General features: G+C 30.3%; 95 protein-coding genes, 2 tRNA genes, 1 other RNA gene, 3 pseudogenes and 2 other annotated features (1 of these 103 running past the window's edge). Of the genes and pseudogenes, 40 read left to right on the plus strand and 61 right to left on the minus strand.

What is annotated here, in order from left to right; genetic code table 11:
• Positions 1-51: the start of a tetratricopeptide repeat protein gene (locus tag OCU55_RS11215; protein WP_261852407.1), read on the minus strand. Its footprint begins 1,803 nt before the window's first position; the window shows 51 of its 1,854 coding nt (coding positions 1-51); it begins with the start codon at positions 49-51; the stop codon falls past the left edge of the window.
• Positions 52-221: 170 nt separating this feature from the next.
• On the opposite strand from OCU55_RS11215, the gene OCU55_RS11220 reads away from it, so the two are divergent.
• Genes OCU55_RS11220 through OCU55_RS11230 form a run of 3 tightly spaced genes read left to right on the plus strand, consistent with a single transcriptional unit; the run spans position 222 to position 3,229 of the window.
• Positions 222-1,088, plus strand: a complete 867-nt coding sequence (locus tag OCU55_RS11220) for a hypothetical protein (RefSeq protein WP_261852408.1) — start codon at positions 222-224, stop codon at positions 1,086-1,088.
• A gap of 54 nt (positions 1,089-1,142) precedes the next feature.
• A complete protein-coding gene (locus OCU55_RS11225; RefSeq protein WP_261852751.1) occupies positions 1,143-2,489 on the plus strand; it encodes a Mur ligase family protein in 1,347 nt (448 codons plus the stop codon).
• A gap of 11 nt (positions 2,490-2,500) precedes the next feature.
• Positions 2,501-3,229 (plus strand): type 1 glutamine amidotransferase, encoded by a 729-nt coding sequence (locus tag OCU55_RS11230; protein WP_261852409.1) that lies wholly within the window; start codon positions 2,501-2,503, stop codon positions 3,227-3,229.
• 54 nt (positions 3,230-3,283) lie between these two features.
• On the opposite strand, the gene OCU55_RS11235 is transcribed toward OCU55_RS11230, so the two are convergent.
• Entirely contained in the window at positions 3,284-4,075 is a 792-nt protein-coding gene (locus tag OCU55_RS11235) for a polysaccharide deacetylase family protein (protein WP_261852410.1), read from the minus strand.
• A gap of 295 nt (positions 4,076-4,370) precedes the next feature.
• Here OCU55_RS11235 and OCU55_RS11240 point away from each other — a divergent pair, with 295 nt between their 5' ends.
• Entirely contained in the window at positions 4,371-5,339 is a 969-nt protein-coding gene (locus tag OCU55_RS11240) for a YbgA family protein (protein ID WP_261852411.1), read from the plus strand.
• Between the two features lie 173 nt (positions 5,340-5,512).
• Here the strand turns inward: OCU55_RS11240 and OCU55_RS11245 are convergent, their stop codons facing one another.
• Positions 5,513-6,127: an NUDIX hydrolase gene (locus tag OCU55_RS11245; protein WP_261852412.1), complete on the minus strand. Its 615-nt coding sequence runs from the start codon at positions 6,125-6,127 to the stop codon at positions 5,513-5,515.
• Between the two features lie 307 nt (positions 6,128-6,434).
• On the opposite strand from OCU55_RS11245, the gene OCU55_RS11250 reads away from it, so the two are divergent.
• Positions 6,435-7,712 (plus strand): D-alanyl-D-alanine carboxypeptidase family protein, encoded by a 1,278-nt coding sequence (locus OCU55_RS11250; RefSeq protein ID WP_261852413.1) that lies wholly within the window; start codon positions 6,435-6,437, stop codon positions 7,710-7,712.
• A gap of 278 nt (positions 7,713-7,990) precedes the next feature.
• Positions 7,991-8,569, plus strand: coding sequence for a flavin reductase family protein (locus OCU55_RS11255; RefSeq protein WP_261852414.1), 579 nt, complete (start codon positions 7,991-7,993; stop codon positions 8,567-8,569).
• 23 nt (positions 8,570-8,592) lie between these two features.
• On the opposite strand, the gene ppaX is transcribed toward OCU55_RS11255, so the two are convergent.
• Positions 8,593-9,240: a pyrophosphatase PpaX gene (gene ppaX / locus OCU55_RS11260; protein ID WP_261852415.1), complete on the minus strand. Its 648-nt coding sequence runs from the start codon at positions 9,238-9,240 to the stop codon at positions 8,593-8,595.
• Between the two features lie 195 nt (positions 9,241-9,435).
• Here ppaX and OCU55_RS11265 point away from each other — a divergent pair, with 195 nt between their 5' ends.
• Both OCU55_RS11265 and OCU55_RS11270 read left to right on the plus strand, forming a co-directional pair.
• Positions 9,436-9,645, plus strand: coding sequence for a hypothetical protein (locus OCU55_RS11265; RefSeq protein ID WP_261852416.1), 210 nt, complete (start codon positions 9,436-9,438; stop codon positions 9,643-9,645).
• 11 nt (positions 9,646-9,656) lie between these two features.
• Positions 9,657-10,007, plus strand: a complete 351-nt coding sequence (locus OCU55_RS11270) for a spore coat protein (RefSeq protein ID WP_261852417.1) — start codon at positions 9,657-9,659, stop codon at positions 10,005-10,007.
• A gap of 215 nt (positions 10,008-10,222) precedes the next feature.
• Here the strand turns inward: OCU55_RS11270 and OCU55_RS11275 are convergent, their stop codons facing one another.
• Complete coding sequence (locus OCU55_RS11275) at positions 10,223-10,420, minus strand: alpha/beta-type small acid-soluble spore protein (protein ID WP_183276670.1); 198 nt, start codon at positions 10,418-10,420, stop codon at positions 10,223-10,225.
• Between the two features lie 226 nt (positions 10,421-10,646).
• Positions 10,647-10,973 (minus strand): annotated as a pseudogene (locus OCU55_RS11280) (manganese catalase family protein).
• Between the two features lie 508 nt (positions 10,974-11,481).
• Here OCU55_RS11280 and OCU55_RS11285 point away from each other — a divergent pair.
• Positions 11,482-11,766, plus strand: coding sequence for an ABC transporter substrate-binding protein (locus tag OCU55_RS11285; RefSeq protein ID WP_261852418.1), 285 nt, complete (start codon positions 11,482-11,484; stop codon positions 11,764-11,766).
• Positions 11,767-11,778: 12 nt separating this feature from the next.
• Here the strand turns inward: OCU55_RS11285 and OCU55_RS11290 are convergent, their stop codons facing one another.
• Complete coding sequence (locus tag OCU55_RS11290; protein WP_261852419.1) at positions 11,779-12,243, minus strand: hypothetical protein; 465 nt, start codon at positions 12,241-12,243, stop codon at positions 11,779-11,781.
• 301 nt (positions 12,244-12,544) lie between these two features.
• The gene (locus OCU55_RS11295) at positions 12,545-12,718 is read right to left on the minus strand and encodes a hypothetical protein (protein ID WP_261852420.1); all 174 of its coding nucleotides are present in this window, start codon (positions 12,716-12,718) and stop codon (positions 12,545-12,547) included.
• Between the two features lie 192 nt (positions 12,719-12,910).
• On the opposite strand from OCU55_RS11295, the gene OCU55_RS11300 reads away from it, so the two are divergent.
• Positions 12,911-14,512 (plus strand): recombinase family protein, encoded by a 1,602-nt coding sequence (locus OCU55_RS11300; protein ID WP_261852421.1) that lies wholly within the window; start codon positions 12,911-12,913, stop codon positions 14,510-14,512.
• A gap of 164 nt (positions 14,513-14,676) precedes the next feature.
• On the opposite strand, the gene OCU55_RS11305 is transcribed toward OCU55_RS11300, so the two are convergent.
• The 4 genes from OCU55_RS11305 to OCU55_RS11320 all read right to left on the minus strand — a co-directional run bounded on the left by OCU55_RS11305 (position 14,677) and on the right by OCU55_RS11320 (position 16,625).
• The gene (locus OCU55_RS11305; protein ID WP_261852422.1) at positions 14,677-15,213 is read right to left on the minus strand and encodes a GNAT family N-acetyltransferase; all 537 of its coding nucleotides are present in this window, start codon (positions 15,211-15,213) and stop codon (positions 14,677-14,679) included.
• A 241-nt stretch (positions 15,214-15,454) separates the two neighbouring features.
• Entirely contained in the window at positions 15,455-15,790 is a 336-nt protein-coding gene (locus OCU55_RS11310) for a YnfA family protein (RefSeq protein WP_261852423.1), read from the minus strand.
• A gap of 37 nt (positions 15,791-15,827) precedes the next feature.
• A complete protein-coding gene (locus OCU55_RS11315) occupies positions 15,828-16,034 on the minus strand; it encodes a hypothetical protein (protein ID WP_261852424.1) in 207 nt (68 codons plus the stop codon).
• An 87-nt stretch (positions 16,035-16,121) separates the two neighbouring features.
• On the minus strand, positions 16,122-16,625 hold the full coding sequence (locus OCU55_RS11320) for a GNAT family N-acetyltransferase (protein ID WP_261852425.1): 504 nt from the start codon (positions 16,623-16,625) through the stop codon (positions 16,122-16,124).
• A 317-nt stretch (positions 16,626-16,942) separates the two neighbouring features.
• Here OCU55_RS11320 and OCU55_RS11325 point away from each other — a divergent pair, with 317 nt between their 5' ends.
• From OCU55_RS11325 to OCU55_RS11355, 8 genes and pseudogenes are all read left to right on the plus strand, one after another.
• The gene (locus OCU55_RS11325; RefSeq protein ID WP_261852426.1) at positions 16,943-17,266 is read left to right on the plus strand and encodes a DUF5316 domain-containing protein; all 324 of its coding nucleotides are present in this window, start codon (positions 16,943-16,945) and stop codon (positions 17,264-17,266) included.
• Between the two features lie 48 nt (positions 17,267-17,314).
• Positions 17,315-17,827, plus strand: coding sequence for a hypothetical protein (locus OCU55_RS11330; RefSeq protein ID WP_261852427.1), 513 nt, complete (start codon positions 17,315-17,317; stop codon positions 17,825-17,827).
• Positions 17,828-17,895: 68 nt separating this feature from the next.
• On the plus strand, positions 17,896-18,786 hold the full coding sequence (locus OCU55_RS11335; protein WP_261852428.1) for a carbon-nitrogen hydrolase family protein: 891 nt from the start codon (positions 17,896-17,898) through the stop codon (positions 18,784-18,786).
• Between the two features lie 163 nt (positions 18,787-18,949).
• Positions 18,950-19,130, plus strand: a pseudogene (locus OCU55_RS24055) (LbetaH domain-containing protein); the annotation flags it as partial.
• Positions 19,131-19,266: 136 nt separating this feature from the next.
• Positions 19,267-19,560 carry a TIGR04104 family putative zinc finger protein gene (locus OCU55_RS24060; protein ID WP_427847050.1) on the plus strand — a complete coding sequence of 98 codons (294 nt, stop codon included), beginning with the start codon at positions 19,267-19,269 and terminating at the stop codon, positions 19,558-19,560.
• A gap of 56 nt (positions 19,561-19,616) precedes the next feature.
• Positions 19,617-20,114 carry a hypothetical protein gene (locus tag OCU55_RS11345; protein ID WP_261852429.1) on the plus strand — a complete coding sequence of 166 codons (498 nt, stop codon included), beginning with the start codon at positions 19,617-19,619 and terminating at the stop codon, positions 20,112-20,114.
• 180 nt (positions 20,115-20,294) lie between these two features.
• Positions 20,295-20,696: a hypothetical protein gene (locus OCU55_RS11350; RefSeq protein ID WP_261852430.1), complete on the plus strand. Its 402-nt coding sequence runs from the start codon at positions 20,295-20,297 to the stop codon at positions 20,694-20,696.
• A gap of 12 nt (positions 20,697-20,708) precedes the next feature.
• Entirely contained in the window at positions 20,709-20,990 is a 282-nt protein-coding gene (locus OCU55_RS11355; RefSeq protein WP_261852431.1) for a hypothetical protein, read from the plus strand.
• A 109-nt stretch (positions 20,991-21,099) separates the two neighbouring features.
• Here OCU55_RS11355 and OCU55_RS11360 read toward each other — a convergent pair whose 3' ends face one another.
• Positions 21,100-21,513, minus strand: coding sequence for a GNAT family N-acetyltransferase (locus OCU55_RS11360; RefSeq protein WP_261852432.1), 414 nt, complete (start codon positions 21,511-21,513; stop codon positions 21,100-21,102).
• 178 nt (positions 21,514-21,691) lie between these two features.
• Here OCU55_RS11360 and OCU55_RS11365 point away from each other — a divergent pair, with 178 nt between their 5' ends.
• Together OCU55_RS11365 and OCU55_RS11370 are read left to right on the plus strand one after the other, a co-directional pair.
• Entirely contained in the window at positions 21,692-22,057 is a 366-nt protein-coding gene (locus OCU55_RS11365) for a DUF421 domain-containing protein (protein ID WP_261852433.1), read from the plus strand.
• A 12-nt stretch (positions 22,058-22,069) separates the two neighbouring features.
• A pseudogene (locus OCU55_RS11370) lies at positions 22,070-22,399 on the plus strand (DUF421 domain-containing protein); the annotation flags it as partial.
• Between the two features lie 153 nt (positions 22,400-22,552).
• On the opposite strand, the gene OCU55_RS23930 reads toward OCU55_RS11370, so the two are convergent.
• Complete coding sequence (locus tag OCU55_RS23930) at positions 22,553-23,428, minus strand: hypothetical protein (protein ID WP_280923797.1); 876 nt, start codon at positions 23,426-23,428, stop codon at positions 22,553-22,555.
• 349 nt (positions 23,429-23,777) lie between these two features.
• On the opposite strand from OCU55_RS23930, the gene OCU55_RS11380 reads away from it, so the two are divergent.
• From OCU55_RS11380 to OCU55_RS11415, 8 genes are all read left to right on the plus strand, one after another.
• Positions 23,778-23,948 (plus strand): hypothetical protein, encoded by a 171-nt coding sequence (locus OCU55_RS11380; protein WP_261852434.1) that lies wholly within the window; start codon positions 23,778-23,780, stop codon positions 23,946-23,948.
• 506 nt (positions 23,949-24,454) lie between these two features.
• On the plus strand, positions 24,455-25,120 hold the full coding sequence (locus OCU55_RS11385) for a glycoside hydrolase family protein (RefSeq protein ID WP_261852435.1): 666 nt from the start codon (positions 24,455-24,457) through the stop codon (positions 25,118-25,120).
• Positions 25,121-25,312: 192 nt separating this feature from the next.
• Complete coding sequence (locus tag OCU55_RS11390) at positions 25,313-26,107, plus strand: ABC transporter substrate-binding protein (RefSeq protein ID WP_261852436.1); 795 nt, start codon at positions 25,313-25,315, stop codon at positions 26,105-26,107.
• 167 nt (positions 26,108-26,274) lie between these two features.
• The gene (locus OCU55_RS11395; protein WP_261852437.1) at positions 26,275-27,039 is read left to right on the plus strand and encodes an ABC transporter ATP-binding protein; all 765 of its coding nucleotides are present in this window, start codon (positions 26,275-26,277) and stop codon (positions 27,037-27,039) included.
• Positions 27,029-27,826 carry an ABC transporter permease gene (locus OCU55_RS11400; RefSeq protein ID WP_261852438.1) on the plus strand — a complete coding sequence of 266 codons (798 nt, stop codon included), beginning with the start codon at positions 27,029-27,031 and terminating at the stop codon, positions 27,824-27,826. Before OCU55_RS11395 ends, OCU55_RS11400 begins: the two co-directional genes overlap by 11 nt.
• Positions 27,827-27,890: 64 nt before the next feature.
• Positions 27,891-28,727 (plus strand): tetratricopeptide repeat protein, encoded by an 837-nt coding sequence (locus OCU55_RS11405; protein ID WP_261852439.1) that lies wholly within the window; start codon positions 27,891-27,893, stop codon positions 28,725-28,727.
• Positions 28,728-29,019: 292 nt separating this feature from the next.
• Positions 29,020-29,373: a CidA/LrgA family protein gene (locus OCU55_RS11410; protein WP_206869965.1), complete on the plus strand. Its 354-nt coding sequence runs from the start codon at positions 29,020-29,022 to the stop codon at positions 29,371-29,373.
• A gap of 11 nt (positions 29,374-29,384) precedes the next feature.
• Positions 29,385-30,098 (plus strand): LrgB family protein, encoded by a 714-nt coding sequence (locus OCU55_RS11415; RefSeq protein ID WP_261852440.1) that lies wholly within the window; start codon positions 29,385-29,387, stop codon positions 30,096-30,098.
• A gap of 360 nt (positions 30,099-30,458) precedes the next feature.
• Here OCU55_RS11415 and OCU55_RS11420 read toward each other — a convergent pair whose 3' ends face one another.
• The 13 genes from OCU55_RS11420 to OCU55_RS11480 all read right to left on the minus strand — a co-directional run bounded on the left by OCU55_RS11420 (position 30,459) and on the right by OCU55_RS11480 (position 45,273).
• Positions 30,459-32,432, minus strand: coding sequence for a DNA topoisomerase (locus tag OCU55_RS11420; protein WP_261852441.1), 1,974 nt, complete (start codon positions 32,430-32,432; stop codon positions 30,459-30,461).
• 184 nt (positions 32,433-32,616) lie between these two features.
• Positions 32,617-33,771: an amidohydrolase gene (locus tag OCU55_RS11425; protein WP_261852442.1), complete on the minus strand. Its 1,155-nt coding sequence runs from the start codon at positions 33,769-33,771 to the stop codon at positions 32,617-32,619.
• Positions 33,772-34,233: 462 nt separating this feature from the next.
• Complete coding sequence (locus tag OCU55_RS11430; protein WP_261852443.1) at positions 34,234-35,961, minus strand: ABC transporter substrate-binding protein; 1,728 nt, start codon at positions 35,959-35,961, stop codon at positions 34,234-34,236.
• Between the two features lie 335 nt (positions 35,962-36,296).
• The gene (locus OCU55_RS11435) at positions 36,297-36,794 is read right to left on the minus strand and encodes a TspO/MBR family protein (protein ID WP_261852444.1); all 498 of its coding nucleotides are present in this window, start codon (positions 36,792-36,794) and stop codon (positions 36,297-36,299) included.
• Between the two features lie 420 nt (positions 36,795-37,214).
• On the minus strand, positions 37,215-39,239 hold the full coding sequence (locus OCU55_RS11440; protein ID WP_261852445.1) for a sensor histidine kinase: 2,025 nt from the start codon (positions 39,237-39,239) through the stop codon (positions 37,215-37,217).
• 1 nt (position 39,240) lies between these two features.
• Positions 39,241-41,172 carry a sensor histidine kinase gene (locus OCU55_RS11445; protein WP_261852446.1) on the minus strand — a complete coding sequence of 644 codons (1,932 nt, stop codon included), beginning with the start codon at positions 41,170-41,172 and terminating at the stop codon, positions 39,241-39,243.
• A 219-nt stretch (positions 41,173-41,391) separates the two neighbouring features.
• A complete protein-coding gene (locus OCU55_RS11450) occupies positions 41,392-42,288 on the minus strand; it encodes a tetratricopeptide repeat protein (RefSeq protein WP_261852447.1) in 897 nt (298 codons plus the stop codon).
• Between the two features lie 256 nt (positions 42,289-42,544).
• A complete protein-coding gene (locus OCU55_RS11455) occupies positions 42,545-43,132 on the minus strand; it encodes a protein kinase family protein (protein WP_261852448.1) in 588 nt (195 codons plus the stop codon).
• A gap of 186 nt (positions 43,133-43,318) precedes the next feature.
• Positions 43,319-43,403, minus strand: a tRNA-Leu gene (locus OCU55_RS11460).
• Positions 43,404-43,742: 339 nt separating this feature from the next.
• A non-coding RNA gene (gene ssrS / locus OCU55_RS11465) (6S RNA) lies at positions 43,743-43,935 on the minus strand.
• Positions 43,936-44,212: 277 nt separating this feature from the next.
• Positions 44,213-44,521 (minus strand): spore coat protein, encoded by a 309-nt coding sequence (locus OCU55_RS11470; protein ID WP_261852449.1) that lies wholly within the window; start codon positions 44,519-44,521, stop codon positions 44,213-44,215.
• 16 nt (positions 44,522-44,537) lie between these two features.
• Positions 44,538-44,741: a hypothetical protein gene (locus OCU55_RS11475; RefSeq protein ID WP_261852450.1), complete on the minus strand. Its 204-nt coding sequence runs from the start codon at positions 44,739-44,741 to the stop codon at positions 44,538-44,540.
• A gap of 337 nt (positions 44,742-45,078) precedes the next feature.
• A complete protein-coding gene (locus OCU55_RS11480; protein WP_261852451.1) occupies positions 45,079-45,273 on the minus strand; it encodes an alpha/beta-type small acid-soluble spore protein in 195 nt (64 codons plus the stop codon).
• Between the two features lie 1,059 nt (positions 45,274-46,332).
• Between OCU55_RS11480 and OCU55_RS11485 the strand changes: the two genes are divergently transcribed.
• Both OCU55_RS11485 and OCU55_RS11490 read left to right on the plus strand, forming a co-directional pair.
• On the plus strand, positions 46,333-46,737 hold the full coding sequence (locus tag OCU55_RS11485; RefSeq protein ID WP_261852452.1) for a hypothetical protein: 405 nt from the start codon (positions 46,333-46,335) through the stop codon (positions 46,735-46,737).
• 225 nt (positions 46,738-46,962) lie between these two features.
• The gene (locus tag OCU55_RS11490) at positions 46,963-47,163 is read left to right on the plus strand and encodes a hypothetical protein (protein WP_261852453.1); all 201 of its coding nucleotides are present in this window, start codon (positions 46,963-46,965) and stop codon (positions 47,161-47,163) included.
• A 59-nt stretch (positions 47,164-47,222) separates the two neighbouring features.
• Here the strand turns inward: OCU55_RS11490 and OCU55_RS11495 are convergent.
• From OCU55_RS11495 to polA, 5 genes are all read right to left on the minus strand, one after another.
• Positions 47,223-47,304, minus strand: a tRNA-Leu gene (locus OCU55_RS11495).
• A 184-nt stretch (positions 47,305-47,488) separates the two neighbouring features.
• A complete protein-coding gene (locus OCU55_RS11500; RefSeq protein WP_261852454.1) occupies positions 47,489-48,601 on the minus strand; it encodes a glycosyl hydrolase family 8 in 1,113 nt (370 codons plus the stop codon).
• 126 nt (positions 48,602-48,727) lie between these two features.
• Positions 48,728-49,270: a lytic transglycosylase domain-containing protein gene (locus tag OCU55_RS11505; protein ID WP_261852455.1), complete on the minus strand. Its 543-nt coding sequence runs from the start codon at positions 49,268-49,270 to the stop codon at positions 48,728-48,730.
• A gap of 64 nt (positions 49,271-49,334) precedes the next feature.
• Complete coding sequence (gene coaE / locus OCU55_RS11510) at positions 49,335-49,934, minus strand: dephospho-CoA kinase (RefSeq protein WP_261852456.1); 600 nt, start codon at positions 49,932-49,934, stop codon at positions 49,335-49,337.
• An 11-nt stretch (positions 49,935-49,945) separates the two neighbouring features.
• Positions 49,946-52,552 (minus strand): DNA polymerase I, encoded by a 2,607-nt coding sequence (polA, locus tag OCU55_RS11515; protein WP_261852457.1) that lies wholly within the window; start codon positions 52,550-52,552, stop codon positions 49,946-49,948.
• Positions 52,553-53,052: 500 nt separating this feature from the next.
• Here polA and OCU55_RS11520 point away from each other — a divergent pair, with 500 nt between their 5' ends.
• On the plus strand, positions 53,053-54,282 hold the full coding sequence (locus OCU55_RS11520; protein WP_261852458.1) for an aminopeptidase: 1,230 nt from the start codon (positions 53,053-53,055) through the stop codon (positions 54,280-54,282).
• Between the two features lie 199 nt (positions 54,283-54,481).
• Here the strand turns inward: OCU55_RS11520 and OCU55_RS11525 are convergent, their stop codons facing one another.
• Positions 54,482-55,246 carry a DUF2087 domain-containing protein gene (locus OCU55_RS11525; RefSeq protein WP_261852459.1) on the minus strand — a complete coding sequence of 255 codons (765 nt, stop codon included), beginning with the start codon at positions 55,244-55,246 and terminating at the stop codon, positions 54,482-54,484.
• A 393-nt stretch (positions 55,247-55,639) separates the two neighbouring features.
• On the opposite strand from OCU55_RS11525, the gene gloA2 reads away from it, so the two are divergent.
• Positions 55,640-56,026, plus strand: coding sequence for an SMU1112c/YaeR family gloxylase I-like metalloprotein (gloA2, locus tag OCU55_RS11530; RefSeq protein WP_261852460.1), 387 nt, complete (start codon positions 55,640-55,642; stop codon positions 56,024-56,026).
• A 107-nt stretch (positions 56,027-56,133) separates the two neighbouring features.
• On the opposite strand, the gene nagZ is transcribed toward gloA2, so the two are convergent.
• The 15 genes from nagZ to trpE form a co-directional block, all read right to left on the minus strand.
• Positions 56,134-57,399, minus strand: coding sequence for a beta-N-acetylhexosaminidase (gene nagZ / locus OCU55_RS11535; RefSeq protein ID WP_261852461.1), 1,266 nt, complete (start codon positions 57,397-57,399; stop codon positions 56,134-56,136).
• A gap of 14 nt (positions 57,400-57,413) precedes the next feature.
• Entirely contained in the window at positions 57,414-58,247 is an 834-nt protein-coding gene (locus OCU55_RS11540) for a prephenate dehydrogenase (protein ID WP_261852462.1), read from the minus strand.
• 52 nt (positions 58,248-58,299) lie between these two features.
• Positions 58,300-59,127: a shikimate dehydrogenase gene (aroE, locus tag OCU55_RS11545; protein ID WP_261852463.1), complete on the minus strand. Its 828-nt coding sequence runs from the start codon at positions 59,125-59,127 to the stop codon at positions 58,300-58,302.
• A gap of 19 nt (positions 59,128-59,146) precedes the next feature.
• Positions 59,147-60,301: a chorismate mutase gene (locus OCU55_RS11550; protein WP_261852464.1), complete on the minus strand. Its 1,155-nt coding sequence runs from the start codon at positions 60,299-60,301 to the stop codon at positions 59,147-59,149.
• Positions 60,301-61,383 carry a chorismate synthase gene (aroC, locus tag OCU55_RS11555; protein WP_261852465.1) on the minus strand — a complete coding sequence of 361 codons (1,083 nt, stop codon included), beginning with the start codon at positions 61,381-61,383 and terminating at the stop codon, positions 60,301-60,303. Before aroC ends, OCU55_RS11550 begins: the two co-directional genes overlap by 1 nt.
• On the minus strand, positions 61,364-62,641 hold the full coding sequence (gene aroA, locus OCU55_RS11560; protein ID WP_261852466.1) for a 3-phosphoshikimate 1-carboxyvinyltransferase: 1,278 nt from the start codon (positions 62,639-62,641) through the stop codon (positions 61,364-61,366). The genes aroC and aroA overlap by 20 nt, the downstream gene beginning before the upstream one ends.
• Positions 62,641-63,711, minus strand: a complete 1,071-nt coding sequence (gene aroB / locus OCU55_RS11565; protein ID WP_261852467.1) for a 3-dehydroquinate synthase — start codon at positions 63,709-63,711, stop codon at positions 62,641-62,643. Before aroB ends, aroA begins: the two co-directional genes overlap by 1 nt.
• A 22-nt stretch (positions 63,712-63,733) precedes the next feature.
• Entirely contained in the window at positions 63,734-64,750 is a 1,017-nt protein-coding gene (gene aroF / locus OCU55_RS11570) for a 3-deoxy-7-phosphoheptulonate synthase (protein WP_261852468.1), read from the minus strand.
• Between the two features lie 750 nt (positions 64,751-65,500).
• Positions 65,501-66,262: a tryptophan synthase subunit alpha gene (trpA, locus tag OCU55_RS11575; RefSeq protein ID WP_261852469.1), complete on the minus strand. Its 762-nt coding sequence runs from the start codon at positions 66,260-66,262 to the stop codon at positions 65,501-65,503.
• Entirely contained in the window at positions 66,255-67,436 is a 1,182-nt protein-coding gene (gene trpB, locus OCU55_RS11580) for a tryptophan synthase subunit beta (RefSeq protein ID WP_261852753.1), read from the minus strand. Before trpB ends, trpA begins: the two co-directional genes overlap by 8 nt.
• 19 nt (positions 67,437-67,455) lie before the next feature.
• On the minus strand, positions 67,456-68,076 hold the full coding sequence (locus OCU55_RS11585) for a phosphoribosylanthranilate isomerase (protein ID WP_261852470.1): 621 nt from the start codon (positions 68,074-68,076) through the stop codon (positions 67,456-67,458).
• A 1-nt stretch (position 68,077) separates the two neighbouring features.
• Positions 68,078-68,860, minus strand: a complete 783-nt coding sequence (locus OCU55_RS11590) for an indole-3-glycerol phosphate synthase TrpC (protein WP_261852471.1) — start codon at positions 68,858-68,860, stop codon at positions 68,078-68,080.
• Positions 68,857-69,876 carry an anthranilate phosphoribosyltransferase gene (gene trpD, locus OCU55_RS11595; RefSeq protein ID WP_261852472.1) on the minus strand — a complete coding sequence of 340 codons (1,020 nt, stop codon included), beginning with the start codon at positions 69,874-69,876 and terminating at the stop codon, positions 68,857-68,859. The genes OCU55_RS11590 and trpD overlap by 4 nt, the downstream gene beginning before the upstream one ends.
• On the minus strand, positions 69,873-70,466 hold the full coding sequence (locus OCU55_RS11600) for an anthranilate synthase component II (RefSeq protein ID WP_261852473.1): 594 nt from the start codon (positions 70,464-70,466) through the stop codon (positions 69,873-69,875). The genes trpD and OCU55_RS11600 overlap by 4 nt, the downstream gene beginning before the upstream one ends.
• Positions 70,463-71,914: an anthranilate synthase component I gene (gene trpE / locus OCU55_RS11605; protein ID WP_261852474.1), complete on the minus strand. Its 1,452-nt coding sequence runs from the start codon at positions 71,912-71,914 to the stop codon at positions 70,463-70,465. The genes OCU55_RS11600 and trpE overlap by 4 nt, the downstream gene beginning before the upstream one ends.
• Before the next feature lie 312 nt (positions 71,915-72,226).
• Positions 72,227-72,457, minus strand: a binding site (T-box leader).
• 322 nt (positions 72,458-72,779) lie between these two features.
• Between trpE and yjeM the strand changes: the two genes are divergently transcribed.
• Positions 72,780-74,276: a glutamate/gamma-aminobutyrate family transporter YjeM gene (yjeM, locus tag OCU55_RS11610; RefSeq protein WP_261852475.1), complete on the plus strand. Its 1,497-nt coding sequence runs from the start codon at positions 72,780-72,782 to the stop codon at positions 74,274-74,276.
• Positions 74,277-74,375: 99 nt separating this feature from the next.
• Here yjeM and OCU55_RS11615 read toward each other — a convergent pair whose 3' ends face one another.
• Complete coding sequence (locus OCU55_RS11615; protein WP_261852476.1) at positions 74,376-74,879, minus strand: GNAT family N-acetyltransferase; 504 nt, start codon at positions 74,877-74,879, stop codon at positions 74,376-74,378.
• 46 nt (positions 74,880-74,925) lie between these two features.
• Positions 74,926-75,177, minus strand: coding sequence for a TfoX/Sxy family protein (locus OCU55_RS11620; RefSeq protein WP_261852477.1), 252 nt, complete (start codon positions 75,175-75,177; stop codon positions 74,926-74,928).
• Positions 75,178-75,372: 195 nt separating this feature from the next.
• Between OCU55_RS11620 and ygiD the strand changes: the two genes are divergently transcribed.
• Positions 75,373-76,149: a 4,5-DOPA-extradiol-dioxygenase gene (gene ygiD, locus OCU55_RS11625; protein ID WP_261852478.1), complete on the plus strand. Its 777-nt coding sequence runs from the start codon at positions 75,373-75,375 to the stop codon at positions 76,147-76,149.
• A 306-nt stretch (positions 76,150-76,455) separates the two neighbouring features.
• On the opposite strand, the gene OCU55_RS11630 is transcribed toward ygiD, so the two are convergent.
• Positions 76,456-76,782 carry a hypothetical protein gene (locus tag OCU55_RS11630; protein ID WP_200265642.1) on the minus strand — a complete coding sequence of 109 codons (327 nt, stop codon included), beginning with the start codon at positions 76,780-76,782 and terminating at the stop codon, positions 76,456-76,458.
• Positions 76,783-77,386: 604 nt separating this feature from the next.
• On the opposite strand from OCU55_RS11630, the gene trhA reads away from it, so the two are divergent.
• Entirely contained in the window at positions 77,387-78,028 is a 642-nt protein-coding gene (trhA, locus tag OCU55_RS11635) for a PAQR family membrane homeostasis protein TrhA (protein ID WP_261852479.1), read from the plus strand.
• A gap of 206 nt (positions 78,029-78,234) precedes the next feature.
• On the opposite strand, the gene OCU55_RS11640 is transcribed toward trhA, so the two are convergent.
• Positions 78,235-78,690 (minus strand): GNAT family N-acetyltransferase, encoded by a 456-nt coding sequence (locus tag OCU55_RS11640; RefSeq protein ID WP_261852480.1) that lies wholly within the window; start codon positions 78,688-78,690, stop codon positions 78,235-78,237.
• A gap of 268 nt (positions 78,691-78,958) precedes the next feature.
• Positions 78,959-79,735 (minus strand): peptidoglycan-binding protein, encoded by a 777-nt coding sequence (locus OCU55_RS11645; RefSeq protein WP_261852481.1) that lies wholly within the window; start codon positions 79,733-79,735, stop codon positions 78,959-78,961.
• A gap of 315 nt (positions 79,736-80,050) precedes the next feature.
• Between OCU55_RS11645 and OCU55_RS11650 the strand changes: the two genes are divergently transcribed.
• Positions 80,051-80,839, plus strand: coding sequence for a lipid II flippase Amj family protein (locus OCU55_RS11650; protein ID WP_261852482.1), 789 nt, complete (start codon positions 80,051-80,053; stop codon positions 80,837-80,839).
• Between the two features lie 278 nt (positions 80,840-81,117).
• Here OCU55_RS11650 and OCU55_RS11655 read toward each other — a convergent pair whose 3' ends face one another.
• From OCU55_RS11655 to OCU55_RS11670, 4 genes are all read right to left on the minus strand, one after another.
• Positions 81,118-82,293: an aminotransferase class I/II-fold pyridoxal phosphate-dependent enzyme gene (locus OCU55_RS11655; RefSeq protein WP_261852483.1), complete on the minus strand. Its 1,176-nt coding sequence runs from the start codon at positions 82,291-82,293 to the stop codon at positions 81,118-81,120.
• Positions 82,290-82,769 (minus strand): Lrp/AsnC family transcriptional regulator, encoded by a 480-nt coding sequence (locus OCU55_RS11660; RefSeq protein WP_261852484.1) that lies wholly within the window; start codon positions 82,767-82,769, stop codon positions 82,290-82,292. Before OCU55_RS11660 ends, OCU55_RS11655 begins: the two co-directional genes overlap by 4 nt.
• Positions 82,770-82,835: 66 nt before the next feature.
• Positions 82,836-83,215, minus strand: a binding site (T-box leader).
• A gap of 126 nt (positions 83,216-83,341) precedes the next feature.
• Positions 83,342-84,463 carry a Ger(x)C family spore germination protein gene (locus tag OCU55_RS11665; RefSeq protein WP_261852485.1) on the minus strand — a complete coding sequence of 374 codons (1,122 nt, stop codon included), beginning with the start codon at positions 84,461-84,463 and terminating at the stop codon, positions 83,342-83,344.
• Entirely contained in the window at positions 84,460-85,866 is a 1,407-nt protein-coding gene (locus OCU55_RS11670) for a spore germination protein (RefSeq protein WP_261852486.1), read from the minus strand. Before OCU55_RS11670 ends, OCU55_RS11665 begins: the two co-directional genes overlap by 4 nt.
• A 217-nt stretch (positions 85,867-86,083) precedes the next feature.
• On the opposite strand from OCU55_RS11670, the gene OCU55_RS11675 reads away from it, so the two are divergent.
• On the plus strand, positions 86,084-87,160 hold the full coding sequence (locus tag OCU55_RS11675) for a GerAB/ArcD/ProY family transporter (RefSeq protein WP_261852487.1): 1,077 nt from the start codon (positions 86,084-86,086) through the stop codon (positions 87,158-87,160).
• A gap of 26 nt (positions 87,161-87,186) precedes the next feature.
• Here the strand turns inward: OCU55_RS11675 and OCU55_RS11680 are convergent, their stop codons facing one another.
• Entirely contained in the window at positions 87,187-88,416 is a 1,230-nt protein-coding gene (locus OCU55_RS11680; protein ID WP_261852488.1) for a winged helix-turn-helix domain-containing protein, read from the minus strand.
• Positions 88,417-88,540: 124 nt separating this feature from the next.
• Complete coding sequence (locus OCU55_RS11685) at positions 88,541-89,425, minus strand: LysR family transcriptional regulator (RefSeq protein ID WP_261852489.1); 885 nt, start codon at positions 89,423-89,425, stop codon at positions 88,541-88,543.
• 252 nt (positions 89,426-89,677) lie between these two features.
• Between OCU55_RS11685 and OCU55_RS11690 the strand changes: the two genes are divergently transcribed.
• The 3 genes from OCU55_RS11690 (at position 89,678) to OCU55_RS11700 (ending at position 92,736) form a co-directional block, all read left to right on the plus strand.
• Positions 89,678-90,685: a YeiH family protein gene (locus OCU55_RS11690; protein WP_261852490.1), complete on the plus strand. Its 1,008-nt coding sequence runs from the start codon at positions 89,678-89,680 to the stop codon at positions 90,683-90,685.
• A 422-nt stretch (positions 90,686-91,107) separates the two neighbouring features.
• On the plus strand, positions 91,108-91,716 hold the full coding sequence (locus tag OCU55_RS11695) for a histidine phosphatase family protein (protein ID WP_261852491.1): 609 nt from the start codon (positions 91,108-91,110) through the stop codon (positions 91,714-91,716).
• A 258-nt stretch (positions 91,717-91,974) separates the two neighbouring features.
• Complete coding sequence (locus tag OCU55_RS11700) at positions 91,975-92,736, plus strand: DeoR/GlpR family DNA-binding transcription regulator (RefSeq protein WP_261852492.1); 762 nt, start codon at positions 91,975-91,977, stop codon at positions 92,734-92,736.
• 154 nt (positions 92,737-92,890) lie between these two features.
• Here OCU55_RS11700 and OCU55_RS11705 read toward each other — a convergent pair whose 3' ends face one another.
• A complete protein-coding gene (locus OCU55_RS11705) occupies positions 92,891-94,630 on the minus strand; it encodes an ABC transporter ATP-binding protein (protein WP_261852493.1) in 1,740 nt (579 codons plus the stop codon).
• A gap of 12 nt (positions 94,631-94,642) precedes the next feature.
• Positions 94,643-96,376 carry an ABC transporter ATP-binding protein gene (locus tag OCU55_RS11710; protein ID WP_261852494.1) on the minus strand — a complete coding sequence of 578 codons (1,734 nt, stop codon included), beginning with the start codon at positions 96,374-96,376 and terminating at the stop codon, positions 94,643-94,645.
• Between the last annotated feature and the right edge of the window lie 167 nt (positions 96,377-96,543).

The raw sequence follows: 96,543 nt of genomic DNA on the forward strand, positions 1-96,543 counted from the left end.
AGTTAAAACGTTGTCAAAAATATTCTTTAGGGATTCAGTAAACTTACTCATAATTCCTCCAAATTTTAAATTCTCTTCTTATTCTAGCAAAAACACTAAAAAAAATCTACTTTCATCATTATATTTAAATTGAATAAACTCAATTGGTACTTATATATATTGGTGCAAAATTAATATTGTGATATACTATATTTTAGTTTATAGGGTAGGTTGTGATTAAAATGCACTTTTCAAAGAAAAAACTTGTTGATTTAATATTGCTATTCTTACTTTTTACTATTATTGGGATTATCGTATACTTCTATTTACCAAATGCAAACTTAACAATGAGTAGTATTTTGTATAATAATACGGCTAATAAAATTGAATACAAAAAAGATAAAACCGGCGACGAGGTTAGTGAAATATATTTAACTCCTGTTCCAATAACAAAAAATCTTCAGCTTGTGTCTACACTTCTATCAACTAGCGATTTGACTTTTGGATATTTAGATAAATCTGAAGATGCAGATATTAATTTCTTAAATAAATTCGTAAATGAAAAAGGAGTAAACTTGATTTTTGCAAAAGATGACCAGTTTGATACCTTATCTAAGCTTGGAGTCAATCTTTGTTCATCTAAATCATATTTTCAAGCAAATTATCAAGGCAAAAGAATTAATTTTATCTATATAGACGTAGATAATGAATCTACAGACAATTTCAATAGGATGATGAATGCCGTAAAAGACTTGAAAAAAAACAAGTTGCCAGTTGTAATTTATGTTGATTCATCAAAACCATTGAATGATGAATACATAAAGGTTCTTTCAAAAACTGGAGCAAACTTAGTTTTAACAAGCAGCTATGACAAATATAAATTTAAACTTATAAACAACACTGTTTTTGTCAATAATTGTAACAATACAGAAACCAACTATATACCTCAATTTTCTTTTATATTTTATAAAAACTATTCAGTATCTATAGGTATAAAACTTATAATAACTGATTACGAGAAAAAAGATTCTGTAATAAAAGATTTAAATAATAGATCTTATAACATTCCATTTAAGATTAGTGAAAAATTCAACTATATTGATTACTAATTGATTAGCAATCATTTCATAAGTATATAATTAATTATAAAGGTGGTGTCTTAAATTAAAATTAAATCTTTAATTAGTATAATAGCAGCAAAATTAACATTATTCTTTTCAAAAAAATTATTTAAAGGTGGCAGTAATTTTCCTGGCAAGATAGCTCTAAAATTTGATAGTTCCATACTAAAAACCATAACAAATAATTATAAAATTATTATGATCACTGGAACTAACGGGAAGACAACTACCACAAGTATGATCTACAACATTATAAAAGAAGCTGGATATGACGTAATAACAAATAGTACAGGTGCAAATATGTTACCGGGAATTACTTCATGTTTTATAGATAACTATAAATTTGGTAGTTCAAAAGAAAGATATGCTGTAATCGAAGTTGATGAAGCTAATCTAAAGTTTATAACCAAGCATTTAACTCCTTGGTCTATTACAATAACAAATTTATTTAGAGATCAGCTTGACCGTTATGGAGAAGTTTACACAACTCTCTCAAAAATAATGGAAGGTGTCAATCTTGTTCCAAATACCAAGCTTATATTAAATGGTGATGAATCCCTTTTAGGAGATTTAAAAGTTCCAAATCCTATAACTTATTTTGGTTTTGGTTTATCCCCTACCAACGAAAAAGTTATAGATATTAATTCAGATGCAAAATTTTGCAAGTTTTGTAAAACAAATTATGAATATAATTTTGTATCATATAACCATCTTGGAGATTTTTATTGCCCAAGCTGTGGCTATAAGAGACCTGAATTGAAATATACTCTTACAAGTGTACTTGATATAACTTCAGACAACTCTCTAGTTGAATTTAATAATCATGAGTTCAATGTAACTCAATCTGGAGTGTATAATATTTATAATGCTCTTTGCGCGTATGCAATAACTAAAGAACTTGGTATTGATGATGAAACTATAAATATTTCCTTAAACAAACAAGAATCCAGTTTTGGTCGTCAAGAAGTTATTAATGTTGATGGTAAGGAAGTTAAAATAATTTTAGTTAAAAATCCAGCAGGTTACAATCAGGCTATTGACACCCTTTGTCTTAGTAAAGATAGCTTATCAGTAGCATTCTTCTTAAATGATAATTATGCAGATGGAAGAGACGTATCTTGGATATGGGATGTAAACTTCGAAAAACTTTCAGCATTAGATTTAAAAGATATTCTTATATCTGGTGAAAGAATGTATGATATGGCGGTTAGATTAAAGACTTCTGGTATTCCAACTGATAAATTTAAAATAAGTTCTGAATTCTCAAATATAACCGATTATATCAAAGATTGTAGTGGTGAAAAGATATATATCCTTGCAACTTATACCGCTATGATAAACTATAGAAAATATCTGCATTCTAAAGGTTATATAAAAAAATTATGGTAAGAGGTGATACTATGGAATTAAATATATGCCATTTATATCCTGATTTATTGAATGTCTACGGAGATATGGGAAACATTCTTATACTTAAGCATAGAGCCGAAAGTAGAGGTATTAAAACTAATATAGTTAATGTTTCTATTAATGACCCATTCGAAGAAGATAAATATGATATTGTGTTTTTTGGTGGTGGTCAAGATTATGAACAATCTATAGTGTCCGATGATCTTATAAATACGAAAAAAGATGCAATTCAAAAGTATATTGAGAGTGAAAAAGTATTTATTGCTATCTGTGGTGGATATCAACTATTAGGAAAATATTACACTACCCCAGAAGGTGAAAAACTTGAAGGGTTAGGTATTCTAGATATATATACTGAACCTGGAGACACAAGATTCATAGGGAATACTGCAATAATCAATGAGGAATTTGGTGAAACCTATGTTGGTTTTGAAAACCATTCTGGCCGTACTTATATAAACAATCATAAACCTTTAGGTAAATGCCTTCATGGTTATGGCAATAATGGTGAAGATGGCAACGAAGGTTGTATTTATAAAAACACTTATGGTTCATACTTTCATGGATCTCTTCTATCAAAGAATCCTGAATTTGCTGATAGAATGATAAAAACAGCTTTAGATATACGATATGGAGAAATTGCCTTGGATGCTTTAGATGATTCTTTAGAATATAATGCTAAAAATGCAATTCTAAGCAGATTAAATAAAAGTAATTAAGATAAGATAAAATGAATAATTCTTAAAGAACAAAAAATAATCAGTGCTAACTGATTATTTTTTGTTTATAACTCTTACCTTTTTTAGATACTCATACTCTTGAGTGGTCATTTCACTTAACGATTTAAATCTATAACCTTTTTCTTTATAAAAGTCAATTATTTCTGGCAAGGCATCAATAGTTGAACTTTTATGATCCGCATCATGCATAAGAACCACTGCAACTCTATAAACATCACCTTGTTTTTTTACATTACCAATAAGTTGTTCCTTACTTATATTGGATCCTACTGCATCTCCTATGCTAACATTCCAATCTATATAATCAATATCACTTTTTTCCAACCTGTTTTTAATATTCTTTAATATATCTGGTCTGCAATATGTATTCAGTGATCCACCAGGCATTCTCACAAAAATCCTTTTATTTCTATAAATTAGTCCTTTAGTGCTATTTACGTACTTATTGAAATCATTAAAATAGCTATCTTCACTTTTATATAGAGTTTCATAATGGTGATCATAACAATGTGGGTATATATCCATACCATTTTCATATAAACCTTCAACAACTTCAACCGTATCATTCCTTATATTTTCACCAACAATAAAGAAACTAGCCTTAACATTTTTTTGCTGAAGTACGCTTAAAATTCTCTTACTGCTTGAATGTCCTGGTCCATCATCAAAAGTCAGAAAAACAACCTTTTTATCCCCATGACTTACATACAGCTCATCTCTATCACAATTCATTATTTTATTATTCAACGGAACAGCCAATACTTGTTTACAAAATATACTAACAAAAAGTAATATTATTATTATACTCTTCCTTACAATGCTCACCCCTGATTGCCCATATTTATTACCTCCTTCATAATACTTGATATTGAAATTCTACCGTTTATATCTACAATTAGTTTATCCGCCATTCAATATAATATTTCAGTTAATTTCTGCTACTTCACCCTTATATATCCCAACGATTTAAATCAGATATGTGATTTTACTTGATTCTGTTTTTAATATTTCCCATACTGTCAAGAATGTTTATGGTCACTATTCTCTTTAAATCATTCGTATATATTTATATTTAAAGATTAAAATATACTGTATACACAAATTAAATGGAGGCATAAATATGTTAAAATGGTCAAAACCTAGAATAGTTGTAAGTAAGTGTCTTGGTACTACTCCTTGTAGATATAACGGCGAAGCATCTACCTTTGATTTATATATAAAACTTCAACCATTTATAGAATTCAAAGAGGTATGTCCTGAAAGTGCCATAGGACTTCCAACCCCTAGGGAGGTCATAAGATTAGTTAAAAGTAATGATAATATTAGATTAATTGAATATTCCACACAGAGGGAATATACAGAAGATATGGTTAAATTCTCCGAGAGATTTATTAATGACTTGAGTGGAGTTGATGGCTTTCTTTTAAAAAGCCGTTCACCATCATGTGGTACTAGAGACGTTAAAATATATAATGGAACCGAAAAAGGTGCCTCTAGTTCAAAGGGAAAGGGTATCTTTGGCGGAATGATACAAAATAGCTTTAATTATCTACCAATTGAAGAAGAAGGTAGATTAAAGAATTTCTCCATTCGCGATCACTTTCTCTCTAGTATCTTTACTCTTGCAGAATTTTCCGAAGTAAAAGCTAATAAAGATTTATCATCATTAGTTAAATACCATAGTAGGCATAAACTTCTTTTTATGTCCTATAATCAAACTGAACTAAAAAAACTTGGCAGGATAGTTGCAAATCATGACCACTTAAATATAGATGAGCTTATTGACTCTTATCATATAGGGTTATTAAAACTTCTCTCAAGAACTCCAAGGTATACATCAAACATAAATGTATTAATGCATGCATTAGGATACTTTAGCGATTATCTAAATTCTAAAGAAAAAGAGTTTATGCTTTCAGTAATAGATAAATATAGAGTAGGAAAAATGCCTTTAAGTGTTCCTATTAATATAGTAAAATCACATGCCATACGGTTCAATAATCAATATCTTTTAGAACAGAGTTTTTTGGAACCCTACCCTGAAGAATTAATCGATATTTCAGACTCTGGAAAAGGTATTAGTAGGTAGAAATTTGTTTAAGCATAGAGTTCCTATCTCAACTATTAATTTATACTTGTTTAAAAATTACCAGAAGCCGCAATTTTTAAACAAGTATAAATTAAGTTTTGATATGGGAACTCTTTATGGATGTACCACTTCGCAATAAAACTTGTTATTTATAGACTCTACAAGGTATTGCCTTAAGCTTTATCTTCTCTGATAAAGTCTACAAATTCTTTTATTATTCTGGCTGTAAATCCCCAGATAACATAATCCTCATATTTGTAAAAATACTGTTCCATTTTCCCTTTAGCAAACTTATAGTTTTTCCCTCCATTTATCAAATGATAAGGAAAGTCTTCACTTATTTTAGGTACTACTGCAATTTCATGTTTTAAAGGTTCATTATCTATAAAAAACTTTATAGGAACCTTAAAAATGTGATCAACTTCATCAATACTCGGATTCTTTGGAAATACCTTAAGCTGTGCAACAAAAGGATAAATAATAGATCCATATGGAGAAATAAAAAAATCCATCGGTCCAAAGTAATCTATGTCCTCTTCTTGTATATTGAGTTCCTCTATAGTTTCTCGAATGGCTGTTTCTCTTCTATCTTCTCCTAGCTCCACCCTTCCTCCTGGAAAGCATATATCACCAGGTTGACTTCTAAGTGTAAGAGCCCTTTTTTCAAATATAAAAAACTTTTCATCATTCTCCTCATATATAGGTATAAGTACCGAACTTTCTCTATAAGTTCCTAAGGGTTTTTCCTTATGTGTAGAAAACAGTTGTTTAATGTTATGAAAACTCATAAAAGCCCCTCCTATCTGCCATAAATGTAACTTTATCTTAATTGTTATTATAAACTATTAATGTTATACTTAAAATGTTATAAAAAAATATTACAAGGGTTATATTTTTAACTTAGTTTATACATGTACAAAAATATTATTGGTTAAAGCTTAAACAGTTAATGGCCTAAAAATCTGTGTAGAAAAACAATTACTTTAATGTATTGAATTTTTGCAAAAAGGCTATTAATAAAATAATGCTTTAAATATTTTCGCGCATATATAAACTATCAGTTTGATATACCCCTAAAAACAGGAGAGATGAATTTTGAAACGCAAAGGATTAATTACTTCACTTTTACTCGCATTTTCCATCAGCATGTTATCGCCACTTACTGCAAATGCTGCAGAAAATACAACTTCAAAACTTCCAACTATTGTGGGTGAATCCGCAATAACCATAGATTATAACACTGGCGAAATAATCTATTATAAGAATGGTGATACAAAAAGATATCCTGCTAGTACAACTAAAATGATGACTTCTTTGCTTTTTAGTGAAAAAGCAAAAAAATCTGATGAAATACCATATAATGAAGATGCAAAAAAGCAGCCTGAATATTCTTTAAATGTCAACTTTAAGCCAATGACTTCAAATGATACAATGACTGCAGAAGATGTTATGAAAGCTTTACTTATGTACTCTGCTAATGATTCAGCATACATGATAGCAGACTTCTTAGGAAATGGTGACTATCATAAATTTGTAGATATGATGAATGATAAAGCAAAAGAGTTGAATCTAAAGAACACTCACTTTGCTAATCCAAATGGATTGCATGACCCAGATCACTATACAACTGCTTATGATTTATCAGTTATAGCTCGTGAAGCATACAAGCAGCCATGGGTTGAAGAAGTTATGACTACAGCGAAATCATCAATTAAAATAAGCAATAGTACTATTATTAACTTAGAAAACAGAAATAAGGAACTAGGTAAGAATGGTAATGTTGGAGGAAAGACTGGTTATACATCACAATCTGGTAGATGTCTTGCTACGATTTATGAAAGAGATGGTCGTAAAATAGTAGGAGTTGTTCTTAAATCTTATTATGATGCACAAGATCAAACTGTATTTAACGATATGAATAAAATCATGGATTATAGCTTTGCTGCTAAGAAATCTACACTTCTTAAAGCTGGTAGTGAGATTAAAAAAGTAGATGTAAGCTACAAGCCACTTAAATTCTTTGGTCCTACTAAGACAATTCAAGTACCTCTTGTGTTACAAGAAGATGTTACTTATTATGATAATGAGATAAATAAAAAAGAAGTTACTGAAAATGTAAAACTTTCAAATACTGATGCTTGGAGTTTAGCTAAAGATAATTCATCAGTTAAACTTACTGTTGCAGAAAGAAACTATAGCAAAGACTATGCAGTAAAAGCCAATATATCAACATCTGAATTAGTTAAATCTAGCTTAGGATTATATTTCGGTATAGCAGCTGGAGTAATAATAGTATTGATTTTATTAGGTTTTGTTATATCTGTAGTAAATAGATTAAAAAGAAAACGTAGAAGAAATAAAAATATATTTTAATTAAGTATACTGCTGTGAAATTTAGATGTCGCTACCTCCGGTCACAACATCTAAATTTCAATAATAATATAAGATATTGATTAACCCAAAACTATCTATAATGCATAAAGCTAAATATAGATAGTTTTTTCTATATAATAATCCGAATATCATTGAAAATTTCTAAGAAAAGTGGTATAAGTGTAAAGTAAATTATATAGAAGCAAATTAATTATTGCTTAACTATTTATGACATATTCAGTATAAAAAATATAATATTTAGAAGCAGGAGCATTTAGATGAATAAAGTAAAATTTAAAGGTAGTGCTATATTAAATCCAGTACCTGCAGTACTTATAACTTCAAAAAATAAAGAAGGAAAAGTTAATGTGTTTACAGTAGGTTGGACTGCTACTGTGTGCACAAGACCGCCAATGCTTTCAATTTCAATTAGACCTGAACGATTATCTTATGAATATATAAAAGAATCTATGGAATTTGTAGTAAATTTGCCTTCTTCAAATCTTACAAAAAAGGTTGATTTCTGCGGTGTTAGATCTGGAAGACAAATAGATAAAATTAAAGAAATGGCATTTACACTTGGTAATGGTGAAAATATAGAAACTCCTCATATAGAAGAATGTCCAGTTAACATTGAATGTAAAGTTAAAGACATCATAGAATTAGGTTCTCACCATATGTTTATCGCCGAAGTTGTAGGTTCGCTGGTAAACTCTGATTTATTAGATGACGGAGGCAAAATACACTTTGAAGATGCCAATCTTATTTCATATTGCCACGGAGAATATTACCCTCTTCCAAGCAAACCAATAGGTAAATTCGGTTACTCTGTTCAAAAAAAGAAAAGAAAAAAATAGGATTAAATCCTATTTTTTTATGCTTAAGCAACATTTATATTTCTAACTATCTCAACTAATTGCTCAGGTGTCTTAATAAAATAGTCTGGTTGTTGTTTAACTAATGTTTCAATGGGAAGAGCTGTATACTCCACAGCACAGGTTTGACAACCAGCACTTTTCCCGCACATAATATCAAAATGAGAATCTCCAACCATAATAGCTTCGATCGGAAGTATATTTAGCTCACTACAGGCTTTTAAAGCTGGTTCACCATGTGGCTTATGATTTTCAGTACATTCTGGAGTTATTATAACATCCATATACTCTAGTATTCCAGCTATCTTCATTCCTTTTTCAGCCAAGAATTTTCTCTTTGAAGTAACTATCCCTATCTTTATTCCCATATCTTTTAGCTTGTCCAAAAGTATTTTTACCCCATCAAAGGCATAGCACATGGTGTCATGACGCTCCTCATTATATGCTCTATAAGCAACTACCATTTCATCAATTCTGCTATCTGTATAGTCTTTAAAAGAACTATTTAATGGCATACCAAATAACTTTGTAATTTCAGCTTCGCTTACCTGAATCTTTAGTATATTTTCAAATACATGTTTAAAAGAATTTATTATAAGCTCGTTGGTATCAAGTAAAGTTCCATCTAAATCGAAGAGTACAGCTTTTATCATATCTTATCTATGTCCTTTTCTATTTTTTATTAATATTATAAACATGGCAAGCCTATATGTAAAGATTAGTATGTTTATATTAAATCTACTCGCACCTCTATTTATAAGTCTTCCCTCCATTTTACTACAAAAATTTCATAATTATTTGCATACCTAACTATGTTTAATAAGATAATATCTTTGGAGGTGATATTAATGAATGATGTAACTAAATTCACTCCTCATGAAACTCTAGAGCTTCACGAACTATTAAACACAGGAGTTCTTGGAGTAAAAAAACTTAATGCCACTATTGGTATGGTTCAAGATGAGGAACTAAAACAATTCATGCAGACAACATTAAACACCAAGAAATCTAGCGTAAATGATATTCAATCCACAGTAAGTAAAATACAAAACGTGTGAGGTGAAGTAAAATGTCTTGGATAGATTCAGTGTTAGGACCAGATCAAAGCGAAAGCGAAAGTGACAGCGGAAATCAAAGTAACTCTAAAGATGGAAGTAGTTTATCTGAAAAAGATATAGCTTTAGATATGTTAGCAATGTCTAAAACTGATATAGGTATGCTTGCAAAGGTAATCCCAGAAACAACTAATCCAGAAGTTAGGCAATTATTAACCACCCAACTTAATGGATGTATAGCAAGCCACTTTAAATTATCAGATATGTTAATAACTAAAGGTTGGTATAACGCTTACGGAACACCACAAGAACAAATCAAACAAGATATTGATTCTGCAAATCAAGTACTACAACAACAATGCTAAGACTTTTAAATAAATTCTTATAGTATTCAATGATAATTTTCGTATCTGAAATAAACAGTATAATTCAAAGTTTAGTATAATGATATAAAGATATACCACTTACATCCCTAAATATATAGGCTCACTTGAGTAAATGCTCAAGTGAGCTAAATTTTTACGATTCGTTAAAGTACAAAAAAAAGACTCTGCATAAATGCAGAGCCTTTATATGTTTATTACTTTAGGCCATTTTCATAGCTTTCAATCATTTTTTTAACCATGTATCCGCCTACTGACCCATTTTCTCTTGAAGTTAAGTCTCCATTATAGCCTTGTTTTAAGTCAACTCCAAGTTCTCTTGCAGTTTCAAATTTGAATTTGCTTAATGCTTCCTTTGCTTCTGGAACTAAAACTCTATTTCTGTTACTTGCCATGACGAATTCCTCCTTTAAAATAAAGTATTTATTCGATATACCATTTTCATAATTAACTTGTAAGCTTATTAGAAAACTTCTAACTACTAACTGTTAATTACTTGTTTGGTTATCGTATTAGTATTTTGCGCCATTTGCGATTTATTATATTAGAGGAGTGGTGGAAAGTAATTATCTTTTTTACTGATTATCCATTTTAAGTATCTTTTATTTTTTATAACCAATATTATTTTCTAGGAGTTACAAATTCAGGCGGTGTAGGATTTGGATTTTCAAAGTATCTTCCTGGTGTAGACAAGTCAAAATACAATTTAGAGTCTTCAGTTACACCAAAATCTTTATTCGAACCATATGACTTAACTCTTCAGCACCAATATCTAAAAATAAATCTTTTATAGTAGGATCCTGAATTCTAAAGCTCTATGATATATACTGAAGCGCCGCTTTAAGTTCTCCGTTTGCCCCCCAAGTGCTATTGCATCAAAACAGCATACTGCGGATTAACTTTTTCTACTTTAACTTCTCTTAATAATTGCTTCTCATGCTTAAACAAAATAAAACACCTCCAATATTTTCTTTAAGATTTATTTTTTTCTTATATAAGTACATTTATTCTATTTTTTAATTCTTATAAAAAATAAAAGCCTAATCAAAACATTTTTACTTTGATTGGCTTTTAAACATATTATATATGTAATTATTCAGTTATCACCTTATCAGTAAAGAAGCTATTTTTAGTTAATTCATATTAATCAATATATAATTGCATTTTTTCAATTCAATAAATAACTTATAAATTTTCTTTAATTACGGTCTTTATTAATTATTCAACATAAAAGTAGTACTAAATTGCCAATTTCACAATTCCACTTCTAAAACAAACTCATTACTAAAATATACCATATTAATTAACATTTAACACATCATTTACATATTATAAACTATGAGATTGTTATTTTTACTTACAAAGTTATATAACATATAAGGATGATTGCTCTGGTACAAATATACTAGAGTTTTTTGAGTCCGAGTTCTTAGAAAAAGTTTTAGGAGGTACAATTATGAAAATAAAAAAAATTAAAACCTTTTTAGTAACAGCTTTAGTCGTAGCATTATCCGTAACAGCTATTAGTTGCGGTAAAACTCAATCTACTACACCAACTTCTTCAGGAGAAAAAAAACTGGTAAAGGTAAAACTAAATGAAGTAGCTCGTTCTGTATTTTATGCACCAATGTATGCTGCAATAAATCAAGGTTTCTTTAAGGAAGAAGGACTTGATATAGATTTATCTACAGGCCAAGGAGCAGAATCAACGTGTACTAAAATACAAAAAATCTATAAATAACCCTTTCCTTAGCTATACTGTTGTATTTTCTTGTATCAAATTATATAGTTCTTCATTTAAAGTTTCATCTGATGGATTATTTTTTACCTTTTCAAGAATTGGCAGCAAAAGTGTAAGATCTTTTTTTGCAACTACTTCTTCTATGTTCGAGCGATTTGTTATATTGTTATTTAATACCCACAATATACCTTCCAAGCTTGAGTTTTTTTCATAATAAGAGGTATACCCATATACACTTACAGCTTTGCTGGTTGCTGATGACAAAAATGGTAATGACGGTATTATATCCCTCTCGTTTGATTCTACTTCTTTTATGCCTAAACAAATGCTCTGCATAGCAAGATTAAAATTCGAATCAGCCTTTTCTTTTCTATGTATTTCATTATAATGATTTTGTGTATACTGAAAAATATTAAGAAAAGACAAAATTCCAATTATCCCAATTGTTACATACACCTTTACATATTCTTTTTTCATTTTCTCTTACCCCAGTAACAAAAACTTAATCAAATTATTTTAGATTTTATATTCATAAGTATAAAAAACTTAAAGATTTTTTTTACTTAATTAGAAATAGTTTGAAGTAATTATAACATACTTTAATCTTAAAGTTTACTTATCTCATAGTTTTTACCTATATTTAATAATTAGTAGTTTCTTTTAGTATTTCTAACTATTTAAAGTAGTTTACCTTTCATACAAAGAGATAAACTACTTTAATCTTCAAAAACTTAATCAACAAATTAGCAATAATAGAGAACTTTCACTTACAAGATAATCATTCTAACTCTTGCTTTAATTTTTCTATTATAAGTTTTACTTCTACTTCACTATATTTAGATCTAATAACCTTAAGCACAGCTCTTGCTTTCGCTTCTTCTAAGTACTTTTTCCCTTCCTCAGTAGTTGGATAATTTACCTCCACTTTAATTTTTGTTCTTGATCTCCCCATATATACCCCTCCTTAATTTCATACTATGGTTTTCAATATACATAGGTTACATATGAATTTAGTTCAGTTCTTTTGTTTTATAATTTTCTTTAGAAGCCTTCTTGATGATTGGATAAATTTATAATAATTTATTACCTTTTAGAATATGTATCTGTATGAATAAATTACTTTCATATAAATCAGGAGAAATTTATGATCGCTGCAATATATAGTAGAAAAAGTAGACTCTCCGAAAAAGGCGAATCTATTGAAAACCAAATTGAACTATGCAAACAGTACGGTAATAATTTAGGAGTCACTAATTTTTTAATATACGAAGATGAAGGATTCTCTGGTGGAAATGTAAATAGGCCTGAATTTCAAAAGCTCCTAAGTGATGCAAAGAAAAAACGTTTTGATTATCTTATTTGCTATAGACTAGATAGAATCTCTCGTAATGTAGCGGATTTTTCTACTACTCTAGAGATGCTGCAGAAAAATAAAATAGAATTTGTAAGTATCAGAGAACAATTTGATACTTCAAGTCCCATGGGTAGAGCTATGGTATACATCTCTTCAGTATTTGCACAACTTGAAAGAGAAACCATAGCAGAAAGAATTAAAGATAACATGCTTGAGCTTGCTAAGACTGGAAGATGGCTTGGTGGCACTCCCCCACTTGGTTTTAAATCAGTTCCAGTTGAGTATGTTGGAAAAGAAAATATTAAGAAAATGTATAAACTTGAAGTTGTAGAAGAAGAAATTAATATAGTTAAGACGATATTTTCTTTATATTTAGAAAAGAAAAGTACTTCTACAGTTTCAAGATATCTCTGCTCCAATAATGTTAAAGGGAAAAATGGTGGAGATTTCTCAAGAAATACTGTACTTCAGATATTAAATAATCCTGTATACACTTTTGCAGATGAAAATATGTATAACTATTTTAATAATCTAGGAGCTACTTTATGTAATGATTTTACTGGAGAATACGGACTCATGGTTTATAACAAACGTGAAGGCGGTAAAAAAGACAAGTCGGTTGAAGAATGGATTGTATCAGCTGCATTACATCCAGGTATTGTTCCCTCAAAACAGTGGATAAAATGCCAAGAAATTTTAAATACCAATGTAAATAATCCATCAGTACGCTCTAATACTAGCAAACACTTTTTACTATCTGGATTAGTTAAGTGTGGTAACTGCGGTAGTAGTATGTCTACCTGGAGCAACCTAAATAAGAGAACTAATAAACTTGAAAGATATTATAGGTGTGAACTTAGGAATAGAGCCAGTAATCGTTGCTCTACTAAGATGCTAAATGCCTATGCTGCTGAAGAGGCTATAATAACAGCTTTAAAAAATATAGACACTAAAAGTATAGTTAATCTATACTCAAATGATAAAAATTCAGAAGTCACTAAACTTGAACTTCAAAATGAAGCTTCCAGCCTAAAGAAAACTCTTTCTGCTAATAACAAAATTATTCAAGGCTTAGTAAGAAAACTTGCATTACTAGAAGATAGAGATACTCTAAAACTAATAGAAAACGAGATAAAGGCAGTAAAAAATGAAAGTATTTCTATTGAAAAAAGAATAAGTGAAATAACCTTAGGTCAAATGGCTACTGAAGACATAGATGAAAAGATAGGAAATATAACCTCCAATATTAAAACTATAAAACAGTTCTTTGATTATATTGATGATATAGAAATTAAGCGATCTGTTATTAAAGAAGTAATTGAGAGCATTACTTGGGATAATGAAGTTTTAAAAATCAATCTTGTTGGAGCAAACAGTTCATTAAGTATTTAGGCATAGTTTTTTCAAACTATGCTTATTATTTTTATAGTTAATTATCTATTTTCTTGAATTACGACGTAAAAACACTGCAAAATTCAATTAAGAATAATGCAGTGTTTTAATTAATTATTAGCTTTTATTTATGTGACGTTAAATAAGAATAATGTGGATTATGCTTATTTTGAACGCAAATAATAGTGTTCTCCTTCATATACCTTGCCTTCACAGAAATCAATTTTTAATAATGTATTCCGTCTTTCAACAGCTTGAGGTATTGCCTTAGTTGCAATCATATCAACCTCAAACAAATCAAAAAAGTTCTCGTTACAAACACTAAATATTTCTTTTAAGTAATCTACATTTTCGTATTCAGAAGAAACATCAACTCGAAGTATTCCTGTCTTGATTTTATATTTACCAACATAATCAAACATTTCTACTGTTCCAATAGCTTTAGATAGTGATTTATCTATAATTGCAAAGCGTATAAATTCTTGTTGAGAATATGCATAAAGCCAAGCTTTAATGCATTGCAACATATCCTCAATTGTGTAAATACAGAAATCACCCGTGCACCTATCAGAGTTAAAAAATTTTTGTGCCTTACTATCAGAATAACATCTAAGTAGACCTTCGGAATCTTCTTCCGAAACGAGTCTTAAAATAAAACTTTCTGTTTCAAAAGTAGGGCATATTTCGTATGGGTCCTCCATAAAAATCCTCCTCATCATGTATATAATATAAATTTTCTTTGCTTCACATTATTTTACCATTCTATCTTAATTATTGTTAATTATACCATTTCATACCAATCAATTCTAAGAAAACTGTTGACCTAAACAGGACAAAAGTTAAAAGCTTTAATATATGTCCTGTGATTTTTATTTTTTTATAACAAAAAATCGTAAAATCCACTTCTAGATACTACGATCTTCAACATCTCTTATTTATTAATCATCCTCTAGGAGCATACATTATAATAATAACTCCTATTAAAGCTATTGCTCCTCCAATTAAATCAAATTTATCAGGAACTACATTATCAATCTTCCATCCCCAAAGAATAGACAGAGCGATAAATATTCCTCCATAAGCTGCATACACTCTTCCGAAATTAGAATTTGGCGGCTGTAAGGTTGGGACTACTCCATATATTATCAATATTAAAGCTCCAAATATTCCGTATGTTATACTTTTACCTTCTCGTAGCCACAACCACATTAGATATCCCCCGCCAATTTCAAATATTCCAGCTAATATAAAATAGAAAATAGATTGTACAAACTCCATACTTCCTCCTATGTTTATCTATTAAATTTTCTTTTAATTACTTATTAGTTTTATTTTTAACCTTTTGCACCATAGCTCCACCATAATTATTAGTGGTATTGGTAGTATTCCAAGTATTATTACCAAACCCATTCTTTGCAGGCGAAATCAAAAACCCTAAAACCACTCCCATTGAAAATGCTGTAGCTGCTATAGCTAAAACCTCTCTCTTTTTCATACAATTCTCCCCTTTTAACCAACTCATAATTCTCTTCTCCTTATATCTTAAAACTACTTATGAAGTAACCTTTGTATACTTACATACCCTATATAACCAATTATCACAAATTAATTATACCCTCTTCTCAAAAGCAACTCTTTTGTTTTTATCTTCTAAATAAACTATTCCACAATACTGAAATCCATTCTTCTTAAGCAATCTTTGCATAGATAAATTTTCTTCATGGGTATCTACCTTTATACTTTGCACCCCTCTACTTAAACAAAGCTCTTCTACATTTTTAATTATAATAGAAGAAAGACCTAACCCCTTATATTCATTATCCACTGCTATTCTATGTATCACAGCAAAAGTATCGTTACTTACCCATTGTCCTTCATAAATCTCGTCATAGGTTTTCTCACCATCAAAAGATATCGCTGATGTACCAACTATTTTGTTTTCATTAAGTAATACATAACTATGTCCATTAGAAATATCATTTTTAATGACCTCTTCATTTGGATATCCATTCTGCCATTGATCTATTCCATTATCCTTAAAGTAAGCTTGTGCTTGTTTTATTATATTCATTATACTGCTTATATCTGCTTCAACAGTTCTACGAAATTCCATTTAAATTCTCCTTTTTCTTCTGCAAGTATTTTTATAAATTACTATTATCACTAAAACTTCTTTTATCTCAAGCATAAAATATGGAAGTCTCATTGCTGCCTTTCATTCTTAAAATCTTACATAAAATTATAGCATATGTATTTAAAATTCTGCTTCTAGCAAACATGAAAATATTAATTATTCTTGATCTACTTTTTTTAATAACTAGTATGTTAGACCTGTAACATTATTATGTACAACCTGCATCATTTTCTATATAATATACTTATATTCAAAGGTAAAATATTACAAATAAGTTACGTTATTGGGGGCTAAAAATGCGTAAATCAATTATTCTAAGTCTTATACTTATATATATTGGGGTTGTAGCTGGATTTTTGCAAAATGATTGGTATCTAACTGTAAGAATATGCGGAATTTCTGGACTAGTATGCTTATCTATATCAGGATTATTAAATGGGGCATTCAATGGATTTATTAAAGGCCCTGGTATTAGTAGCGGCAGACGTATATCACCACCTATTTTAGACACAAATGAAGCTAATCCAGTTCGTGATAAGATAACTAATTTCTTAATAGTTGTTGGGGGACCTAATGTAATAACTGCTATTGTAGTATATGTATTAACGAATAAGAAATAAATTAGGTGATTTTAAAATGGCATTATAAATATTGCTAAGGAGAAAAAAATGAATAAAATAAAATTCAAGTCTTTGACAACAGTTTTTATTATTGCAATTTCACTTATTGTGTATGCCTTCTTTCTAAATCATATTGAAACTAGACAAGATAATACAACTATAATAAAAAGCGGAAAGTATTATTTTAAGCGTGACTTTGTTGGGGAATCAGGCATTAAACATCCTGTCTATGATATTTCAGTATCTGAAAAAGAGGCTAAAAAGAATATTCAAGAAAACAAAACCAATAAAGAAAGTCTTTTTTATTTTTATAAGAATATTTTTCTAATTAAAAGCATGAAAATAACATCTATATTTACTGGTTTTATCTTTATAATAATCACAGTCTTTATGTTTGAAGTTATATATGATAAACAATTAAATTTAAGTAAAGTAGAAAAGAAAAAACTATTACCGTTTGTAGTTTGCTTTTTAATAATCTGTACTTTGCTATCTGTATATAAAATAAATCAATTTAAAAAATTAGAATCTAATTTAGTAGTTTACTATAATTCAATATAGTTCTACTGAATATCACAACATGTAGTATTTTATCTGACAAAACTTTTTGCTATATTGGGGGCTATAACATGACTAAAATATTTAGAATTGCAATTGTACAAGAAACTCGTGATCCTTATAACATTACCTTAAATACAAATAAAGGGCTGAGCGCAGTGAAAAAAGCAAAAGAGCTTGGGGCTGATCTTGTTTTATTTCCTGAATGCTGGATTACTGGATATGAGTTTCCTAAAGTAAATAAAAACCTTTCCACTAAAGAAATTATGAAAACTTCAGAATTTAAAGAATGGAATAACTTAGCTATCGATGAGAACAATGAGCATATTCAAACATTTTGTAAGGCTGCTAAACTTTTAAATATCGGTATTGTAATTACATCCTACACAAAAGGAGTAAAAAAACCTCAAAACTCGGCATTCGTTATAAATAGAGATGGTGAAATAATAATGAAATACAGTAAAGTGCATACCTGTGATTTCGCAGATGAACGAATGTTAGAATCAGGAGATGAATTCAAGGTATGCGAATTCGAAGGAGTTAAACTTGGGGTAATGATATGCTACGATAGAGAATACCCTGAAAGTGCAAGAATACTTATGCTAAAAGGGGCAGAATTAATACTAGTACCAAATGATTGTGAATCCATGAAGCCAAGAATTCAGGCATTATCCACTAGAGCATATGAGAATATGGTTGGAGTTGCGATGTCAAATCCACCAAGAAAAAACGCAGGTTGCTCCTGTGCTTTTAGCCCAATAACTTGGGATGAAAATGGTATACCTATTGACAACACAATCATTATTGCAGATGCAGAAACAGAAGATGTGTTTATAGCAGAATTTGATTTAGAAAAAATACGTAACTATAGAAAGCGTGAAATGATGGGTAATACTTTCCGTAAAGTAAAAGCCTATTCTGAATTATTGAATGCTACTATCAAAGAACCATTTAAAAGATAATAAAATTATAATTTAGGGAGAGAATTAATGACAAATTAATCATAGGTAAGTTTTGTTCTATAGCTTTTGGCACTAAATTCATTATGAATGGTGTGCAAATCATACTCAAAATTCATTATCAACCTACACCATCCCTGTTCTCTCTGAGGAATGGGATAATAATGGCGATCTCGTAATAGGAAATGTTGTTTGGATTGGCTTTAAAACAGTGATTATGCCTGGAGTCCATATTGGTGACGGAGCTATAATTGGTACAAGAGTCTTAGTTACTAAGGATGTACCTCCATACTCTATTGTTGGCGGTGTGCCAGCAAAAATTATAAGAAAACTATTTGAGGATTCAGTTATAAACGATCTTCTTAATCTCAAATGATGGGATTGGAGCTATGAAAAGATTCAAGCTAACATCTCTTCAATTCAAAGCTGGGATATAGAAGCACTAAAAAACTTGCCTATAAATCTATAAAGGAGATCTTACTTATGCTTATAAAAAAATGCGAAAAATGTGGAGATAAAATTAGCTGGCTAAAAGTATTCATATCGATAATGAGCGGCTTTACGAATATAAAGTGTGATAAGTGCCAAACTGAATATTATATCATATCAAGCTACCGTCTAATAATTGTTGTAAGTGTATCTTTTCCATTATTTCTTAGGAATCAAATACTAAAAATATTAAGTCCACAATTTTACTCAATTCTGGCTATCTTATGGCTCATTTTTATGTTATCACTTTCTCCTTTCTTATTAAGGACTTACGTAAAGAAACATTAATATTATAATATTTTATTTACTATAAATACCACAATCAAATACCAGCGGAGGCTTATATGAATATTAAAAGAAAAAAGATACTTATAACTTTAACCGCTATAATTTCTATAGTGATTATTTCATCATTTCTAATCATAAAATCAATGGTAATCAGGTTTAACAAATCATTAGATCCTGTAACATTAATTAACATCAACTGGAGTGCTAATTTACCTAATACAAATGAAGCAACTGTACTGTCAGACAAAACAGGTGGCTTTCCTAGTGATGGAGTAAAACTTACTAAATTAAATTACTCCAAAGATCATTTAGATGAATTAAATAAGAGTTTTAACTTTTCATCCTTTGACAGCTTAGCACTTGATAGATTTAACTCACTAGCTAAGTCCATAGATGATAAGAAAGCCATAAATGAAATAACGGATTTGATTATAAATGATAATTCAACACTAAGATATAAAATAATAAAAAAAGATTCTTCATATCTACTTATTCTAATAAGCACTAAATCTTCAGACACTTTATCCTTATATTGTTTAGAAGATAGGATATAACTCTACTTTTTTAATTATCAATAGAAAGTATTTTATAGCTTAGTCAATCTTACTCTAGTTAAAAATTATTTTAACAGTAAATCCCAATAATATATTTATTGTAATAGGTGAATACCCAAGCTTATTTTAGCTATAGTAATTATCTTTGGGTTTTTTCTAGGTAAAAAAGCCATTGAAACTGTGACTACTGAACATGGATTATGGTATATAAATTTCGGTGTAAAAGTTCCAACTCCTGAAAAAGAATCGAAAGCTTTTTATGAAAGCGGCCCTACTGGAGATGGAGAAATATATACTATATGTGAATACAGTGATAAGAACTTTCAAAGATTAATAAATATGTCTATATGGAAAGAAATCAATTCTCAAACTGACATCGATTTAATAAGTGATCGAATAAATACAATAAAAAACTGGATAACCAACAATGGCACTAAGAATAATGATTTATTTTTAAAATATCCGGTACCAATAAATAAAAGCAACTTATATTACCTTAAGTCAAAAGATTCCGATGGCTTTTTTCTTTTAATCTGTAATAAACAAAGTAATAAACTTTACGGATTAGAACTTACAAATTAAAGGAGGATATATATGAACCATATACTTGCCACTATGATTTTAATTGGTATTTTTACATCAATATTATTTTTTATTTGCTCAAAACTAAAATTTGACCATTGGCTTGATAAAAGTAATGTACGAAGAGTCGCAGCTATTTTCTTAACTTTTTTCATATTCGTAGGTGTCCTTGGAGGAGCTGAAGAATCTCACATTACAGGCATTTACTATTCAATTGCAGAAGGTATTTCATACTCGCAATTTATTGTAGTAATATCTTTTGTAAGCTCTAAAAAATCTAGGATGACAAAATAAGTGCAGATATATACTAATTACGCTATATATTTGCCTTTTGTGTTTCTGTATATATTCTATTATAATAAGCAAAAATTTTTTAATATAACTTTCAATAAATAAAGGTAAACTACTTTAATGCCTTTTTCACGTAATACATATTAAAGCCTTCAGGGTTATTTTCTATAATACTAAAAGTTTCATACCCTAATTTTTTATAAAAGTCTAATGAATGTACAGTTTGCAAGTATGCATTAGAAACTCCTCTCCTTAGAGCTTCTTGCTCAACTTCACACATCATTTGCTTTCCATAGCCTTTTCCTCTATGTAAGCTATCTACCCAAAGAGCGTTAATATATAACCAGTTTGAATTATGATTTCCTTGAAGTCCTCCTACGACTTTTCCATCATCATCTTTTATTAAAATACTAATTGGTATATTTTGTTCTGAGCTTTTTGATAAGGCATATTCTGTCAATCCATTCTCAATTATTTTCACATCCTCGTCTTTTAATTCAGCTTCTATATATAATTTACTGTTCACAATAAATCCTCCAAATCCACATCTTTCATTCAACCATGAAAACACTTATTAATTAATCTTTTGTGATACTATAACTTAATACAATAGATTATATCATATTTCCTATATATAATTTATTTCAACACTTATGGTTATAATAACTTAGAAAGTAATTATTAATCAAATACGGAGGCAATAAATGCTTATAATTTTATTTCATTATCTATTTAAACCTTTAGTAATATTTTTTGTACTTCTTATACTGGTAAAGATAACTGGTAAAAAGTCCTTATCTCAGATAACCTACTTTGACTACATATCTGGAATTACTATTGGAGCACTAGCTGGTGCCACAAGTGTTGATAAACATACAGGTATAATTAAAGGTGTTTCAGTACTTATGATATGGGTATTCATCCCTATGATTATGTCCTATTTTGAATATAGAAGCTTTAGTTTTGAAAGAAAAACTGTAGGAGAACCTTTATTTCTTATAAAAAGAGGCATTGTAGCTACGGATAATTTAAAGAAAGCAAAATATAGTATAAATGACTTATTGATGTAGCTTAGAAAAAAGGATATATTTTACATAGCTGAGGTAGAGTTTGCAATACTTGAGGTTGATGGAGAAATAAGTGTGCTAAAAAAAGCACCCTATGCTAATGTAACTCCACAGGATCTAAATATAGCCCCTCCTTATAAAGGACTAACCTTAAGTTTAATAATTAATGGAATTATTTTAGATTCAAATCTAAGCCTTGCAGAAAAGAATAAAGCTTGGTTAGAAGAAGAGCTGAAGAAAAATAACATTACTAATGTAGAAGATATATTGTATGCTGGTTATACTTCAGGTGGAAAGTTAGAGCTAGTTACAAAAAGATCAGCAGAGTATCAAAAATCAATCTAGTTAATATTATATATACCATATAATTTTTATTTATTAATAAAGAAGTAGAAATCATTAATTTTGTAGGATTCCTGCTTCTTTATTTTCTTACAATTTTCAGAATAAAAAACATCATATTTTTATAATCGTTTTATCAAACTTTGATATATTATTTTATAATGAATATAATGTCAGAATACCTCCTGTCAAGTCAAAGATAGAGCATAATGGTATAGCTCCATAATTATTCTTGGAAACTGTATTTTTAAATTTTACCCAAAGTATTCCGTTACATATTCCATAAACTTCTGTAGCTGTATATACGGCTGCTGTATTATTTATAACATCAAAACTTAATTGTACATTATCTATAGGGAATGCACTTCCTATGATAGCTTTTATTGCTGACTCAACATCTGTATTACAACAACAATCAGGAGTAGTACAATTATATGGTGATGGAGGAGTAGTAATAGGTTCGTCGTTGAATGTAATAAATATTATATTGCATAATGATACGTATACTGTATTTCCTTGATTTAAATCTTTTATAATTACAACATCACCATTTGTTTGAAATCCAGTTATTGTACCTTGTTCAACAGTATTAAAAGATATTAATGAAACTGCCTGATTTTTATTTGCAGCATAAATTCTATCTAAGGCATACTTCACAGCTGTTTTACAACAGCAGTCTCCTGCCGGTCCTGTACTTCCAGTTGATCCTGTTGGTCCTTGTGGCCCTGTATCCCCAGTGGCGCCCGTTGGCCCTGCTGGTCCTTGTGGTCCTGTATCTCCAGTGGCTCCTGTTGAGCCTGCTGGTCCTTGTGGTCCTGTATCTCCAGTGGCTCCTGTTGCTCCTGTTGGACCTCCTGCTGGTCCTGTCGGTCCTGCTGGCCCTCTCTCTCCTTGTGGCCCTCTTTTTCCCTGTGCACCTTGGCAACCTTTCGGCCCTGGAGGTCCTTGTGGTCCTGTAGGTCCTGTTGGGCACTTACAATTAGGCCTTTTATCGTAACAGTTGTACTGTCGATAATATTCTCTAGTTTTCATTTTATAAAATTTCACCCCTAACTAGCATCAATGTTTCAACAATTTAGATTATTATATGATTTACAACCATTTTCAGTTCTACATTTTCTGATAAATCATAATCAAAATATATCTTCTTTCGTCGTAAATACTTATATATTACAATTTCATATCAATGTTTTATATATATATTTTACTATATTACAAATTAATGATATATTCATTGTATTTTTCATGCTATTTCTTATAACTAACAAAAACCCTTATCTCAAATGTCATATATAAATAAGACTTTTTTGATACTATCTAAGTAATTTTTTTTATTAATTACCTCATATATTATATTAATTAATGTTTTTGGAGTATAAAATTGGATTTAAAAGATAACCAGCAAAATTATACTTGTAATCCCTACGTAATCAATGCAGGAGATACCCCATCTATACAAGAGGGCCCTCTTTCAAAAAGACCCTTACCTAAAATTAAAGGTAGACTTTTTTTAGATACTGACCATAATATTCTTCAGGGATACAGGATGTAGTTGGGTACCTCTACAGATTGGACCCCGTGGACCTCGTGGTTTTCAAGGACCTTCTGGTATTTCATATATTACTGGAATTGGTGCGCCAACATGTGATATTGGACAAATAGGAAATATCTACATCGATATATCTACTGGACAGCAATATTTAAAACTAAGTTCATCTAGCTTACCTAATTGCACATGGAATGAATATCAGAATAATCCTGTATATGAACCTAACACTTCTGCATATTATCAAACTGTTAGATATGATAAGAATCAATTTGCTTCTTATGGACATACTTCATTTTATAAAATGTGGTATGACTATTCATCGTCAGGAGGTATTGCGATGGCAACATCAAGTGATGGGATAAACTGGAGTTTCTAATATGACAGGTCTTTCTACAACAGCTAGACACTCTAGAGTTCTATTTAATAGTGACGGTTTTGGCACAGGTACTCCTTATAGAATTTGGTACTGGAGTACACTATCTCCCTATATTGTTTGACCACAACCACAAATGATTAGAACTGCAAAATCATCTGACGGCATTAACTGGATTAATGACACAAACATTACTCAGGATCCTACAGATCCTTTATTGCCATTTTCAATCTATAATGGTAGTTATGGACCTGCCGATATTTTGTATTTCCCTCAAAACAATCCAACTCTTGACAAGATTAATCCTTTCAACAATCGTTATGTTATGTACTATGATGTAACAAATGGGGCTATCGAAGAAATTGCCTTAGCCATTTCTGGAGATGGCCTCTTTTGGGCCAGAATTGGCAACCAACCTGTACTTCCAAGAGGAGGAGCTGGGCAATGGGATCAAAATTATGCATGTGAAGGAGCCGTGGTACTACGTATTGCACCTAATTATTTTAAAATGTGGTACAGTGGTGGAGTAAATACTTCAAATGAAGGAATTGGTTGTGCTAGTTCGACAGATGGAATAAATTGGACTAAATTCTCTGGAAATCCTGTATTTAGTATTTATCAAGGTGTTCCTTGGAGAAATGAAAGGACATATAATCCATGGGCACTATACGATCCACTCCAATTTAGTGGTCATGGTGAATCTGTATTCTATAAGCTTTGGCTTACAGGAGAATCTACAACCTCAAGTCCAGATATAGGATATGCTACTATGGAAAATTGTTTTTGGTTACCTTTAATATAAAATGCACTTTCTTCTTTCTTAGAGTTCTAATAAGTTTTTTAGTTTTTGATTAATTTCTTTATTAATTAGTTTATAATACTTTTATTTAAGTCTATAAGATGATACAATATTTATAATTTGAATAACGGCAGGAACCCTTGAAATCAAAAGGTTCCTGCCGTTTGTGTTTCTGCACAGGTTGCAGACAAGACTATGCAGCAAGTATTATCAAAAAGCGTTGATATAGGTTTCAGTGGACCTGAACAAGTTGTATACATCTATAATCAAAAGAGAGATGACTACCCAATTGTATTTGCTCAATTGACTCAAAAAGATGGTTCCTTCTTAGTTGGAAGAACTGAAGACAAAAACTTCACTTGGGAATCTGTCAAAGGTAAAACTATTATAGGTGGTCGTCCAGGTGGTGTTCCTGAAATGGCTTTAGAATATGTTTTAAGAAATCATGGTCTTCAACCTGGTAAAGACGTCAATGTTGTAACTAATATAGCTTACACTGCAACTGGTGGTGCCTTCAAGGGTGGAACCGGCGATTACGTTGCTCTTTTCGAGCCTACTGGTTCTATGCTTGAAAAAGAAAAATCTGGTAGTATAGTTGCTTCTGTTGGAGCATCAGCTGGAACATTACCTTATACTTGTTTCTACGCTACTAAATCATATATAGAAAAAAATCCTGATATAATTGAAAAGTTCACACGTGCAATAGTAAAAGGTCAGCAATGGGTAGAAAAGAATAACGATGCTGATGTTGCGAAATCAATCATATCCTTCTTCCCAGGAACAGATCAAGATATACTAACTAATGTTGTTAAAAATTACAGATCTATTGATGCTTTTGCAAAAGTTCCTACAATGAAAGAAGAAGATTATACTAGACTTTTAGACATAATTCAATCTTATCAAGCTAGTTTAATCCCTTCAAGACCTGCATTCGATAAGATAATTGACAACTCCTTTGGAGAAAAGGCACTAAAAGATTTATCTAAATAGTATTTAAAGTTTATTGTCACGGATATTTTATGCTACAAGATGTATATCACTTCACTCTTTATATATTTTCGATACCTCTTGAGTTCTACGAGAAGTATTAAAAAGATATAAGACCATGGAGGATACATCAGTATATCCGTGACAAATTTTTAATAGGTGGTGAAAATATGGCACTTCTTGAGATAAAAAATATCTATATGAATTTTCATACTCCTGAATCAGTTATAGAAGCACTAAATAATATAAATATCACTATAGAAAAAGGTGACTTTGTAAGTGTTATTGGTCCTTCTGGTTGCGGTAAATCAACTCTTCTAAATATAATCTCTGGTTTACTAAAGCCCTCTTCTGGAGAAATATTGTTCAATGGTACTACCTCCGAATCAAATCAAGACATGGTTGGGTATATGTTTCAAAAGGATCATTTATTTGAATGGCTTACACTTTGGGATAATGTTACCCTTGGTTTAAAGATAAAAAAGCTTCTTAATAAAGAAAATATAGAGAAGGTAGATTCTCTATTATCCCAATATGGTCTATCAAAATTCAAAAAAAGTTACCCAAGTCAACTTTCTGGCGGTATGAGACAAAGAGCCGCACTAATTAGAACTCTTGCTCTAGAACCAGAAATTTTATTACTGGATGAACCATTTTCCGCATTAGATTATCAAACAAGATTAAAGGTATGCGATGAAATTTTCCAAATAATAAAGAAGGAAAATAAAACTGCAATAATGGTTACTCACGATATTTCAGAAGCCATATCTACTTCTTCCAAAATAGTCATATTATCAAAGAGGCCTTCTGTAGTAAAAAGAGAACTATTTCTTGACTTTAACGAGACTCTTACTCCTCTTCAAAGGCGTGATGAAAAACAATTTAGAGAGTATTTCAATATTACATGGAAGGAGTTAGATCTAAATGATGAATAAAGAACAAGAGCATGAATTATATCTTAAAAAAATAAGACTAGCTAAAATAAAGCTTGCAGTTGTGCGAATATTAGTTTTGGTAATCTTCTTAGCTCTATGGGAAATTGCAGGTGATTTAAAATGGATTGATCCATTCCTAACTTCAACCCCATCTAGAGTGGTAAAATCAATAATGCAATTTTACGGAGAAGGTACCCTTATAAAGCATATACTTGTTACCTGCTATGAAACCATTTTAGGTTTTGTTTTAGGCACAGTTCTAGGCACCATTATAGCTATTGCGTTATGGTGGAGTGATTTTGCTTCAAAGGTGATGGAACCTTATCTTGTAGTACTAAATGCATTACCTAAAGTAGCCCTTGCCCCTATAATAATATTTTGGGTAGGAAATGGAATTACTGCTATTATAGTAATAGCTCTCCTTATTTCCATAGTTGTAACGATAATGAGTGTTTTTTCTGGCTTCCAGGAAGTAGATGAGGAAAAGATAAAATTGATGAAGACCTTTGGTGCAAATAAAGTTCAAATGTTAACGCATTTAATAATGCCTGCATCTATTCCTACAATGATATCTGCTTTAAAAATAAATGTTGGTCTTTCTTGGGTAGGTGTTATCATGGGAGAATTCTTGGTTGCTAAGGACGGTTTGGGATTCCTAATAGTATACGGTGGTCAAATTTCTCAATTAGATATGGTAATGATGAGTATAATAATCCTTTCAGTTATTGCTTATATCATGTATAAGATTGTATCAATAATAGAAAATATTGTTAGAGTTAAGTATTGATTGTTTGTATTCCCCCCAAAAAATAGTATAATTATCATATTACTATTTTTATGGGGGAATTATTATGGGCGAAAAAGTGAGCAAAAGTTTTCCTAAGGATTTAATCTTAATAGTTATCATATTAGGAATTATGTTTTTTGTAAATCCGGCAATCGGAAGTATTTTATTTTGGATATATATTATATATAAAGGCATAACAAACCGTGATATGCTATCTGCTTTTATGGCAAATAGAGCTTACCGCAATTACCAATATCCAAAGGCTATAAATTGGTATAAGAAAGCAGCATTATCAAAGGTATCAAAAGCAAAAATAATTGCTAATTATGTTTTTTTAGAACTAAAACATGGTGACGTATGTGAAGCAGATAGAATCTTCGATAAAATAACCTCTGATAGACAGTTTAAGGAAAAAGATTTACAAAATATTAAGATGGCAGAAGCGTTAATCTATTGGAAGAAGAATGATGTTGACTCTGCCATAAAAACTCTTCAAGATCTATCTACAACACATAAGACTTCTACGATTTTTGAAACACTTGGGTATTTTCTAATCAATAAAGGCGATTTGAATGAAGCACTAGAATTTAATGAAGCAGCATTAATTACATATAACAGCAGTTCAATTATAAAAGCAAATCTAGGAGAAATATATTATAACCTTGGTAACTTTGAAAAAGCTAAAGAACTGTTTACTCCTTTAATTGATGATTATGTTAACTTCTCAGAGCCTTATTACTATTCAGGTTTAATTCTCGCTGAAGAAGGAAATAAAGAAGCTGCAGCTGAACTCTTAAATAAAGCTTTTTCACTTGAAGAATCCTTTTTAAGCAATTTAAATAAAGAAACAATCAAACAAAAACTTGAAAAAATTTCCAAAGAAAAACCACTTAATTTATAAACTATATTTATAATTCGTAAATGCTAGAACTTACACTTTTGATTCATATGGTCTTATATAAAGTTTTATATAAATCATTAAATATAAGTTTATTAAAAGACAAGATTTCTTGTCTTTTTTCATTTTCAACTTGAATTTTAAAGTATTCAAGAGTAAGTATACAATTTGTATCTATAGTTATCTTTAACGGCAAATGAAATTGTTTACCATCTACTATTAAGTCACATTCCGCAGTTTACCTTCCTTTAAAAAAATGCTAAATTATAATAGTGTGTTTAAGGAGGTGTAGTCGGTGAAATTATTTAGAGAACTACTTATAATATTAGTAATATTTTTTATAGGCGAATTTATTTCAAAAACCTTTAATCTCCCAGTACCAGGAAATATAATCGGAATGCTCTTATTATTAGTTTTACTATTAACTAAAGTAATTAAACTTTCATACATAGAAACAATATCTAACTTTTTTCTAGATCACTTATCTTTTTTCTTCATTCCAGCAGGAGTAGGTTTACTCACTTCGATGGATGTTCTAAAAAGCTCTTGGGGAAGAATATTGATTGTTTGTATACTAAGTACAATAATTATGATAGCTGTTACTGGTTTCGTAATTCAACTTGTGACAAAAATTATGAAAACTAATTAAGGAGTGTAATCATGAATATATTTACCAGCAATGCTCTATTTGGTATAGTTTTATCTCTTATAGCTTTTGAGATAGGTCTACTCTTATACAAACGAACAAAATTCCCTTTATTTAATCCACTTTTAATAGCTATCGCCTTGGTAATAGGATTTTTGTTGTTATTTAAGATTGATTTCAAAACCTATAATCAAGGTGGACAATTTATAAATATGTTTTTAGGACCAGCTACAGTAATTTTAGCTGTACCTCTTTACAAACAAATCAAGCTTCTAAAAGCTTATGGTCTTCCTATATTCATAGGTATATTTGTAGGAAGTGCTGTTGGAATAATCAGCATAATTTTATTATCTTATGCTTTCAAATTAGATCCAGTTATAATAAAGTCCTTAGCTCCTAAAGCTGTTACAACACCTATCGGTATGGAGATAAGCAGTGAACTTCATGGCATTGTTCCTATTACTGTAGTTGCCATTGTTATTACAGGCATAATTGGTGCTATGATAGGTCCATTGATATGTAAAATATTCGGTATAAAGAATAAAGTTGCAATTGGTATATCCTTAGGTACTGCCTCTCACGCAGTTGGAACATCTAAGGCATTAGAAATTGGAGAAACTGAGGGTGCCATGAGCTCACTTTCCATTGGTCTTGCAGGACTCATGACAGTTTTCCTAGCACCATTTATCTATAATATTCTTAGCGGTATATTGCATTTTTATAAATAGCTAATTATATAAAACCATATTTTCGTTTACTTAAAAATATGGCTATGTTTAATAATATTGTTGAAATTAATTTGTTATACAGGAGACGCTATATAAGCGAGCTATTAGAATTAAATGATTTTTTCAGATGGAATGGCGTTAATAAACTGTACTGTTCGAACGTAGTGAGTTTACAGTTTTAGCCATGGAATATGAAAAAATCATATTAATTCTTTGCGTAAGCTTATTAAAGTGTCGGATGATTAACCAATTAATTTCAACACGGTCCTTTAACAGCGCCAAAAATATAAATCCTATGATATTTTCAAATCTTCTATTTAAAATAGAATTACTTTGAATTTATCACAGGATTTATTTACTTTATTTAGGTTCTGCTAAACCAAATGTATTTTTAACATCCATTAATTTTTTATATATTAGATTTATATTACTTTGTTTCTTTACTCTAAATATATTATTTTTTGTATAATCTTCTAATTTACCCATGAAATTTGATGGTTCAATCTCTTTCTCATATACCATTTTCAATCCCTTTTCCCAACTTGCAGTTAGGATTGGATTAAGCAAAGATGGTATCGATGAATTTATAACTTCATATATCATTTCACCTTTTATCGTTGGTGTAAGTATTTGTGTCTTAGAATTTACCATAAGATAATTTATATTTATGAGCTTCTTAATTATTTCAGCTCTAGTAGCTGAAGTCCCAATACCAGAACCTTTTATCTGTTCTCTTAATTCATCATCTTCTATTAACTTACCAGCGTTTTCCATTGCAATTATCATGGACCCCGACGTATATCGTTTTGGAGGACTTGTTTCTCCTTCTTTTATAGAAAACTGACCAATTTTAAGTTTGCTACCTTTTCTTAATTCATTAATCCAGACAAAAGAATTTTCTTCTTCTTCTTTGTTATCACTTTTTAATATTTCTAAGTATCCTTTTTCTACACAAACCTTTATACTCTTGAAGAACTTCTCACCTAATATGTCAGCTGTTATTGAAACCTTAGAATATTTTGCTGGAGGAAAAAATATACTTAAAAACCTAATAACTACTAGCTCATATATCTCACGCTCAAGCTTGCCTAAAGTTCTTATAGCTCCTTCACCTTCACCTGTAGGTATAATGGCATAGTGATCAGTTATCTTTGAATCATCAACATATTTACTTTTAGCAATATCTTTAGTCCAATTATTCTTCATTATCTTAGCTGCATTTTCTGCAATACCAGGATTATATACAAACTTAGTAAGCTTATTTATTGTCTTTGATATTTCCTTAGCTACTGCTGTTGATATAACTCTTGCATCCGTTCTAGGATAAGTAAGCATCTTCTTTTCGTATAATTTTTGAACTACTCCAAGAGTTTCATCTGGACTTATCTTAAACTTTTTCGTACATTCATTTTGCAGTTCTGCTAAGTTAAATAAAAGTGGTGCATATTTTGTCTCTTTAGTTTTTTTAACTTCATCTATTAAAGCAAGTTCTGCAGGTTTTAGCATCTCAACAAGTTCTTCTGCAGTATTCCTAGTTTTAAATCCACTATCATTGTACAAAAGTGGTGATTCATAATACTTGGAACCTTCAATAGCTTTCCATTCAGCATCAAAACTTTTTTCCTCTTTCGAAATGTCTACGCTGACTTTATAAAAACTAGTTTTAGTAAAGTTTCTTATTTCTCTCTCCCGATTTACTACTATTCCTAAAACACAGCTCATTACTCGTCCTACTGCTATTACAACTCTTTCCTCTGATAAAACTTCCGAGATTTTTCTGCCATAAACCAAAGTAAGTAATCTTGAAAAGTTTATTCCTAAGAGAAAATCTTCCTTAGCTCTAAGATATGCAGAAGCAGCTAACGAATCATATTCTTCAAGGGGCTTTGCCTCTTTAATTCCTCTTCTTATCTCTTCTTCGGTTTGTGAATCTATCCATACTCTTTTTTTTATTTTACTAGGTGCACCAGCCATTTGATCAACTAATCTATATATGTATTCCCCTTCTCTTCCTGAGTCAGTACATACATAAACTACATCAACATCATCTCTGTTTAGTAATGAGGATACAGTATCAAATTGCTTCTTCACGTTGGGTATAACATCATACTTATATTCCTTTGGTAAAAAAGGGAGCTCTCCTAGATTCCATCTTTTAAATCTAATATCATATGCTTCTGGATAACACATTGTAACCATATGTCCAACACACCAGGTAAAAATAGAATCCTGGCCTTCTACGTATCCATCACCTTTTCTTCCATTAACCTTTAGTAATTTTATAAATTCCATTGCTACAGATGGTTTTTCTGTAACGAATAAAGCTTTTCCCATAATCAAAATCCTTTCTAAGAAAACAACCTATGTTTTTTTAGGAAGTTCAATGTTCTACTAAGTTTTTTATAAAGACATATAATTGTCAATTTAAAATTACAGCTTCTTATAAAACAAAAAATATAGCCTCCCACTTAAGAGAAGCTATATTAATTATATACTATTTTAACGATAAATTAAACCATTATTCATATTTACTAAAAACAACCTTGCCATCAACTATTGTATATAGAGTTGTTGTGGCAACTTCAAAAGGACTTCCATCTAGTATAACTATATCAGCATCTTTGCCAGGTTCTAAGCTACCAACTCTATCTGCTATGCCTGCTATTTCTGCTGCATTTATAGTTATTGTACTTAAAGCTTCTTCGAAGGTTAAGCCTGCTTTCATCGCATAGGCAGCACAAAGTGGTAAGTGCTCTATTTGAATAACTGGATGATCAGTTATAATAGCAACCTTAACTCCTGCCTTTGTAAGCTCTACAGGTGTCTTAAAACTTTTGTTTGTCAGCTCTATCTTTGTGCTAAAAGTCATGGTTGGACCAACCAATGCAGAAACCCCTGAGTTCTTTATTTGATCAACTATCAAGTGACCTTCTGTGCAATGATCCAAAGTTATTGGAACATTAAATTCCTTAGCAATTCTTAGAGCAGTTAGTATATCATCGGCTCTGTGGGCATGTGCCTTAAGAGGAATCTTTCCTTCTATTACAGGCACTAATGCCTCATATTTTAAATTTATTTCAAAAAAGTCTCCTTTTTCATCAGCCTTCTTCTTCTTTCCAATATAGTTTTTGGTTTCAGTTAAAGTCTGTCTAAGTAAAGCAGCTGTAGCCATTCTTGTCATTGGTGCTTTCCCTTTTGAATTATATACTCTTTTAGGGTTCTCTCCAAAAGCAATTTTCATAGCTACAGGTTCTTTAAGTATCATTTCATCGATACAATTGCCATGAGTTTTCATAGCTAAAAACTGTCCACCAATAACGTTAGCACTTCCTGGTCCAGTAAGAACAGAAGTTACTCCAGCTTTAACTGCTTTTCTAAAAGCTCCATCTACTGGATTAACACCGTCTAAAGCTCTTAGATGAGGAGTTACAGGATCAGTCATTTCGTTGATATCATGACCTTCGAAGCCCATATTTTCTTCTTCTCCTCCAATATGTGTATGTGCATCAATCATACCTGGTATTACATAACCGCCTTTAGCATCAATAACTTCTTCCTCTAAGGCAACTATATTTTCCCCCACCTCTACTATTTTTCCTTCCTTTATGAGAATGCTTCCACATTCTAAAGCTTGTCCAGCCATAGTGAAAATCTTACCATTCTTTATTAGCATATTACCAACTCCTTATATAATTTTATTTAGTCGATTTTAAATTATAACGTTCAAATTAAGCGATTAATCATCCAATGTTTTAATTAGTTTACCGCTTATTTTCAACGATATTCTTAAACATAGCCTTAATTTATAATACACGTAATTTCTATAGGAAATTTTGTAAAATCTATATTACTATTTTATCACACATTAAAAATAATTAAACGTTAAAATAATTAATTCATTTAAAAATAAAACACTGAAGTGATTTTCAGCGCCCTAGTGATTTTCTTCAGTGTATTTGCTCATCCGCCTTTCCCATTGCATATGAGGAAAATCTGGCAAGTGAATAAGTTTTACTTTTTTTCTGCTAGCCACAAAAAACTTATAAAACCATTTAAACCTCAAGGTTTAACCAACCTAAAAATTATATATTTTCTTATACAGTAAAAAAGAGGAGCATTTGCTCCTCTTAATTTATTACTTAGCAGTAGGATCTGTTAATTCTACTTTGTAAATGTCATAAGTCCAATCTCTGAATGCAGATATTTCCATACCTTTAACTCTTGAGCTTACAGCCCAAACCCACTTAGGATTTGATATGAATAAATATGGAACTTCATCATTTATAAGTTTAGACCATTCTTGATATGCAGCTTTTCTTTCATCTAGCTTAGTTGTTCCCATACCTTTTTTAAGTAATTCTTCTGATTTGTCTGGATGCCAACCAACTGAGTTATTTCCACCTAGAGCATCTTGTGACTTAGCGAATATACCTGATGGATCTGGATCTGTTGAAAGTGACCAGCTCATTGCATACATTTGGAAATCTTGTTTGTCATAAACTTTTTCAACAACTGTGTTAAAGTCTAACATATCTGTTATAACGTTTATTCCAAGCTTCTTCCAGTCTTCCTTAACTATTGGAATAAGTGATTCCATCATCTTATTGTCAGATGTTGCTAACCAATGTATTTCAAATGGTTTTCCATCTTTTTCTCTTATCTTTGTACTATCATTCATCTTCCAACCAGCTTCGTCTAATAACTTATTAGCCTTGTCTACATCATACTTGTATTCATTTATGCCTGTTGGTTCAACCCATGAAGTTGGTGCATTATGTGTATTTGCTACACTTGCATACCCTTGATAATAAGAATTAACGAATTCATCTCTTCTTAAACCGTACATAAGAGCTTGACGTACCTTCTTATCACTGAACATAGGTAATCTTGTATTTAATCCTATATATGAATAACTGTTAGCTGAGAATATTTGTTGGTCTAAGAATCCAGCAGCTTGAACCATCTTTACAGTGTTAGCATTAGCTGTTACTTGGTTTATATCAACTTGTCCAGCAGACAATTCTTGAACATTTGTCTTATCGTTTGTAACCTTGTAGATTATCTTAGCAATCTTAGGAGCTCCTTTGTAGAAGTTATCATTCTTTTCAAGGCTTACAGATTCACCTTGCTTAAATTCTACAAACTTGTATGGACCAGCACCAACTGGTTTATTGAAGCTATCTTTAATTTTTTGGATATTACCCTTTTCAAAGTTGTAGACAGCCTTTGGCAATATACCGTAACCGAAATCATATATTCCAGGACCCTTTACTTCGTTTAAAGTGAAGGAAATAGTTTTCTTATCTATTACCTTTATCCCTGATACTGAAGTTGCTGAACCTTCTTTATATTCTTTGTAACCTTGAAGCTTTTCTACAGCATCAACTCTTGGTCCATCATACTTAGGATCACAGAAAGAAGTATAAGTAAATGCAACGTCATCAGCAGTAACTTCTGTACCATCTGAGAATTTAGCTCCATCCACTAATGTAAATGTGTAAGTCTTTCCATCATCAGAAATCTTCCACTCTTTTGCTAATGCAGGTGTTGGATTACCTTGTGCATCATTTGATATTAATGATTCAAATATTAAAGATACAATATATTGGTCATAACTTGAATCTGCATATAAAGGATTGAATTTTCCTTTTGGTGCAGTACCACCAACTATAAGTGTGTCCTTTCTGTCTTTAGCAACCTGTGGAAGCTTACTAGCATCAGTAGCTTTCTTTACCTCGTTTGCCTTAACAGTTTTAGCAGCATCATTAGCCTGCTTAGTATCATCTTTCTTTGTACCACATCCTGTTAGAACTATTGCTCCAGCTAGAATTGTACTTAATAAAGCGATCGATTTTCTCTTCATTAAATTCCTACTCATAATACACATTTTGCGTACTAGAGTAGATTCACCCCCTTTTACTTTATATATATATAATCTGAAAACAGATTTTTACTAATTTAAAGGTTGTACAATATAAATAATTTAAATATTCTTAACCAAATATTTAAATTATTTAGAAAGTATTAACAATTTTCAATTCATATATAATATATACCATATCTTCTCAAATAAAACAACTATCTTTATAGAAACTTTTACTATTTTTTTATTTTTTTGCTTTCTTTACAATAGATTTCATATATGAAAGCGGTAATTTGTTATCGAATTGTCATTTTTACCATGTGTTTATTATCTTTTTACATCTCATTCATTATCCATACAAACAAATTTAATATACTTGCATATAAACTCCAAAGTATGTAAGGTAACATAAGAAAACCTGCAACTCTATCTACTTTAAAAAACTTTATAGTTGTTATTAAAATAAAAATTATTAATACTATTAACTCAATAAAAGCTACTCCATATAATCGTAGTTTAAAAAATATTATTGGCCATAAAAAATTAAGTATTAATTGGATTGAATAATAAACCAGCGCATTTTTAGTATTCTTTCCTTGCTTTTTTAGCTCATATATCCTATAAGCAGCAATACCTATAAGAATATAGAGTACAGACCACACTATAGGAAAGACCCAGCTTGGTGGTGCAAACATTGGTTTATTAAGATTTACATACTGTTTGTCCGCATTATTAATAATAAAACCTATTATTAAACCTCCTCCTAGTGTAATTAAAATACTAATTATAAGATTTCCAATATTAAATTTATTATTTACTTTAAAAAAGCTCATTGCATCCCCCTTGTTTCGTTTTTTTATACTATGAAAATTATCACCAAACTATTCCATAAGTTTCAATTCTATTTTTTACAAGTAAAAGAAATCACTTAAATCAAAAAATTATTTTAAAGCCTCCTCTGTTTTATGAGAGGAGGCTTTAAAATATAAATTTTAGTACTTATTAGTAAATCTAAAGTTGTATGAGCTCAATCCGAAATCTACTCTTTTAACTATTAATAGCAACTTAGTTATAAATTTAGCTTTTATTTAACAATGGTATATCTATAGATGTACCACTTCGAACCGAAATCTATTTTTAAAACTCTCACGGCTTCTGGTGAGAGAATTTAAAAATAATAAGTTTTATTACGAAGTGGTACATCCATTTATGAATCTCTTAATTATGTCAAAAGTTTATTATATTCAATGCAATCATATATAAATATCTGAAAACTCAATATCTACCTTCTCTTTCAACTCATTTATATTGGCATTTTTATATTCTTCATAATTTTCTACATAGTTTTTTGTTCTCTTAAATTTTATATCGAATCTATTGCCATAATTAAATGAATTTAACTTAATCTCCCCTTCTTGCAGCTCTATCAATGCTTTGGATATAAAAAGACCTAAACCACTACCTTCTTTTCTACTATTAAGTGAATATTGATTTTTAGAAAATTTATCAAATATATAATCCTGCTCCTCTTCAGATATTGAATCTGAGTCATTAAGGATACATATATTCACAAAATCACTATCACAAGTTATTGAAACAAATATAAACCCACCTGCTTTGCCATACTTTACACTATTAGAAAGTAAGTTCAATATAACTCTTTCAATTAGTTCCTTGTCACATTTTACATATATCTCTTCTTCATCTACATCAAAGGTAAGATTCATATTAAATTTGTCAATATACTCTATTGTAGATTGCGCTACATCTTCCACCAAATCTACTATGTTGTATACCTTCATATCTGGAGTTAGATATCCTTCTGATAACTTATTTGTATCAATAAAGTTATTTATAGTTCTTATAAGCCTAAGGCAGTTTCTTTTTATATTATCTCCATTTTTACTTAATCCATTTTTGTTTTTTTCTAAGAGATATAAATCATTTAACTGTAATGCAGAAAAAATAACATTTATAGGAGTTCTTAATTCGTGAGATATATTTGTATAAAATTGCCTTTTTATTTCATCATCTTTTATATAACCTTCCAACTCACTTTTCAAAGTTTTAATTTTTCCCATGTCAGTAACATCTCTTATTAAAACAACACATATTTTATCATTAATACACTCAGTAGATAAGTCATATAACCTTATATTATCATCCACATTAATAGAAAAATTCATAATATTTTTCTCAAGTGCCGTATAAGTGCTGCTTAGGGAACCTATGTAATCAATAAATTCATAAAATTTAAGTCTCTCGATTTTTTTGTAGCCACCGCAAATAAATTCTAATAGATTTTTTGCAGAAGAATTTATAAAGCTAATCTTTTCGCGTTCAAAAATCAAGATGGAATCTGGTATAGAATTAATTAGTATATTATATTTACTTTTACTCATTTCCATCATTTTATGAAGTTCAATCTCTAAATTCATCCTCTTTTGTAGTATGCTACTATAATGTTTTTGATCTTTCTCCATTTGTTTAAGTTCCTCATACATTTCACTATAAGTTCCTTGTATTAGAAACTTGCTTATACCCTCAAAAAGACTGTAATAAGCTAAATATTTCAGAATATGCACAGTTAAAATTACATTGTAATTAATATTATCATATCTTGTAAAAGTCATCTTAGCTATACTCTCATATACAATAACAAGAGATATGTACACGAGAATATATTTTTTACTATCATTACTTATATTCTTGCTTTCCAGTATTCCTATAAAAACAAAAATAAACATAAGAAAAATAATAATCCAGTTTAAATTTATAAAAATAAATCTACGATATGCAATTACATTGGATTTTGTATAATAATAAATCATTAAAAGTGAAACAAAAATAGTTATGCCACAGGCAAAAAATATTATAATTGCTTTAAGATAGCTTATAGCTTTTTTATTAAAATATAAGGATAAAATTATCACTAAATGCTCTAACCAACTGGTTATCAACCAAATTGGCAAAGTAAAATTTAGAACTTCCTCATACTTTTTCCCATCATTAAACGATAATATGTGTACTAGATTCACTATACATATAACGGAAAAACCCAAACCTATATAAGTAAATAGATTATGCCTTCTTAAATTAAATCTATTTACAGACATCATTGTAAGTGAAGCTCCAAAAGTTGTACATAAAACTTCAACAAATTGATGAAAGAACATATAATCTCTGTTCTTTTCGTATACCAATATTATAATCAAAAGTAAAGGAATAAACAGTTTAAGTACAATATTTTTGGATTTTATAATAGCATTATCATTCATCTTAAACTAACTCCCTCGTAAACTTTATTACAACCTTTGTCCCTTTATATTCGCCACTTTCAATAGAAACTTGTCCACCTTGTAATTCCACTAAATTCTTTACTACATATAGTCCAAGTCCAGAACTTTGATTTGTTGCTATTTTACTTCGGTCTTTTGAATTGAACTTTCCAAAAGCACGCTTCATATATTCACTGCTAATTCCTCTTCCTTGATCTGAAACTTCAATGGCTACTACAAGTTCATAACATCTCAAATATACTTTTATTTCACCTTCATCAGAATATTTTATTGAATTAGATATCAGGTTCAATATGATTCTTTCTATGAAATTTCTATCACAAAGTACAAAAATCTCTTCTTCCTCTGTATCAAAAATAAGTTCAAGATTTTTATCTCTCGCATATTCTACCAGGTGTTGTATTGTTTCCTCTATTATATCCACAATGTTATATCTTGACATTTGAGGCTTTAAATAATCAAAATTTATCTTCGATGTATCAATTATGTTGTTAGCCAATCTAATTAAAGTCATACAATTATCTTTATTTATAAGATTATATTTTCTTATAACTTCAAAATCATTATTTTCCAATAAATATTTATAAAGCTGTGTTGCACTATATATTACATTTATTGGAGTCTTCAAATCATGGGAGATAGTTGAGAGGAACGTTCTTCTCATCTTCTCTTCCAATCTCTTTTGGTTAATGCTTTCCTTCATGGTTTCAAACTTTATCTTTTCTGTCACATTACTCAATATTAAAATTGATTCATCTTCATTATTATTTATATAAAATTGTCTTATTTCGAAATATGCCACTTCCCCATTAATCTCACTAAGACCATCATAGTTTATACAGTCATCTTTATAAACAACGGTACTTTCGTTTTTATATACAATAGATTTCATGCTTTTATTTATAATATCCTTCAAATTCTCAATTTTGAACATCTTTATAAATTGATTGTTTGCAAACATTATTCTATTAGTAGAGTTGTTAATAATAACCATTGGTAACGGCATTCCATCAAAAAGCTTTTTATAATCGTTTTCTCTTCTTTCAATACTTTCTCTTATCTTTGACATAGTCATATTTTTCAAATAAATTCTTTTATTAAACTCTTCTAACTGCATATTGTGCCAATAAATATCATTAAATATAGTTTTATAAGGCTTGTCTAAAAATTTATCTAACAGCCCAGCACCCATAATTAAGTATGCTCCTAATCTTACTATATTAAATAAGAAGAAAAGAATCTGCGCATTTAAAATTAAATACAATAAGTGGATAATAAAAGAAAAACTCATAGTATACACATAAATCATAAAAAAGTTGAATTCGTTATTGTTTTTATAACTAAATTTTCTTAGTGTCAACATAGGAACTATCAAAATTAGTATACTTATGCTTTGAGTTATATACTCAATACTATTTCTAAAAATACCAATTGTAGTCAACATATAAAAGATCGATATTATTGCAAGCAGTGAAAATACATGAATTGATATAAGTCTTCTATGACTGTATTTCTTGTCTATCGTATTAACAGCAAGGTGTATATATATACTTTCTGCCAAACTGCATATATCCATATTCTGTAGCACAATATTATAATTTTGTTGAATATTACTACCACTAGATATTTGTAAAGTTATGTTCATAACATTTAGCAATCCGATTATAAAGAATATAATGTATGAAAATAATAGAAACTTAGAATCTGCAAATTTAGTAGTTGTATATAAAATTATCATAAGTTCAAAACATATCATTATAATTATAATATTTATTAGGTATATTACTATGCTAGAGTTTATATTAAAAGAAATAAAGAAAAGAATAAAGAATATTCCAAACACAAGCGTGGTCTTTACAATCTTTTCGTGGTTTAAATATAAAAAATCTAACGGCCATTTATCTTCATTCATAATATAACCTCCTACATAATTATTTTATATTAATTATGACAAAATAGGAATATAATTTCTATTTTAACACAAAAGAAGCGAAAAATTTTACAGGCGAATAAGTTTTATTTTTTACTGTATCGCCATAAAAAGCTTTTGAAGGCATTGAAATATCTAGGTTTAATCGGCATAAAAATTATATAACTTCATTTACAGTAAAAAAGTCACAAGATATATATTTTATCTTGTGACATAAAAATCCATATATATTTTACTATTTCTTGTAACTTCAAGTTCATCATCTTCATTTATATATTTAATAAACCCCGGGTAAAGCACTACAGCTTTTATTAAATCTTCAGCTGCTTCATCTATTCTGTTTAGACATGATAAAAAGCAGCTTCTATTATAATAAAGAAACTCACATTCTTTATTATTTTCAATTCCTCTTGATAAAACCTCTATTCCCAACTCAATGTCATTCATATCCTTATAAAGAATAGCCATATTTAAATATGAATAAGGGTACTCCTTATTTATTTTTATAGATCTTCTATAATAGTTTTCTGCTTTATCCATTATATTAAGTCTTGTATAAATTACCCCCATGTTAAATAAAGCCAAATAATTTTGTCTATCTAATTCTAAAGCTTTGCTAAACATTTTGAACGCCAAATCATATTTTTCTAATTCCTCATAAGTTGATCCTAAATTAGTATATCCCCAGAAATCATATGGATTTATTTCAATGAATCTTAGATAATATTGTATTGTACTTTCCTTATCTCCAAGGCTATCATATGCATTGGCTAAGAAAAAACATGCTTTCCCATACAGTGGATTAATTTCTAGAGCTTTTTTATAATATGAAATAGCTTTATCATACTCTTCTCTATCATCATAGATAACACCTAATCCATAGTAAGCTCTTTCCTCTAATCTATATTTTTCAATTATATCTTCATATGTCTCTATAGCCTCATCCTGCATGCCTAGCTCATCATATATTAATCCTATATTAATTAAAACTTCTATATTAGAATAATTTTCTTGCCTATTGGCTTCCATATAGTGATTTAGAGCTTTTAAAAGTTGCCCTTGGCTATATGCTTTCTCTGCTAAGTTTATGTAATCCATATAACTCCCTACTTTAACTATAATTTATACTACTTATAGATAAACTACTTCATATTTGAATCTATCAAAGTAAAGATTCGTAGATTCATCGAAATCTTTATTTTGAATTCAAGGACTGAAGTAGTTTATCTGTTCATCGGAATAGATACCTCAGTTCAACTCTATAAAATTTAGTTTATAATCCTATTAACTATTAATAGAAACTAAATTACTTAGTTATATGTTATTTAGAACTGATCTATCTATATATTATAACTTATTTTATACCTAGTTTTATATACTTGCCCATCTTATATTTCCACAATATATATTTCTCCCTATCTAACCGGCTTATATTTTCAAAGAAAATATCTAATACATCTAGATTAAAAAGCCCTTTCATTAAATGGCGAGGGTAGTTTACTTTTTTAGTATAATTATTTTTAGGATCTATTATAACCACTGACATATCTTCTTGTACATAAATATCCTTGCATCTTATATCTATCCTAGTAAAACCAAGCTTAATAAACTCGTTAGTCATATTAAGTAATGACTTACATATTTCTTTGTTAAGTCCATTATCTTTTATATAAGTATCTAATCTTTCTCCACCAACATAGTCTCTTACTATATACAATTCTCCACAATTATGTATGACAGGAAAAAACTTTGAACCTTTTACTTTTAATAATATATCAGTCTCCTCATCACAAACTTTTTTTTCTCTAAATATCTTTATTATTTTATTATCAGGCAAGCTATATACTATCCCATTATGCCCTTCCCCTAGAAACTCCGCCTTCTTAAATTCACTTTCTATCTCATCTGTAAACTCAACACTATAGTCAATATTTCTGGCCAAACAACTCACATCCTATGATGAATTTTACTAATTTATACGTTTCTATATCATTAAATATTCCTTTTTCCATAGTTTAAATTAAGTTTTGTCTAAATATTTATGATGCTGTTATTTAAAAGATAAATAAAAAGCCAGCATACAATAAAAATTGTAATACTGACTTTTTATAATTAATCTATATTTCCCTGGTGCAGATGACGGGACTTGAACCCGTACGTAAAACTACACGCGCTTCTGAGACGCGCCTGTCTGCCAATTCCAGCACACCTGCAGATTTAAATGTTAATATATGTAATATTTAAAGTATATTTCATTTATTTTCTAATGTCAACTTTCCATTAACTCCATATAGAATCACATTTTTACTATATATTAATTTCTCTATATAACTATATGATTATTTAAATTAATATCTATATATTTTTGTAATCTATATTATTTCATCTTACATAATCTATTTATATCTACTAAGTTTATAGATGAACAAGTTTATACTTGAAGTTATATTTTTATATTTAAAAGTTTGGCGAAATTTCTTCACTGTAGAGGTATATTTATACATTTAGACGTAAAAAAGAGAAGTATTACTACTTCTCCTTAAAATTCATAAAGTTACTCCAAAATACCGTTGCCCTGATTTTGACACCTATCTCTCGATAGGTGGGTGTCCTCACAATTATATCAATCGCCTAAAATGCCATCTAAGGGACTCACAGAAAGGTACATATCCACAATTAAATCTTGAACTCCCTTTGTTGTAATGTAGGTTCAAAATAAGAGCTTGACGCATATCCCAGAACATATGAATTATTATACAAGTTTTATGGATATTTTTAATATCCTATTCTCTATAACTGAATTATAAACTATATGAAAATAAATTTCAATAGTAAATTTATCAAGTTTATATGAACTAATTTATTGAACTAATAACTGTGTCATTAGTCATTTTACTACCGGAATTATATTTTAAACTCTAAATAAAAAATTGTCAATCGCTTTATTTGACTTACAAAAACTATGCTTTTCAGGATACATATAATTCCTATAATTTGCGAAACAATCCATTATTAAAAGTATCTATTTTTTATCTTTATCAATAACGTCTTCTGATTTTTTAAAAGCATCAGAAAGCTGTTCAGTTGTAGGGGCATATGGTTGTTCCCATCCACGTTTAACAGCCAATTCTGAAATTGCTGCATGGCCATTAAGAACTTGGCTTAAACTAGATGCATACATCGCTCTTAGCTCTGGTGTAGGACTTGTCAATGTAGCATTAAGATATGCATTAGCAGCACCCTTTGCACCTGCTAACATATTGCTAACTATAACTTCATCATTCATAACTGTATCTTTCATACCTATTCCTTCTAAAATTGTTGAAATCATCTCAGGTCACCTCTCCTTATCTTATTATTTGGTTTTCATTTATAAATTGTTGTATTCCCTTTATTCTGCCTTCTGCTGCCAATATACCAGCTTCAGCTTGTTTCTTTATCTCATCATCATTTATAAAGCTTTGAACTGCTCTTGATACAGCCAATCCGTCTCTTTCCAATGTTAATAGTGATGTTAACGACATAACTTCTACTTCTGAAAGTTTTCTCATGTTAATACCTCCCACTTAATTTATTTCTTACTTATTTTCTGTATTTAATAGGGTATTAATCATGTAAATGTTGGTACAATTTTATATATTAAGTGCCCAAATCCACTTTCTTATACATTAAAAAAACACAAAATAGAAATTATATAATACTCTATTTTGTGCTTCTAATTTAAAAATAAATATCTGAAACTCTACACCTGGAATTTGAACTAAATGGTTATCCATAAAATCTGCACTTCGTTTTTCGGTGTTACCTTCAACCTTTATTGATTTAACTTATAAATCAAATTTAAAAAGGCTAGATATAAATATCTAGCCCTTTGATATACTGCTTTTTCTATAGGTTTTTTTCGTAAGATTCTATCATTTTCTTAACCATTTGTCCGCCTACAGATCCAGCTTCTCTGCTTGTTAAATCTCCGTTGTAACCTTCATTTAGACTAACTCCTACTTCTCTAGAAGATTCCATCTTGAATTTATTTAGTGCTTCCTTTGCTTCAGGTACTAATACTCTATTACTTCTATTTGACATTTTGTGTTCCTCCTTTGTAATTGATTTGTTTAAGTATTAGTATTATTTGCGAATATTTCTTAATTAAACTGAAATATCATTGGAAGCATATCCATCCAATTCCATCCGTTGAATTACTTTGTATATATTCATTTATTAATGAGCAAAATATTAAATATAATATATTCAAAGCCAATACATTAGCCTATGTTTAAATATGGTACTTTAACATCTTCATACATTAAATTATTCAATATAAGGAAATCTCCTCATATGATTACTTTTATTTTTATTGCTCTATCTTTTATTATTTTTAACAGTCTAGCTATTTTGATGCCTAAAAAATTAAATAATTTAGAAATATTGGACATTTCGATATTCACTTTACTTCTACAGATATCTGTGGATTTAATATTAGATATTAAATTTAATCTTTATGGATATTTTAATGAAGGGGTTGATTTGATATCCTTTATCACTTTTATATTCCGCTCTATGTTATCCTATTCTTATATTTATACTTGCTATGTATTTATCATTAATCCGTAAACTATCCTTAAATACTAAAGATAGTTAAATTTAAAACACCCCTCTTCTAAAGGAGGTGTGTTTATTAACGTAATAGAATAAAGGATATTAATTATTTTTTAATATTTACTTGAAAGTGAGGTTAATATATTATATTTAATTAGTAAAATGATGTGCCAATTATTATTCTTCACTAAATTACCTAATAGCTTAATATTTTCCACCCATTTACACTATTTATTACCATATATCCACAAAAATAAAAACATATCAATATATAACTATTCGCTCATCAAATCAACTTTGAATTTTGTAATATACCAATCTATTTCTTCATATTCTATATTTCTTTAAGCACACATTATATATTAAATTATTATTTTTTCAGTCCTATATTACTTTTGCACTCTCACAATTAAATTTATTTTTCCATATAATAATATCAAATATCCAGCATTATATTTCCACATGAATTAAAATATGTTAATATATAACTATAAACAGTAATCATAGTTACAGTTCTAAAGGATAATTATAAAAATGGAGGGTATTGTGAACAAAAAACGTTATATTGCTATCTTTGTTTTGATCATGTTAGTAATTCTAACAATCTTAGGTATAAGCAAAGCTAATTCTACCTCTAAACTATCTTATAAAAATAAATCCTATACAGGAGAAAATGAAAACTGGCGCGTTTCTCTTGAAGTGCGTGATAAGCAGTTAGATATAAAAGTTACACCTAAAATTTTAACGGATAAAGACTCTAAAATACAATGCCAAATCAAGACTGGTCCTCAATATTCAAGTAGTGGTGTAATCTCTTATGGAAGCACCTTTAAAAGCTTCCGTGCAACTGTAGGTTTGATTGTAGATCCTATTAATTATAAAAATGAAGTTATTACTATAACCTATAATGATAAGGCAGATTCAATAATTTTAAATCCCCTGAAAGAATAATTTTCAACTCTAATTTTGCATAAATTAATTTATTCTTTATATAAGACATAAAATTCGTCCAACTTTCACCTGAACTCTAACATTTAGCATTATATTTAGTCACCTTTAATTTTTCAAATTGCCCTTTAAAATACTTTTGTTATATGTTTCATATACAATAATATATTTAGTAGCACATATCTAAAGCGTTTATATTTTTATTATAAATTAAGAAAGAGGTTCTTCATGGATAATAACACTGAATATTTAGTTAATAAAATCACATCTGCTCTCCAAGATATTGGGTCAAAAGTTGGTAATATAGACGGTGTAACTTCAAATCTATCAAGTATATCATCTAGTCTTAAACTTATATCATTTTTTCTCTGCATCATTACAATATTGATGCTTATCAATATTGTTTTAAAGTTTAAAAAGCATTCATAGCATAAAAAGACATCAGAGTCACAGAACTCCGATGTCTACTTAGTTTAACATATAAAATTTGGTGCGAAAGACGGGACTTGAACCCGTACGGTCTCCCACACGCCCCTCAAACGTGCGCGTCTGCCATTCCGCCACTCTCGCGTATTTTGTAGAATAGAGGGTCTTCAGCTATTTTAACTTACTGTTTAGCTGATAAATACAATTTTACTAGATATTTTTTTAATCGTCAATATAAATATATCTAGTAAAATTTAATGAGCGCAATGTAATAGATATGTCTACTACTCTATCAGCCCATCATTCAAATTGTTATACATGTACCATTTTATTTCTGCATAGCTATGATTGCATTTAAATTATCAAAAGAATATACTTCCTTTGTCTCCGCATTACCAAAAGCTCCATAAATCTCATTGCTCTTATCTACCTCTTGAAATTCTAACAGTTTCTTTATAAGAATATCATACAATTCTGTGTCTCCTACATCTTTTGCAATCATAGCTGCAACAGAATATATAGCCGTTGATCTAATGTCTGTAGATGGCTTTCCAGTGTTTATATCATACATAGCGTATAGAGCGCCATCTGCAACTAATCTTTCTTTTACCCATTTTACAGTAGTTGTTATATCTTCCCCATCTTGCTTAAGATATAAGGAAGTTATAAGTGATAAAAGCGTATCAGCATCTTTTTGTTCTATAAATCCTTGTTTGCTGACATCATATGTATTTTTATATAATGGCAAATTATTAGATATATATGCTTTGCTTATAAGCTGCTTCGACTCATTATATTTATCTTTCCATCTTCTATCTATACTTTTAAGTATCCCCATAGTATTTACATCAAGATAACATATAGTAACAGTTTTACTTTTTCCATAACTATCCTTAAAATCTACAGGAAGCTTAGAAGTTATATTGTTCTTAAGGATTGAGTCAGATATTTTTATTGCATATTTTCTATAATTAAACTCCTTCCATCGGTCATATCCATATATTAAAGCTTTTATTATTCTAAAATCATCTATGGTGGCTGATGTTTCCGCTAGAGTTCCGTGATCTATTCTCCATGCAACAGAATTGCTTTTAAGAAGCATTTGATTCATAACTATATTGCAGTGCCTATCGAATAATTCCTTATCACCTTGCTCTACAGCATATAGCATTATAAGCCCTTCCGATTCAGAAAGCACAGCGTGTCCTTTTGTAATATCCTTGGAACTTGGTTGATCTATGTAATTAGTATATATACCGTTTTTAGAATCAGTCATTTTGTTATTAAGGAAGTTTATCGTTAACTCTTCCTCTTTAGTAATTTTCGGAGTTGACCATTGTTTATTAAGCTTTATTGGAATCAAGTATCTAATATTAATTACAGCAATTGTTCCAATAATTATAAAAACAATCAGAATAATTAGTAGTATCTTCTTTTTCATCACTTTCTCCTCATTTGATAAGTTAAATAATCGCAAATTTATACCACTTTATTTTTAAGCTATCTCTAAGAAATTTCATTTAATCTCTTAACTTTAACTTATAGATAAAGTGGTCTATTTTAAAGTTTAGTTATATAAAAATTTATAGATATTGTAATTTACTTTAACTTTCTTTAAGTATTTATCTGTTTCTTTAAATGGTATATATTTTAACGACTTTCCATCATTTGAATATCGGCCATCGTTAAGCCACTTATTTACATTTCCACGTCCTCCATTGTAAGCAACAATTACTAAATCCATATCCTGAAATTCATCTCTTAAATTCTTTAGATACCAAGATCCCATATTTATATTGTACTGTGGATCTAATAGCTGTGAAGAATCAGAATAATTAATATTCATTTCTTTAGCAGCCCACTTAGCTGTACTGTCAGTTACTTGCATAAGTCCATGTGCATCTTTAAATGAATGTGCATTTGTATTAAAATTGCTTTCTGCCTTTATAACAGACAACACTAATAATGGATCCAAATTATATTCTACACTGTACTTCTTAATAATATCTTTATACTTATATGGATACATCAAATTATAAACACACCATCTAAAGCCCAATAATACTATGGCTATACCAACAAAAAATACAATGTATTTTCTTAATTTCATAACATTCTCCTAAACATATTAGGGCTTAATATCACCACAAAAATTAATTCTATTCATTTATATTTTATTTATAAAGTTTTAATATTTCTATCATATCATCTACTTGTTCTTTAGTTTTTATCAAGCTGGCGCTATTATCTATTATAAAATTTGCATATTCCTTTTTTCTATCTAAAGGTAATTGTGCATTTATCCTATTTAATGCTTCACTCTGACTTAATTTATCTCTAAGCTTTAATCTTGAAAGCTGTGCATTGCTATCGGACCAAACTAATATAATAAAGTCCATTTCTTCATGCATGTTGTTTTCGATCAGTGTTGGAGCATCTAAAATCACGATTCCAACACCTTTCTTATTGTATGCATCAAATGAATCATTTATCTCTTTTATAATATAAGGCATTATTATATTTTCATATTTGATTCTTTGCTTAGGAAATCTGAATATATGATTGCCAAACTCTTTCCTTCTAAATTCACCTCTCCAATCAAAAAATCCATCTCCAAAGTCATCTCTTACCTTTATAAGTATTTCTGGATATTTTGAAAGTACATCCTTTGCAATTTGATCAGCATCTATAATGCAAAAACCTGATTCTAGAAGTATCTTAGAAACTGTACTTTTACCAGTACCAATTCCCCCAGTTAACCCAACCTTAATCATAATTTCCTCCTTTATTTAGCATCATACCAACTTTCACCTATATTAATATCAACTTCAAGTGGAACATTAAGACTTACTGCACTTTCCATCTCTTCTTTAATAATAGTCTTTATTTGTTCTAACTCTTCTGGCACTACGTTTATAATAAGTTCGTCGTGTACCTGAAGTATTAGTTTACTTTTCATCTTTTTCTCTTTCAATGTATTATATACACTTACCATGGCCACCTTTATTATATCTGCAGCACTTCCTTGAATAGGTGCATTCATAGCCAATCTCTCACCTAAAGATTTTACTATCTTGTTAGAGGCAGTTATCTCAGGTATAAATCTTCTTCTATTGAGTATAGTTGTAACATATCCATCTTTTCCTGCTTCTTTAATTATGTTATCCATGAACTCTCTGATTTTTGGATATCTTTCAAAGTATATATCCATATATTCTTTAGCTTCTTTTTTTGTAATATGAAGGTCTTGTGAAAGACTAAAGTCACCAATACCATAAACTATTCCAAAATTAACAGCCTTAGCTCTGCTCCTCATTAGTTTTGTAACTTCATCTAACGGAGTTTTAAATACTTCCGAAGCTGTTTTTGTATGAATATCTATATCATGTTTGAAGGCATCGATCATATTCTCATCATTTGCAATATGAGCTAAGACTCTTAGTTCAATCTGAGAATAATCCGCTGAAAGTATCACATCGCCTTTTTCCCTAGGAATAAATACTTTTCTAATCTCTCTACCCATCTCATATTTTATAGGTATATTTTGAAGATTAGGTTCTGTGGATGAAAGCCTTCCAGTTGTGGTTACAGTCTGATTGAAGTTAGAATGTATACATCCATCTTCATCGACAACCGCTTTTAAACCTTCTATATATGTTGAGTATATCTTTGTTAACTGTCTAAAGTAAGTTATCTTATCTATTATAGGGTGTTTGTCAGATAACTTTTCTAGCACCTCTGCATTTGTTGAATATCCTGTCTTTGTCTTTTTAACTACTGGTAAATCAAGTTTTTCAAATAGTATCTTTCCTAATTGTTTAGGAGAGTTTATATTGAATTCTTCATCAGCAAGTTCATATATAGTCTTTTGGCTTTCTTCTATTTCATTTTTAAACTTCACTGATAGTTCATCTAATATTTTAGAGTTAACCTTAAAGCCATACTCCTCCATAGAAGAAAGTACTAGTGTTAATGGAAGTTCAACTTCATATAATAATTTTTCCATGCCAGCTTCTTCAATTTTAGTCTTAAGATATGAATATAGCTTCTTCATATGAAAACATAGCTTCATATTCATTACAGTGTCATCACCTTTAGGATCTTCCCCTACATACTCATTTACTAAAGTTAAAAGAGGATATGTACCTTTTGATGAATCAATTAAATAAGCAGCTAAGGCAGTATCAAAGATAAGCCCTTTCATGTCTATATCTAATTTTCTTAGAGCAGTTAGGAAATTCTTTACGTCATGGCTTATTTTCTTTATGCTATCATCTTCAAAGAATTTCCTTATAAGTTCGATTCCCTGTTCATTGTTAATACCTTCAAAAACTATTTCATAATTTTTGTTGCCATCCGATATGAATATGTTTTTTATGTTAATTAACGAGTATTTGCTTATTCCATCTAAATTAAAAGTAAAGTAAACTTCTTTTCCTAAGGCTTCTAAAGCCAACTTTAACTCATCATTATTAGTTATGCTCTCAAATTCGATATCAGTATCAACTGAATCTCCGTCTAAAGTTGCAGCTTCTGGTAACTTATCAAGCAAGGATTTCATTTGTAGTTTAAAGAATAGCTTTCTAAGACCTTCCTTATCATAATTTTCATTAGATCTTATCTCATCTAAATCAAATTCTATTGGAACTTCAGTATTTATAGTAGCTAATCTCTTTGAGAATACGGCTTGTTCGCTGTACTGTATTAGATTTTCTTTAATCTTTTTACCACTTATCTCTTCTACATGCTCTAATACACTCTCAACACTGCCATAGGTTTGGATAAGCTTAAATGCAGTCTTTTCGCCTATACCTGGAACTCCTGGTATATTATCTGACTGATCTCCCATAAGGCCCTTAACATCAATAAACTGAGTTGGAGTAACCCCCATCTCTTCTACCATTCTAGCCCTTGTGTATATTTCTCTCTCAGTAATTCCCTTTTTAGTTATTACTACATTTATATTGTCTGACGCAAGCTGAAGAGCGTCTTTATCTCCAGTTACTATATAAACTTCTATACCGTTCTCTTCTGCAAACTTAGCCAAACTTCCGATTAAATCATCAGCTTCATAACCATCCATTTCATAAATACTTATGCTAAATAGATTAAGCATTTCTTTAACTATCGGAAACTGTGCTGCAAGCTCTGGAGGCATTTTCTTTCTTCCAGCTTTATAATCTTGGTATTCTACATGTCTAAAGGTAGGTGCCTTCCTATCAAAAGTTGATACTATGTAGTCTGGTTTAAAATCTTCTTTCATCTTAATAAGCATATTTGTAAATCCATAAACTGCATTTGTATATATGCCTTCATTTGTAGATAAAAGAGGAATCGCATAAAATGCTCTATTAAGCAAACTATTACCGTCCAATATCAATAAACGTTTCATAATTAATCCTCCAAATTCTTCTTTTAAAATTACTAAAACTATGATAAAGATTTTCTCACCTTATATTTTTAAATGTATAACTAATACTCGTAATTCCTATAATAATTTTATTGACTAAAAACTATAAGTATATTCTTACAAAACAATTAACAAAATGTAAGTTCTAATCTCTTTATACATTATAATATAAACAGTATTTCTTTCCAACCATCTATATCCAATAAGTAAGCATTTTGAAGCAAATGCCCATAAATTGTGGTTATAATGATGTGTCAAATCCATATAAGGTCAAATAAAACTATATATATTGATTTTTCTCATAAAATTTAAATTAATTCATCTTTTATTCTTTAACTTATATTATTTCTTAAGTCTGTTCGCATACTTATTTACAGATATAATTGAGGTATAAATTTTTAGAGGATAAAAAAAACATTTTAATTGTTGCTATGATTTGGTAAAATTCTATATAAAGAATTTTTTACGAGAGAGGTGTCAAAATGAAAGAAGATTTTTTAAGAAAATATGCTGAACTTGCAGTAAAAACTGGCGTTAACATACAAAAGGGACAGCTTTTAGTTATTACTTCGCCAATCGAGTGTGCTCCTTTTACTAGATTAGCAACAGAAGTTGCTTACGAATCTGGTGCAAAGGACGTTATCGTTCAATGGAATGATGAAATCTGTACCAAGATTAAATACTTAAAGGCTCCTGAAGAAGTATTCGATACAATTCCTCAGTGGATGGTTGATTCTAGACTTTCATCAGCAAAAGAAGGAGCTGCTTTTTTAAGTATATCTGCTGCAGATCCTGAACTTTTAAAAAATGTTGATCCTAAAAGAATTGCAAAATCTCAAAAAACTTCTCAGTTAGCGTTAAAGGAATTTAGCGAAAGGCTCATGAGCAATAAAAATTCTTGGGCTGTAGTTTCAATTCCAACTACAGGCTGGGCTACTAAGGTATTTCCAAACAGCACTCCAGAAGAAGCTGTTGAGCTATTATGGAATGAAATCTTTAAAGTAGTTAGAGTTGATAGTGAAGATCCAGTTGCAGCTTGGGATACTCATAAAAATACCCTAAGTAAAAAAATGAATTTCCTTAACTCTAAGAACTTTAAATCTCTACATTATAAAAATGAAAAAGGTACTGATTTAACTATTGAGCTTCCAGACGGTCATATCTGGGCTGGAGGAGCTGATTACACTGCTGACGGTGTTGAATTCATAGCCAATATGCCTACTGAAGAAGTATTCACTCTTCCAAAGAAAACAGGCGTAAATGGAATAGTATATAGTTCAAAGCCTCTTAACTACGGCGGAAATCTAATTGATGACTTCTCTATTACCTTCAAGGATGGAAGAATAGTTGATTTTACTGCTGAAAAAGGTTATGACACTTTAAAGAATATAGTTGAAACAGATGAAGGTTCCCACTACTTAGGAGAGGTTGCCCTTGTACCTTTTGATTCACCTATATCTAATTCAGGTATAATATTCTTTAATACTTTATATGATGAAAATGCATCCTGCCACCTTGCAATTGGAGCTTCATATCCTATTTGCATAAAGGAAGGAGAAAATCTTAGTGAAGAAGATCTCGAAAAGAAAGGTGCTAATCAATCCATAACTCATATCGACTTTATGGTTGGAACTGAAGATCTTGAAATAGTTGGAACTACTCACGAAGGTGAAGAAATTCAAGTGTTTAAGAATGGCAACTGGGCTTTTTAATTGATTTGATTTAGTAAAAACTCTATTAGTGTAAATATCTTATTTAAATTTTCGAAAACCTAAAATTTTAACTTAGACCTAGAATAAGCACTGCTATAACTAAAATTATTGCAGTGCTTTTTTGTATTAATTCTTTGTGACTCTATTTGAATTATAAGATGTGGTGAAACCTTAGTTACCACAGTATTTAAACACAACCTTACTCTTTTATCCAGTAATAGCTACAATCCTTTGTTCTATCTAGGAACCCATATTCAATAAGGTATCTTCTAAGTGTTGCATAATCATCGAATATTCTCATTAGTACTCTATTAACTTCTTTTTCTGTATATTTCTTATCTCTTGAAAAATTGGTTATTATCTCAGAAAGTATTGCTAGCTTTTTCTTCTCTTTAGAAGGGAAAACCTTCAAAGCACCATTTTCATCAAAATAATTCTTTCTTATATCATTTCTCTCTTGCTCACTCATATTATATCTTTCATCTAAAGTAGTTGCTGAAAGATGTGCGTTAACAAGTTTAGAACCTTCCATTTCCTCCTCCTCCTTTGAATTATTCTTCATAAGGTCAAGAATTGCAAGAAGAGATTTTGCTTGAAGTTCTTTCTCTTTTAACTTAAATCTATAACTCCTAACTGTAGATAAAGATAACCCCATGCTTGCTCCAATTTCCTTATCACTTAGCCCCTCATAAGTAAGCTTTATAAAATCTCTCATATTCTCACTTAACCCTGTTATTTTCTTGTTTCTTTCTATGAGAAAATCAAACATATCGCCATGCACTTCTTCGATATGCTTCTCGCAGCATTTTTCTGCATCATAAAATTCTTCATTAATCTTATAGATTCTTCCCTTCTCAAACATATCTCCACAAATCAAGCATTTAAAGTGCTTTTTTCTATCGTCGTAAAAATATCCTTTCTCTATTTCTTCTAACTCATAATCAAACAAGTAATCTTTTTCCATATTATCACCTCAATACTATTATATGCATATCAATACATTTTATCAACATTATTTAATTAAATTTATATATTTATAGACAATATAGTTTTAAGTTTAAAAAATATAAATCATATTTATTTTAATTTCATATGATACCTACAATTATAGACATACTACTTCAAATTGAAATCTATCAAAATAAAGCTTCGTAGGCTCATCGGAAACATTATTTTGGGTCCAAAGATTTAAGTAGTGTGTCTGTTTATAGGAATAGATTTATGATAGAAGTGTTTCATCTTTATTTTGTATTTACATCGATTTGTTATATAATACTTAAGTAAAAGGTAAGCTCTGCTTAATCTCAACATTTACTTAAGCATGGCAAAAAACATTATTAAAGGAGTCCTAGATATTATGAAAATTAATGCAGTTCATCATATAGCAATAATCTGCTCAGATTATGAAAAATCTAAAGATTTTTATGTTAATAAACTTGGATTTACTATAGAAAGAGAAGTTTATAGAAAAGAAAGAGATTCCTATAAGCTAGATCTCAATGTCAATGGAGTATATCAAATCGAGCTTTTTTCTTTTCCCAATTGTCCACCAAGACCAAGCTATCCCGAAGCAAGAGGCTTAAGACATCTATCTTTTGAGGTAGATAATATCGACGAAGCAGTTCTCGAATTGAACAAGAATGGTATAGTTACTGAGCCTATAAGAATTGATGAATTCACTAACAAACGTTTTACTTTCTTCGAAGATCCAGACAATCTTCCATTAGAAATATATGAAAAATAGCCTTTGAATTCCTCAAAGGCTATTTTTCCATTTATGAAATTAAGATGTCTCTACATCCAATGCTTTAATGAGCTTCGCAAAGAATTAATATGATTTTAAAAGAATGATTATTTTAAAATAGATGTAATTTTATTGTTTATGTCTTGCATGTTATACTGCTGTTGTTTTTCCTCGCCTATCTTATACTTATCCTTTAGCTTGAGTATCCTATATACCTTTTCATCAATTTCCTGCTCTGTTATTTCTTTATTGTTAATCGCTGTCTTTATAGATTCGATTACAGTTTTTTCTTTATTGTAGTCGTGGCATACAAGAACTATATCACTTCCAGCTTTTAGAGAGGTTACTGCAGCTTTATTTATATCATAGTTTAAGGTTATTGCTCCCATAGTCATGTCATCAGTTATTATAACTCCATTAAACCCCAGTTCCTTTCTAAGTAAATCTGATATAACTACTTTAGAAAGAGATGATGGATATGTCTTATCAATGTTTGGCAATAAGATATGTGCAACCATAACCATGTCAGCTCCATTATCTATTGCTTCTTTAAAAGGTATAAGTTCAAAGCTTCTCAATCTATTAATATCATTATTTACTGTTGGAAGTCCTTTGTGGGAATCCACTGAAGTATCTCCATGACCAGGGAAGTGCTTAACTGCTGATATTATGTTTTTAGACTGAATTCCGTTCATTGTAGCAACTCCAAGTTTTGATACTAACTCAGCGTTATTGCCAAAAGATCTATCACCTATAATTGGGTTTTTAGGATTACTATTTATATCTAATACTGGTGCAAAATCCAGGTTAAATCCTACTGAGCTAACTTCTTCTCCTAAGATTTCACCAACCTTTTTTGATATATCCTCATTATTCTTCTTGCCTATAGTTCCACTACTAGGGAGTTTTTTGTATTCAGCTGGCATTCTTGAAACTCTGCCACCTTCTTCGTCTACTCCTAGGAATAGAGGAATACCTGTTCCATTTATGTTTTTTAATGATTGAACTAAAGCCAATGCCTGATTTCTACTACTTATATTTTCTTTGAAAAAGATTACTCCACCCACATGGTAATTTTTTATAAGTTCCTTAGTATTATCATTTATCTCAGTACCTTCAATACCTACAATCGTAAGCTGACCTATTTTTTCATCCAAAGTTAAAGATTTTAGTTTTTCTTTAATAGGATCTTTTTCATCTATAGGTGTATTGATATTTGAACTATTATTACTAGATCCTTTATTTATATCGCTTGGATTATTTCTGGAGAAAAACTTATCTAAATACATCTTTCCTCCACCAATATAATATCCACCTACAAAAGCTATTAAGATAATAAATATAATTGCTAATACTACTAGGAACTTACGCATATTACACCACCATTCTAAAGTTTTTCTCTTCTCCTTGAAGACTCTTTAAATATTTCTATAAGTTTCTCTTTATCATTATTGACCAAGGATTTTTTTATATCCTCAAGTTTTACCTGAAAAACTTCAATGGTGCTTATTAAATTCTCTCTATTTGATAAAAAAAGTTCACTCCATAATTCTTCATTTATATTAGCTATCCTAGTAAGATCTCTGTAACTATCACCAATAAGTTCACCAGTTGGATATTTATCATCATCACTGTTTACTAATGCTACTGCCATAGCGTGTGGAAGTTGAGAAGTGTATGCAACTATTTTATCATGTTCATAAGGATTCACTTTTTTTACGTTAGAAAATCCAATAGAATAAACTAAGTCTTCAACAATTTTAAGATTCTCAGCTTTATTATTATGATGAGGTGTTAATATATAGTTAGCCCCTTTAAACACCTCTGCTGATGCAAAATCAATTCCTTTTTTCTCTCTTCCTGCCATAGGATGACCAAATACAAAATCAACATTTTCTCCAACAGAATCTAGTATATCATCTACCATTATTCCTTTAACCCCAGTAGCATCAGTAATGATTGCTCCCTTTTTAAAATACTGCTTATTGCTTTCGATAAATTTAAGTACAGACATTGGATATATACATAAAATTACTAAATCAGATATTTCTAAAGGTTCTTTTCCTTCTAAATATCCTTTTTTTATTATTCCAAGGCTTTCAGCCTTACTTAATGTAGATACATCACTATCTATACCATAGACTTCATGTTCCTCAAACGGCTTTAAAGCTTTTGCAAAGGAACCGCCTATAACACCTAGCCCCACTATAGTTATATTCATCTTCATCCCCCGATGTTCGAATTTAAGTTAATATATTTATTTGCTTATAAATTTATTTATGCTTGCCTTGATTTAGAATCTCACTTAGTCCTTTATAAAGTTCATCACCTATTTCATAAGATAACTTTTTATCAAGCCATATTTCTTCTGCTTTAATCCCTTGAGCTATAAGCATGTACAGTCCGTCAACAGTTTTCTTTCCTAAGCTTTTAGCTCTTTTTAGCAATTCCGTTTCTAAAGGATTATATACTATATCTACAACCGTATGGCACTTTTCAATTACTTCATCCTTTATAGGTGAATATCCAACCTTAGGAAACATGCCAACTGGAGTGGTATTGACTATGATATCTATATCATTTCTCTCCTCAAGCTCAGAATAGCTTATGCACTTATTGTTAGGATATTTTCCAGCTGCTAAAATCTTATCTCTTGAAACTAAATATATATCTCCAGCTTTTTGGTCAGCTATATACTGAACCACTGCCTTAGAAGCTCCACCAGTTCCAAGTACTGCAACAACTTTATTCTTCACATCCACATCATTTCTTAAAAGCAGCTCTCCAAAACCAAAATAATCAGTGTTATATCCTATTGTCCTGTCTTCTTCTATTTTTATGGTGTTAATAGCCCCTATATTCCTAGCTTCTTCTGAAATATAATCTAACTGCTCCATAAGTATCTCCTTGTACGGTATTGTTACATTAACACCATTTATACCTAGAACCTTTAAAGATTCTACAGTCATACTTATATTTTTCTGCTTTATCTCATATAAAGAAAAACTAGCGTTTAAATTAAGTTTTTCAAATACTTTTTTATGAATCTCTGGAGAAAGACTATGTGATAGTTTTTCCCCAATTAAACCATATGCATTCATTTCCCCACACCATAGACTCTTAATTACAGACGTCTAATTCCCTTCTATATACTCCTAAAAGTTTGAAATACGAACTGCTTTTTTCGAAGACTTCTAATAAATCTTTTACTACTATATCTTTTATATTTCCTTCAAAATCTATATAAAAGAAATACTTCCAAGGTTCCTTTGCTATAGGTCTAGACTCTATTTTAATCATATTAAGATTATTTACTGAAAACCATTTTAGTGCATTAAAAAGTGCTCCTGCTTTATTTTCAACCGCAAAAACCACTGATATTTTATTGTTGGATGCATTATTTATTATGTTTTTTCCAACAATAATAAATCTTGTAAAATTGTCTTCTTCATTACTTATTTCTTCTTTAATTACAGAAAGATTAAAGATATCTGCTGCTCTTTTTGATGCTATTGCTCCCTTTTCTTTTGTACCTTCTTTACTTACATGTTCTGCACTTATTGCCGTATTAAAATAAGGTATAGACTTTACATCCTTAAGATTATTTAGGTACACACTGCACTGCTCAAAGCCTTGAGGGTGGGAATATATCTCTCTTAAGTCTTCTTCCTTTGCACCTTCTATTCCTAAAAGATGGTGTTCTATTTTTATACACTTTTCAGCAACAATAAAGAATCCATATTTTCTTAAAAGATCATATACTTCCTTAACAGCTCCAGTAGATGAGTTTTCAATTGGAAGTACTCCAAAATCAATCTCATCCTTATCCAAAGCCCTAAATACATCTTCAAATCTTTCGTAATTTGATGTCTTATGCTTATTTCCAAAGTAACTTAAAAGAGCTTCTTCTGAGTAAGATCCATTTACACCTTGATACCCTAATCTTAAATCTTTTTGTTTATAAAAAGATTCTTCTTCATTGCTGTATTCGCTACTTGCCCCATCCTTTGAAAGTTCAACTGACTGATATTTTTTACTTATATCCATCATAGATAATATAAACTCTCTTGCAAAAGGCTTTAAAGAATCATCTCCAATACGAGAAACATTTTTCTCAATTACTTGCTCTTCTCTATTCCCATTATATATTGGAAGATTATTTTCTTTCTTATATCTTGCTACCTTAGTTACAACTTCCATACGCTCTTGAAATAGTTCTATTATCTTCTTATCTATATCATCTATGGATTTTCTATACTGTTCAATATCACTCATTAAAATTCTCCTTCCATAAGGTCAAGTAATGCTAGTGCTGCAATAGCTTCGATAACCACTACAGCTCTAGGAACTATACACGGATCATGCCTTCCTTCAATCTGCAACTTAGTATCTTCTTTATTTTCAATATCTACTGTATCTTGGTATTTTATTATTGAAGCAGTTGGCTTTATAGCAACATTAAATAATATTGGCATTCCATTAGTTAGCCCACCTAAAATTCCACCATTATTATTTGTCTTTGTAGCAACTTTTTCTCCTTCATAATAATATGAATCATTTGCTTCAGAGCCTTTAAGTTTTGTAAGTTCAAAGCCTTTTCCAAACTCAATTCCTTTCACAGCAGGTACTGAAAAGGCAAGATGAGCAATAGTACTTTCAACTGAGTCAAAGAATGGAGCTCCAACTCCAGCATTTATCCCTGTTATAGCACATTGCACTATTCCTCCAACAGAATCCCCTTCCATTTTGGCTGATAGAATCCTATGCTCCATTAATGCTTTTTTATTATCATCAATTATAGGAAGATCTTTTTCTTTAACGGACTCTAAAATGCTGTTATCAATATTTAAAGGATTAAGCTCCGTATCCTCTATATCTGCAATTGACTTTATATGAGCTCCTATATTAATACCTTTTTCTTTTAAAATGGATTTTGCTATAGCTCCTGCAAATACTAAAGGTGCGGTTATTCTACCTGAGAAGTGTCCACCACCTCTATAGTCATTGAAACCTTTATATTTTATTGAGGCTGGATAATCAGAATGGCTTGGTCTCATTACGCTTTTTAACTTACTATAGTCTTTAGATCTGGTGTCATTATTTCTTATTATTCCACAAAGAGGTGCTCCAGTGGTTTTTCCGTTGAATATACCACTTAGTATTTCAACCTTATCTTCTTCTTTTCTTGCTGTAGTCAAATTGCTATTGCCTGGAGCTCTTCTTTTCATATCTTTATAAATTTCTTCTTCATTTATATCTTTTCCAACAGGAAGCCCACTGATATTAATACCAATAGCTCCCCCATGAGATTCTCCAAATATGGATATCTTTATATTATTACCCCATACTCCACTCATCTATTTCGCCCCCTAAAGCTTTATAATCCTTCCAAAAACCTGGGTATGACTTTCTTACGCATTCTGGATCATCAATTATAATCGGCTTTTCACATCTAGTTGCAGCTATTGCTAAACTCATAGCAATTCGATGATCTTTGAAAGAACTAACTTCTCCTCCCGTAAGCTTTTCTACACCTTCAATAACCATATAATCAGTACCTTCCTCTACTTTAGCCCCTAATTTATTCAATTCAGAAGATATGGCACTTAATCTATCACATTCTTTTATTCTTAATCGACCTGCATTAATTATCTTAGTAGTTCCTTTAGCCAAAGCTGCAGCTACTGTTATTACAGGAATTATATCTGGACATTGTGCTGCATCTATAGTAGTTCCAACTAAATTTTCAACTGATAAAGAAACCTTTTTATCTGAAGTACTTATATTAGCTCCCATTCTGCTAAGTATATCTAATACTTCTTTATCTCCCTGAAGACTTTGGAGATTTAGCTTAGAAAGTTCAACTGAATTTCCGAGTGAACTAGCAACAAGATAAAAGGCAGCTTGAGAGAAATCACCTTCAACTTCATAATTTGTAGCTTTATATGATTGATTTCCTTCTATTATAAATTCCTTATAATCATTATTTATAATTTCTATGCCGAATCTTTTCATCATCTCTAAAGTTAGATCAATATATCCTTTTGATTCTAGTTTTGTTGTAATGATAATCCTTGAAGTTCCATTTAGAAGAGGGAGAGTAAATAGTAATCCACTAATAAATTGAGAACTTATGTCTCCTTTAATATAGAACTCATCACTTTCCAGTTGTCCTTTTACAGATAAGCAAAGTTCGCCTTCTTTATTACTCCACTTTATCCCTTGTTCATCAAATATTTCATAATAAGGTTTAAGCGGCCTTTTTCCTAGATTCCCTTTACCCACAAAAGTTATATTATTTTCTTTTATAAGAAATATAGGTACAATAAATCTTAAAGTAGAACCTGACTCATTGCAGTCAATTATGGCACCTGTTTCAGCTTCAAGTTCTCCACCTTTAACTTTAACCCAATTATCCCCTTTTTCAAACTTAGCTCCTAGCTTTTCTATAGCACTTAAAGTTGCCACTATGTCATCTGAAAAATCAATATTTGTTATTAAACTTTCTTCTCTACTTAAAGCCGCACATATTATAGCTCTATGAGCCATGCTCTTAGATGGCGGAATGTTTATATTCCCACTTATTGGCTTGGGCTTTATCTGTATCTTATTCATTATCTTTCCTCCAAGTCTAAGTCTTCAAATATATTTAAAGTTGTTTTGTGAATCTTACTTATACCAATCTCATCTAATAAAATTATATTTAAATTACCATTTAAATTTTTCTTATCACGGTTTATTGTAGTTAATAAGTCTCCAATCTCTAGGTTATCCACCTTCCATGGAATATTATACTTTATTAAGATATCCTTTATCAGTTTTGAAGTATCAGCCTTTGTTAAGCCTTTGTTCTCGCCAAGCTTACATATATAATACATCCCTATAGCTACTGCTTCACCATGAGTATAAACATCGAAATTGAAATATTTTTCTATAGCATGCCCTAAAGTATGACCGAAGTTTAAAAGCATTCTGTCACCTTTATCCTTCTCATCTCTTTCAACAAAATCTCTTTTTATATCAACACATCTATAAATTATGTCTTCTATGTGTTCTAAAAGCTCAGCCTTATCTTTAAATTCTGAAAGCTCTAAAAATAAATTTTTGTCCTTAATTGCTCCATATTTTATAACCTCAGCTAGACCATCATAGAAAAACTTATCTGATAAGGTATTTAGCACTGTAGGATCTATAAGCACTTGCAATGGGTGATAAAAGCTTCCAACTAAGTTCTTTCCACTTTCCAAATCAACTGCAACTTTACCACCTACTGAAGAATCAACTTGCGCTAGAAGTGAGGTAGGAATTTGAACAAATTCAATTCCTCTAAGATAGGTGGAGGCTACAAAGCCTGCCAAATCTCCTATTACTCCTCCACCTAATGCAACTATAAGATCACTTCTTGTTATACTAAAATCAGAAAGCTTGTTATATATTCCTAAAAGACTTGAAAATCCCTTTGTCTTTTCACCTGGTTCAAGCACTATAGTTTCTACTGAAAAATTACTATCTTCTAAGGATTCTTTTAGTAATTCTCCATAATACTTAAACACATTTTCATCGGTTATAACTACTATCCTTCTACCTTTGAACACTTTACCAATCTGCTCTCCAGCCTTAGCTATAATACCTTTTTCTATTATTATTTCATATGAATTATTGGTTAAATTAACTGTTAAATTCATAGTGATCTCCCTTAAAAGCTTTCTATTTAATTTCTCTGCCTACAGCAGTTGCTATATTTCTAAGATCCTTTACTAAGTTTTCGAAAACTTCTGGCTTTATTGATTGTTGTCCATCACACAATGCATTAGCAGGATCATTATGAACTTCTATTATTAAACCATCGGCACCTACTGCAACAGCAGCCTTTGATAGAGGTTCAACCATCCACCACATTCCTGCAGCATGACTTGGGTCCACTATTACTGGAAGATGACTTAATTTCTTTATTGCTGGAATAGCACTTAAATCTAAAGTATTTCTTGTGTAGGTTTCAAAAGTTCTTATACCTCTTTCGCATAATATAACTTTTTCATTTCCTCCAGCCATTATATATTCAGCTGACATAAGAAGCTCTTCTATAGTAGCTGACAATCCTCTTTTTAATAATATGGGTTTATCTAACTTTCCAAGTTCTTTTAACAAATCGAAGTTTTGCATATTTCTTGCTCCAACTTGTATTACATCTACATCCATTGCAAATCTATCAAGCTGGCTTGTTGACATTATTTCAGTTACTATTGGAAGTCCTGTATTTTTTCTTGCTACTTTTAATAAATCCAATCCATCCATTCCAAGTCCTTGGAAACTGTATGGTGATGTTCTTGGTTTGAAAGCGCCGCCCCTTAGCATTTTCGCACCAGTTTCTTTCACATTCTTAGCTATTTCAGTTATTTGATCTTCATTCTCTACAGAACATGGTCCTGCAATTAAACATATATTTTTTCCACCTATTTCTGCATCCCCGATCTTTATTACTGTATCTTCAGGATGGAATAGTCTATTAGCTTTTTTGTAAGGTTCTTGTACGTGCATAACTTTCTCCACATTTCTATTAGCTTCTATTTTTCTAGGATCAATTTTTGTAGTATCTCCTATAAGTCCTATGATGCTCTTTTCTGATCCTTCTGATAAGTGAACATTAACCCCAAGTTTCTCGATTTCACCTATCAATTTTTGTACCTCTTCTTTTGGTGTTTTGTGTTTTAAAATAATAATCATAATATATAGCCCCTTTCAAAATTAATTATATATAAAATCTCTAAGTCAAAAACTTAGAATTTTTAAGCATACTTAAAACTTACTTTTTCACTCTTAATAATTAAAACTGGTAAACTTAATCAAATTTCTAAACTATTCAAAGTTTAAAAGCTAGATAATTTGCTAAAATGTAAAAAAAATAAGGCTCAACCTAATGAGCCTTATTTTTTACCGATTTATAACATTTCCAACATTGGATATATTAAGCTAACTCATTAGAGAAATTTTTATTCGATTGCAGAACAAGTAACCAGCGTTATAAAAATAACCCCAGCTAAAAAAGTAAAAAAAGCTATTTACTTGTTCTAATCTTTCTCTAATTTTGCTATTCATAATTACCTCCATCGGAATTTTAATCTATCAATTTATAAAAGCATAATCCTTTATTTTCTATTTGTCAACCTCAGAAAACATTTTCAATATATATTTTTAGAAAATTTTAAATTTATTTTTTATTATACGCTGTACATCTAAAGAGCCCATATATTGAAACTTAATTTATACTTGTTCAAAAATCCCGGCTTCTAGGGATTTTCGGGCATGAATAAATTAATAGTTGAGTTAGAAACTATAGATAAACTACTTCGATCATTAAACTCCTAGGATAGATTCTAATATGAAGTAGTTTATCTATATCAAGATGTATCAGTTAAAACCAAAATGTATTTTCAAAATTCCTCTGGGTTCTGAGATGAGAATTTAAAAATATAATCACCCTAGAGCTGCTACAATTTCTTCTATACTTTCGTAATCCTCTGAATTAACTAATTCCATAACCTTGCTTCCAATTACAACTCCATCACAAATTTCAGAGATTTGTTTTGCTTGCTCAGGAGTAGATATGCCAAAGCCAGCAAGTACAGGAAGTTTTGATACACCTTTTGCTTGCTTTAAGAATCTCATAGTGTCATCGTTAAAACTTTTTCGAGCACCAGTTACCCCTGCTACGGTTACTGCGTACAAGAATCCGTTTCCTGCTAAAGAAAGCTTTTCTATTCTATCTTCACCACTAGTTATAGAGCATAGAGGTATTAAGCTTATATTTTTGCCCTCTATATGAGGTAGTATAAAATCAAATTCTTCTAAAGGCAGATCAGGAACTATAAGTCCATTAGCTTTTACTTTTTCCATATCCCTAAAGAATTCCTTAATACCATAGTTTATTATAGGATTAAGATATGTCATTAATATTAATGGCACAGAAGATTTCTCTCTAACCTCACTTATCATCTTAAAAATTATCTTTAAGTTTACTCCATTTGCAATAGCCCTATTGCCAGCTTCTTGTATCCTATCCCCATCCGCTACTGCGTCAGAAAAAGGAACACCTATCTCTATAGCAGTGGCACCTATCTCAGCTAACTTTAATATGGTTTGCTTAGTATACTCAATAGACTTATCTCCGCACATTATATAAGGCACAAAGGCTTTTTTATTTTCTTCTTTAAGCTTATCTATCGCTTCTCTAATCAACTAGGTTCACCCCCAAAATCTCACTTACTCTTTCTACATCTTTGTCTCCTCTACCTGACAAGCACACTACAATAACTTTATCTTTTCCATAGTTCTTAGCAATTTTCACAGTATGAGCTATAGCATGTGCACTTTCCATAGCAGGAATGATTCCTTCTAACTTTGTTAGAAGTTTAAAACCTTCTAAAGCCTCATTGTCATCAATATAAGAATATTTCGCTCTTTCAATATCTTTAAGGTAGCAATGCTCTGGACCAACTCCAGGATAGTCTAGACCAGCGGATATTGAATAAGCTTCTTGTATTTGACCACTTCTATTTTGAAGAATATACATCATACTTCCGTGGAGCACTCCTACTTCCCCTTTTGTTATGGTTGCAGCATGTCTTTCAGTCTCAACTCCTTCTCCAGCAGCCTCAACTCCTATAAGCTCTACCGTTTCATCCTTTATGAAAGGATAGAACATTCCCATGGAATTGCTTCCTCCCCCAACACATGCAACAACTGCATCCGGTAGTTTTCCTTCTATGTCCATAATTTGCTTTTTGGTTTCATTTCCAATAACGCTTTGAAAATCTCTTACTATCATTGGAAAAGGATGTGGACCAAGTACTGATCCCATTACATAATGAGTATCAAACACATTACTAACCCAGTACTTAAGAGCTTCGTTTACTGCATCCTTTAAGGTCTTAGTACCACTTCTTGCTGGTATTACCTCTGCTCCAAGCATTTTCATTCTAAAAACGTTAAGTTTTTGTCTCTCAATATCCTCTTCTCCCATAAAAATCTTGCATTCAAGACCAAACAGCGCCGCTGCAGTAGCAGTAGCAACACCATGCTGGCCAGCACCAGTCTCTGCAACAACCTTTTTCTTTCCCATCCTTTTCGCAAGTATCACTTGCCCTATAGTATTATTAATCTTATGAGCACCAGTATGATTTAGATCTTCTCTCTTCAAGTAGATTTTTGCTCCACTACAATAATCTGTAAGATTTTTTGCAAAATATAATGGTGTTTCTCTTCCTACATAGTCCTTAAGATAGTACTCTACCTCTTTCTTAAATTCCTCATCATCTTTATATTTTAAATAGGCTTTTTCTAATTCAATTACTGAATTCATAAGAGTTTCAGGTATAAATCTTCCACCATACGGTCCAAAATGTCCTCTTATATCTGGCATAACATAATCTTTAATTTTCTTCAAAATCTCTCACCTTCCTTATAAATGTTTCAATCTTATCTAAATCTTTTACTCTATTTGTTTCAACTCCACTACTTACATCCACCATAAATGGTGTTACAGCTTTGATTCCTTCAACTACATTTGATGAATTTAGTCCACCAGCTAAAATAATTCTATTTCTTATATCCTCTGACACATTTTTTATTACCGTCCAATCAAAAACCTTCCCTATCATATCTCCAGTAAAGTCTTTTGGTGAATCTACTAAATATCCAAAACAATCATATTGCTTCATACTATCAAAATCCTGTTTGTTAGTTTTAAAGGCTTTTATATATGGAGATTTAATTTGTTTACAATAATCTATATCCTCATCACCATGTAGCTGAATCACGTCTAGTCCACAAAAATCTCTGATTTGCCGCACCTCTTCTATGGCATTATCCATAAAAACACCTATCTTTAAAATATTTTTAGGCAGTGAAGTTATTATACTCTTTGCTTCCTCTGGAGTTATCTTTCTAATGCTTTTACAAAAAACAAATCCTAAAGCATCTACACCTAATTCACTACAAAACCTTGCAGTTTTTAAATCTCTTATCCCACATACTTTTATTAGTGTTGACATGCTAATCTCCACCTCCTTTAAAACTTGATAACAACTTCTTAAAATTATTTGAGGTAACAAAGGCTTCACCTACAAGAATTCCTCTGATTCCACATTCCTTAACCTTGTTTATTTTTTCTATACAATCAAAGCCACTTTCAGAAATAACATAACTTTCAGGGAAATTCATTTTTGTCTTTAATGTGATAGTTGTATTTATATCAACTTTAAAACTTCTTAAATTTCTATTATTAATTCCTATAAGTTTAGGCTTTAGTTCTAAAATCTTTTCTAAATCTTCTTCATCATGAATTTCAACCAAAGGTTCAAGACCAAGCTTCACCGCTTCATCATATAATTCTTTAAGTTTTTCCTTTGAATTTATAGCTGCTATTAATAGAACTAAGTCAGCACCAAGACTTAAGCTTTGCTGCAATTGCACTGAATCTATTATAAAGTCCTTTCTAAGTAAAGGAATATCAACCGCTTCACCTACGTCAATTATGTCCTGCTCCTTTCCCTTAAAAAAATGTCTTTCTGTCAAAACTGATATGCAATCAGCCCCAGCTTCTACATATTCTAAAGCTCTAAGCTTTGGATTAAGCAGAGTATTTAAGTCCCCTTTTGAGGGTGAGGCTTTTTTAATCTCACTTATGACTTTAAAATCATCACTATTTTTTAATCCCTCTATAAATGAATGAAAAGCTCGCTTTCTTTCAGGAAAATCATGTTCCTTGTACTGAAGTTTTAAAGTTTCAACTTCAAGCTCTTTTAAACAAATTATTTCTTCTAAGAAGTTTTTCATATTCTATTACTCTCCTTTATAAGTTTCTCAAGCTTTTCTTTTGCTTTCCCAGTATCTATGATTTCCTTTGCCATATCAATTCCTAAAGCTATATCATTACAAGCTCCACTAGCCATTAGTCCAAGAGCAGAATTAAATACAACAGCCTCTCTATAATGATTTTTTTCACCATCTAATATAGACATAGTTATCTTACTGTTTTGTTTTGCATCTCCACCTACTAACTTGTCTAAACTTACTTTATCTAAACCGAAGCTGCCGCTATTTATAACCATTTCTTTCACTTGTCCATCAGATAAAAATGCACAATAATTATCTCCATCTAAAGTTCCTTCATCCAATCTATTATCACCATTTACAACCAAAGCCCTACTCTTACCGAGCAATTTTAATGCTTCACAAAGATCTTTAACTAAATCTTTTTTATACACACCTATAAGCTGATTATTTGGATTTAGAGGATTTGTTAGAGGTCCAAGTATGTTATAAACAGTTGGAATTCCAAGCGCTCGTCTTACTTTCATAACATATTTCATCCTCGGATGCATTGCTGGTGCATATAAAAATGCCATCCCAACTTCCTCCATAAGTCGTTTTACATTTTCTTTCGATAGTTCTATATTTACTCCAAGCTCAGCAAGAAGATCAGCGCTCCCACATTTACTAGAAATTGATCTATTCCCATGCTTAGCCACCTTTACACCTGCTCCAGCTAATATAAAAGCTGAAGTTGTACTTATATTAAAACTATTAGAAAAATCTCCTCCTGTGCCGCAATTATCAAAGGAATCCTTAAAATCAAAGTCTATACTAGAAAGTTCTCTCATGGCTTTAGCCATACCAGCTATTTCTTGTGGCTTTTCTCCTTTTGTTTTAAGAGCTGCAAGAAAAGCTCCAATTTCACTTTCTTCTGCATCTCCACTTAATATATATTTATTAGCATTAAAGGCTTCTTCCAAAGTTAATTGTTCATTCAATGTTATCTTTTTAAGAGCAATTTGAAATTCTGATTTCATACTACATTCCTCCTATAACTATTTTTTATTTCAATAAAGTTTTCCAGTAGCTTTTTCCCCATAGGTGTAAAAATGGATTCTGGATGAAACTGTATACCATAAACAGGATACTTTACATGCTTTACTGCCATTATTTCTTTATCATCAATAGAAGTAGCTATGACTTTCAGTTCTTCACTAAGGGAAGCTTTATCTATAACCAATGAGTGGTACCTCATAACCTTAGTTGGACATTGTATATCTTTAAACAAGACATTGTCTTCATGATAAATTTCTGAACTTTTTCCATGCATTACTTTTTGCGCTTTAATAATTGTTCCTCCGAAAACCTCTCCTATACTTTGATGTCCAAGGCAAATGCCTAGTATAGGTATATTCTTATAATTTCCACTTATTATATCTAAAGAATTTCCTGCATCTTTTGGATATCCTGGTCCAGGAGAAATAATAATAGCCTCCGGAGACAGCTGCTTTATGTCATTAGACGTTATCTTATCGTTTCTATAAACTTCAACCTCTTCACCTAATTCGCTTAAATATTGATAAACGTTATAAGTAAAGGAATCATAATTATCAATTAAAACAATCATTTTATAACCTCCAAAACACCAAGTGCTTTATTGTAACTTTCTTCATATTCCATTTCCGGAATAGAATCATATACTATCCCTGCACCAGCTTGAACATAACCTTTTCCGTCTTTTAACACTACTGTTCTAATTGCTATACAGGTGTCCATATCTCCGTTGAAGGAAAAGTATCCTATCGCCCCTGCATAAACTGTTCTTTTTTCTTTTTCCAGCTCTTCTATTATCTCCATAGCCCTTATTTTAGGAGCCCCAGATAAAGTTCCTGCCGGTAAACAAAACTTCAAAGCATCAAAAGATTTATTATCCTCCTTCAATATTCCTGTAACCTTTGAAACAATGTGCATAATCTTTGAATAAATCTCAATATCCATAAATCTTTCTACTTTAACAGTTCCAATTTTGCTTATTCTACCTATGTCATTTCTTGCTAAGTCCACTAGCATTAAATGCTCTGCCAATTCTTTTTCATCTTTAAGGAGTTCCTCTTTTATTTTCTCATCCTCCTGTATATTAGCTCCTCTCTTTCTAGTTCCAGCTATAGGCATAGTGGTAACCACATCTCCCTTTACTGTTACTAGACTTTCTGGAGATGAACCTACTATTTGAAAGTTCTCGTAATCTATAAAAAACATATAAGGTGAAGGATTCTTACTTCGTAGTTTCCTATATATCTTAAATGGGTCCTCACTAAACTCACGGCTAAATCTCTGAGAAACAACTATCTGAAAAGCATCTCCATTTTCTATATATTTTTTTGCGTCACTAACCATATTTACAAACTCTTCTTTTGAAGTGTTTGAACTTATTTTTTTACTAGAAACTTCAGCTTCAATTTCATTAGTTTTGTTATAAGAACATATTCTTTCTTTTGTCAGTAGCAGATTATTTTGTACCTCTTCGTAATCTATCTTTTCGTTATTTAAGACTATTTGATGTATTGAAACTGTTTTATCGTAATGATCGTAAACCACAAACTTTTTATAGAACATTAGATACGCTTCAGGTAAATCTAATGGATCCCTATTGGAATTTAATATACACTCATATTGTTTTATAACATCGTATCCTACATAGCCTACTGCACCACCTTGAAATGGTATTGCACTCTCATTCTTATAATTCACTTTCTCAATGAACCTCTGCACTTGGTCTAGTATTCTACCATTAATCCCTGTAGTAATCCCTTTTTCTAATATTTCAATTTCTAATCCCCTGCTTCTAATCTCAGCATAAGGTTCAATACCTATAAAGCTATATCTTCCTTTCTCTTCATCAAAAACCGAGCTCTCTAAGAGGAACATCTTCTCTCTTCTTAGTGAATAAAATATAGAAATTGGCGTAGTCTCATCACCATGAAATTTTAGATTTAGATCTATGGAATATCCACTTTGCCTAAGAAAATCAAATTCATTTTTTGTATAATTAAAAATAATAACCACCTCACTCATAAAATTAAACGCAATCTGTTTTTCCGAATATTCAAAAAACTATTTTGGGTAATATTTATTAAAGGTATAAGATTAATTGTATTTGACTCTTGTACCCTTTTAATTATATTTAGTTGTAAATTACTTTTTAAATTATGAAAGATATCTTTGATCATAGAATTAATATATTGACTGGATAGTTGCTATATAGATATTCCATTTCCATTATTAAAAAACACATAAATAATCTATTTAATTATTAAAGAAGTGCAAAATAATTGTTTAATGAATATTTTGAAAAACAAAAAGTCCTCTACATGCAAATAAATGCATATAGAGGACGATATAATCGCGGTGCCACCTCAATTTACTTAATTAAAAGTAATCTCTTAATCAGATACATAATAATATCTTATCCCTGTAACGTGAGAACACGTGTCACCTACTATAATTTTCGGCTCCCTCTCGTAAGTCCATTCAGCTTATATCCAAATACTGCATTTCACCACCGCAGCTCTCTGTAATTCTTTCTACACGCTTACTACTCTTACTCATCGATTTAATACTTTATGAATTTATTATAGTAAAGCACCCTTATTTTGTAAATAGTTTTTTTAAAGTTTTTTCTATTTTTTAAATAAAATTTATGTCTTTTGCTAAAAATAATGTAATTATTTAATATAATATTACTTTTAGCATTTTCTTGTTAAATCTTTGATAATTTTATTGTAACTTAACAAGCATTTAATCAGTTGTTGCAGTTATTGATTTTGTCACACCAAGATATATAATGTTATGTGCAATATATATAAATATGCATCATTATCTTTAAAATTAGTTTATTGAGAACTAATATTTATTTTAAATGTTTCACGGAGGGAGAAAAATGGAAAATAACAAAAAGAAAAAATTAACACTGGTTTCATTGGTTTTAATGATTTTCACATCAGTATTTGGATTTGCAAATATGCCAAGATCTTTTTATCTTATGGGATATAGTGCAATTCCTTGGTACATAGTATCTGCAATAGCTTTCTTTATACCATTCGCTTTTATGATGGCAGAGTATGGTGCTGCATTCAAAAATGAAAAAGGCGGAATATATTCTTGGATGGATAAATCAGTTGGTCCTAGATATGCGTTCATAGGAACCTTTATGTGGTATGCATCTTACGTTGTTTGGATGGTTAACATATGTTCAGTAATATGGATTCCACTTTCAAACATGATTTTCGGCAAAGATACTACAGCCACTTGGTCAATACTTGGACTTAACTCTACTCAAACTTTAGGATTAATGGGAGTAGCATGGATTTTAGTGGTTACCTTTACAGCCTCAAAAGGGTTGGAGAAAATAACTAAGATAACTTCAATCGGAGGAACTGCGGTAGCACTATTAAACATAGTTTTACTTCTAGGTGCAGTTATAGTTCTAATTGTAAATGGCGGACATGTAGCTGAATCTGTTAAATCTGGTTCTGCATTCTTCGCATCTCCAAATCCTTCATATCAATCATCTATATCTATACTATCATTTTTAGTATTTGCAATATTTGCATATGGTGGTATAGAAGTAGTGGGTGGATTAGTTGATGAAACTGAAAATGCAGAAGTTACCTTCCCTAAAGGTATAACCATTGCAGCTATAATTATCGCTATTGGTTATTCTTTAGGAATATTCTTATGTGGAATCTTTACAAATTGGCAAGATGTGCTTTCAGTAAAAGGTGTGCATATGGGAAATGTAGCCTATGTTGTTATGAAAAACTTAGGTTATCAGCTAGGTCTTGGCTTCCATTTAAGCGAAGCAGCTTCACTACAATTAGGTGCTTGGGTTGCTAGATTTGTTGGATTCTCAATGTTCCTTGCTTTAACTGGCGCATTCTTCACATTATCATATGCTCCACTAAAACAAATCATTGAAGGAACTCCTGCAAAATTATGGCCAGGAAAAATGAGTAAGGTTGAAAATGGTATACCTAAAAATGCAATGTGGGTTCAATGTGTTATAGTTATTGTCTTTGTTCTATTAGTATCTTTTGGAGGAGAAGGTGCAGCTAAATTCTTCACCAAGCTTGTACTGATGACAAATGTCGCTATGACTCTACCATACTTGTTTATATCAGGGGCTTTTGCTTCCTTTAAGAAGAATACTGCGATCAATAAGCCTTTTGAAGTTTTCAAAAGCAATACGTCTGCATTAATTGCTACTATAATTGTAACTTTCACAGTTGGCTTTGCTAACTTCTTTACAATAATAGAACCTGCAACAAACGGTGATTGGTCATCTACTCTTTGGATGATTGGCGGACCTGTCTTCTTTACAATTGTAGCTATTGTTATGTATTGGAGATATGAGCAAAAGGTTAAAAACGATATATAGTAACTAAAATCTAGTTTTATAATAAAAATGACCTAACAGACTCTTACAAATCTGCTAGGTCATTTTTTATTGTTCTTCTAAATTCAAAAAAGTAAAATATTACTCCGATAACTTTATCCAATACTTACAGTGTCCTTCTTTTATCACTTCTAATTTTCCATTGTTTGCTTCTATAACATTTCTTGATTCCAAATTATCCTCATGGCATGTAATTAAAACTTCTTTTATTCCTACAACTTTGGCTTTACTTAATGCTTCCTTCAATAGCTTCTTTCCATATCCCTTATTTCTCTCACTAGGCCTTATACTATATCCAATATGCCCACCTGATTCTCTAAGAGCCGCATTTAAGTAACTTCTAAGCTTAGCTATTCCAACAGGTTGTCCATCTACAACAAGCCAAAATGTTGTTTGAGGTACATGCCCTATTTTTAATCCTATTTCTCTTGAGGCATTATAGTTATCTAATAGATATTTACCAAAATCGTCGAATGAATAGTTATATCCATCATTAAAAAATCCATTTTCTCCTGGGCCAATTTCTTGAAGCATATTATAAATTTCTATACCATCTTCAGGTGACAACTCTCTTAATTCGATCATACTACTTCTCCTTGCTAAATAAATTTTTACTAATAAACTTAAAAACTTATAATGAATTTATAAACATTTTTAGATCATCTTTTTTATCTTGACTTAAAGAATGCCATCTTATTCCTTGAATTGCACCCTCTAATGCGCAAAGCATATTAAGGCATGCGCCCGGGTCTATTTCCCTTATTCTCTTATATGCTTCCTTACTTCCAGTTTCTTTAAGTTCTCGGTATGTATCTATATGCACTTCTTTTAATCTTTGTTCTAATACTTTCCCTATATTAGGAACTTTACTTAAATCACTCACTTTTTCAATTCCTTTGTATTTATTTTAAGTCTATAGACATAATTATAACCATATATAGAAAATACTCACAACAATTTTAATAGTATTTATATTATTTTTTATAAAACAGTTGCATTTCCTTGCAACTAATTATATTATATTATATAAAAAAGTAACTAACTAATTTAAAATAACAATTTGATTGGAGATATATTTATGAATAGAAGATTACCAGTTCTTTTTATAGGGCATGGAAGTCCTATGAATGCTATAGAAAATAATAATTATACTAAAATGCTTAAAAACCTTGGCGAAACAATTGAAAAACCAAAAGCTATATTAATAATATCAGCTCATTGGCTTACTGATGGAAGTTATATAGACATACAAGATGAACCTAAACAAATATATGATTTTTACGGGTTTCCAGATGAGCTTTATCAATTAGAATACAAACCTACTGGTGTAAAAAAATACGCACAATTTGCTTATGAAAGCTTAAAAGATTTTGGAGTAAAGTCTACTAATCAATGGGGATTAGATCATGGTGCTTGGGCTATTTTAAAACATTTATATCCTAATGCAGACATTCCAGCCTTTCAATTAAGTTTAAATCACAATTTCACCCCAGAAGAGCATTATAAATTGGGATTAAAGCTAAAAACCCTTAGGGAACAAGGTTTCTTGATTTTAGGCAGTGGAAATATAGTACACAACTTAAGAAAAATTAAATTTGATTCTGATACTTCCCCTTACGACTGGGCTATAGAATTTGATAGCTATATAGCGAAGGCATTAACAAATAATGATCATGAAGCTCTATTAAATTATAAAAATCAAGGAATTACAGAAAAGTTGTCATTACCAACTGATGAGCACTATCTTCCACTACTATATATTGCAGCGCTTAAAGAAGCTGATGAGAAAGTAAGCTTTTTGTATGAAGGGATAGAATTAGGTTCATTGTCTATGAGAAGCTTTATGATTTCGTAATTAATATATAAAGAGTTAATAAAAAAGTCGCTGAAGCGACCTTATTCAGTGAGTTTCTTGCGCATCTGCCTTTCCCAATGTATATGAGAAAACTTACAGGCCAATAAACTTTATTTTTTACTGTGTATCAATAAAGACTTCTAAAACCATTGAAATATCTATGTTTAGAAGCCATAAAAATTTTATGCTTTCCATTACAGTAAAAATAGATGTACCACTTAGTTCGTTTACTATAACTAAAGCTATTGTTTTATATCAATAGGCTTAAATTATTATAAAAAATAATAAAGTTGGTACATCTATAAATTATTTTATTCCACTTATTTTTCCTTTTAATGCTTTCATACGTCCATTAACGTAATTAAGAAGTTCATTCTTATTTTCCTTTATTTCAGCAGGAGCATTAGAAACTATTGTTATTATATCTAGCTTATTTGCTTTAACCTTTTGAGCAATTTCATATGCTAAATATCTATTTTTTACACTCCAGTAAGCGTTATTAAATTCGTCTACCTGTCTTCTATTATAATAACCCTTCTCTATACCAAACTGGAACAAATCTGCAGCGGCTTCCAATTCTTCTAAATCTTCAGCATCTAAAGTTTCATTAATTAGCGATTGAAATGTTTTCATTCTAGCACCCCTCTTTAGTGAGATATTCTTATTTTAAACCTATATAGATTTTATATACCGGATTTTATTAGTATATTACCAGTAAAAAATATTTAAATAGGATAAGATTCTACTATTTCACTTATAATATAAAATTTTTACCACCTCTATAATACATTATAATGGTATATTAAATCAAATAAAGTTATTAAAAAATTACTATAAAATTATTATTCCCATTTCAAAATTAATATTTATATTTATTTTGTGATATAATTTTAATATATAAGTTTCAATAAATATATTGCATTAATATGAAATTTGTTAAAAAAACATTAACATTTTGAAATATAAATTATAGAATTGGGGTAAAATCGTATTATTAATATAATATGTATCCTTTAACAACTACTGAACTCAAGTGATTCATCTTTAATTTATATTATTATCAATTTATTTATTTAGTGAATATTATAACTTATAAAGTTTTTAACATATTGATGAACCACTTCATAATTAAATTTATATTTTCAAATTCTCCTCTCAGAACCTAGAGGAGTTTTGAAAATTGATTTCGGATTGAAGTGTTTCATCTTTACCAGTCATCTCAAAGAAAGGAGTAATTATGGAAGACAATTTTTACACCAAGAAAGAAGAAATCATGAATTCCGTAACTCACGGAATTGGAACAGCCTTAGCAATAGCGGCTTTAGTAATTGCTGTTGTTTTTGCAGCAATATATGGAACGGTATGGCATGTAGTTAGCTTTTCTATTTATGGCTCAACCTTAGTTATATTATACCTAGAGTCAACCTTATATCATAGTTTACCCGGTAAAAAGGTAAAGAGACTATTTAGAAAGTTTGATCATATGTCAATATTCATCTTAATAGCAGGAAGCTATACTCCATTTTGTCTTACTGCATTAAGAGGACTTGTAGGCTGGACAATTTTCGGCATTGTATGGGGGTGTACTGTGGTAGGAATAACACTCAAGGCGTTTTATACAGGAAAACGCGAAGTGCTTTCTACTGTTCTGTACGTTGTTATGGGATGGCTTATCATGTTTGCGATAAAACCACTTTACATGACTATGCCTTTTTACGGTTTCCTATTTCTAGTTTTAGGCGGGGTTTCATATACTGTTGGGGCATTCTTCTTCATAAAGGACTCGATAAAGTATAATCATGCTATCTGGCACCTTTTTGTAATAGCAGGAAGTGTATTCCACTTCTTCTCTATAATGAGTTTATTGCACTTAAGATAAATGTATCTTTATAAACTTAGGTCTCAGATAACATTTAATTTTACAAACATACGATATTCAATTCAAATATCACTATATTAACATATGTAAATACAATTTTAGCGTAACCCTCAATGATAACAAATTAAATTTCTAAAGATTTTGTAAGATAAAAACAAGGTGAATTTTATGAACTAAATTAAGTTCTCAAAATTCACCTTGTTCTTTTATTCCCTAACATATTCTAAAACAATCCTTCTTTTTTTGAATCCATATCTGTTATAAAAATCAATTACATCTTCATTTCCTGCTGCAACAGTAATGACCTTTCTTTTCACCTTATTACTATCCAGCCAACTTAAAGATCTTTTTAAAAGTTCATTACCTAGTCCTAATTTCCTAGCCTCTCCTTTTATAAACAATGAATCAATTTCTCCTATTAATTCACTATCTATTGTGCTTATACAATATGCTATATATTTATTACTGGAGTCAGCAACAATATCTATGTGCATAAGTTCCGAAGCCATTAGTTTTTTCTTTCTTTCCTCAAAGGTAAAACTTATATATTGCTCTTCAAAATCCTTAGACTTTTCCTTATGATATTCATTTAGCATCTGCCATAAAGGTCTTACTAAATCTAATAATTCTATTCCTCCACTTATAAATCTAAATTCACTCATATCTTTCACATATTCTCCTTATAATTATTATGTCTTTAACTTAAAAGTGAAACTTTAGCAATTATAATTATACCAATAATTGAAGTTTTTACAATATTAGCAAGTATCTTTAAACCTCTTCTTCTAATTTCTATAAACAACTTTATTTTAGTCAAAGTTAACTTTCATTGTTATACTGACAAATAAAAATAACTAACTAAGACTTAACGTAAAAAATAAATCTTAGTCAGTTACAATAATAAAGGCTGTCTATTTAATCTTTTTCATGCTATTTGATAACCGAAGCACAAAGCTTATAATATATTTTTCTTTGTTCTATTCCATTATAACCTCCGTTTACTCTTACAGTTATCTCCTCTACTGTGGCTCCTCTATCACAAAGTTCATTCATATAATTTGAATACCACCAAAAACCTGCACTTGTCCACGGATAATTTTGAGCTACGTAGTCTACACCTTCCATTACTCTAGGGTCATGAATATCCTCTGATAATCTCTTATAGTTATCAAATCCGGTAAGCTGAATATAACCTGCTCCTTTGTACTTCGGACCATCACCAGCATATCGATTACCTAGACTTTCTCTGTATTCATAGGCTAATCCACTTCCTATTTCTTTCGTATATAATCCCAAGCCAGACTCATAACTACACTGAGTTATAAAATGTCTTATTCTTTGTAGCGTAGTAATCTCATATCTTCCTAAGCATCTATTTAAGTCCTCTACCATATGATCTGTAACATTCTTCCATCCTATTTCTCTTAACTGTTGCCCAGTTACGTATATTTGCAAATCACCAACCTGTGATTCATCACTGTATTTAGTGTTATGATTTAATATAGCTTTATCTATTGCATATTCTGTATTAACTCCTACAACTCCGTCTACTTTCAGTTGATAATCCTTTTGAAACTGCAGGACAGCATTATAAGTAGCCTTTCCAAAATCGCCATCTGCACCTGAAGTACCTAGATCATAGCCCAAAGCTATAAGATTTTCTTGTAGTTTAGTTACCTCTTCTCCAGTGCTACCAAGCTTAATCATACTTTCATAACTCCTTATAAAAAGCTTTGTACTATATTTTATTTTTTATTATGCAATTTGATACTATTATATAAAAACTTTCCACATTATCATCCATTAATTCCAAATGAATTTTTTGTAAATAAAGAAAATAAAAATAATTAAATCTTACCAAACAGTTAATATATTGTAAATAATACAATACACCTGAATACATTTTTTTACACTATGATATAATTTGTAAATAGTGTAAGCTAAAAAACACTAAACAATTTCATGTAACAACTGATTTTTCTATAATCTAACATATTAGAATAGTTTAAGGAGTATCTTTTTATGCTCAATAAATACATTATCTTAATAGTTGCAACAATATTAATCCATTTTATTGATACACTATCATATTCAGTACGACTAAATTCAGTGAAGAGTGGAAACTTCGCTTTATCAACTTCTTTATTTAATTTAATTGTATTAGTATCTAGAACAGCCAATACCTTTCAGGGCCCACTAATTGGTTACATGATTGATGATAGTATAAGAAGTAAATATGATCCTATAAGTAATATTAGAGGTGTGATATTTGCAGCTTCTGGCGGCACTATTCTTGCTATTATACTAATCCCTACTTTTCTAAAGCTATTTGAAATTGGTATGAAAAAACTCGAAGTTACTGGTTCTATACCAAGTTTAGTTATTCAATCACTAAGCATCAGTAATATAAAAAGGATAGCTAGAAATACCATAAAACCTAAGAAATCCATGATTAAAAATCTCAGATATAAAAATATACCTAAGAGACTTCTCTTACTAAATGCTTTAATAACTGGAGTATACACAGTTGGCGTGCTTGCAGCTAACTATGCTTCTTTTATGGTACCATATAAAGCCAATGCTATAGTTCAATCTTCAGGTCTTATAAATGGTATAGCTTCCATACTTCTAACATTATTTATTGATCCAAAATCAGCTATAATTACTGACGAAGCTTATAGAGGAAAAAGAGAATACGGTGACGTAAAGGCTCTAGTTATAATGCTAATAGGAACAAAGCTTCTTGGTACTCTATTAGGTCAGCTTCTTCTTGTCCCTTCTGCAAAATTATTAGCTCTTATATACCAATAAAGTTATCTATAGATGTACCACTTCGAACAGAAATCTATTTTTAAAACCCTCACGGCTTCTGGTGAGAGAATTTAAAAATAATAGGTTTTATCACGAAGTGGTACATCCATATAATCACAATTTTATAGCTAAGTTTAAGAATATTGTTGAAATTAATTGGTTAAACAAGAGATGCCATATGAGTGAGCTATTAGAATTAAATAATTTTTTCGGATGGAATGACGCCAAAATATAAAAACCATATGTCTAAAGTTAGCTTAAGACATATGGTTTTACTTCTATTTTGTTTCTTTAATCTTAGAAACAAATCTCTTTATTCTCTTCATAGCTTCCATTATCTCATCCATTGAGGTTGCATAACATGCTCTTATAAAGCCTGAACCACAATCCCCAAAGGCATTTCCTGGCACCACAAGAATCTTTTCTTCTAAAAGTAATTTTTCACAGAATTCATCTGATGTAAGCCCAGTGGACTCAATGCATGGAAATACATAAAAAGCGCCTAATGGTTCAAAACATTCAAGCCCCATTTCATTGAAAGCATTTAGCATTACTCTTCTTCTTCTGTTATATTCTCTTACCATCTCTTGAACATCATCATCACAATTTCTAAGACCTTCGATTGCTCCATATTGAGCTGTTGTAGGCGAACTCATTATTGCATATTGATGTATTTTCTTCATTGCATCTATTAAAATTGGATGTCCACATACATATCCAAGCCTCCAACCAGTCATAGCAAACGCCTTAGAAAATCCATTTATAACTAAAGTCTTATCTTTTATTTCTGGAAAACTTGCTATGGAAACATGTTTTTCTCCATAAGATAACTCTGAATATATCTCATCAGACAATATTATTATATTTTTATCTTCTAAGAACTTAACTATAGGTTCAAGTTCTTCCCTTGTCATAATGGCCCCTGTTGGATTGTTTGGAAAAGGAACTATTAGAACCTTAGTCTTTTCAGTAATTGCTTCCTCTAAAAGTTCAACAGTAAGCTTGAATTGATCCTCTGCTCTCAAATTTATAACTACTGGTGTAGCTCCTGTAAAAGTAGTGCACCCTTTATATGCTACAAAGCTCGGTTCTGGAATAATGACTTCATCTCCTGGTCCAACTAAAGCTCTAAGTGCTATATCAATACCTTCACTTCCGCCAACAGTTACAATTATTTGATCTTTAGGATCATATTTTAAGCAATACTTTCTATCTAGATAATCTGATATTTCCTCTCTAAGTTCTAAAAAACCTGCATTTGATGAGTAATGTGTATGTCCTTTTTCTAGTGAATATATCCCTGCTTCTCTTATATTCCAAGGTGTCACAAAGTCTGGTTCTCCAACACCTAAGGATATAACATCATCCATTTCATTTATTAAATCGAAATACTTTCTTATACCAGAAGGAGGCATATTTCTTACATTTGATTTAATCATATCTTCAAGCATCATATAAATATATCCTCCCTATCATCTCTAGTCTTTTCTTCAAATATAGTTCCATTATCTTTATATTTCTTTAATACAAAGTGAGTAGCTGTACTTAATACATTTTCTTGAACAGCAAGCTTTTCAGATACAAAAAGTGAAACTTCCTTAAGACTCTTGCCTTCTACTATAACAGTTAAATCAAATCCACCTGACATAAGATAGCAAGCCTTTACTTCTGGAAACTTATATATTCTTTCAGCAACCTTATCAAAACCTTCTCCTCTTTGAGGTGTTACTCTTACTTCAATTAGAGCTGTAACACTATCTTTCTTAGTCTTTTCCCAATTTATTAAAGTTGTATATCCAACAATTACACTATCATCTTCATATTTCTTTATTGTTTGCTTAACTTCTTCCAGTGGTCTTCCCGTCATCACCGCTATTTCCTCAGCAGTGTATTTACTGTTTTTTTCTAAGATTTCTAATATTTCATCCATATACAAAACCTCCCCAAAATATAATTAAAATATAATAAATTTAAATAAAAAAACTCCTCAATCCCTGAAAGGGACGAAGGAGTATATTCGCGGTACCACCCTAATTAGTGCCTAGGCACTCTCTTAGTAGGAACATAGTATTCTTATTTATAAGATAATTAGAATATCGCCAGCCTATTATAATCAATAAACTATTAATATTTAGTCAAACTTAATCTTAAAAACCTTTAATTCCTCTCCTCTATAACGTGAGGTCACGTCTTTGCCTACTAAAGATTAAATAGATAGATGTCTAATTTTATATACATCTAGAACATTCTAAATACCCTTATTTCTGAGCAAGAGATTCAAAGACTGCTTCCATAAAGTTTTTCTACTATGTTTCCACCATCCATAGCTCTCTTTAAGAAATTACTTAATGTACTCTTTCTTATCAATATCTTTAACAATGTAATTTTTATTTATTATACAAGTAAAATAAATAATTTTCAATAGTTTTATATATTTTTTATCATTCTATCAATACACGTACTTTATTAAAATTAAATTTTCTTTAACTTCCACTTCTATTTTCAAAACGTTATATTTTTAGGATCACTAGAAAAATCAATTTTTACTTTTGTTTCTACATCTAACCTGGTGTTTTTTAAAATATCATTATTCTTCTTACTTTCTGCAGGAAATCTTCTATAAAAATTTTCTTGCGCTTTTATCAGATCTATATTTTTGTCTTTATACTCATTAAAAATTTTATAACAATTAAAGTTAATATTTTCTTCGGCATCTTTTTCTATTTGCTTTATATTTTCATCAGTAATCTTTATTTTTCCTTGAGCTCCTCTATAAATGGCATGAACATTTAAATGCTTCTTTATTATGAATATACCATCTTTATATCCATAATCTGTTTTAGTTTTACATTTTGTCATTCTAAGTCCTATAGTCTTATCAGTGATATCAGGATTTCTTGAACTTATTGCTGCTGATTTTGCTTCATTCATCATCATATTAGTAGTTATTATATCCTTACTTGCTATTTCTCCGACATACTTAAAATCTTTAAGTATAGCATTACATTTTATGTCTAGGCTATCACCAGCACTTGTTCTTTTAGTTCTTATAACAGGCAATATAGTAGTCTTACTACCTATTGAACTATCATTGTATAACCTTCTTATTGTAGTATTAAAATTATTACTGGCCATAGTATGAGAATTGTTTAATTGCGCCACTAAATAAAGACCAAAAAACTTTTCACCATTCAATTTTATATCATCTATTGTTTCTAGATTTGAATCCCAAATTCCAACGTAATTTCTTATAACAAATTCTTCAGCACTTACAAACAAATCCATCATCTCATCTATTCCCCTAGTAGCAGCCTTTTTAGTAAACAGGATAACTCTATTGTGAGTATAATTTATTGTGAGATTGCTCTGGGAACTTATTTTGTTAATGATTTCAGATGTATCTTTTTCTTTTACATTTATTATTGTTCTTTGTCCTTCCTGTTTTATTCCTGACGTACTTGTTGTTGGTGAAAAGCCTTCAAGAAATATATTATATGTACCTTCATCATCAACATCAATTATTATTGAAGTTACAAGAAGCATCTTATCTAAATCCTTATAGTTTGTAGGGACTCCTACAAGGAAAGCAAATATTACTATAAGCACTAAAATAAATTTCTTCATTTCTCTTTTCTCCTAAATATACTATCTGAAATATTACCAAGTCTTCCTCTTGTCAAATAATCTTTATGCCTAACTCCATAGCTATGTATAGTTCCGAAAGGCCAAAAATACTTATACCCACAACTGTCTAAAGATCCAATATGTGCAATGACAACAATAAAAAATATATAAAAGCCATGTAGTCCAAACAATCCAGACATTATTACATTAATCATGCTCCATATCGGTGTCACAGTAAGAAGTTTTGGATTAATATATGATGTTATTGCATAAACTCCCATAATTATTATAGTTCCTTGAGATGCTAGCCCAGCACCAATTGCTGCATCACCTAAGATTAAAGCAGATACTATACTCAGTGGTTGACCAATATTGGAAGGCAATCTTTTTCCAGCTTCTCTTGATAGTTCAAAGAAAAATAATATTATAATTACTTCCACAATCGTCGGAAAAGGTACTCCAGCTCTTGCCTCAGATATTTTAAATACAAATGTTGGAGGTATAAGAGAAAAGTGATGAGTAAACAGTGCTACATAAAATGCAGGTAATGTTATAGTCACTAAAAAAGATATTATTCTAAATATCCTTAGAACATCAACTACATTTTTATTTAAATAATAATCATCTGGAGCTTGGAAATACTCTATAAAAAAACAGGGTGCAGTTATTGCAGTAGGACATCCATCTACTAATACAGCCACTCGTCCTTCAAAAAGTCTTGAAACTACTATATCAGGTTTTTCTGTATACCCGATTGTATCTAGTTCAGTCCCTTTACATTTCAACTCTTCTTCAATATAATTTGTGTCTAATATAAACTGTACTTCTAAATTACTTATTTTATCCTTTATCATATTTATTAGAGATCCTTCTGCTTTTCCTTCTATATACGCCATAGCCACAGAAGTATTTGATTCCTTTCCCACCTCAAAATATACAATTTTAAGCATTGTATTTCTAACTCTTTTTCTTATTAGCCCAATATTCATATTTAAAGATTCATTGAATCCTTCTTGAGACCCTTTTATAACGGGATCATTTAATGGTTTATCCACTGCTCTTTGAACTGTTTTTTTTGCATCACAATATATTACACCATCTAAAAACTCAAATAATATAATCACATCGCCAGATAATATGTGAATCAATGCCTCATCCAAGTTATTTGTCTCAGAAACATTATTTGTTTGCAGAATCCTTGTCTTAATAGTATTTATATCTGAAAGCTCAATGTTTGTACTCATTACTGGTTTTACTATATACTCACTTATAAAAATATTATCTGATATATTTTCTGAGAAAATTATTGTTACTAACCCACTTTTGGAAAATATATCTCTGTATTGTACATCAAAGTTATCTTTTAGCTTATCTTTTATATATTTTAGATTTTCCTTATACATTATCAACACCTTTTTCTTTATTAATGATTTTATAATATAGATTGTGTCAATAATTGAATATATATGCAGACAAGTATTTTTCGTTACTTAATGTAACTACTATTTGAAACATGATTGTTATTCCCTCTATACATAATTATTTATCAAAATAAGATAATTTTTAGACTTCATCATAGATCTCAAGCATAAAATATAAATACAATTTAAAGGAGATATCATGGGTAAAATATCATCTAAGCATTTATTCTTCCTAATTGCATCACTTACTGTTGTTTCAATAAAGACTTATCCAACTATCTTTACTAAACTAAGCGGACGCGATACTTGGATTTGTTTAATATTTGCTTCTATTTTTATATTTTTCTACTTTTCATTTATTCTCTTCGTATATAAAAAGAAATGCTGTTACAATTTCATAGAAATTTACACAAGTTCATTAGGAAAGTTTTTAGGGTCTATTCTTATAGGAGTTTTTATATTAAATTTATTCCTAACACTTACGGAATGTGCTAGTGTAGAAGCTAGTGCAATGAATGTTAACTTCTTAATCTATACAAGAACCTGGCAACTGCTACTCCTTACTATTCCTGCTGCAGCATATGTAGTTAAGAGAGGATACAATGCAGTACTTATATCTGTACTTATTGGTATATTTTTCATAAGCGTTTCAGGAGTAATGCTAGCTATTATGACTGCAAAATATAAAGAATACGTAAGATTGCTTCCTATTCTTGAATATGGTTTTAACTACAAGCTTTTAATTTCAACCATTAAACTTATAGGTGCTTACGCTAGCATCGCAATAATCTTGCCTTTATTTTGTGATGTTAAAGATAAAAAAAATATACGACTATGGGGGATACTAGGATTACTTTTCGTAATTCAGATGCAAATTTTTTCAATGCTTGGAAATCTATCAACATTTGAAATAGACATATTTAATTCTATGTCCTACCCAAAACTTATTCAAACTCAACTTATACGTCACTTTGGCTTTTTAGAAGCAGGAGAATTATTCGTTATGCTTCAGATAGTTGGAGGCTGGTTCATTAAACTAATAGTCACTCTTCAAGTGCTAATGAAAATCCTTGAATACTATAAGTTAAATAGAACTTCTGTACTTGTAGCAATAAGCATAGCTTTATTTATCGCTGCCTACTTATGTAGCAGAAATCTCTTTACTCTTTTCAAACTATTAGATTACTATGTTTATATAAACTTTGTAAACTACGTAATAATACCACTTTTTGTGTTTTTCATATTTTTATTAAGGCCTAAAAAAGCTGTAAACTGAACACAAACTAAAAAAAGCTGACCTATTTAAGGCAGCTTCTTGTTTACTAAGTTTGTATTAAGAACTAATTGCTCAAGATCATCTATACCATTTACCTCAATATATTTTGCGCCAAGATATTCCATAAAACTTCTAAAACATTCCACTAACGCATTTTCCATAGCTTTGTTTAAAGTTATGCTTTCCTCCCACCACCAATTTGTTATCTCTAAAGTTTTACTCTTTTTATTGAACTTAGGTTCAAACCTTGCGATAAACTTATCTTTATATAATACTGGCAGCACATAATATCCATACTCTCTTATTTCTTTCGGTTTATATACCTCCCAAGTATATTGAAAATCGAATACTTGTTTTATTAATTTACGATCCCATAATAAATTATCTAATGGTGCTATGAATGAGGCCCTGTTTGGTACTTTTGTATCAATTAAAGCTTTATGAAGAGTTCCTATATCTTCTTTTCTTATATATAGCGTATACTGAATATCTTCCACTTCAATTGGCAGTACCTCACCACTATCTATTAATTCTTGAAAGGCCGTCTTTCTATCGTCACTTTTCATCCAATGTATACCAAGCCATGCATCGCTAGGCCTATTCCATAAAAGCCCTATTGAACCTATTCTTCTTTTAATTGCCCATTTAAAATATTCTGTTAAGTTTTTATTAGGATCAGCTTTTTCAAGTATTTCTTTCTCAATATATTTATCTGTAAAATCATAGAATCTTCTTGTACCTAACTTATGATGAACTATAAGTTCTCCCCAGAAATACATACTCTCAAGCGCAGCTCTTGATGCTCTTGTTGGTGCCCATGCCCAATCTACTTTTGTATCGAATTCTAAATCTTTTGATGAAAGTGGTCCCTTTTCTCTAATATCTTTTCTTATAAACTCTAAAATCCGATCAATCTCAACATCCCTATTAGAAAATCTTTCTAACCATTCTTCTCTATACCTTTTAAAATACGGCCAATCTTCAGTACTAAAAATGCACATATTTTTATCCCAACTATCAATAAGCTTTCTATCTTCGTACAGTAATTCATAGAGCATGCTAACTTTAAAGTCCTTTATTCTTGACTGCAACACAAGATTAGAATTGTATCCAGCTACATCTAGAGGATCAAACTGAATGGCTCCGACTAAATTTATAAAATCCATTATTCCGTTCTTTCCTTTGAGATCTCTTGATGGAAGCAGCTTTTGATGATTTAAAATAAACCGAGCAGCCTCTTTTTTAGTTATTCTCATTTTCCCTCTCCTTTTATTATGTAATTATCAACTTAAATATCGATTCAAATATTTCTAAAAAACTTAAAATATAAATTTACCAGCAGCATTACTTAAGTCTCAATTAAAGATTACCTATGTACATCTACTTCACACTTTTGTAGAATCCAAAAAATTCTTCAAAAAAATCTTGCAGATGATCTTTTATATAAACAAAATTAAACTCTCTATAAATTTTAAATCCTTTAATAGGCACCACTTTTATATCCCCAGATTTTATTTCGTTAAGAATTGTTTCTTTAGAGATTATAGAGTATCCAAGATTTGCATTTATTAAAGATTTTATTGCACTAATGCTTCCTATCTCCATATAGCCTGATAATTCACTATTTATAATCTTTAATTCAATTAATCTTTTTTCAAATATATTTCTAGTTCCCGATCCTTTTTCCCTAAGTATTAACTCTCCTTTTAGCACTTCTTTCAAATCAACTTCTGCTCTTTTAGCAAATTGATGTTCTTTCGAAACTGCTAATACAAGCTCGTCATCCTTAAGTTTTTTATGTATAAACTTATTTCTATCAAAATCACCTTCAACAATTGCAAGATCAATATCTCCATTAGATAATTTCTCTATTATGTTCTTCGTATTACTGACCTGCAGAAATAATTTAGTATTTTTATGTACTCTTTTATATTTCCCTAAAATTGCTGGAAGTATATAGCCTCCTATAGTCATACTAGCCCCTATTTTATAAGTTTTATTAATAGCATTTTTATTTTTAAGTTCTACTTCAAGAGCCTTATAGTGAAGGTGAATTTCTTTCGAATGTCTATATAATATCTCGCCTTCTCCAGTCAGTTTAGCTTCTTTTCCTTGTCTGGTAAATAACTTCACATCATATTCCTCTTCTAAAAATCTTATGTGCTGAGATACAGCCGGCTGAGTTATGTTTAACTTTTCAGAAGCTCTTGTAAAGTTTTTTAATTCTGCAACAGTCATAAAAGTTTTTAATCTTATATCAATCATATTTGCCTCCAAATATAATGCTTGCTTATATAAAATAATAACATATAAGTTTTACTTATAGTAATATAAAAACTTCTAATTGGATTTTTCTTTGGGATGATACTATATTAAAAATATACCTATAAGCTTGACGCTGATATATGCATATATTTATTGGTCTATATTTAAATTTTTTTTAAATATAATGCTTTAATGGCTCATTTACTAAAATAAGCTTCACTAATTCTATTACTAAAAAAGGAGTATTTCATTATGAATTGGTTAAAGAAAAACTTACAAGGAATTGTTTTTTCCTTTATCATAGCTTTAGTTTCTAATCTGTTAGGTTATAAGTTTCCTATAATAGGAGGCGCTGTATTCGGGATTGTTATAGGTATAATAATAAATAATATTTTTAATATTCCCGAAAAAAATTCAGCCGGAATAGATTTTACTTCAAAAAAAATATTACAATGGTCTATTATAATTCTAGGGGCTGGGCTGAGTTTAAGACAGGTTTGGTATACAGGAACAGAATCTGTCTATGTTATGTTTTTTACTTTGCTAACCGCTTTTGTTACAGCTTTTATATTTGGCAAGCTTTTAAAGATACCTTGGAAATTAAAATCACTTATAGCTGTTGGAACTGCCATCTGCGGAGGTTCAGCTATTGCTTCAATCTCTCCAATTATTGAAGCAGATGATAATGAAGTCTCCTACTCAATCTCAACAATATTTTTGTTTAACATTCTAGCAGTACTTATATTTCCACCTTTAGGACATATACTTAAACTTTCAAATAAAGCCTTTGGACTATGGGCCGGTACAGCTATTAATGATACTTCATCAGTTGTTGCAGCAGGATATGCCTTTAGTAACATAGCTGGAGAGTATGCAACTATAGTTAAACTTACAAGGACTACCATTATAATACCTATATCAATAATGTTTTCTATTGTAATGGCTATACAGAAAAAGAAATCTTCCAATGCTGATATCTCAGTAAATTTTAATTTATCGAAAATATTTCCGTGGTTTATATTATGGTTCTTAGTTGCATCCCTTCTCAATACATTGGGATTTTTTTCTGAGCACTATATAAAATATATAAATAGTGTTGGGAAGTTCATGATAGTAATGGCTCTATCTGCTGTAGGGCTTAAATCTGACTTAAAAAAAATAATAAGTAGTGGATTTAAACCTATGTTACTAGGCCTTATTGTATGGCTTTCAGTGAGTACTGTTAGTCTTGTTGTTCAAGCATTTACTCATCAGTTATAAAAACTTTTATAGTGAATACTTTTATACAAATAAGTTCTTAATTTTCTATACTATTTACAAGTACTTTATATCGTGAAAGCGCATGTTTCCTATATATTTATATAATTATTTAATCATTTAATTATTTAATTAAATATTCTTAACTTCTTATATTGTTATATTTTTATATTTTGAAACTCTATTATTTTTTTGCATTATGACAATGAAACAACCGTATTGACTTATAAATTCTCTACGTATAATATAAATTTATATTTAATTATATAGTAAAGTTAAGCAGGCAGATAAGTTTTATCTTTTTATTGTATAGTCAAAAAAAAATTCTAAAATGGTTGGAATATTTAGTTTAACTGCCATAAGACTCTAACGCTTTAACTTACAGTAACAGTAGTATTTTTATAACAATAATTTCGGGGGTAAAAATGAAAACAACTTTGTATTTAGTAAGGCATGGAGAAACAAAGTGGAACACTGAAGGAAGATTTCAGGGGTGCATAGATATAGAACTTTCAGATAATGGATTTATTCAAGCAAAAAAGCTAAAAGATAGATTAAAAAATTCTTTTGATTATGTTTATACTAGTCCACTTAGCAGAGCTAAAAAGACTGCGGAAACTATTTGCGAAGACAGCTCTATAAAACCAATTGAAGAATTTAATTTAAGAGAAATAAACTTTGGGGATTGGGAAGGACTAACCATCTCTGAAATAAAAGAAACCTACTCTGAGGAATTCTTAAGATGGAGGCAAGATGAGCTTCTAGGACCTATATGCGGTGGTGAGCAATCCATTAAAGCAGCAAGCGATAGAGCCCAAAAAGCTATATCAAAAATTATTCAAGAGCATAAAGGCTCAAGAATTGTTATAGTTGCTCATGGAGGCATAATAAAAGCTGCTCTTATAGGACTTTTCGAATGGAAGATGAATATGTATCACAAGTTTAATTTAGGAAATACCTCTATAAACGAAATTACTTTTAATGACAGCCTTGAACCTAGAATGGTTTCAATAAATGATTTGCATCATCTATAACACCAATCTCTAAAAGCCTTATTGATAAGTTGCTAATTTATCAATAAGGCTTTTATTTTTATCATTTCTTATCATTTCAACAAATCGTTGAATAGTTTTAAAAATATACAACTGTTGCATTAATACCACCTTGTTTTAGTCTATGAATTTAAAACAAGGTTACTTATTAATAATTTTAGGCTATAATATAGCTAGTATTTAAGATAATAAATGATAATAAACAATAAGATTAATTTTTTATATAGAGGAGTAAAATCTATGTTTGCAGAAGAAAGATTAAACGAAATATTAGACTTGCTATCAAAAGATGGGAAGGTATTAGTTAAAGATCTAAGCATTAGATTTAATGTTACTGAAGGCATGATAAGAAAGGATCTTCAGAAACTAGAAAAGGATGGTGCTATTAAAAGAACTTATGGCGGCGCTATTTTAAAAAGAAACATTGCTGAAAGCACAAGTATTTCAAATAGATTGATTAAAAACTTGGAATCGAAAAGGATTATCGCAGAAAAAGCTTTTGACTTAATTGAGGAAAATGACACTATATTCTTAGATGTATCAAGTATTAACTTTGTACTTGCTGAGCTTATCGCTGGCAGCACCAAAAAGTTTACAGTCATAACTAACATGGTTGAAATAACCTCTGTATTTAACGATTCTTCTAATGTTAATATAATTTGTATAGGTGGAACTTATAATAAGAGTCTTGGTGGTATAATTGGCTCTGAAGCTATAGAAAGCATTAGAAGATACAGAGTAAATAAAGCTTTCATGGGTAGCTGCGGCATAAACCTTTCTGATAGAACCATAAGCAATTTCGACCTAGAGGAAGGCAATACAAAAAAAGCAATAATGTCTTCTGCTAGAACTGTTTATATACTAATGGAAAATGAAAAATTCAATATAGATGGCACCTATAAATTTGCTGATCTAGATGATATTGATTATATAATCACTGAAGAAAAACCATCCTCTAAGATCTATGAAGCAGTTAATAAATTTAATATTAAACTGATTTAAACTCACAAAAAAGGTCGCTATAGCAACCTTTTTTGTGAGCTTTTTTACGTATCTGCTTTTTCAAATGCGTATGACAATTTGTCAATTCAACAAATTATTCATACGCATTTTATATTTAATTACTTTTTATGTTTTAAATATATAAATCTCCAGTCTAATTAGCCACTGCATACTGACTATTATATAGCTTTGCATAGAAACCATTTTTTATAAGGAGCTCACCATGACTTCCTTGTTCTATTATCTTACCATCTTTCATAACAAGAATTAAATCTGCTTCTCTTATTGTTGAAAGTCTATGTGCTATAACAAAACTTGTTCTTCCTTTCATAAGTGAGAGGAAGGCTTTTTGTATTCTAGCTTCTGTTAAGGTATCAATACTACTTGTTGCTTCATCCAATATAAGCATGGATGGGTTCATAAGCATCACCCTAGCTATAGTTAATAGCTGCCTTTGTCCTTGAGAAAGATTTGCTCCATCTTCAGTTATTAGTGTATCGTATCCCTTTGGAAGTCTCTTTATAAAACTATGTGCATAAGCGGCTTTTGAAGCATTTATTATCGCCTCATCTGTTGCATCGGGTTTTCCATATGCTATATTTTCTCTTATAGTTCCAGCAAAAAGCCAGCTTTCTTGAAGTACCATTCCGAAGGAACTTCTAAGACTTTCCTTAGATACTTCTTTAATATCTTTTCCATCTATTGATATTTTACCTTTATCAATTTCATAAAATCTCATAAGTAAATTCACTAAGGTAGTTTTACCAGCACCAGTTGGTCCTACTATAGCTACTGTACTACCTGGTTTTATATTCATGCTCAATCCTTCAATCAAAGGTCTATCCTTTTTATAGGCAAAACTAACATTTTCAAATTCTACTTTTCCTTCAACCGATTTATTTATAGATTGATTATTTTGTTCTAATGATTCTCCCTGTTCATCTAATATAGCAAATACCCTTTCTGCTGAGGCCATAGCAGATTGAAGCTGCGTTGTTATACTTGTTATATCATTTATTGGTTTTGCAAATTGATTTGAATAGATTAAGAAACTTGAAATTTTACCTATAGAAAATCCTCCTGCCACAGATACAATTGCTCCTATTATTCCTGAAAGAATATAAGTAATATTGTTTATATATCTTGTACCTGGATTAGTTAAAGATGAGAAAAACTGAGCTCTTCTACCGCATTCATATAATCTCCCATTGATTTCTTTAAAAGCTTTCTCTGATCTTTCTTCATAGTTAAATGCTTTAACTATCTTTTGATTACCAATTACTTCTTCTATATATCCATTTAACTCACCAAGAGTCTTGGATTGTTCTCTAAACATCTTTTTAGAGTTCTTAGCTATAAAGGAAGACAATAAGAAACATAATGGTGTCATAACAACCACCACTAGAGTTATTACTGGACTTAAGTCAATCATAAATATTAATGATCCAACAAAAGTTATAATTCCAGAAAATAGCTGAGTTATACCTTGTAGTAGCCCCTCTGAAATTGCATCTATATCATTGGTAAATCTGCTTATTATATCTCCATGTGCTTTGCTGTCATAGTACTTAAGTGGCATAGTATTTAATTTTTCAAATAATTCATCTCTTATATCTTTAACTGTTCTATTTGATATAACATTAGTAAATATAGATAAAAACCATTGAAGTACTGCGCTTAAGCCATATATTATCGAAAGCAATACCACTATCTTTAATATAGCTGAAAAGTTTACTTGTCCTTTATCAACCATGTAGTCTATAGCTTTACCCGTGAAAAAAGGTGCGACTATTGAAAGAATATTACTTGCTAACGCAAAAGCTATAACAAGAATTAATTGAATTCTATATCTCTTTACATATCTGAGTACCCTTATTAATGTTTCATTTTTCATGGTCATAACCTCCTACTTCTCAACCTGAGAGAGGCAAATTTCTTTATAAATTTCACAGGTTTCTATAAGTTCTTTATGTGTGCCCAATCCAACTTGTTCTCCATCATCTAAAACCAATATTAAATCAGCATCCTTTACTGCATTTACTCTTTGAGAAACCATAACTAAAGTCATACTATCAGTATTATCTTTAAGTTCCCTTCTAAGTGCAGCATCAGTTGCATAATCCAATGCACTAGAACTATCATCTAATATAAGAATCTCTGGTTTCTTTACTAAAGCTCTTGCAATTGTAAGCCTTTGCTTCTGTCCTCCAGAAAGATTTGCACCACCTTGAGAGATTAGTGTATCATATCCACTTTCAAGTTTTTCGATGAATTCTGAAGCTTGAGCAATCTTTGCTGATTCTTTTATTTCCTCATCAGAAGCATCCTCAAGACCCCATTTTAAATTATCCTTTATACTTCCTGTAAACGCCACTGCCTTTTGAGGAACCACACCTATTTTTTCTCTAAGCTTTACTTGGTTGTAGATTTGGACTTTGATACCATTTACTTTGATATAACCTTCATCAGCATCATAAAATCTAGGTATTAAGTTTATAAGTGTACTTTTTCCTGATCCAGTAGCTCCTATTATCCCAAACGATTGTCCTTTACTTAATTTAAAAGAGATATCTTTTAGTGCATATTCCTTTGATCCTTTATAGGTAAAAGATACATTTTTAAATTCTATTGCATTACTGCATAGATCTCTTTCGTCTATATCTTCTGAGCTGAAATAAATCTCTGAATCTACTATTGAGCCTTTAGTATCAAATATTTCATTAACACGTGCAGCTGAAGCCGCAGCTTTTGTAAAAGTAACCACTAGATTAGCCACTACTACTAATGCCGAAAATATCTGTATAACATAATTTATATAAGCAATAACCTGACCTTGAGTCATTCCACCTACGTTTACACGGAATCCTCCAAACCATATTATAGCTACAATAGCAAAATTCATGATTATTGAAGTTGCTGGGTTCATTAAGGCTGCAATACTACCTACTCTTACAGCAGTATCAGATAAATCTCTATTAGAAGCTTTAAATCTGTCTTTTTCATAATCAACTTTATCAAAAGCCCTAACAACTCTAACACCTGAAAGATTTTCCCTTAGTATAACTGCCAGTCTATCGAGTTTTCCTTGTACCTTCTTATATAACGGAATTGATTTTCTCATTACCAAAAATAAAACTAATACAAATACAGGAAGTATGATAAGTATTACTATTGACAACTTTAAGTCTAATAGCATAGCCATGACTATACCTCCAATACATAGAAAAGGTGCCCTTACAACTAAACGAATCCACATAGCTACTGCTACTTGTAATTGGTTTACATCATTAGTTGTCCTATTTATTAAAGAAGCTGTTCCAAAACTATCAATCTCGGCATGTGAAAATGTTCCTATATGTTTAAAGATAGCATTTCTTACTACAGTGCCAAAGCCTTGAGATGCAATAGAAGCAAAATACTGACAAGTAAAAGCAAACATAACTCCTAATGAAGCTATTAAAAGCATAAGTGCTCCCATTTTAAGAATATAGTTTACATCTCTATTTTTTACACCGTTATCAATTACCAATGCCATTATCGTTGGAATCATCAATTCAAATATAGCTTCTAAAAGCTTAAAAAATTGTCCTAAGAATACATTTTTCTTATAGTTTTTTAAGAAAGGTATTAATTTAATCATACTGTTTCCTCCTTGAATGCTCCTAAGTAAATCTAATTCAAGGTTTACTTGATATTATATGAGTACTTGTTTTTATTATAGAAAAACTTATATTTTCAAATTATATCTATCCCGCTGAACAGATAAACTATTAATTTATACATACCCGAAAATCTACATAAGACGCT

It is taken from the genome of Clostridium folliculivorans, from assembly GCF_024341905.1.
Taxonomy (GTDB): Bacteria; Bacillota; Clostridia; order Clostridiales; family Clostridiaceae; genus Clostridium_AR; species Clostridium_AR folliculivorans.

Coding starts and splice junctions, on each gene's coding strand:
- OCU55_RS11220 (WP_261852408.1), top strand. CDS start 222: ATGCACTTTTCAAAGAAAAAACTTGTTGATTTAATATTGCTATTCTTA.
- OCU55_RS11230 (WP_261852409.1), top strand. CDS start 2,501: ATGGAATTAAATATATGCCATTTATATCCTGATTTATTGAATGTCTAC.
- OCU55_RS11240 (WP_261852411.1), top strand. CDS start 4,371: ATGTTAAAATGGTCAAAACCTAGAATAGTTGTAAGTAAGTGTCTTGGT.
- OCU55_RS11245 (WP_261852412.1), bottom strand. CDS start 6,127: ATGAGTTTTCATAACATTAAACAACTGTTTTCTACACATAAGGAAAAA.
- OCU55_RS11255 (WP_261852414.1), top strand. CDS start 7,991: ATGAATAAAGTAAAATTTAAAGGTAGTGCTATATTAAATCCAGTACCT.
- ppaX (WP_261852415.1), bottom strand. CDS start 9,240: ATGATAAAAGCTGTACTCTTCGATTTAGATGGAACTTTACTTGATACC.
- OCU55_RS11265 (WP_261852416.1), top strand. CDS start 9,436: ATGAATGATGTAACTAAATTCACTCCTCATGAAACTCTAGAGCTTCAC.
- OCU55_RS11270 (WP_261852417.1), top strand. CDS start 9,657: ATGTCTTGGATAGATTCAGTGTTAGGACCAGATCAAAGCGAAAGCGAA.
- OCU55_RS11275 (WP_183276670.1), bottom strand. CDS start 10,420: ATGGCAAGTAACAGAAATAGAGTTTTAGTTCCAGAAGCAAAGGAAGCA.
- OCU55_RS11285 (WP_261852418.1), top strand. CDS start 11,482: ATGAAAATAAAAAAAATTAAAACCTTTTTAGTAACAGCTTTAGTCGTA.
- OCU55_RS11290 (WP_261852419.1), bottom strand. CDS start 12,243: ATGAAAAAAGAATATGTAAAGGTGTATGTAACAATTGGGATAATTGGA.
- OCU55_RS11295 (WP_261852420.1), bottom strand. CDS start 12,718: ATGGGGAGATCAAGAACAAAAATTAAAGTGGAGGTAAATTATCCAACT.
- OCU55_RS11300 (WP_261852421.1), top strand. CDS start 12,911: ATGATCGCTGCAATATATAGTAGAAAAAGTAGACTCTCCGAAAAAGGC.
- OCU55_RS11305 (WP_261852422.1), bottom strand. CDS start 15,213: ATGGAGGACCCATACGAAATATGCCCTACTTTTGAAACAGAAAGTTTT.
- OCU55_RS11310 (WP_261852423.1), bottom strand. CDS start 15,790: ATGGAGTTTGTACAATCTATTTTCTATTTTATATTAGCTGGAATATTT.
- OCU55_RS11315 (WP_261852424.1), bottom strand. CDS start 16,034: ATGAGTTGGTTAAAAGGGGAGAATTGTATGAAAAAGAGAGAGGTTTTA.
- OCU55_RS11320 (WP_261852425.1), bottom strand. CDS start 16,625: ATGGAATTTCGTAGAACTGTTGAAGCAGATATAAGCAGTATAATGAAT.
- OCU55_RS11325 (WP_261852426.1), top strand. CDS start 16,943: ATGCGTAAATCAATTATTCTAAGTCTTATACTTATATATATTGGGGTT.
- OCU55_RS11330 (WP_261852427.1), top strand. CDS start 17,315: ATGAATAAAATAAAATTCAAGTCTTTGACAACAGTTTTTATTATTGCA.
- OCU55_RS11335 (WP_261852428.1), top strand. CDS start 17,896: ATGACTAAAATATTTAGAATTGCAATTGTACAAGAAACTCGTGATCCT.
- OCU55_RS24060 (WP_427847050.1), top strand. CDS start 19,267: ATGCTTATAAAAAAATGCGAAAAATGTGGAGATAAAATTAGCTGGCTA.
- OCU55_RS11345 (WP_261852429.1), top strand. CDS start 19,617: ATGAATATTAAAAGAAAAAAGATACTTATAACTTTAACCGCTATAATT.
- OCU55_RS11355 (WP_261852431.1), top strand. CDS start 20,709: ATGAACCATATACTTGCCACTATGATTTTAATTGGTATTTTTACATCA.
- OCU55_RS11365 (WP_261852433.1), top strand. CDS start 21,692: ATGCTTATAATTTTATTTCATTATCTATTTAAACCTTTAGTAATATTT.
- OCU55_RS23930 (WP_280923797.1), bottom strand. CDS start 23,428: ATGAAAACTAGAGAATATTATCGACAGTACAACTGTTACGATAAAAGG.
- OCU55_RS11385 (WP_261852435.1), top strand. CDS start 24,455: ATGATTAGAACTGCAAAATCATCTGACGGCATTAACTGGATTAATGAC.
- OCU55_RS11390 (WP_261852436.1), top strand. CDS start 25,313: ATGCAGCAAGTATTATCAAAAAGCGTTGATATAGGTTTCAGTGGACCT.
- OCU55_RS11395 (WP_261852437.1), top strand. CDS start 26,275: ATGGCACTTCTTGAGATAAAAAATATCTATATGAATTTTCATACTCCT.
- OCU55_RS11400 (WP_261852438.1), top strand. CDS start 27,029: ATGATGAATAAAGAACAAGAGCATGAATTATATCTTAAAAAAATAAGA.
- OCU55_RS11405 (WP_261852439.1), top strand. CDS start 27,891: ATGGGCGAAAAAGTGAGCAAAAGTTTTCCTAAGGATTTAATCTTAATA.
- OCU55_RS11415 (WP_261852440.1), top strand. CDS start 29,385: ATGAATATATTTACCAGCAATGCTCTATTTGGTATAGTTTTATCTCTT.
- OCU55_RS11420 (WP_261852441.1), bottom strand. CDS start 32,432: ATGGGAAAAGCTTTATTCGTTACAGAAAAACCATCTGTAGCAATGGAA.
- OCU55_RS11425 (WP_261852442.1), bottom strand. CDS start 33,771: ATGCTAATAAAGAATGGTAAGATTTTCACTATGGCTGGACAAGCTTTA.
- OCU55_RS11430 (WP_261852443.1), bottom strand. CDS start 35,961: ATGAAGAGAAAATCGATCGCTTTATTAAGTACAATTCTAGCTGGAGCA.
- OCU55_RS11435 (WP_261852444.1), bottom strand. CDS start 36,794: ATGAGCTTTTTTAAAGTAAATAATAAATTTAATATTGGAAATCTTATA.
- OCU55_RS11440 (WP_261852445.1), bottom strand. CDS start 39,239: ATGAATGATAATGCTATTATAAAATCCAAAAATATTGTACTTAAACTG.
- OCU55_RS11445 (WP_261852446.1), bottom strand. CDS start 41,172: ATGAATGAAGATAAATGGCCGTTAGATTTTTTATATTTAAACCACGAA.
- OCU55_RS11450 (WP_261852447.1), bottom strand. CDS start 42,288: ATGGATTACATAAACTTAGCAGAGAAAGCATATAGCCAAGGGCAACTT.
- OCU55_RS11470 (WP_261852449.1), bottom strand. CDS start 44,521: ATGATTTCAACAATTTTAGAAGGAATAGGTATGAAAGATACAGTTATG.
- OCU55_RS11475 (WP_261852450.1), bottom strand. CDS start 44,741: ATGAGAAAACTTTCAGAAGTAGAAGTTATGTCGTTAACATCACTATTA.
- OCU55_RS11480 (WP_261852451.1), bottom strand. CDS start 45,273: ATGTCAAATAGAAGTAATAGAGTATTAGTACCTGAAGCAAAGGAAGCA.
- OCU55_RS11490 (WP_261852453.1), top strand. CDS start 46,963: ATGGATAATAACACTGAATATTTAGTTAATAAAATCACATCTGCTCTC.
- OCU55_RS11500 (WP_261852454.1), bottom strand. CDS start 48,601: ATGAAAAAGAAGATACTACTAATTATTCTGATTGTTTTTATAATTATT.
- OCU55_RS11505 (WP_261852455.1), bottom strand. CDS start 49,270: ATGAAATTAAGAAAATACATTGTATTTTTTGTTGGTATAGCCATAGTA.
- coaE (WP_261852456.1), bottom strand. CDS start 49,934: ATGATTAAGGTTGGGTTAACTGGGGGAATTGGTACTGGTAAAAGTACA.
- polA (WP_261852457.1), bottom strand. CDS start 52,552: ATGAAACGTTTATTGATATTGGACGGTAATAGTTTGCTTAATAGAGCA.
- OCU55_RS11520 (WP_261852458.1), top strand. CDS start 53,053: ATGAAAGAAGATTTTTTAAGAAAATATGCTGAACTTGCAGTAAAAACT.
- OCU55_RS11525 (WP_261852459.1), bottom strand. CDS start 55,246: ATGGAAAAAGATTACTTGTTTGATTATGAGTTAGAAGAAATAGAGAAA.
- gloA2 (WP_261852460.1), top strand. CDS start 55,640: ATGAAAATTAATGCAGTTCATCATATAGCAATAATCTGCTCAGATTAT.
- nagZ (WP_261852461.1), bottom strand. CDS start 57,399: ATGCGTAAGTTCCTAGTAGTATTAGCAATTATATTTATTATCTTAATA.
- OCU55_RS11540 (WP_261852462.1), bottom strand. CDS start 58,247: ATGAATATAACTATAGTGGGGCTAGGTGTTATAGGCGGTTCCTTTGCA.
- aroE (WP_261852463.1), bottom strand. CDS start 59,127: ATGAATGCATATGGTTTAATTGGGGAAAAACTATCACATAGTCTTTCT.
- OCU55_RS11550 (WP_261852464.1), bottom strand. CDS start 60,301: ATGAGTGATATTGAACAGTATAGAAAATCCATAGATGATATAGATAAG.
- aroC (WP_261852465.1), bottom strand. CDS start 61,383: ATGAGTGGAGTATGGGGTAATAATATAAAGATATCCATATTTGGAGAA.
- aroA (WP_261852466.1), bottom strand. CDS start 62,641: ATGAATAAGATACAGATAAAGCCCAAGCCAATAAGTGGGAATATAAAC.
- aroB (WP_261852467.1), bottom strand. CDS start 63,711: ATGAATTTAACAGTTAATTTAACCAATAATTCATATGAAATAATAATA.
- aroF (WP_261852468.1), bottom strand. CDS start 64,750: ATGATTATTATTTTAAAACACAAAACACCAAAAGAAGAGGTACAAAAA.
- OCU55_RS11585 (WP_261852470.1), bottom strand. CDS start 68,076: ATGTCAACACTAATAAAAGTATGTGGGATAAGAGATTTAAAAACTGCA.
- OCU55_RS11590 (WP_261852471.1), bottom strand. CDS start 68,860: ATGAAAAACTTCTTAGAAGAAATAATTTGTTTAAAAGAGCTTGAAGTT.
- trpD (WP_261852472.1), bottom strand. CDS start 69,876: ATGAAATCAGAATTTCAAATTGCTCTTAAAAAGATAACATTGAATGAA.
- OCU55_RS11600 (WP_261852473.1), bottom strand. CDS start 70,466: ATGATTGTTTTAATTGATAATTATGATTCCTTTACTTATAACGTTTAT.
- trpE (WP_261852474.1), bottom strand. CDS start 71,914: ATGAGTGAGGTGGTTATTATTTTTAATTATACAAAAAATGAATTTGAT.
- yjeM (WP_261852475.1), top strand. CDS start 72,780: ATGGAAAATAACAAAAAGAAAAAATTAACACTGGTTTCATTGGTTTTA.
- OCU55_RS11615 (WP_261852476.1), bottom strand. CDS start 74,879: ATGATCGAATTAAGAGAGTTGTCACCTGAAGATGGTATAGAAATTTAT.
- ygiD (WP_261852478.1), top strand. CDS start 75,373: ATGAATAGAAGATTACCAGTTCTTTTTATAGGGCATGGAAGTCCTATG.
- OCU55_RS11630 (WP_200265642.1), bottom strand. CDS start 76,782: ATGAAAACATTTCAATCGCTAATTAATGAAACTTTAGATGCTGAAGAT.
- trhA (WP_261852479.1), top strand. CDS start 77,387: ATGGAAGACAATTTTTACACCAAGAAAGAAGAAATCATGAATTCCGTA.
- OCU55_RS11640 (WP_261852480.1), bottom strand. CDS start 78,690: ATGAGTGAATTTAGATTTATAAGTGGAGGAATAGAATTATTAGATTTA.
- OCU55_RS11645 (WP_261852481.1), bottom strand. CDS start 79,735: ATGATTAAGCTTGGTAGCACTGGAGAAGAGGTAACTAAACTACAAGAA.
- OCU55_RS11650 (WP_261852482.1), top strand. CDS start 80,051: ATGCTCAATAAATACATTATCTTAATAGTTGCAACAATATTAATCCAT.
- OCU55_RS11655 (WP_261852483.1), bottom strand. CDS start 82,293: ATGATGCTTGAAGATATGATTAAATCAAATGTAAGAAATATGCCTCCT.
- OCU55_RS11660 (WP_261852484.1), bottom strand. CDS start 82,769: ATGGATGAAATATTAGAAATCTTAGAAAAAAACAGTAAATACACTGCT.
- OCU55_RS11665 (WP_261852485.1), bottom strand. CDS start 84,463: ATGAAGAAATTTATTTTAGTGCTTATAGTAATATTTGCTTTCCTTGTA.
- OCU55_RS11670 (WP_261852486.1), bottom strand. CDS start 85,866: ATGTATAAGGAAAATCTAAAATATATAAAAGATAAGCTAAAAGATAAC.
- OCU55_RS11675 (WP_261852487.1), top strand. CDS start 86,084: ATGGGTAAAATATCATCTAAGCATTTATTCTTCCTAATTGCATCACTT.
- OCU55_RS11680 (WP_261852488.1), bottom strand. CDS start 88,416: ATGAGAATAACTAAAAAAGAGGCTGCTCGGTTTATTTTAAATCATCAA.
- OCU55_RS11685 (WP_261852489.1), bottom strand. CDS start 89,425: ATGATTGATATAAGATTAAAAACTTTTATGACTGTTGCAGAATTAAAA.
- OCU55_RS11690 (WP_261852490.1), top strand. CDS start 89,678: ATGAATTGGTTAAAGAAAAACTTACAAGGAATTGTTTTTTCCTTTATC.
- OCU55_RS11695 (WP_261852491.1), top strand. CDS start 91,108: ATGAAAACAACTTTGTATTTAGTAAGGCATGGAGAAACAAAGTGGAAC.
- OCU55_RS11700 (WP_261852492.1), top strand. CDS start 91,975: ATGTTTGCAGAAGAAAGATTAAACGAAATATTAGACTTGCTATCAAAA.
- OCU55_RS11705 (WP_261852493.1), bottom strand. CDS start 94,630: ATGAAAAATGAAACATTAATAAGGGTACTCAGATATGTAAAGAGATAT.
- OCU55_RS11710 (WP_261852494.1), bottom strand. CDS start 96,376: ATGATTAAATTAATACCTTTCTTAAAAAACTATAAGAAAAATGTATTC.